The sequence below is a fragment of the Pontibacter sp. LHS2 genome, assembly GCF_058932845.1.
The window spans coordinates 922,744-1,016,262 of sequence record NZ_JBZYWG010000003.1 but is presented as its reverse complement, the minus strand read 5'-3'; the positions used below and the strand labels follow the sequence as shown (position 1 = coordinate 1,016,262).

Genomic DNA, 93,519 nt, shown 5'->3' with positions numbered 1-93,519 from the left:
TACTTTACTTTCCTAAATTCAAGCTCACTGAAGTGAAAATCCGGGTTGTTTGCATCTAAACGCATTTCTGCAATTTTGCCATCAGGTCCTACAATGAAGCGCACTTTGGTTGGTGTGAGTAATGCGAAGTTGTTCTTCCACTCCAAGTTAAAAATGTCGTGCTGCCAGTGCGTCAGCTTACCACCCAAGGCAGGGGCAGGGGCCAAATCCAACACAAGTTGTTTATTCTGCACTGTAATAGTTGCATCGCCATAAAGCGGACTGTTGTAGGTGCCGGCATAGGCTTCCAAATCCATCGTAGGCTTGCTTTTGCGCGACTTTTCCTTTCCTGCCTTAGCTGCAGCTTCTTCCTGCGCTTTACGTGCTTTGGCTATATTGTCGAGTGAGAACTGACTCCAGTCGCGCCCGTTTTGCACCCCGAAGAACTGGTCTAAGGTATAGTTGGCCAACGGCGACATGATGCTGCTCATGCTGTTGGTCAGGATAATGATGCCGAGGTTCTCTTCCGGCACCAGCACAGTGCGGCTGTTCATACCCTCATGCCCGCCGCCATGGGCCAGTATTTTACGGCCCTCGTAGTCGTTCATCATCCAACCCAGGCCAGCAGCCGAAAAGTGTGTGGAAGGCACATTGGTTTCTGCTTGCTTGGAGACAGGCATGGCATTATGGGCGGTCCACATCATGCGGCTGGCGTCTTCACTGAAAATCTTCTGGCCTTTGTAGGTGCCGCGGTTCAGTTGCAGGCGCAGCCACTGGGCTTGCTGGTTCACACTGGTAAAAATGCCTGCAGCCGGGTTCCAGTTGTCCCAGGCCGTGAAAGTAGTTGGGTAAGGCTTATTCTTTTCGTCAAAGCCGTGTGGCGAGGCAATGTTGTCTTTGCCTTTTAGCTCGTTCACCGAGGTATAGGAACGGTTCATGCCCAGCGGTGTAAAGAAACGCTGTTTGATGAAGTCTTCCCAGGTTTGACCGGATACTGCCTCGATCACTTCGCCAGCGGCGATGAACATGAGGTTGGAATAGCCATATCCGTCCCGGAAGCTGTACGCTGGCTTGAGGTGTCGGGCACGTTCCAGAATCTCATGCCGGCTAAAGGTGGTGTTATACCAGAGTAGGTCGCCGCTGAACGTGCGGTAGCCAGCACGGTGGCTGAGCAGATCTTTGATGTTCAGCTCCTGCGTTACATAGGGGTCATAAAGCTGTAACCAAGGCAGGTGCTTTGTTACTTTGTCATTCCAGTTGAGCTTGCCCTCGTCTACGAGTATGCCAAGAGCAGCCGCCGTGTAGGCTTTGGAGTTGGAAGCAATACCAAAGACCGTATTGGCGTCTACCTGCCCGCCGGCCTTGAGGTCGCGTACACCGTAGCCTTTAGCAAATATGACAGAGTCGTTTCGCACAATAGCGATAGCCATGCCTGGCACATCCCATTCTTTTAGAGCTTTTTGATAATAGGCGTCCAGTTTCTGGAGGGTGGCAGCTGTGTTCTGCTGAGCCCTAACCTGCAGGCTGGTGACCGTTGCCAAGGTCAGGAGTAGCGCAAAGCGCTTCAGGAAGGTATAGGTAAGGTTCATAGGCAAGTAAATGGATACAGAGGCAATATAGGCAATTTTGTATCCTTTGCATAGCTCCGCCTGCTCGTTGTTGTATATACGCTGATCGGGTATCAGTAAAACTAATATAGAGCCAACGGTACTACTCTTTGCGCCCTGAAATCCTTACCTCGCGGTGCAGGTGGGTTTCGCCTTCTTCGCGCGGGAGGTGCGGCCCTTGTTCGTACTCCTTCAACTCCATGCGCAGGCGTTCTTGTTCTTCTACCGACAGGGCAGGAGCCAGTTGACGTAAATCAGGTTGGCCTGCATCTACCCAGGCCGTAAACCAAAAACTGGCCACTGAGCTAATGGCAAGCCGCATCTGCCGTTCGACTTGGCCGTTCAGCCGGCGGTGGTAGGCTTCTGAAAACTCTCTGGAGTATACCCGTGTGGTCTGGTTGCCGCGTACCTCATAGCCGTACTTCTTTTCTTCGTCAAATGCCATCGTGAGCTCTCGCTCAAAACTGAGCACTGAGTCAAGAGCCAGGTGTGCGCTGGCAACAATATCCCAGGCCTTGAGCTGTGGTTGCTCAATGTAACGGGCCTGCCCCACAAAGAAGTCATAGTTATCGGAAAGGAGCTCCGGTAGGCGGCTTTCCCAGAAGGCGTGTATGCCGCGTTGGCCTGTAAACTGCCCGTTGTAGTTACGGGTAGTATGCAGTGGCACGCAGGCATCGGCTATGTAGTGGCCTATGTCGGCGGAGAGGCGCAGAATCTGGTCGAGGTTCCGGTCTTTGAAGGCCTGCGTGAGCTGAAGTTTCATGCGGTTGATATGCCAGGGCACAATGCCATGCGCCATAAGCGTGTCTTCGCCGTAGCGTTCGACGGCCTGCTGCCAGTAGCGGGGCATTTTATACAGGGCGCTGTCGCCATACACGTCCAGGTCGATGTAGTGACGCGGCGCTTCACCTGCCACGGCATACCTGCGCCGGTCAGGGTTCACAGCGTTCTCTGTAATGTAGCGGATGTGTTTTTTGTAGAAGCCCACCATTTCGGGCGGTAGGGTATAGACGGCCAGGCGGTTAATGCGTTGGTGCGCGAAAAAGCCCCAGCTATACCCGGCCAGTGGCAGCAAAAAGGTAAGTGCAAGCAGAACAGCGATTTGTCGGAAAGCCATACCTGCGGTGTACGGAGAATTGTGAAGTTTGTATATTGATAGCAGGATCTGTTTCTTCAATTGATGCCAGCCCACGAAGCAGGATGTCAAAAGGTGAGAAGAACAGCCTGAATCAAAGTGGCAGGGAGTGCACAGTTGGCTACCTGCTACGTACATGCAGTGTATAAGACCGAACCATTAATTCTATCTCGCTCAATATGAAGACACCTGATAACCTATCCCGATTCCTGGAGGCCCAGGCCAGCAGCTATGAGCAGGCACTTTCCGAAATACAAAATGGCCGCAAGCGTAGCCATTGGATGTGGTTTATATTTCCGCAGCTGCAAGGGTTGGGGTATAGTGAGACTGCCCGTTACTACGCCATCAAAGACCTGGAAGAGGCCAGGCTATACCTGCAGCACCCCGTGCTCGGGCCACGACTGGTGGAAATCTCAAAAGCCATGTTAGCACAGGAGGGAAAAACGGCTAACCAGGTATTGGGTAATCCCGATGACCTGAAACTGCGTTCCAGCATGACGCTGTTTGCAGCCGTGCCTGGTGCTGACCCGGTGTTCAAGGCAGTGCTCAATAAATATTATAGCGGAGAAGCCGATGAAAAAACAGTCCAACTCTTGAAGTAATTCCCGTCTTTTTATCCTCTTCAAGTGATGCAGAGGTTTTGAGGCGTTCGTGTCTCGCAGGTATAGCCATATAATTTTCATTGCAGTAGGTATAATATGCTGACCTGTTGCGCAGTTAAAGTATAGTAAACCTACTATGCTTATAAGATGCAGCTAAGATTCTGGAAGAAACAATCTGCCGAGAGTTCAGTTAAAAAGGGTGCTTTACGGGAGTGGGGCAATGCCCTGATGTTTGCAGTGGTAGTATCTACTTTCTTCCGATGGGCGACCTTTGAGGCCTATGCCATACCTACGCCTTCTATGGAAAAGTCCATGCTGGTAGGTGATCGGCTGTTTGTGAGTAAACTGCACTACGGCCCCCGCACTCCTATGACGCCACTCCAGGTGCCGCTTACGCACCAGACCATCTGGGGCACAGATGTCCCTTCCTACTCTGATGCGTTACAGCTTCCATCTTTTCGTTTGCCGGGCTTCTCAGATATCAAACGCAACGACCCAGTGGTGTTTAATTTTCCGATGGAAACGGAGCATCCTATGGACCAACGCACGCACTATGTCAAACGCTGCATAGGTATAGCAGGCGACATGCTTGAGATCCGCGACCGGCAGGTATACATCAACGGACAGCCTCTCGATAACCCAGAGCAGATGCAGTATGCATACTCTGTGACTACTGACAAGGTGCTGCAGGAGAAGTTCTTTGTAGACCGGGATCTCACCGATGTGTTTCAGGTGCAGGGCGGTTACATACTGTATACCACACCTGCAAAGGCCAAGGCATTGGCTTCACTCGATTTTGTAAGACAGGTGGAGCTGCAACAAATGCAAGCTGGGGAGGCGGAGATGGGCATCTTTGGCAGCCATGGCTGGAACCGCGATAACTATGGTCCGCTTTATATCCCAAAGCAAGGTGCCACGGTAGCCATTACACCGGAAACACTGCCGCTTTACCAAAAGATCATTCTGGACTACGAGCTAAATGAAAATGCTGAAGTGCGTGATGGCAGGCTATACCTAAGTGGGCAGGAAACGAAAAGCTATACTTTCCGACAGAACTACTACTTTATGATGGGCGACAACCGCCACAATTCGCTGGACTCACGCTATTGGGGCTTCGTGCCGGAAGACCATGTGGTCGGCAAGCCATTGTTCACCTGGTTTTCGGTGGACGAAAAGGCTGGCGTACTGGATAAGGTACGCTGGAGTAGGTTGTTTAGCTGGATAGAGTAAGGGGGCTTTACTTGAGTAGCTGTGAGCGGAGCCATTCCTCTGCTCCTTCTTCATTATCAAATGATCTTACCTCCAGTACCTCACGGAGAGAAGGGTAGAGTGATTTAAAAGAACGCTGCCCGTAAATACCAGGGGAGAGCACATGCGCAAAGTAGCGCAACCCCAGGCTCTTGGCCTGAGGCGCCCATTTAAAGGCTAACCAGTTAGTGGCGGCGTCCCAAGGTCCAATCAACTCACGGTTGCTGTTCAGAATACCCTGACATGGATCTTGTCGCAACATTGATAGCACTTGGTTGCTACCCATCACAATGGTTTCAAGGGATTGAATGCCGATCCAGTTCATTAATAAAAAGCTGTCGCCGGGCAGTCTTTTAATCTCCAGAAATGTATCTCCGTTAGCCTTCTTTAATTCTTTATATTCTATATTCTCTATCAATAACAAAAGCTCTTTATCTGTTCCCCGGAAGCCTGTTTATGGCAACGCTGCTGTTTCGCGGTTGCACAGATACATGTACGGTATTTCTATAAAAAATTCTTGATAGCCACGATCGTTTCATCAGGTGCGCTCAAGTTAGGGCAGTGACCTGTTGCCTCCAATACCACAAGCTTACTGTTAGGAATGCTTCGCTGTGTAAACTCGCCAACTGAAACCGGAGCGATCGCATCTTCTGAGCACTGCAATATCAGGGTGTCAGTTTTTACCCGTGTCAGGTCCGCTCGGTTGTCTGACAGGAACGTGATGTGTGCAAAATCATTTGCAATGACAGGGTTGCTCGTGCAGAAACTCTGCGCCAGCTCCTGGGCCAGTTCCGGACGATCCGCGTTACCCATAATGACAGGGGCAATGTTGTTAGACCAGCCGAGATAATCGCCATCCAAAGCCAGCAGCAGGCCATCTATATCCTCCCGTGAAAAGCCACCGTAGTAATCGCCGTCATTTATAAAGCTTGGAGATGGGCTCACTAGTATTAGCTTGGAAAAACGCTCCGGCTCTTTTATGGCGGCTAACACGCCCACCATGGCACTAACTGAGTGGCCTACATATATGACATCCTGCAGATCCAGTTCCCGGCATATCTCCAACACGTCAGCTGCATAGCCGTGCAAAGAGGCGTACTGCTCCTTCGTATAGGTAGAGGCGTCTGAGTGACCAAAACCGATGTGATCGAAAAGAACAAGCTTATAATCATCCTGAAAAGCAGGTGTGACATAGCGCCACATCGTCTGGTCACAGCCGTAGCCATGGGCAAACAACATAGGCTTTTCTCCTTTTCCGGTCACCGTGACATTGTTCCGTTTTATCGCATTCATAGTGTTAGTTTTAGAAAGTGCAGTGAACAAAAATAGTGGCAATTAAATAGATGTATCCACTAAGGTAGGCATGATGCATGAGAGTTCCACAAAAAAACTGGTGTTTAGTCCTTTATGGCTGCTGAGTTGAGCAATCGTAACATTAAAAACAAAATCGCCTGATGCAGCTGCTGCATCAGGCGATTTTGTTTAAGGTAAGGTATAGCTTATCGTTTCACCGGAAACTTCATGCGGTAGTCCGCATCCACTTCACCTTTCGATATTTTAGTGAGCTTATTCTTGATCAAGCGCTTTTTAAGACCAGACAGATGATCCGTGAACAGAATGCCTTCGATATGGTCGTATTCGTGCTGGATCACACGGGCCGTCATGCCGTCGTAGGTGTCGGTGTGCTCGTTCCAGTCCTGGTCAAAGTAACGGATCACGATGCGCTCAGGACGATACACTACTTCGCGCACACCCGGTATGCTCAGGCAGCCTTCTTCAAAGCCCCACTCTTCGCCGTCCTCTTCGATGATCTCAGGATTGATAAATGCTTTCTTCACACCTTTGCCTTCATCGCCTTCATCCATCATTGGCTCTGAGTCGATCACGAAAAGGCGAATACCCTTGCTGATCTGGGGGGCAGCAAGCCCCACGCCATGCGCATGGTACATGGTAGTGAACATGTCTTCAATCAGCTCATTCAGGCCTTGGTAGTCTTTCGGGATATCCTGTGCCGGCTCCTTCAGCACCGGGTCGCCATAGGCGGTAATTGGGTAAATCATATCGTTCTGCTTTCTAAATACGACTGTAAAATAATGGCGGCACTTACACGGTCTACGGTCCCTTTGTCCTGGCGGTCTTTCTTCTTAAGGCCTCCGGCGAGCATCGCTTTCTGGGCCATGCTGGAAGTAAACCGTTCGTCTACGGTATGCACCGGTATACCTGGAAACTCCTTCTGGAGCTTACGCACAAAACCGATGACATGTGGCGTAGCATCGGTGGCCTCACCAGTCAGACGGCGGGGCATGCCTACCACAATAGCCTCAACAGGTTCACGCTGGGTATAGGCTTTCAGGTAGGTCAGCACATCTTTGGCATGGATGGTTTCGAGTGGCGACGCGATGATCTGGAGTGTGTCCGTTGCGGCCAGCCCCACCCGCTTATTGCCATAATCTATACCTAAAATTCTCGCCATAGTGCCTTTGTGTTGCGCATACGGCCTTGTCTGGCTGGGTATTTGCGCTTAAAAATACAAAGTTAAGAGATTTAATCGGGAATTGAAGGGGCAAGCTAGCTTCAGCATTATTTTATACTAAAATGGAATAAAACCCGACCAAAGCTTTGTTGAAAGAATAACAAGCTGTGCTGCATACAGGTATACTCATAAAGAAGCCTTGCATTGCAAAGTGTGAATATTTATCTCCATAAAGCTGTACAAAAGCGCCCGCTTAGCTTTATATTTAACCGTTTATAGAGATCGAGATGAGCGAAGAAACCCAATATAACCCGCAGGAGGAACCGGAAACGACAGGGCAGGGCAAACCCCGTAACACGCCTTTTCAGGTGCGCCTGCCCCTATACATCGCCTTAGCCCTGATTGCCGGGGTACTGATCGGTGCGAATACCTTTTCCCCTTCCGATAACAACCCGCAGAGCACGGCCAAGGCTTACTTAAAATTCCGCGATATACTCAGCTATATCGACCGCGATTACGTGGACACTGTGGATACAGAGAAACTCACCGATCATGCCATTACCAAAATGCTCGAAAAGCTCGATCCGCATACCTCATACATTCCGGCAGCTGATCTGGCCATGGCCCGCTCATACCTCGAAGGTGATTTTGAAGGTATAGGAGTGGAGTTCAATATTTTTAAAGATACAATTTATGTGATCACTCCTTTGAGTGGGGGACCTTCCGAAGCGGCAGGTATACAGGCCGGGGATAAGATTATCACGGTGGATGGCGAGACGGTGGCCGGAACAGGTATCACCAATGAGGGCGTATTCAAGCGTCTGCGCGGTCCAAAAGGTACTGATGTGAAAATACAGGTGCTCCGCAAGGGCAACAAGAAACCGTTCAACTTCACCATTACCCGCAACAAGATTCCAACCGTGTCAGTGGATGTGAGCTATATGGTGAACAGCAGTACCGGTTATATCAAAGTGAGCCGCTTTGCCTCCAACACCTTCGACGAGTTCAAGGCCGCTTTGACCAGCCTCAAAAAGAAAGGGATGCAACAGCTGATCTTGGACCTGCGCGGCAACCCGGGCGGTTACATGGATCATGCTACCCGCATGGCCGATGAGTTTATCGCGGGCGACAAAATGATCGTGTATACCGACGGCAAAGGCACTCGTTACGACTCCAAGTCATTTGCCCGCACCAAGGGCGACTTTGAAAATGGCCCTGTGATTGTGCTTCTGGACGAAGGTAGCGCCTCAGCCTCTGAGATTGTGGCCGGCGCCCTGCAGGACAACGACCGCGCCCTGATTGTAGGCCGCCGTTCCTTTGGCAAAGGACTGGTGCAAATGCCGATCCCGCTCAATGACGGTTCGGAGTTGCGCCTTACCATTTCGCGCTACTACACGCCAAGCGGTCGCTCTATCCAAAAGCCTTATGTGGCCGGCACCGAGGACTATCAGAAAGACATACTGAACCGCTTTGAGAATGGGGAGTACTTCCATCCGGACAGCAGCCTGTTTGTGGATTCGCTTAAATACAAAACATCCAAGGGCCGTGTGGTGTACGGCGGTGGCGGTATCATGCCTGACGTGTTTGTGGCACGCGATACGACTGAAATGTCAGAGCTGCTAAGCCAGCTGTATAGCAAAAACGTGATTCGGGAATATGCCTTGGCTTACTACAACGACAACCGCAAAGACCTTGAGAAAATGTCGATGGACAAGTTTGTGAAGTCCTTCAATGTGTCTGACAAAATGATGCAGGAGTTGATGCGTATGGCAGCACAGTCAGAAGTAACGTATGACGAGGCACAGTATAAGCGCTCACAGGCCTTGCTGCGTAACAACGTAAAAGCTTTTATCGGCCGAAGCGTATACGGCAATTCAGGCTTCTTCCCGATCCTGCACGACAAGGACGAGGAGTTTCAGGAAGCCATGCGCCAGTTCGGTAAGGCGCAGCGACTTGCCAAGGGTGGCGTTTAACAAATCAGAATAGTATACTTGTATTGAAAAGGCGACCGATAGGTTAGCTTTTTGAAACCATAACCAGAGAAAAGGAATGGCTTACTATCATAAATTGGGCACCTTCCCGCAGAAGCGCCATACGCAGTTCAGGCAAGAGGACGGCAGTCTTTATGCCGAGCAGCTCGTGGGCACGCTGGGCTTTAGTGGCCTGTCATCGTTGCTGTACCATAAGAATCCGCCGACGCGCATCACCCGCATTGAGGAGCCTATACCTTATGCCCCCAAAATCGCCGAGGGTGTGAAGCTGGCCCCGCATCACCTCAAGACACTCGACCAGACCAATACCGGCACCGACTACCTGAACGCCCGCAAGACCATGATGCTCAACAGCGACGTGGCCATCAGCATCTGCAACCCGTCGGAGCGCAAAATGGACTACTACTACAAAAACGGCCAGGCCGACGAGGTAGTGTTTGTACACGAAGGTAGTGGGGTGTTGCTGTCGCAGATGGGCAAGCTGGAGTTCCGTGAGGGCGATTACATCGTGATTCCGCGCACCATTATCCACCAGTTTCACTTCAACGACGGTCCGGTACGCTTGCTGATCACCGAGTCGTTTAGCCCGATCGAAACGCCCCGCCGCTACCGCAATCACTTTGGTCAGCTGTTAGAGCATTCACCGTTTTGTGAGCGCGACATCCGTGCCCCGCACGAACTGATTGAATACACAGAAGGCGGCGAGCATTTGGTGCAGATCAAGAAAGACGGTATGCTGCACCAGTACTATTATGACTTCAGTCCGTTTGACGTAGTAGGTTGGGACGGTTACTTCTACCCGTACGCGCTGTCCATATATGACTTTGAACCCATAACCGGCCGCATCCACCAGCCACCTCCCGTACACCAGACCTTTGAGGCGCACAACTTCGTGATCTGTTCGTTTGTGCCGCGTTTGTTCGACTATCACCCACAGGCTATACCTGCGCCGTACAACCACTCCAACGTAGACTCCGACGAGGTGCTTTACTACGTGGCTGGTGACTTCATGTCACGCAAGGGGGTGGACAGAGCTTCGTTTACGGTGCATCCGGGCGGCATACCACATGGTCCGCACCCAGGTACAGTCGAGGCGAGCATAGGCAAGAAAGAAACGCACGAATATGCTGTTATGATCGACACCTTTAAGCCGCTATACCTGACCGAGGAGGCAGCAGGCCTGATGGACAAGAACTACCCGATGAGCTGGCTCGAGAACGGCCCGGACACGACTCGTGCCGCCGACATGTTCGACTAAGCTTATACTCTCAGTCATTTTTATTAATTTTGCACTCTGTGCAGGCATTTAGGAAGAGCAGCCCGCAAGGCTGTTCTCCTTTTTTAGGCCTGTAGGGTATTAAATTGATTAACAGAGAGTACTTTAAATTTTACCTTTTTATGAAGAAAATATTGTTAGCAGTACTTGTACTGTTCACTGTTATAGGAACATCCTGCGACAAGGTGGATGATTTGCTTACCTTCTACATCAACCAGGAAGAAACAATTCGTATCGAGTCTAACTTTCCTATAGGCGTGATTACACCGCTGTCGCCTGTACCTGTTAAGACGAATTCGTCGGAGACGTTTAAGAATAACAAGACCCGCGCCGAACTGGTAAAGGATGTGAGCCTAAACAAGCTGACGCTTACCATTGCCGAGCCCGAAAGCGAAAACTTTGACTTTCTGCGCAGTATCGAAATATACCTGAGCAATGACAAGGGCAATGAGACCAGAATAGCTTATCTGGATGAAGTGCCAAAAGGAGTAAAAGCGATTGAGTTGAAATCGACCAACGCCAAACTCGACGAGTATATTAAAGGAGAAACGTATACAGTAAGAACAAGAGCCGCTGTGGCTAAGCCGATCACTCGTGATATTGCGATCAAGGCAGCCATGCGTTTTAAAGTAACAGCAGACCCCATTTAATCATGCATACCTTATCCATGAGAATTTCGGAAAGCAACAAACTCGAGAAGATCATCATTGTCGGCGACCGTGTGCTGATCAAGCCGAAAAGCTCGCGGGAGCAAACCAAGAGCGGGCTATACCTGCCGCCCGGCGTGCAGGAGAAAGAAAAGGTGCAGGAGGGCTACGTGATGAAAGTAGGCCCCGGATATCCGATGCCGACCGACTATGGCTTTGATGAAGAAGTGCTAGGAGACGAGGAGCAGGAGCAGGTGCGCTACCTGCCGCTTCAGATAAAAGAAGGCGACCTGGCCATCTACCTGCAACGCGATGCCATTGAGATCAACTACATAGGCGAAAAATACTTCATTGTGCCGCAATCGGCTGTGCTTATGCTGGTACGCGAAGAGGATTTATAGGCTTTACCTTAGCTTTTGCTAAAGCGCCATACCTGAAAGTCAGGTATGGCGCTTTGATTTTGTAGCCCTTGGTAGACAAAAACAGTCAGTCTACCCTCTGATAGCCGATGTTGGCAGGTTTATTTTCAGACAAAAGCAACTGTTGTGGACTTGGGGGTATCTATTCTATACCTTTGTATTGATACTCACCTTGATCGCTATTTTATTTTATGATTGATTGTCTACCATTGTCTCTGTTTGTGCGAAGATCTGTGTTGTTACTGATCTTGCTGTTGCAACAGCAAGTATGGGCCCAGGAGAAAAAGGTTGTCATTTCTGCTAGCGCCAAGCAGTTGCAGGCGCTTCGTATTACAGAACCTATCAAAATTGACGGTACGCTCGACGAGGCGGTATGGCAACAGGCTGAAATCGCGACAGACTTTATACAAAACCGGCCTAACCCCGGTCCAAAAGAGGTGCATCCCACACAAGTGCGCGTTCTATACGACGACGGGTTTATTTATGTGGGAGCCATCATGCATGACGTATCGCCTGACAGTATTTTCAAGCAGCTGGGCAAGCGCGACGATCTGGGCAACACTGACTTCTTCGGCGTGTTTTTCGATACGTATAACGACCAGATCAATGGGTTCGGCTTTTTTGTGACGCCGGCAGGTGTGCAGCTTGACGCCCGGTATTCGTCCAACGGCGAAGACTTCACCTGGAATGCCGTATGGGAGAGTAGTGCCAGATTAGAGGGGAATTCCTGGATTGCCGAGATGCGTATACCTTACTCTGCGCTGCGTTTCAGTAGCAAACCCGAGCAACTCTGGGGACTCAACTTCATGCGCAACCGCCAGTCCACCCGGCAGGGTTTTTTCTGGAACCATGTTGATCCGGCTAATAATGGTTTTGTAAACCAATGGGGCAAGCTGACAGGCATCAAAAATGTGGAAGCGCCACTGCGACTTTCGCTCACGCCTTACGTGTCAGGCTACGCCGAGAAATATCCGGTGCGCAACGGCGATGGGAGCGTGGACTACGAAAACAACGTGAACTTCAGTGGGGGCATGGACGTGAAGTACGGTATCAGCGACGCTTTCACACTCGACATGACATTGATACCTGATTTCAGCCAGGTGCAGTCCGATAACCAGGTGCTCAATCTATCACCATTTGAGGTGCAGTTCAACGAGTACCGGCCTTTCTTTATGGAGGGAACGGAGCTATTCAATAAAGGTGATTTCCTATACTCACGCCGGATTGGCGGCAGACCTATCAACTACCTGAGTGCGGATAGGGAGGAGCAGCAAGGTAACACCATCATTGAGAATCCGCGCGAAACCAAAATGCTCAACGGCACCAAGATCTCGGGACGCACGCAGTCTGGCCTGGGCATTGGTTTGTTTAATGCAGTAGTGGGCAGGCAGTATGCGACGCTGGAAGATAGTGAAGGCAATCGCTTCCAGAAAGAAACGCAACCGCTTACGAACTACAACATCCTGGTACTGGACCAGTCGCTGAAGAATAACTCCTTTGTAACACTCGTGAACACCAACGTAATGCGGGAGGGCAGCACCTACGATGCCAACTTAACCGGCATGCTCTTCCGGATCGCCAACAAAGGCAATAAGTATGCGATAAATGGCCGGGCGGCTCTGAGTCAGAAATACTACACCGGCGACACGCAGCTAGGCCATATGTACAGCATCGGGGCAGGCAAAGTGAGCGGTAACTTCCAGTATAGCTATACCCACTCCATGAAGTCCGACACCTACGACCCGAATGATATGGGCATTAACTTCATCCGCAACACCGTGGACGAAGACCTGAACCTAAGGTATAATATCTACCAGCCATTCTGGAAGTTGCTCAACATGAATACCCAGCTCGGAGCCCAGTACAGTCGCAGGTATAAGCCCGACGATTTCCAGAACTTCGTGATCTATGGCAGGGTGAGCGGCACTTTCCGCAACTTCCTGAGCATGGGTACTTTCTTCAACCTGGAGCCAGTCGAGACCTACGACTTTTTTGAACCGCGGGTAGAAGGGCGCTACTATGCTTTCCCAGTCAACCACAGCATCGGTACCTGGATATCGTCGGACTACCGCAAAAAGCTGGCGCTGGATGTGGAGCTCAGCTATCGCACCTTCGATGAGCACGATCGCCAAAACTTTAGCTACTCTATAGCGCCGCGTTACCGTGTCAATGACAAGTTGATGTTCATCTACAGGTATAGCCGTAACATCAGGCACGACGACATGGGCTACGCTAATGACTTTAAGAAGGACGAGGTGCGAGGGATTTCAGAAAGCGTGATATTCGGTCTGCGTGATGTGAACACGGTGTCAAATGAGCTCACCAGTTCTTATATCTTCAACAACCGGATGTCCCTATCGCTAAGGGCGCGGCATTATTGGTCTAAGGCGGAGTATAACCGCTTCTTTAAGCTTGGTGACAAAGGAGAACTGCTGACCGATCCATACCCCCACGGTGGCTATTTCGAAAACAAGGAGCTCCCTAACCATAACATCAACTTCAACACTTTCAATGTGGATATGATCTACTCGTGGTGGTTTGCGCCCGGCAGCGAAATCAGCATCATGTGGAAGAACGCGATACTGGAGAGTCAGGGTGACATTGTCCCTCGCTATCACGAGAACTTTACCCGCACTATCACAGGTCCTCAAACCAACAGCCTATCGGTGCGCGTACTCTACTTTATCGACTACCAGGTACTAAAGAGGCAATTCTCGAAATCCTAAGTTTGTAATATACCTAAACAGGAGGGCCTGAAGCTATAGCAGCTTCGGGCCCTCCTGTTTGATAATGGATAGAATGATGACGGTACATTAGAGATGTTAGGCCACTTGTCGCCTGCCGGCATAAAATAAGCGGCCAGAGTACGCTGGAAAACGCACACTTGCGGGACGCGAGCAAATCATATCTTAAACTCTTCATCCACAAAAGGAAGCTGCTAAGTTCCAGAATCTCTCTTCAGCCATACCTGCGCCTTAATTGATCGGCTTGGTCAGGTCGAAGTCTGCCTGAAAACGGAGCTGATTGTCGCGCTTCAGGATGTAGCTGAAGGTGCGGCCATCCGGGCTGAGTACCAGGTTCCATTCATTGGTAGAGGCGGCAGGTATAAGCTGGGCGGTGAAGGCGTCGGCCGGGAAGCGCATCGTGCTGGCATTGTCTGTATCCATGGCAATGCCACCGTACATGGTTACTTCGTCTGGTGTGCCGTCTTCGTGGCGATGGTCATGCTTCAGTTGCAGTCCTTCTTCCATTTGGCTGATCACCCATGTTCTGGATTTGTCTTCGCCCACATGGAAAGGGATACGGATAACCTGGTCAGTGCATTCGTTGACGTGCATGGTCAGCTCTTTGCCAGCAAATGGGTCTTTCCCGTCGGCTGGGAATACGGCCATGCCTCTGAAGCTCTTGCCGCAGAACTTGCTTAGCTCGTCAAAGAATGCCTGCTGTGTAGCCGTTACGGGTGACTGGGAAGTGGTAGCTTCCTGTTGTGTAGTCGTTTCAGTATTAGCAGTACTGGTGCTGCTGGCCTGTGGCTGCTGGGCGCACGAGGCGAACATAAACGCCATACCTATAGCGAGTAGTGATTTCTTCATAGTGTCTGTTTTGATTATTTGTTCTGCTGAAGATAGACAATACTACCCGGTTCGCAAAACAGGTATAGCTTAGGGCAATGGGTGCAAGTGAAGGAAAGCTGCCTCTATTATTGAGTTCCAATATGGAGGCAGCTACTATGTATTGAGAATCAATCCGTGATTATAAATCTACGTTTTTTGAGATGCCTTTCACCTCCCAGGCTTACAAAGTAAAGCCCATTTGGCAGGTTGCCGGTTTCAATTGAAGTGCGTCCGGTAAACATTTGCGCATAAACAAGCCGACCTGTAATGTCAGATACAAATGCTTCTTGCGCGATAATGTCGCTAGTTTTCAAGGTAATGGCAGAGCCTCTCTTTGCGAAGGTCGGGTATACCTCTAACAGCCCTGACTCCTCCGTATCTAATTCAGGAGCATTGGCTTTTAAATGCAGCTCATCAGTTTTTGTAGTGGTTAGAGACTTAAGGTTATTGCCTGCGTCAGGCTTTATACTTTCGTAAGTTGATGTGGCATTGCCTACTTTGACTTCATCGACGTACCACACTCGCTTTATGGAGTTAGTGGTCGAGTTGTTATTCCAGCTGCTTTTGTAGATACCCATTTTCCATCTCCCGATTGGGCCATCAAACATAGTCGGGCCCTGATAATCCATCTTGAGTTCACCATTTATCCAAACCTGCATAATACCCTCGGTCAGGTGCTGCTTTAAGTGGATCACAAAATGAACCCATTGGTCATATATAATGGACCCCATGATATAGTAATGTGTTTTACTTCCATCAGGAGAGCGTCTGAGCACTTCAAAACGGCCGTTCTCAGTTCTGAATGTCATCATTGGCCTGCCAAAGGTGCTTCCCTGATGCCACTGGTTGAAAGCCTCGTCATCGGTGTCGATCAAATTGTCTTCCGATGGGAAATAGCCTACAAACGAGTGCCATGTCTCCTGCTTTGCCAATTCTTCAGAGAAAAGCACCTCCGCCCGGGTACCATTAGAGGCGGGAGGGTCGCCCGCCCTCAATTCCCAGCGCCCAACCTTCAGGTCTTGATAAGTCGGATTACCTACCACATTGAAACCATACGCAGTACTGGTTTGGATATTCATACCCGTGAATCCACTGCCACTTTCAAACCCTTCATAATATAGCACCTTGGGCTGTTCAAGGGCGGGCTGTTCGATTACGAAGCTCTGCCCACCGGTGTAGCCATCGCTAATGGCATTGCCGGCAACATCCGTAATGCCTGTGCCGCTCGACTTTAGATCCAGACGTATGGTGCCTTCGCCAGAAACAGAACTGACAGTCAGGTCATAAATACTGCCAGCAGTGCCCGAAACTACAACTGATGAACCCGATTCACTTACAGTGCCTGAAGTAGTAGCTATGAAATCTGCTGCATCCACACCCGTAACCTTTTCGGAGAAGGTTATCCTGAAGGTTAATGCCGAAGCACTAGTGCTCTCAGTAGTTGGGTTATGGCGATCGATGCTTATTACTGTAGGAGGGGTCAGGTCTGCTGGAGGTGGAGGAATTGGGTTAGCTACAAGTTCCAGATCAAAAGCCATATCAGGCGTGTTAGCCTGTGCCTGATGAACTTCCACTGCTACCACGTTAGTGCCCTTCGAAAAGGCTGATGCGTTGATAGTGAATGATTGAGGAGTAGTTCCATTATCAGTAGCTTCCTTGGCCAATGTACTAAAGGACACATTGCCTGTAGGCATATTGCTCCGGTGTACTTCCTTGCCATTTACATAAACTATCGCTCCATCATCTCTCTTCACATTGACAGTAAAAGAGGTATAAATGGCTGGATCTGTTATAGAGATGCTTTTCCTGAAATAGGTAGTGATATACTTCTTGCTGGCATTTGCCCCGAAGCTTATCACTGTTGTGGCATCACTTATACCATAGCCAAATTTGCCGTTACCTGCCTTCCATTTAGTGTCCTTGAAATTTGCAGCACGCCAAGTAGTACCTTGGTTAGAGCCATTGTCGAGGTATCGCCAGGAGGAGCCAAATGGAACCAGGCTTGTCTGGGCAAATACACTGAAGGAGAACAGCAAGAAGTAGAGAATAGAAATAGTTTTGAGCATGGTCCCTGAATTAAAGCTTGAGTATAGATCTGTGATGACAGATCGGAAGCAATGCGGGGTCAAGGTGTGCTATCGCATAGGAAGCGATTCTTTCTTCTTAATTATTGGGGTAGTAAGAGGCTCTAGAAAGAAGAAAGTCTGTAATATCAAGCTGAATAGTTAGAAAACAGTTCTATTGATTCGGTATGCTGTTTATAAATAATACGACAAATCCCTGTTATAATCTGTGTTATAACAGGGATTGTGTCTTTTAATTAGTGAATAGTAAGTAATGTTATTCAAACTCAGTGGTATAGAAGGTGAACCGTTTGTGGCATCTACTCTTAAAAAAGTATATATGAAAAGCATTTTTAAATTGTGACAGACTAGCTGATTTAGAAAGGACATGCATGCTTTAACTGGATAGTTGAGCAGTACAGGGAGCATGTAATTGGCTACCACCATTTCGGGTGTTGCCTCTAAAAGTGATAAAGGTATATGTTGGTTTAAACCTAAGGATTTGACACAAAAAAGCCCCGACTTGATAGTCAGGGCTCCTCTGATTGCTTATTACTTATTACCGCTGCAGTACCAGTTTCTGTGTAAAGGTCTGATCGCCGAACTTCACACGAAGCAGGTACATGCCTGAGTTCTTCGCCGAAAGATTGATATCGGCTTCATAGAAACCGTTGAAGCCTGTTACTTTTCGGGTGTAGATCAGGTTGCCTAGCATATCTGTTACGTTTAGGAACAAGTCTTCTTTTTGTTCGGTCTCAAACTGTACCTTAAACACGCCAGTACTTGGGTTAGGAGAGGCTACCAGCTCGCTTTTCAAGGTGCGTCCGTTAGCCTGGTAAGCGAAGGTATAGAGCTGCGATCGTGTAGAAACGCATCCTTTCCACTGTGCCTGCACACTGTAGTCGCCACTTTCCGTTGGGGTGAAGGTCTGTTCAGTGGCGCCAGGTATAGGCTGGCTATTCAGGAACCACTGATTGCCATCCGTAGCGCTTGATTGTAGGCTCAGGCCCTGGCGGGTGATCACAGGAGTTGGCAAAGGAGTGCCAGTTTCAACCGGTACCGCTACCCTTGGGCTGATGCAGCCTAATGCCCGCACTTTCAGGTCGTAGAAATAATAGTAATAGCTAAGTGCACCCGGATTAGCGGTAGTGCCAGTAATGGTGAACACATTGCTCACACCGAACGGATAGCCTGTTACGCCCGCATTGTTGCGGTAGATGGTGGCCCCGTTGGCATGGTCATAGCTGATCGCAATGTTGTAAGTGTCTGCTTCAGGTAGTTCCAGACCCAGGTAGTATACCTCTCCCTTATCGTTCGGATCATCTTCCTGTACTCCTGGAGCAGGAGTAGTGCGTGTAGCCTCCACTGTGATCGTTCGCGTCGACACCGGAGAGCCGTTGCTGTTATAGGCTGTAAAGGTGATTTTACCTGAGTTGCCAATATACAGACGAGCACTTTCTAACATCATAGGAGCTCGGGCTTCTACGATCACATCCGGCGTAAACTGATTGTAGCCGCCGCCAGTTGCAAACTTCTTGGTGGCTGGACCAACAGTGGCCGAGAAATCATTGAGAGATGCATAGAGGGTACCGTTAAGACCACTCGTAGCGATACTAGTTGAATTACCTGCCGCTATTGGTGTACCGCCGCTTGCCGTATTGTACCAGAACACGGTGCCATCACCTGTGCCAGTCAGGGTATAGCTAGGTTGTTCACCGCAGCGTGTAGCCACAGCTTGTGGGGCAGCTGTATTGCCGCCGACGCCATAGGTTTTGGTCAGCGTATTGTTCTCAGGCACGGCATCACCAGCAGCGCCAGCCGTGGCAATCAATTCATAAGTGGCCCCGGCTTCCGTCTGAAAGTCAGCTGTCAGTAAAACTTCATCCGTAGTGAAAGACTTCAGCGTCCTGGTATAGACCGTTGTCATGGTGGCTACTTTGGAACCACTACGGTAAACCTCCAGCTTGACAGGTATGTCTTTTTGATTGCGTAGGCCGTTATTGCGGAGTGTCACCATAAACTGCTGGGTTGTGCCTGCGCAAAGCGATGCACCGACTGGCGTTACCTGTTGTAGTGCGATGTCTGAAGACGGCCTTGCTACCTGGACGATGTAGTCCTGCGTTTCGCCGCGAGCATACGAACCACAAGAACTTATACCTGCTGGGTTGGACGTCTCGGCCAGTACGACGCGCAATCGGGTGGTATAGCCGGGCTCCACGAAGGAAGGGGCGGAGACGCTGGCATTGAACATCCCGACGCCACTGATAAGGCCCGAAACAGCAGCTTCTTCTCCTGCGTCTTCAAAACTGCCGTTGCCATTCCAGTCCACGTATACCTTGGCTGCCTTGCTGGCATTGGCACCACAAGTGCCTAGCTCAAACGATACCACTTTGGTCTGTCCCGGTTCAAAGGTCAGCAGCATCTCGTTTTGCAGCCGGTAAGTGGCGCAACCCTCAAAAGGTGTAGTAATGCCGTCAAATGTTATTTTGCTGATGCGTGAACCTGCTTCCGAAGTAGGGGCACTTGCACAGTAGGCAGTGCCTCCTATGCCGCTCACTAAAACAGAGAACTCCTGAGGACCCTTCTGAAGTGTGCGCTTATGGGCAACGGTTATGGTATAGGTCTCGCCAGGTATAGCGTTAGGTATGAGCACCTGCTCAACATTGTCCACCACGTTGTCGCCACGGGTTGCGGGAAGTTCAGGCGCATTGGGATTCAGTACCCAGGGCATCACCGTATTTCCGCGGTGCGTTATGCGTAGGTCCAGATCATTGATGAGGCGAGGGCTACGGTTATTCAGGGAGCTGAACATGGCGTGCGCAGCACCTTCCGGGTCGGTCCAGGAAATGGTAGCTACCAGTGGGCCTGCCCCGGATGCCACTACCTCAAAGGTATATGCTTTGCCTTGCTCCAGCTTTCGCTCCTGTATCAGGTGAGTGTCTTTAGTATTGCTGACCATAGTAGCGGCACGACTAGCGTTCAAAAGTCCCCAACCATGCATGTAGTCAGGACCAGGGGCATTGCCAGCCTCGTCTGCCGTATGGATGGCCAAACCCTTCAGTGTGGCGGCACGCATAAACTGTCCGTTGTGCAGATTAGCGTAGTGCTCCTGCAAGAGCAGCAGGGAGCCTGAAATATTAGGGGCGGCCATAGAGGTGCCGCTCAGTGCTTTGTAAGATTTATCGCTGACACTGGTCGTAGACAGTATTCTTTCTCCGCTGCCTACCAGGTCGGGCTTAATGCGACCGTCATCAGTAGGGCCAAAGCTGCTGAAATTAGTAACCTTAACATCGGACGGCTGGTTGTAGCCACCCGGTATGTTGCTCACAGCACCCACTGTCAGTATGTTTTTGGCAGTACCGTAAGTAGCTATGGCATCATAGCTGTCATTGCTGCTGATGTTGGCGGGGCGTTGTGCCACCAGCGTGAAGTTGCCGTTGGTGTTGCGCTGCATATAAGGCTTACCTACAGCGGGGCCTGGTTCCTGACGGTTGTTTCCGCCCGACTTCACGATCAGAAAATAAGGAGCGTTGAAAGCGATGCGGTCCCAGCTAACAGAAGTTTCGTCGTAGTAACCGAATTTGTAATCCTCTGTCTCGCTTACTTGCGGTGAGCCCCACCACTCCCAGTAGGGATCCTCGTCAGTGCCTTTGCGCTCACTATTGTAACGCCAGCCGGCTATAGTGCCATACGAGTGGTTAGACACCAGCATGTTGGCCTGTGCGGCTTCAGCCATCTCGGAGGCATTGTTATTAAAGTCGTATGCATAGAGCTTCTTGACGCCGTGGGCCATTCCTTTGGCCATACCACTCTGGCCACTGGCTATAAGCGTGCCTGCCACGTGAGTGGCATGGTCATTCAGCTTTGAGGCATTGTCTTTCTGAATTACGCGACCGCGCAGCTCTACATGTGATTCGCGTACCTGACCGCCATCCCAAACGCCCATTTTGTCGGTCACGCTGTTGCTTGCGCCGCTTAGATTGAGGCCTAGTTTACCGCCTGTCCAAAGTTGATCCGTGCGGGTTGTGATAGCGGCGGCGCTGTTGTAGGTGATATAGTAGACCGGCATGCCGAGCTCGTCAAGCCTCTGTAGCGATATGTGAGTACCGTCCTGATAGGTCTTCTCAATCTCCCAGCCATTCTGTCTGGCAAGCGCAATAGCCTCGGCACGTTTCGTCCGATAGTTTTTATCTTCAGCTGCCGCAATACGGCCCAGCTCCTTCACATTTGCTCGCACAGGCGGAGTACCACTCTGTTGCGCTAAGCTAACAGTAGTTGTCGCGAGTGCCGCAGCCATTAGCCAAAGGCTCAATCCTCTCATAAAGTAGTAGTAGGTAGAAGTTTAGAACCACCAATATAACTAAAAGTGCGTGAACGACAAAGTGGTTCACACTGAATGCATTATTTAGCTAAACATTAATAAAACAGGTAATTACACCCTGTGTTAATCATGCAGCGGTCGAAAATAAAGCGCCCTGCACTTTAGTACAGGGCGCTTTAGCTAATGAAGTATCTGATTAGCTTACTTTTGGAGGTACTTCGCAAAGTCCTTGGTAAAGTAAGACAGGATAATATCAGCACCTGCCCGCTTGATGCTCAGCAAACTTTCGAGCATAGCTTTTTCACCATCAATCCAGCCTTTAAGTCCGGCGGCTTTCACCATGGCGTACTCCCCACTCACGTTATAGGCGGCGATAGGTAGGTGGGAGTTGTCACGCAGCAGCTTGATGATGTCCAGATAGGCCAAGGCGGGCTTTACCATCAGGTAGTCGGCTCCCTCCTCGGTGTCGAGTGCGGCTTCGATCAGGGCTTCGCGGCTGTTGGCCGGGTTCATCTGGTAGGTTTTTTTGTCGCCCATTTTCGGGGCGGAGTCCAGGGCGTCGCGGAATGGACCGTAGAAGGCGCTCGCATATTTGGCGGTATAGCTCATGATGCCCACTTTGTGGAAGCCGTTCTCGTCGAGCACCCGGCGGATATGCCCTACGCGGCCGTCCATCATGTCGGAAGGGCCTACAATATCGGCGCCGGCCTGCGCTTGTGTCAGCGCCATTTTACCGAGAACCTCCAGTGTCTCGTCGTTCACGATCTCACCATCTATCACAATGCCGTCGTGCCCGTCGGAGCTGTAAGGGTCCATGGCGACATCGGTCATCAGCACCACATCCGGAAAGTTCTTCTTGATCTCGCGGATGGCTCTCGGGAACAGGCCGTCCGGATTTTGACTTTCCTTCGCATACTTATCCTTCAGGTTTTCAGGGATGCTCGGGAAAGGGGCGAAAGCTTTGATGCCCAGGTCTACACAGGAGGCCACCTCATCGAGCAAAGTGTCAACGGAGTAGCGGTTAATACCCGGCATGGAGGCTACTTCTATTTTCTGGTTCTGCCCTTCGATGATGAAAAGCGGGAAGATGAAGTCGTTCAGCTCCAGGGCAGTTTCCTGCACCATGCTGCGGATGACTTCGTTATAGCGGTTTCGTCTTGGTCTTTTCGTGATCATAGTATAGCGCTTGCTCTAAAATGCTTCGACATAAGTATACGGCAAAGGTACGGCTTATGCGGAGCAAAGCGAAGCTATACCTTAGAAATTGGCAGGTGCTATACCTGTGCTGCAACTACTCCGTCTGCGCCTCAGTAACTGCAGATGAAGTGTTATTCACGGTTTCTGCACGCTGCTTATGCGCTACGTAGGCACCAATGCCGAGTCCGATCAGGAAACCGACAAAAGCAAATGTGATGATCCACTTTCGTAAGTGAAGTGGGAGGGCAAATGCGGTAGTTTTCATTTCAAAGTAATTCCGGTTACAGGGCTATACTTGTTGAAATACGAAGTGAGTGGAATTTGTAAAATCAATTGGATAGTTGGAAAGCTGCTGCCCCAACGATTTTTCCAAAGTTGTAAAGCATGTATAGAAAAGCTGCAAAAAGAGCAAAGAGGAAAAGTATCATATACCTGTTTTATAGAAGGTGTAGATATTTTTTCATAATGAATTTTTAATGGTTTAGCTTTATAAGTATACAATGACTCCCGCCATAATTCCCAGCACTGATCATGCCATGTGCTTTGGAAGACAGGTATAGGGCCCCAGCTTTTATCATGGATTAGTGGGTTAAATTATAAATTAACTCTCCAATACTTGTTCCTACCTGTTCTCCTGCGATAAACACTATAACTAGCGCAACCAGGATGGAAGCTATTCTAACCGGTTTTTTCATAAGTCTAATCTATTAGTTTTCGTTGTCGATACCAGCTTCATCAAACCCCTCCAAAATCTTCTTCGCCTCCTCTTCATCATGACCAGAGATCACAAGCCGCACCGGATTCATACCACCCGAAGCCACCTGAAAGGGCGCGATGCTGCCCATGTGCTCATTCTGCATAAACACATAAATGCCATGATTCTCGAGCATGTTCTTGATAACCGCTGCCCGGTGGAAGTCGCCGGAGAAGATAACGATGGGTTTTGATTGTCCTGGTTGCGTCATATTTTTAAAGCTGTTGCTATTCTAAAGCTAGCGAATTTAAGGCAGACTAACATGCCGGGAGTGGATAAAAAAAGGCGGAGCCGCTATAGCTCCGCCCTTCTACTTTGGTTCAGGTATACCTGACTTAGAAATTCATGATCACCCGCTCAATGATATCACAGCACTCGTGCAGTTGATCTTCGGTCATTACCAAAGGCGGAGCGAAACGAATGATGTCGCCGTGGGTTGGCTTGGCAAGCAGGCCGTTTTCCTTCAACTCCACGCACACATCCCAGGCGGTGCGGCCGTCAGCTGAAGGCTCGATCACGATGGCGTTGAGCAGGCCACGACCTCTTACCAGCGTTACCACTTCCGGACGCTTGGCTTTCAGCTTATCCATGCGGTCACGGAACACTTCACCCAGCTTGTAGGCGTTCTCTATTAAGTTTTCTTCTTTGATCACCTCCAAAGCGGCAATGGCCACCGCAGCCGCCAATGGGTTGCCGCCGAAAGTAGACCCGTGCTCACCCGGCTGGATGCATAGCATGATGTCGTCGTTGGCCAGTACGCAAGATACCGGCATTACACCACCCGAAAGGGCCTTGCCCAGAATCAGGATGTCGGCTTTTACATCGTCGTAATAGCTGGCGAGCAGCTTGCCGGTACGTGCTATACCTGTCTGGATCTCGTCAGCCATCAGCAGCACATTGTACTCTTTGCAGAGTGCATGCGCCTTGGCCATATACCCGTCTTGCGGTACGACTACACCTGCTTCGCCCTGAATTGGCTCCACCAGGAAACCGCACACGTTCGGGTTTTCTTTCAGTGCTGTTTCCAGTGCCTCCAGGTCGTTGTAAGGAATCACTTTGAAGCCTGGCATGTACGGACCGAAGCCTTTGGTGGAATCCGGGTCAGTAGAGAAGGAGATGATGCCTGTCGTGCGACCGTGGAAGTTGCGCTCCACCACAATGATCTCGGCATTATGCGGGGCAATACCTTTCTTCAGGTAAGCCCATTTGCGGGCCAATTTGATGGCAGTCTCCACGGCCTCGGCACCGGAGTTCATGTAAAGCGATTTGTCGTATCCGAACAGCTCGCAGATATACTTCTCGGCTAAACCTAGCTTGTCGTTGTAGAAGGCACGGGAAGTCAGCGTGAGTTGTTGGGCCTGCTCGATCAGGGCATTGATGATGCGCGGATGGCAGTGGCCCTGGTTGACGGCGCTGTAGGCCGACAGGAAGTCATAATAGCGTTTGCCCTCCACGTCCCACAGGTATACGCCTTCGCCTTTGTTCAATACCACAGGCAGCGGGTGGTAGTTGTGGGCGCCGTATTTTTCTTCGGTTTCGATAGCCTGCTGGCTGGAGGTGATGGATAGCGTGCTCATAGTTTATGTGTTAAAAAAGCTGTTTCCGGTCTATTGGGCAGCGCTACGCCATACGCTGTAGTGCCGCACCTATATTTACGGGATTCTGTATATAGGTTGTAAATATAGCAAAAACAGCCTGACTTATACCTTTAGCTGGAAAAGGAGCTTATGTCCTCTGGCGGCACTGTCTGAAAATGGAGTGAAACTCCTCGGGATCGTACTCAGCATAGATATCTGTCATGATGCCAAGCAGATTGCTGTCTGTCCTGAAACCGTATACCTCTTCCTGCCCGCTTTGTGAGGTGGGCGATGGCACGATATGGCGCTCGAGCAAGGTGAGCTGGTTGGGGGAGAGCTCGCAACTCTGCTCAGAGCAGTAAACCCGCTTATGCTGAATGCTGAATGTGTTGACAAAGCCCCTAGCGCGCATGGCACTCACGGCTTCGGTTAAATTTTGGAAACGGGGCATAGGCTTGCAGGGTAAGGGTTACACATGGAGACACGGCCATCTTAGTTAGAACGAAATGCCCTGCCGCTATAAGGTATAATGGAGCGGCTATTTGGTAAACGTACCTGAAATGCCGATATTTGTCGCTTTATAAGGAGTATAGCGTGAGCGATCTGAAAGAAGGCGAGGACTTTTATTTTGAGCGAGGACTGATGGTGCTGACGGCCAAGTACCTGCTCAAACGAGGCTATTGCTGCAAGAATGCCTGCCGGAACTGCCCTTACGGCTTCACCAAAAAGAAGAAAGAAACGGGCCTGAAAGGCGAAGACAAGGTATAAGAAGTGCTGTTAAAAAGCCTTTGTGGTTGTCTTGCAGCGTGTTTTGTTAAAAATATCTGCTATGCTTTTGAATTTCTGTATCTTTTTGCAGATATTTGCACCCCTATTGAAATAATTTAGAAGAAAATACAAGATGGCACGAGTTTGCGATTTAACCGGAAAGAGAGTACAAGTAGGAAATAACGTTTCTCACGCTAACAATAAGACAAAGCGTAAGTTCTATCCGAACCTTCAGAAGAAGCGTTTCTACATCCCTGAAGAAGATGCTTGGGTAACCCTTAAAGTTTCTACTTCAGCATTGAGAACAATCAACAAAAACGGTATTTCTGCCGTTCTGAAGAAAGCAGTAGAGCAAGGCTTCATTATGTACTAATGGCAGCCTTCCGGCTGTGTGTACTGTTATGCTTGCTGTCTTTTACGGCAGTAGCGCAACCGCATGCAGGCTCGGGAAAGCCATCTGATACTTTAGATAAAGAGTTTCACCGGCAACGGAGAGAGGTGTTGCGGCAACAGCTGCCCCCTCGCTCCGTTGCCGTTCTTTTTGCCAGTCCCGTGCGCAACCGCGCCAACGACGTGGACTACTACTACCATCCTGACCCGGACTTCTACTACCTGACCGGGTACAAGGAGCCGAACGCCGTGCTGTTGCTTTTCCAAAGTCCGCAGAACGTAAATGGTAAGCAGGTGCAGGAAGTCCTGTTTGTGCAGCCCAGCGATGAAACGCATGAACTGTGGAATGGCAAAAGGCAAGGCGTAGAAGGAGCGGCAAATGAGTTAGGTATAGCGACACTGGCAAATACCGATTTCGCTTCCTTCAAGCTTGATACCTCCAACCTGCAACAGATCCTGATCAAAAGCCTGCCACACGATGTGCGCGACGACGCAGCGGATGAAGCTGATCTGTATAGTCTGCTCAGCCAGTTCAAGACGAAGGTAAAATACCCGACCAATTTCAGTGCGACACGCAGCATGCTGTATGGCATTGTGCGGGAACATGGACTGGCGCAGTCCGAAGGAGTAGTAGCCTACATTCAGGAAGCCATGCAGCAAGAGCCAAATCTGAAAGCAGATCAGGCATTGCAAGGCTATCTGCAGGCGAAAGACATGCGTGCTCGCACCAAAGCTGTGGCGGCTATACCTAAACAGAAACTCGACGCTTTTACACTCGATCAGGCGCTGGATGCCATGCGCGAAGTGAAAACCGAAGCTGAACTCAACTTGCTTCGCAAAGCGGCAAGTATGTCGGCTATCGGGCAGATTGAGGTAATGAAGGCCATGAAGCCGGGCATGTCCGAAATGGAGGTGCAGGGTATACACGAGTTCGTGTTCAAGAAATACGGTGCGCAGCATGTCGGCTATCCAAGTATAGTAGGAGCTGGCAACAATGGTTGTGTGCTGCATTATACTTCTAGTGCCAAGCCTGCTATACCTGGCAGCGAACTGGTGCTAATGGATGTAGGCGCTGAGTACCTGGGCTATACCGCCGACGTAACACGCACTATACCTGCCAACGGCAAATTCACAAAAGAGCAGCGTGACATTTACGAACTGGTGCTCAAAGCGCAGGAGGCGGGATTTCAGCAGTGCAAGGTAGGTAACGCTTTCAACGCACCGCACCAGGCTGCTGAAGCCGTGATAGCAGACGGGCTGGTGAAGCTGGGCATTATCAAGAAACAGGAAGACGTGCAGCGCTATTTTCCGCACGGCACTTCGCACTACCTGGGCCTCGACGTGCATGACCGCGGCAGCTTCGGCCCTTTCCAGGCCAACACGGTAATCACGGTAGAGCCGGGCATTTACATACCCGAAGGAAGCCCATGTGACAAGAAGTGGTGGGGCATCGGCGTACGCATCGAAGATGATATCCTGATCACGGACAAAGGCTGGGAAAACCTGTCGAAGCAGGCGCCCCGCACAGTAGAGGAAATTGAGAAAACAATGGCCCAACCGAGTGCATTGGACGGTTTCAAGCTTCCAGTGCTCGATTAGAGGCATTTTAAACGGAGTATAAAAGCGACAGAGAGCGCAGTTAAAAAGCTTCTGCAGAAAAATTTATACTTTGTTTGTAATTAGAGATTTAAGCTTGTATATTTGCAGTCCTAAATAAAAATTTACTGTTGAGATGGCTAAAAAAGCAAAAGGTAATAGAATCCAGGTAATTATGGAGTGCACAGAGCATAAAGCGACTGGCATGCCTGGAACTTCAAGGTACATCACTACCAAAAACAGAAAGAATACGGCTGAGCGTTTAGAGCTTAAGAAGTATAACCCTGTGTTGAAAAAAGTAACTGTACATAAAGAAATTAAATAACCATGGCTAAGAAGGTAGTTGCAACCCTAAAAACCGCTACAGGTAAAGATTGGGCAAAAGTGATCAAAGCCGTTAAGTCTCCAAAAACTGGTGCTTACAGCTTTAAAGAAGAGATGGTGCCTGTTGACAAAGTACAGGACTTCCTGAAGAAGTAATCAAGCCTACTCTACTTATACATAGATAGAATACATGAAGAAGTCCCTTTACCGGGACTTTTTTAGTATATTACCGTATCACACCGAGATAGTCTCACCCTACAAAACACGCAAATGGGAATTTTTGACTTTTTCAGCAAAGAAGAGAAGAAAGAATCGCTCGACAAAGGTCTAGAGAAAACCAAAACCAGCTTTTTCGGACAACTGAGCAAAGCAGTCGTTGGTAAATCCACGGTAGACGTGGAGGTGCTCGACGAACTGGAGGAAATCCTGGTGCATGCGGACGTAGGAGTAGAGACGACGGTGAAGATCATCGACCGCATTGAGAAGCGTGTGGCTCGCGACAAATACGTGAGCACAAGCGAGCTCGATAGAATCCTGCGTGAAGAGATTGCCGCCTTGCTCGAGGAGAACCGTGCCGGTGACGGCGCCAACTTCGAACTGCCAGCAGGTATAAAGCCTTACGTGATCATGGTCGTAGGTGTGAATGGTGTGGGTAAGACCACCACCATTGGCAAACTGGCCTCGCAATTCCACAAAGCTGGCAAGAAAGTCGTGCTGGGTGCCGCCGATACCTTCCGTGCCGCTGCCGTTGATCAGCTGATCATCTGGGGTGAGCGTGTAGGCGTGCCGGTTATTTCACATGGCATGAATACAGATCCAGCCTCTGTGGCCTATGATGCCGTAAAGAAAGGGGTGGACATTGGCGCTGACGTCGTAATCATCGACACGGCGGGCCGACTGCACAACAAAGTGGGCCTGATGAATGAGCTGTCGAAGATCAAGCGTGTGATGCAGAAGATCACAGCAGACACTCCACATGAGGTGTTGCTGGTGCTCGACGGCAGTACAGGCCAGAACGCTCTGCTTCAGGCGCGTGAGTTCACCAAAGCCACCGACGTAACCGCACTGGCTATCACCAAATTGGACGGTACGGCCAAAGGCGGTGTGGTGATCGGTATATCGGATGAGTTTAAGATTCCGGTGAAGTACATCGGGGTAGGCGAGAAGATAGAGGACCTGCAGTTGTTCGATAAGAACCAGTTCGTAGAGTCGTTCTTCTCCCGCAAATAGATTTTTGCTGTTGGCTGTATGGGAAAGTTGCTGTTGATAGGGCTGTCGCTTTTGCTGACCGTTTGTAACGGTACCCAAGGTACGTCAGGGCAGGAGAGCGAAGCCCGGGAACCGCAGCAGGAACTGAAAATGCAAACAGGCCAGCAGATGCAGATCAAGCAAGGTATACAGGGGCAGATATTCTGGGAGGCAGGCAATCAAATGCCTTCCCCGGATGCCCCGACCAGCAGCGGTCGCCGCGGCGTGGAGCGTACCGTGTACATTTACGAGCTGACCAACAGTTCACAAACCACATCCAAAGACGGTGTTTTCCACACCGCCATACAAACCAAACTTATAACCCAGGTAAAAACAGACGCCAGCGGCAATTTTGCGGTTCGTCTGGAGCCTGGCAGGTATAGCCTCTTCACAAAAGAGGAAGACGGCCTGTATGCCAACCTTCTTGACGGCGACATGAACATCTTTCCGGTAGAGGTACAAGAAGGCGAGGTAACTACCGTGGAGTTTCTGGTTAACTACAACGCATTTTATTAAACAAATGTGGCCTAAGCTTAGTTGTTCCTCCTTTACGGAACAAAGCTCCTGATGCATTTTACTTTTTTACCCAATAAAGTAGGCGGCCTTGCATGCTTGCTGACAGGCACTGTTAAGATCTTCGTTTCATATGGACGTTTGTAATGCATAAAAGCGAAGACAACATGATGGAGATGGTATACGAAGCTGTACCGAACATCTTAAGCGTGAAGTGGTCGGATGAGCTGAGTGTGGAATCGGTTCAGTTTTTTGAGACCATCGCTAAGCTATTTGACACCATACATGAGAAGCATGTAGCCAACCTGATCGTGGCGTCTGGTAAGCCCTCAGGCGGCGTGCTGACCGAAGAGATCATCAACTATTTTATCCTCAACATTCCCGGCACTTCGCTCCAGAATATAGCTATTCTGGAGTCTTCCGACTATCTCTGGGACTCAAACCTCTACCAGGTAATCAAATTGCTGATAACCAGTTACAACCTGCCGATCGAAATTGAGATAATGAAAAGCGAGTCCGCTGCCAGGAAATGGTTTTATCAGGCACTAACGCCCGAAAAGTAAGTGTCTACTACGATAGAAGTTCTATCCCGCCACGTGCTATAAGCCAATAGTATGAAAGAACAGCCCGCTTTGCAGCAGGCTGTTCTTTTATTACCTAAACATGTTGTACTTTTGCAGTTCATTTGCCCAATCGAACTAATGCGCCACTGCAATGGTTTTGAGTAATTGGGAATTATCGCGCTAATACATAGATAAGTGAAAGTAAGAAGTTTAAAGAAAGACAAGGTAAACGTGATCACACTGGGTTGTTCTAAAAACCTGGTGGATTCGGAAGTGCTGATGGGACAGCTGCGTGCAAACGAGTTTGACGTGGCGCACGAGTCTGAGAAGGACGATTCAAATATCATCATCGTGAACACCTGCGGCTTTATTGACAATGCCAAGCAGGAGTCTATCGATACCATTCTGCGCTACGCCGAGGCCAAAGAAATGGGGCAGATCGACAAGCTGTACGTAACAGGCTGTCTGTCGCAGCGCTACAAGGACTCGCTGGAGCAGGAGATTCCACAGGTGGATGCCTATTTCGGTACGCTGGAGATGCCACAGCTTCTCAAAAAGCTGGACGCTGATTACAAGCACGAGCTGATCGGCGAACGACTCATCACGACGCCTTCACACTTCGCTTACTTTAAGATAGCCGAAGGCTGCAACCGCCCTTGTTCTTTCTGCGCTATCCCTTTGATGCGCGGCAAGCACGTGGACCGTCCGATCGAAGACCTTGTAAAAGAGGCGAAGCGACTGGCTAGCATGGGCACCAAAGAACTGGTGCTGATTGCGCAGGATTTGACTTACTACGGCCTGCAGCACTACGGTGAGCGCAAGCTGGCTGACCTGCTCCGCAACCTGTCCGATGTGGAAGGTATAGACTGGATCCGTATGCAGTACGCTTACCCGTCGCAGTTCCCGATGGAGGTGTTTGACGTGATGAACGAGCGCGAGAACATCTGCAAGTACCTGGATATGCCGCTGCAGCACATCTCCGATAACATGCTCAAGACCATGCGCCGTGGCATCAGCAAGCGCCGCACCATTGAGCTGGTAGACCAGATCCGCCAGCGTGTACCGGACATTGCCTTGCGCACCACACTGATAGCAGGGCACCCGGGAGAGACAGATCAGGACTTCCAGGAGTTGTATGACTGGGTAGAGAAAACCCGCTTTGAGCGCTTGGGCATCTTTACCTACTCACACGAAGAAAACACCCACTCCCATACCCTGGAGGACAACGTGCCGGACGAGGTAAAGCAGGAGCGTGCCGATGCTATCATGGAGCTACAGCAAGGTATATCAGTAGAGCTGAACGAAGAGAAAGTAGGCAAGACTTACAAAGTGCTCTTCGACCGCAAAGAAAGTGGCTACTTCGTAGGCCGTACCCAGTACGACTCACCGGAGGTGGACAACGAAGTGCTTGTGCCAGCCGATAGCCAGTATGTACGTCTGGGAGACTTTGCCAACGTGAAGATCACGGATGCCTCCGACTTCGACCTGTACGGTGAGGTAGTGCTATAAATTAGATAAAAGTCAAAGATCGGGCATTTAATACTCGAGGCTGAGAATAAACATAATCAAAGGAAATTCCTTGCGTGCTACGGCCTACAGGGAATTTCCTTTTTTGTTTATAGTTCGGAATTATGTATTATGGTATTCAGAAACCAGAATATAGTTCAAGGAGCAGTTTCAGACGCTGCAAATCTTTTCCAACCTATATGCGGCACATCAAATTACTCACTACTGATTCCCTTACGCTTGAGTACAATGCGGTGGAAGATTATATCGCGGCTACCTGGCATGGCGCCTTTACCAACAAGGTCATCAAACAGGGCTATGAGCAGATTCTGTTTTTCCTGCAGAAAGAACGCTGCCATAAGTTGCTCGACAACCACTACGATGTAAAGGGCCTTTGGGTAGAGCTGACTGATTGGCTAGCCTTTGACTGGCACCCACGTGCCGAGCAGGCTGGTTTACGATACCATGCCGCTGTTTATTCGCAAGACTACTTTAGTCGCCTCTCCACTGACAGAGCCATCCATATGGTGCGGGATGGAATTGCGAATGGATTTGAAACGACCGAAAACGCGGAGGGCTGGCTAAACTCGTTGTAGTCTACTTTAGCACGTATTTGCTTAGTACCTGATAGGCTTCGTTCACATTATCCCCTTTCCTAAACTCCTGCTTGATGGTAGGATTAGTCTCGCCTGTCAGCCAGATCTTCAGCTCGGCATCGAAGTCCATCATACCGGCGCTTTCCTTCGAAAACATTTTGATGCTGCTGTACGGCACGCTCTGGTACTCAATCTTTGAGCCGGTGAGTCCTTGCTTGTTGACCACGATCAGACGCTTATTGGTGAACACAAGCATATCCCGGATCAGGCGAAATGCCTTTTCGATCTGCTCATCAGCGAGCAGGATGGGCTGAAATTCTTTCGTGAGTTTTTCAACAGGCACAGCCGAAGCATGGCCCAGCAATCCATTTAGTAATCCCATAGTGTGAGCTTTTAAGCTAGGTATACGGACTTTATGCGCTTAGTTTGTGTGCTGTCGTTTTTCGGGCCATCCCATAGGCGGGAAGGATACAAATTTAGATTCCGTCCGCCTATACCTGTTTTCTATCGTATCAGCTATATATCGAAAATAAAAAACACGTACTTTGTGGCGCAACATAGGTAGAGGCGCTTTGTTATACCGTGCAGGTATAGCCTCGTAGTGCTGGGCCATAAAAAGAATTAGATGGAAGTTACTGATATGAAGATCACCAAGGTAGAATATGCCGCCACAGGGGCTTTCTCCCAAACGATAGCCGATTACCTGTCACAGAGCGAAAAGCTGCAGGCTTTCTATCACCGGTTCCCGACATTGGAGGCCTTTGGCGACCAGATCAAGGAGAAGCAGTTCACAGAAACGCAGCGCCATACCTTGTATCAGGCCTTGCAGGAGCAGTATGGTGCTTTAGCAGATATCCACCCAGCTGTACAGCAAAACCTGGAGCTGTTGCAGCAGCCCAACACCTATACCGTCACTACAGGGCACCAGCTTAACATTTTTACCGGACCACTCTACTTTGTGTATAAGATCGTCACGGCGATCAACACCTGTCGCCAGTTGCAGGCCGCTTACCCGGATTATAACTTCGTGCCGGTATACTGGATGGCCACCGAAGACCATGACTTCGCTGAGATCAACCACTTCAACCTGTTCGGCAAGCGCTATACCTGGGAGTCGGAGCAGACGGGTGCCGTGGGTCGCTTTGCAACAACCGGACTTGACAAAGTGCTGGAAGAGTTGCCAGAGGCTTTCCCGATTTTTGAAGACGCTTACCGTAACAGCAAGACACTGGCCGAAGCAACCCTTGCTATCACCCATGCGCTGTTTGGGGAGTATGGTTTGGTGAGCATTGACGGCGATCACAAAGAGCTTAAGAAAGCGCTTATACCTGTAGTAGAGAAGGAGCTGACCGAGCAGCTATCGAATAAGCTGGTGGAAGAAACAAACGCGCAATTGGAGCAGCTAGGCTACAAACCGCAGGTGTTTTCGCGCGAGATCAACCTGTTTTACCTGCAGGACGGCATGCGCGAGCGCATCGTGCAGGAAGGCGACAGGTATAAGGTGCTCAACACTGACACGAGTTTCACTGAACAGGAGATATTAGAGGAGGCAAAGCAGCATCCGGAGCGCTTTAGCCCGAATGTGATCTTGCGTCCGCTTTATGAAGAGATGGTGCTGCCCAACCTGGCTTACATTGGCGGTGGGGCAGAGGTCGCGTACTGGTTTCAGCTTTGTAAAGTGTTTGAAGCACATCAGGTAACCTTTCCGATCATCATGCTGCGAAACTCGGCCCTCTACATCAGCAAGCCGAACGCCAACCGTATGCACAAGCTGGGGCTTGAACCGATCGACTTGTTCCAGGATTATCAGGAGCTGAAGAAGAAACTGTCATCGCAGCTGCATGAAGAAGAGATTAACCTGGAAACGCAGCGTGAGGCTGTAGCCAAAGCATTCAAACAAGTAGAAGCACTGGCCGAAGGCATTGACCCGACGTTGGTAAGGGCTGTGGCGGCTGAACAGCAGAAAGCGCACAATTCATTGCAAATGCTGGAGAAGAAACTTTCCAAAGCCCGAGACAGCAAACACGAGCAAACTTTCAAACAACTTGAGAACCTGAAGGATAAGCTGTTTCCGAATGGCAGCCTGCAGGAGCGCCAGGATAACCTGCTCTCTTACCAGACCAACCACCCGAACTTTATCACTGCGCTGGTAGAGGCTTTTGATCCGTTGGAATTCAAGTTCACAATACTGGAAGAAGAATAATGCTAAAAGCTGAGCTGCGCAAAACCATGCTGCAACGGCGCCGTGCCCTGTCCATCGACGAGGTTGCTGTGCGGAGTCAGCGTATAGCCGATCTGTTTTTCCAGCACTTCCCGCTCCAGGCGGGGCAAACCGTGCACGTGTTCCTGCCGATTATCAAAAACAACGAGGTGAACACTTGGCCCATCATTGAGCGGTTGCGGCTGGAGTGCCCTGAGGTGCGGGTAGTAGTACCTGTAACAGATGCCGAACAGCATACGCTTTCTCATCATCAGCTTACGGAAGAGTCTGTACTGGTAGAAAATGCCTGGGGTATACCGGAGCCCCAGGACGCTCAGATTATCCATGCCCATGAAGTAGACGTGGTGCTGATTCCTTTATTGGCTTTTGACAAGCATGGCCACCGGGTAGGGTATGGCAAGGGCTTCTACGATCGCTTTCTGGCCGAGTGCCGCCCTGATGTGGTGAAGATCGGTCTATCGCTGGAGCCGCCTGTGGAGCGGATCGCCGACCCCAATAAGTACGACGTGCCGCTCGATTTTGCTATTACGCCAGAAGGCGTGTGGCCGGAAACCCTGCGTTAATCATCCTCTTCCTGAGCCTCTTCTTTACCCTCCTCTATGGTTTCGGCGGCTTCTTCTTCTGTGTCTTCATCGGGCTGCGGCTCTTCCTGCTCAAACTTGTTCCCAGGATGAAAGCTTAGTATCGCCAGTATCGGGAAGTGATCGGAGTTAATGTGCGGCAGGCGTTCCAACTTCACCAGCTTGAAGTGATTGGAATGGAAAATGTGATCCAGAGGCCAGCGCAGTACCTTGTATTGTGCATGAAATGTATTGTAGAACCCCCGGCCGATGCGTGGGTCTAACAGGCCGCTTACTTCCTGAAACAAAGTGGTCGTGTGCGACCATGCCACATCGTTAAAGTCTCCTGCCACAATCACAGGGTAATCAGACTTCTTTACCTCCTTGCCAACTATCACAATCTCCGCGTCACGCTTCTTGGAGTCATCATCTTCTGTAGGCACGGGAGGTTTTGGATGAACAGCGTACAGTTCCACCCAAACCCCATTTCGCAATTGCACATAGGTTTTGATAGATGGCACCTCGTCGTCAAGCAAGTGCCTGACTCTTGTCTGGCGCAAGGGCAGCTTGCTGTATAGGTGCATGCCATAGGTATTCGACAGGGGGATCTCGACACGTTCAGGGTAGGAGTCGGTGGCGGGGCGCAGCGCTTCCTGCCAGATCGTATCTGTCTCCAGTGTGAGCAGGATGTCCGGGTCGCGCTCCTGGATCAAGTCAATCAGCAGTTGGTGCTCTACATTGTTCTGGTATACATTGGATACCATGACGCTCAGCTGCCCATCCAGGGGGGCATCAGCAGGCGCTTGTTTCACCTCAACAGGTGAAATAAAGGTATAGGGGTAAATGTTCACAGCCTCAAAGACCAGGGAGGCGACCAGGCCCAGCAGCAGGACCCTGTCTATGCCGAATCGCCACAGACGCATACCCAGGAAGAAAAGCATTGTCAGGCCAGCCAGAACGAATATCTGAGCTCTGGGAAAATCAAAGATGCGGATATACCATGCCTTATAAGACAGTAGCGGCATAAAAGTCGCTATGATGAGTATGGTAGCCACAGTTCTCAGCACTATCACTGTAGCGTTTTTCATAGATTCGGGACGGTTAGCAGTGCCTGCTTAGGCAGGGTGCATTTTTCTATATAGTTGTTTGGCAGTATTACGCAAGCATCCGTTAGATGTTGGGGAGGGCTGTGGTTCAGAAAGCAGGTATAAACAAAAAGCCCCATGCTGGTGTGCACGGGGCTTTTTGTTTAGCTCTCTGAGAAAGCCTTATTTCTTTTTGCCATTTGTTGCCTGGCGGAGCTGAGCTACCGGACCAAATTCAGCCTGCTCAATCGTTTTGCCACCCAGGTAAATCTTGCGCAGCTGCACTTCAACAGGTGCCATGGTGCGGGTCATATCAGAGCTCACCACTTTAGAATAGAATTCACGGGCCTCTACTACAGCGCCGCGCTCAAACTGGTGTCTTGATTCGTTCTTGTTAACTGGCAATCCAGGGATTACCTGGTAAGTCGTGCATACTACTTCGTATTTCGCCTGAAAAGGCTTCACCACTTTCTGTAATAATTTCTTCATTTTGCTTCCTGTTGATTTGCTTTCATTGCTCTAAGACAATGCAAAATAAGACTTAATTCCAGAAATAAAACAATTTTTGAAGCAGAGCCTGAAAAAAAATTAGGGAAAGAAGAATGCAAGTAGCTGTTTTATACTTTGTTAAGATAAAACTTTGCTGTGGAGGGCTAAGTATAAGCAGCTTAGTATAAAACAAAGGTATACTTTGAGTTCTGTATACCTTGCTGGCTTGTATAATGGTCTAGATTAATAAAGTGTGTAACTTGTTGATATGCTATTTGTTAGCTTGCTCCACTTTGTCAGGTGTGACTTCAGTCTTTTGCAGCAGACGCTCTATATCCGGTGTTATCTTCTCGGGTTTGGTGATCGGGGCGTAGCGTTTTACTGGCTTTCCGTCAGCATCGATCAGGAATTTGGTGAAGTTCCACTTCACACGGCTGCCCAGCAGTCCACCCAACTCTGATTTCAGGTACTGAAACACCGGGTGCGCATTGCTGCCGTTCACGTCTACTTTCTCCATCATCGGAAAGCTAACACCGTAATTGATCAAACAGCCTTGCTCAATCTCTTCCTTTCCGCCCGGCTCCTGGTTGCCGAACTGGTTGCAAGGGAACCCCAACACGACCAATCCTTCCTCCTTGTATTTTTTGTAAAGGTTTTCGAGGCCTTCGTACTGAGGTGTGAAACCGCAATGGCTAGCCGTGTTCACGACCAGCACGACCTTCCCTTTAAAATCTTCCATGCTGACTTCCTTGCCCTGCAAAGAAGTGGCCGATAGGTGATAGAATTCGCTATTGTTCCGAGATGTGCTCATGGTTTCGTTTTAAGTATATGCTATACCTCAACCGAAATTAGCCCAAAAGGTTTTATTCAACAGGTCGGGTGCCGCGTGTCATTTCACGCTTACCTGGAGGGCCAGGAAGTGCCTCTACTTCATAGCCGGCTGCTTTCAGGCTGCGTTTGAAAGACCCCTTGGCGCAATAAGTAACCAGCGATCCGCCGGGGCGGGTAGCCTGGTACAGCTTGGCAAACATCTGGTCGGACCACAGCTCAGGCTGCTTTTCGGGAGCAAACGCATCGAAATAGATCAGATCGTAGTAGGCACGTGGCGCTACGAATTCCTCCAGGGTTTCATGAATCTTTTGTAATGTGAAGTATGGGATCACATCTACCGGCTCATTCCAGGGGGCCTGGTGCAGGTCCAGGAACACATCGTGCAGCTCTGGGTTCAGAATAAACTTTTCGAATTGCAGCTGCTCCACTACTTCCATAGTGAGCGGGAACTTCTCCAATGTATCGTATTGAATGAAGGCCTTCTGAGCCAACGCAAAGGGATAGGTGAGAATGGCATTGAGGCCGGTACCGAACCCTACCTCCAGAATCTTTATGTCTTTCCGAAGATTGAGCACATGCTCCAGGCCGTGCTTAATAAAGACATGCTGCGACTCCTGCAAAGCACCATGCACCGAGTGATAGTGCTCGTTCAACTCGGGCACGAACAGGGTGTTGGAGCCGTCTTTGGTCTGCCTGATTTCGAGATGCATGATTATTTATTTACTTTACAAATGTAAGCAATGCTTTGGCCTGTCTGCAAGAAATAATGAGGAATGCGCGATTATTAATGAGTAAAGACAAGTGAAGAATGCTTACTGGTGATAGGAGCCGCTAGATGCTATACCTGACATCGACGCTATATCTGTTCAAACATTGCCAAATATGACGGAAAGGAATAATCAGCCATCAACAACTAACAATCCAATATGCCCCGCATTAAAGTAGCTATACCTGACCACGTCTCCTTCGAGGCGACTATACCTGTACGCATCACTGACCTTAATTACGGCGCCCACCTCGGCAACGACGCATTGCTTTCCATCCTGCATGAGGCACGCCTGCAATTGCTCAATCACTTCGGCTATACTGAGCTGAACCTGGGTGGCGCCAGCCTTATCATGGCAGACGTGGCTATTGAGTACAAGGGCGAAGGCTTCTACGGCGATGTACTGACGCTGCGACTGGCCTTTGACGATGTGCACAAGTACGGATTCGATATCACCTACCACGTGCTCAACCAAAACGGCAAGGAAGTGGCCCGTGCTAAGACCGGTATGCTCTGCTTTAACTACCAGGAACGAAAATTAGTGGCCCTGCCCGATGAAGTAAAAGCCCGGATTGAAACTAAAGCCTAAGTATTTTTGTAATTTTGTGGTATGAATTTGATTGCAGATATACCCATTTTAAATAAAAAAGACATCCGTAAGCTGTCACTCGACGACTTAAAGGCATGGCTAGTGGAGCAGGGCGAGAAAGCGTTTCGTGCCAAGCAGGTCTATGAGTGGATCTGGAAGCACTCGGCGCAGTCGTTTGAGGAGATGAATAACGTGAGCCTGGCCCTGCGCGAAAAGCTGGACCAGCACTTTGCTATTAATGCGGTGCAGGTGGCTACGAAGCAGATCAGCAACGACGGTACCATTAAATCTGCTTTCAAACTGCACGACAACAACATCGTGGAAGGGGTACTTATACCGCATGAGGAACGCAAAACAGCCTGTGTGAGTAGCCAGGTAGGTTGCTCCCTCACCTGTAAGTTTTGCGCGACTGGTTACATGGACCGTGTGCGCAACCTCGATGCCGCTGAGATCTACGATCAGGTAGTGCGCATCAACGAGCAGAGCTTGCAGCAGTATGGTCAGCCGCTTTCCAACATCGTGTACATGGGTATGGGGGAGCCGATGCTCAACTATGCGAATGTGATGAAGAGCATTGAGCGCATTACAGCGCACGATGGCCTGGGCATGGCTGCACGCCGCATTACGGTGAGCACGGCAGGTATAGCCAAGATGATCAAGAAGATGGCTGATGATGGTGTGAAAGCCAATCTGGCACTTTCGCTGCATGCTGCCAACGATGAGAAGCGCAACCAGATCATGCCGATCAACGAAACGAATTCAATCGAAGCGCTGACTGATGCCTTGAAGCACTTTCATGAGGTGACAGGTCGCAAAGTGACTTACGAGTACATCGTGTTCCAGAACTTCAACGACACCCTGCAGGATGCCGAAGAACTGTACCGTTTCTCTAAAGTGATACCTTGCAAAATCAACCTGATCGAGTATAACCCGATTGAGAATGCAGACTATAAGAACACGGATGAAGAGCGTTGGCAGAACTTCATTTACTACCTCGCCGACCGTGGTGTGCAGGTAAATGTGCGCCGCAGCCGAGGCAAAGACATAGACGCCGCATGCGGCCAGCTTGCCGTGAAAGAGAAACAGCCAGCCTAATACAGGCTTCTTATACTTAATAGAAAAAGGCCCCTGCTATACCTGTAGCAGGGGCCTTTTTCTATACCTGGGTTTATATTAACCAGCTTTGTTGAACCTGCCCTCGGGCCTTGGTCTGCCGCTGGAAATATCGTGCGGGTTATTGGTCACTTCCTGTTCTCTGAATAACACGGCGTGTTCCTTCGGCCTTATTTCCTGGCCAAACTCACAGGCATACTGCTGTGTGAATTCAGCCCCAAACAGCACGATAAGCGACGTATAGTAGATCCAAACCAGTATCACGATAATAGAGCCAGCCGCTCCGTAGGCAGAGCCCGGATCACTGGTACTAATGAACCAGCTGATCATAAATTTGCCGATCGTGAATAGTAAAGCCGTGATCAAAGCGCCCACCCATACATCCCGCCACTTGATAAATGCATCCGGGAGGTATTTAAAGATAAGTGAGAACAGGGCTGTAATAATCGCAACGGAAAGGATGAAGTCGAGTGCCTTAATGGTGTAATATAGGACATCTGGCGACACAAACGAGAGGTAATTGTCAAAGATTTCGCGGAGGTAATCGCTCATGATAGAGATAACCGCACTAAGCAGAAGTGAAACCAGCATAAGCAGGGCAATGCTCAACACGATGCCAAATGAGAACAGACGCACTTTCAGCATCTTCACGATACCGTTTGTCGGCTTGGGTTTCACGTTCCATACCCGGTTCAGTGACTCCTGCAGGGTAGCGAAAAACGTGGTAGAGGCAAAGATCAAGGTGCCTATACCTATCCAGAAGGCAATGCCGCCTCCTTCGCTCACATGCGCATTCTGTACAATGGTTTCAATGGATTCAGCTGCACTGGGACCAATGGCTTCTGAAATCTGGCCTGAAAGCTCTCCTGACACGGCCTTCTCTCCAAAAAAGAATCCGGCTGCCTGTATGATGATAACCAGCAAGGGAGGAATGGAAAAAATGGCATTGAAAGCTAGCGCTGCAGCCAATAGTAGAGAACTATTGTCCAGGAACCCGTTGAAGGTGTTTTTTAAAAGAGGGAATACATTACTCGTTATAGATTTTACCATATTGCTTGTCTGTATCAGAATAACTTTTTGATACGACAGCCTTAAATGTTAGGTTGGAAATGCTAGAGCTTATCGATGGTGGCGGTCATGCTGCCGCGTGCATTAATGACAGCCTGTATACCTGTTGGGCTCAGGTAAATGTTTTCAAGCGCCAGTTCACTGACGGCCCCACGCAGCAGCACGGATTCGTGCAGACGACCTGATTGATTCAGTGTGTGCTGCAGCATATTACGCACGTCTGTCAATTGGCTTTGCACCGGTATGTTCACCTGGCTTTGAATCATCTCCTTGAATTTGTTCTTGGCCAGCCAACTGGCTGTGTTCAGTAGTAGGTCTTTGGTGTCGAAGTCATAGTCTACGTCGCGCAATTTGATGGAAGCAGTCTGCGGATCGTAATAGGGGGTGCCGCGCAGGTATAGCTTGCCTACCAGCTTCTTGGTAAAGAGGCCTGCCTTGGTTTTGCCGTCCACGTCCAGCATCAGGATTAGCTGTTCACCGCTTGGGGTTATAGCGGCATCCTTTACGGTCAGCTGGCTTTTGCCATCGTCAAAGGTATAAGTTTGATTGGCTACCTGCTGCTGCATCAGGCTGCTGGCATGGGTGTAAGGCACGGTAGCGGTCAACCCGATCTGGATGTCGTCGCTCATTCTGCTGTCGATGATCAGGCGGGGCAGGTTCTTATTTACCTTTGTTTGTGGCTTGCCGTCGGTGCTCACCTGTATGAATGAGCTGATGCCGAGACGTGTATGCAAGCTGCCGTTCTGAGCGTAAAGCGGCGCCATGCGCACTTCCTGTGGGCTGACCGTGAGCCAGGCATTGAGGTTGTCGTCCAGCTTCACAGGCTGCTGTAATTGTACCCAGGTGTCAGCCACATACTGGCGCAGGTTCAGGCGACTTTGTATTTCTTTGTCCAGCTGGCGGGCGATCGTGTTCATTTGTTGCTTCATGGCTGGCTCTATGAAGCGAGCCAATCCGATCTTAAGTGGACCTAGAGTAATGTACGGTTTGGTATCGCCCCACTCAAAATTACTACTGGTGATCGTGTTGACTTTGTAATCGTCGGTGAGGCCAAAGCGGCTCTCGGTGCGCACGACCATGTCAAAAGTAGTGGCTTCAGTCTTGCTGAAAGAAGGGCAGGCCTTGCAGGGTTCCCACTGCCAGCGGCCTTTGGCGTATATCTGCAGCGGCACACTGAAGTAGAGCTTATCCTTTTCGGCACGGATGGTCATACGGCCCTTCTTGAGCACGGTCACCATCAGGTTGTCATCGTCTAAGTTGTCGTCTTTGTAAAGAGCGCCCTGTATTTCCTGGTTAAGCTTGTCTTCGATGGCCGCCAACGGAATGGAAACAGGTATGCTGATGGAAGAAAGCTTCGGCTGATAGGCAGGCGCATGCGCCACGGTAGCTGGCGGGGCTGTGGCGTTCAGACGTGCCGTACTGGAGCATGCCTGAAATGCAAGCAAGCTGCTGAGTACAAACAATATAAATACAAGTTGTAGGGTAGTGAGTCGGAACACGCGGTATAGCCTTCTAAATTATGGCGCAATATTACGACATTTGGCTGTTGACCTTACTCACTCTGAGGTTCTTTTTCAGGTTTCCTGACTAGCAGGCTGCAGAAGTCGGGTCAGCATAGCGCGAATGCCTTCTTCGGTGTCAACAATGCCGCACTCCTGAATTGTTCCTTTTAGGTAAGACGCAAAAAATGGCGTACCCGTGAGCTTGACCTCCTGACTGGATACTGGGTTTTCACTGGCACTCATGCGCGCAAACGTAATGTTGCGGTATTGCGGTTCAGAAGAGAACTTGCGAAAAGTAGGAGAAAGCTGTTTGCATACCGGGCATGCCGGGTCAGTGAATTTTACGATTACTCTTTCTTTCTCAAATATCAGCTTGCGTAGCTTGTCGTCATTTATATCAGTTACAGTCATGATTTAGTGTTTTGGGGTCGCATACCTGTTGTAGCCTTGCGACAGTACTTCTGTAACTTATAGACGTTTTGTGCAAAATATAGGTTAACTGCTGAATAAGAAAACAGCCGCCAACAAGATGCTGGCGGCTGATTGTATAAGTGTAGCTAATCTTTAATATTTATTAAAATACAAATCCAAGGCGGATTCCTCCAGTAGAGAAAGGGGAGAAACTGATGCTGTGATAACCTTTATTCTCCTCATCAGACATGTAATCATTTTTGTAGGTAGTTGTCACGTCCTTCTCCTTGCTGTACCGGATTCCTGCACCCAGTTCGAAACCTGCGTAGAAGCGGGGAGCGATATAATAGTCTACCCCAGCCAAGGCATTTAACCCGACGTTGTAGTTTGCTCTATGGCATGAATTATAATTGCTTGATGCCCATGCTCCTTTTGTAATTCGTTGCACATCCTCAGATTTAGAACCACTATAGCCGATTGGTAACTCCGCTCCGATGTAAGGCGACAACCTGTTGGTGCCCGCAAAATGCTTTTCTATACCTGGCGCGACCGTAATACCAAAAGAGGTTTGATACGCCTCGTCATCTATCTTATTGTACACATAGTTCGCCTGAGCTCCGAGTCGGTAAGCTTTGTCTGCAGCTACAAACTTTCGCACTCTGATTCCTCCTCTGTTTAAGGATATACCATGTTCGAGGTTGACAGCTACTTCAGTAGTAATGTCACCAGCTGTTGGTTTGTAGGTTTTGTTTTCAGTTTGAGCCACCTCTGAGGTCTGCGCTTGTGCTGAGAAAGCTGCAGCCAGGCAGCAGGAGAGGACTAGTAGTTTTAGTTTCATATGGATGATTTGGTTAAGTATATATAGTCAAAACCAAATACTGTGCCACATTGAATAGTTTAAGGTATAAGTATGATTAAAAATTGTTTTGAATCAACGTGCTTTATTTTAAATAACTGGTGATGAGCTAATTGTGTGCAAAATAAAGAAGGGGTGATGCTTTCGCACCACCCCTTCTTTATTTTGCAAATTGAAACATTCAGGTAGAATGCTGTAATAGCTTCAACACTACAGGGGTCCTGTATCTGAAAGTCTTTTGTTTACTACTTTTAAATTAAGCTAGTGTCTGCTCTTCTTTCATCTTCTTCAGATTGAGCAGCATGTCCTCCGTCATAGCGTCGAGGTCATAAGCCGGTTTCCAGCCCCAATCCTGCTGGGCGGCGCTGTCGTCGATGCTCTGCGGCCATGAGTCGGCAATCTGCTGACGGTAATCAGGCTTGTAGGTGATTTTGAAGTCAGGTATAAACTTGCGAATAGATTCAGTGATCTCCTTTGGTGAGAAGCTCATCGCGCTCAGGTTGTAAGAGTCGCGGATCTTTACTTGCTCAGCCGGTGCGTGCATCAGGTCCAACGTGGATTTCAGCGCATCCGGCATGTACATCATCGGCAGGTACGTGTCCTCACTCAGGAAGCATTCGTACGTCTCGCCTTCCAGAGCTTTGTGGTATATGTCCACAGCGTAGTCGGTAGTGCCGCCGCCTGGCAACGCTTTGTAGCCGATAAGGCCGGGGTAGCGGAGGCTGCGCACATCCAGACCGTACTTCTGAAAATAGTATTCGCACCAGCGCTCGCCGGCTTGCTTGCTCACACCGTAGACTGTGTTCGGGTCCATGATGGTGTGCTGCTGTGTGTTCTGACGCGGGGTGTTCGGGCCGAAAACAGCAATAGAGCTTGGCCAGTATACCTTCTGCACTTTATGCTCCAGCGACAGGTCCAGCACATTGAACAGACCCTCCATGTTCAGCTTCCAGGCAAACTTTGGGTTCTTTTCGCCGGTGGCCGACAGCACCGCTGCCAGGTGGTAGATCTGTTTGAATTTATATTTAGAAGCTAAGTCAGCCAGTACTTGTGTGTCCAGCACATCCACCTTCTCAAATGGGCCTGAGTCGCGGAGGTCAGCCTGTTTGGGGGCCGCAATGTCGGCTGCCACTACATTAGACCCGCCGTACATGTTGCGGAGCTCCAGGGTGAGTTCAGAGCCAAGTTGTCCGCAGGCGCCAATCACCAATACCGTGTCACTTGTGTTTGCCATAGTCAGATTAAATTAGTTGCACAAAGTAACCGATTTCAGGGCAATACTGAAAGTATAAGCGCAAGAATCCCAAGGGGCCTGAAATAGAAAACGCCTGCCAAAGGCAAGCGCTTCTTGCTCACTAAATTAATCTTAACCTAATATTATTTTCACCACGAACCAAAGGTATAGCGGCTAATCGGGTACTGAAATAGCCGCTGGCAGATTTAATGATTAAGTAACGCAATAGTAAAATAGAAATAATGCCAGCCTGTTTCAGGAGTGTGATTTTCTTATATTTGTTGAGCAAAAGGCCGCTGCAGGTAGCACAGTTGGCCAATTGAGCGAATATAAAACACGATTCAGGCCTGTTTCCGTACCTTTGCAGGTATAGCACACGGTCAGCGCACTATGACGTTTGAAGAGTACCTCGTTAAAAAGCGGATAAACAAGGAAGCCTTTGCGGCTGAAGACCCGGCCCGGTACCAGGCTTGGGAAAGCATGTATGCGCAGATGCATCCCAACAGCTTTTATGTGGCCGTGAAAATGTTGCTCAATAACGTGCGGCTGCGCTACCACTTGCGGGAGGAAGATGTGCCCAAGCCAGCTACCACAGCAGCGCCACGGCCAGCTGCCCGCCGCGCCGCAGCTCCTGCTCCCAAGCTTGAAGCCGAAAGCCCTGCCGCTATACCTGCCACACCCGATGTTCCACAGGAAACAATTGAGGAAAAGCCAGTTATACCTGCTGTAGCGGCTAAACCAAGACCTGTAGTACGCCGACCTGCTGCCTTGAAACCCCCAGTAGAAGGAGAGGAAGCCAAAGCAGCAGATAAACCAGCAGAAGAAACTGCTAAACCAGCGGTACCACGAGCAAGACCAGTGATCAAGCGTCCGGCGGCTCTTGCGAAATCAGAGGAACAGCCAGTTAGCGAAGAGCAGAAAACCACTGCTATACCTGAGCAGACCGCTACTTCAGAGGCATCAACTGAACCTGCTAAGCCAGCTCGACCAAGACCCGTGATGAAGCGGCCTGCCGCGCTGCAGAAGTCTCCTCAAGGGGAGGAGCAGGCTACTCCGGAAAAGCCAACCGAAGGTATAGCACCAGCAGGCGAGGCAGCCGCAGAAGCGCCAAAGCCAGCGCGTCCAAGACCGGTTATCAAAAGGCCGGCAGCCTTGCAAAAACCTGCGGAGCAACAGCAGTCGATTTCAGGTACAGAAGACCAGCCAACTGCTGAAGAAGTGGTGCCAACAGGTATAGAAAACCCGGCTCAGCCAGCCGAAGGTGCTCCGAAGCCACCCAGGCCACGGCCTGTCATCAAGCGTCCGGCTGCTTTGAGCAAAGCAGCAGCTCCGGAAGCGAAACCAGAAGAGGCAAAAAGTGCCGAGAGTGGCGTTGTTATACCTGACCCTGGTACAGATGTATCTTCAGAAGTTAAATCATCAGGTCAGACACCTCTAGCAGGAACGCCTGCTACACCTGATAATACAGCTGAACAGCCAGTGGACAAGTTGGCCGAAAACAAACCGGAAGCCGAGCCTGATGCTGCGCCGCCAGCTAAGCCGCCTCGTCCGCGACCGATCATCAAACGACCGACACCGCCAGTAACGGCTGAACCAGAGACGAGAGCAGAAGACCAGCAAGAGGATAGCCTGCCAGCAGTGGATAAGCCTGAGGAAGCAAAACCTGAGGTGCCTCCTATACCTGAAGGTCAATCGGAAAGACCGAAGCCACCATGCCCACGACCGATCATGCGGCGTCCTCCACCTAAAATAGAAGAGTAATTAGAGTCAGGTGCTATAACCTGAGCAAACAACATAAATCAAGTAACAGCCTAAAGAAGATAACCCATGTACGAAACCTTAAAACCAGATTTGGAAAAACAGCTTGCCGAGATCAAGGAAGCTGGTTTGTATAAGCAGGAGCGTATCATCACTACTCCGCAGGGAGCTGATATCGATACCACGCAGATGCAGCATGTACTGAACTTCTGTGCCAACAACTACCTGGGCCTGTCGGCTCACCCGAAAGTGATCGAGGCCGCCAAACACGCCATTGACACCCACGGTTATGGCATGAGCTCCGTGCGCTTCATCTGCGGCACGCAGGATATTCACAAAGAGCTGGAGCGCAAAATCTCTGAGTTCTTAGGCACTGAAGACACGATCCTATACGCAGCGGCTTTTGACGCGAATGGTGGCGTGTTCGAGCCCTTGTTCGACGCTGAGTCTGCGATCATATCTGATGCGCTGAACCATGCTTCGATCATCGACGGCATCCGTCTGTGCAAAGCCCAGCGTTTCCGCTACGAGCACAACAACATGGAAGACCTGGAGGCCAAATTACAGGAAGCGACGAATGCCGGTACCAAACACCGCATCATCGTAACCGACGGTGCCTTCTCCATGGACGGTACCGTAGCGCAACTCGACAAGATCGTGGCGTTGGCTGACAAGTATAAGGCCCTGATCATGATAGACGAGTGCCACAGCTCTGGCTTCATGGGCAAGACCGGTCGCGGTACGCACGAGTACCACAACGTAATGGGCCAGATCGACATCATTACCGGTACGCTGGGCAAAGCCCTTGGTGGCGCCATGGGTGGTTTTACGTCAGGCAAGAAAGAAATCATCGACATGCTGCGTCAGCGTTCCCGCCCATACCTGTTCTCCAACTCACTGGCCCCGTCTATTGTAGGCGCGTCTATCGCTGTGCTTGACTTGCTGAGCTCTACTACTGAGCTTCGCGATAAGCTGGAGTGGAACACCAAGTACTTCCGTGAGCAGATCACAGCCGCTGGTTTCGATATCAAACCAGGTGACCACCCGATTGTGCCCGTGATGCTTTACGATGCGCCACTTGCGCAGGAGTTTGCGGCCCGTATGCTCGATAAGGGTATCTACGTAATTGGTTTCTACTATCCGGTTGTTCCAAAAGGACAGGCCCGCATCCGTGTGCAGCTGTCTGCCGTGCACGATCGTGTGCATCTGGACAAGTGTATTGAAGCCTTCAAAGAGGTTGGCCGCGAACTGGGTGTAATCAAGTAAGATTGCAAATCTATCGAGGTATAGAAACAGCCGCTTCCATTGGGGGAGTGGCTGTTTTTTTTATTACCTTGTCATTATCTGGATCCACATACCTGCTATACCTATGAATAACGTTAAAATTAAGGCTGGTCAGTTGCTGCTCGGCACCGTGCTGGCCTGGTTGGTGATTTCATTTCTGGCCTATGCCACGGCAGGTATACGGGGTGAGGCAAACCTGACGGGTACGCTGCTGCAAATCACATTTTACTTCTCTATTTTACTTTCAGCAGAGGCTTACCTGAGCATGATGCTCAACCCACAATGGGTGCGTGTCAATCTGGGTATGGTACTGCTGCTTTGTGCCCCGGCACTGGCTTATTTGGCTTGGTTTGTAAGCCAGATTATTTTCGGGTAAGCTGGGTCCCTATTTCCTCAACATCAATCTCTCTCTATGTTATTCTGCTTTATCGGAAACGATCCTTTCTTCGGCTCCATCATGCTACTGGTAGTGGCTTATTATATATTAGTAGTGCTCTCGCTGCTGCACCTGATCTTCAGAACAAACTATAACCTGACAGAGCGCCTGCTTTGGATGGTCGTGCTGTGGGTAGTGCCCTTTTTTGGATTACTGGCTTACTGGGTATTTTGGAAGAAGAGACAATAACGATCATCAATCCTATATCATAAAATGAAAACAATACTAGGTATAGCTGCTATGCTGTTGCTAGCCCTGACAGGGTATGGCCAAGTTAGGTCTGCAGACAGGAAAATGTTTGCCGATACAGAAGCGAAAATAATCCAGTATAAAATGGAGGAGCAGAAAGCTTGGGATGCAGGTAACAAGCCCCTTGCTCTTGCTTACCGCGATTCGGTAAGTTACAGCATCATTGGCTCTTATATTGACAGCCATACTTTCAAAACATTAGATAATAAGAAAGTAAAACTTGAAAGCCTCAGCAAGCCGTTACTACTCACTACTTCCGCTACATGGTGCGCCGGCTGTGTTAGTGAGGTTTCTGCCCTAAACAAGGTAGCCAAAGAGTATGCAGATAAGGTAACTTTTATCGTGCTATTTCATGACACGAAAGGAGAGAAGCTTCGCAAGATGGCAAGAAAATACAATGACCAGATTTTGCTCGTTCCATCAAAAAAGATGGATGAAAACGTTCATACCTTAAATATTTCAGGCTTCAGACATATTCTGGGCTATCCAGTCAGTTATTTGGTAAACACTGAAAGAAAGATAATAGGCTTTTCAGAGGGAGCAGCTGTACCGATGACCTATACAAACGAAAAGGGGGAAAAGGTGACGACTACACAAGAAAAGGCGAATGCCATCAACTACAAAAATTTGAAAGAGCAGGTGGAGCAGCTGCTTGGCGAGTCTGCTTTGAGCTCTATAAACTAAAAAAGCCTCCGCTTAGCGGAGGCCCTTTCTATAGTTCTAAGTATAGTTCATTAAATGCGCTATGGCTATTCTTCTTTAGAAGCGTCCTGGCCTTGTTCGTCAAGGGTGATCGTACCAGTCTGACCTTCTTTGTTTGTCAGGGCGATTTCGTAAAGCACTTTCGCGTCGGCTGCGCCTTCAGCTGGCTTCACTTTATAGATATCACCTACAGTCCACTCTTTATAAGCTTCGTGATCTAGCACCGCCTTAACAGGGGCTGGAAGCTGATCTTTGGTAACTTTTTCTTTATTGTCGTTTTGAGTTTGAGTCTGAGCTTGCTCAGCAGCCTGGGTAGCTTGTGCGTTCGCATCAATTGATGTAAATCCAAGAAGGGCGATAGCGGCTGCTAGAAAAGTTACTTTTTTCATGATATGTTAGTTTAGTTCAGGTTAACATTTGTTTCGCATTGCCCTATTGGCATAACCGTGCCAAAACTGTTATTGGATGTTAAGTGGTTGACAATAAGTATTTTGTGTTTTTATCGTGTTGTGCGAAAACTGTGGAAAGTAAAATAGAGATGGGGAATCTGTTCCACACTTTGGGACGGAGCTGTACAATTTTAGCAAATGCATAGAGCTATACTGGCACCGGTGACAAACAAAAAAGCCAGCCTTAAAAGGCTGGCTTTACTGCTAGTGTAGATTATACCTAAGCCGCACTCACAGACTTCTCAGCTGGAGCGGGGGCGGTAGCTGGTTTCTGGTCTGTATCAAACAGGAAGTGATTAAGCTTCACACGCAAGTCGGCAGAGGAGAGGTTGCGGTATACCTCAGCATTGCGCACCAAGGCGATCTGACCCGTCTCCTCCGATACCACCAGCACCACGCTGTCGGTTACTTCGGTGAGACCAATAGCGGCACGGTGGCGCAAGCCCATGGAGGCAGGAATCTCGTTGTTCTCTGTTACCGGCAAAATGCAGCGGGCCGCTTTGATGCGATTACCCGATATGATTACGGCACCGTCATGCAGCGGACTCGTCTTGTTGAAGATCGACATCAGCAATCGCTTCGAGATCACGGCATCGATCAGGTCACCGGACTCAGCATAATATTTCAATTCAGAGCTTTTGGCAAATACAATTAGCGCACCCGTATTCTTGGCGGCCAGTGATTTAGAGGCTTCTATGAAAGGGGTAAGGCTGAGTTTCTCTACCTGGTCACGACGCCACGGAAAACCGCGGAACAGACGGTCGTTGTTAAAAGCCGTTGTCTTGCCGATGAGTAAAAGGAAGCGCCGGATCTCAGGCTGGAATACAATAATGGCCGCAAGCACACCCACGCCCATGAACTGGCCGAGGATAATACTGAGCAACTCCATGCCCGCCGCCCTTACTACCAGGTATAGCAGGTATACGGAGAGCAGTCCCAGGAAAATTTTAAGGGCTACGCTACCGGTCAGGAGCTTGTAGAGCTGGTACAGCAATACTGTAACAAGCAGGATGTCGAGCACATCCAGCAACTCAATCTCCAAAAAACCCAGTGTAAATAAAGGAATCAATGCGCTACTTTCGTGTATAGTTGGATAGTCTGTTTAGTTTCTTTTACGTCGTGCACCCGCAAAATGTCGGCGCCTTTTGCTAACGCCATGGTGTTAAGTGCTATTGTGCCGGCCAGTGCTTCAGATTGATCGATGCCCAGGAACTTGTAGGTCATGGACTTGCGGGATACTCCCACTAGTAACGGCAGTTCGAGTATACGTAGTTCCTCAAGGCGGCGCATTAGCTCAAAGTTCTGATCCACGGTCTTGGCAAAACCGAAACCCGGGTCCAGTATGAGGTCGTTTACGCCCAGGTTTTTCAGCTGCGCCACCTTGGTCTGCAGCTCGTCTATAACGTCCAGCACGAGGTCGTCATAATCTGTCAGGCTGTTCATGGTCTGCGGCGTACCGCGCATGTGCATGAGGATGTATGGCACTTGTAGTCGGGCCACCGTTTCGAACATGGCCTCATCCAGGTTGCCGCCCGAAATATCGTTGATGATCGAAGCGCCTGCCTGTATACTTGCCTCGGCCACATTAGCCCGGAAAGTATCCACTGAAATAACTGCTTCCGGAAAAGCCTGCATGATAGCCTCTATGGCAGGTATAACCCGATCCAGTTCTTCTGCTACAGCAACATCCGCAGCACCCGGACGCGAGGAATACCCTCCCAGGTCGAGAATGTCGGCGCCGTCACGCAGCATGGCTTCGGCTCGGTGCAACACTTCGTCGGGAGAGCTGAGGCGACTGCCTGCATAAAAGGAGTCAGGCGTAACGTTGAGGATGCCCATGACCAGCGGCGTATCCAGCGAAAGGATTTTTCCGCGGCAGTTAAGTGTACTTTTCCTTCGAAAAAACTTATCTTTCGATTCCAATGTTGGCGTATCTGTCAATCGTTTAAAATTAAAGCTAAAAAGTTGATTAGTCAAACACTCCAGGAATATAATCAGGTAGTAAACCGCTGCAAAGACACCTTTGTCAAGAAGACCAAAGATTACGGCACCGCCTGGCGCGTGCTGCGTTTACCATCCATCACCGACCAGATTTTTATCAAGGCCCAACGCATCCGCTCCATACAGGAGAAGGGCAAGCAGATGGTGGAAGACGACATTCGCGACGAGTTTGTAGGCATCATCAACTACTGCGTGATCGCCCTGATGCAGCTTGGCCTGCAGGAGAGTGACGAACTGACGCTATCGGCAGAGGAGGTAGAGCGCATGTATACCGAGCATATTGAGGAGAACATCAAACTGCTCAATGCCAAAAACCACGACTACGGCGAAGCCTGGCGCGATATGCGTGTGAGTTCTATCACGGATATTATCCTGATGAAGCTCTACCGCACCAAGCAGATCGAAGACAACGAAGGCCATACCCTGATCTCAGAAGGGGTAGAGGCCAACTACCGCGACATGATCAACTATGCTGTGTTTGCGCTGATTAAGCAGGGCTTTGCGGAGACGGTGAGGTAAGGTATAGGTTAGATAGAAACATACAAGTATGTCATCTCGACGATAGGAGAGATCTGAAGATTTTGATGCTAAGGCAGCGTTTCAGATTTCGCACTAATCGCGATCCCTTACCCTCTGTTCGGAATGACAGTTTAGGTTAAAATTTAAGATCAACTGATGAAAAGCGATAAACTTGCCTACGGCTCTCTTAAATACGGTCTATTGTTCTTTGGTCTTTTATTTATAACAATACCTGCCCTGAATGTTATTGATCCTGAACTGGCAACATTCAACGGCGAGCATAAAGCGATGGACTGGTTTACTTTTTCAATATTCATACTAGTTGGTTCGTTAGCGATACTTGTATTTCTGATATTTCAGGACAAGTTTGCGATGGTTGAAATAGGTAACCAAAAGATAAAAGTGATCAGAGGCAGTGAAGAAATAGAAGTAAGCTGGCTAGAGGTAGAGTCGGTAGTTTTATTGTGGTTTATTTTTCCGCCTTTATATAAACTAAAAATCAAGGAGCACGAAGATTATATTCTTTTTGCAACTGACCGCAGCGGACTAAGTGTAGGAGGTTTCACTAGAGATTTAAGTGAGATGGGCGGCTTAGTAAATAAGAAAAAAAGAGAACTAGGCATTTAGTCACAATTTTAAAACATAAACATATTCCTCTCCCCCTCCTGTTTTTAGGAGGGGGCAGGGGGGAGGTAAACCATGAAATACATCACCAAATTTTTCTGGCTCTTCGTAGGAGTGCTGTTCATCTTCTCGGGTCTGATCAAGATCAACGACCCGGTAGGCACGGCCATTAAACTGGAGGAATACTTCGAGGTATTCGCCCACGACATTTCACCTGTATTTCTGACGCTGGTACCAGCGGCTTTGTTTCTATCCATTTTCCTGAGTGCGGCCGAGATCGTGCTGGGTGTGGCGCTGCTTATCCGCTGGAAGCTCAAGGAAGTGTTGTGGCTGCTGCTGGCCATGATCGTGTTCTTCACTTTCCTGACCTTCTACTCAGCCTACTTCAACAAAGTGACCGATTGCGGTTGCTTCGGCGATGCCATCAAGCTCACACCTTGGGAGTCGTTCACCAAAGACATTGTGCTGTTGGTGATGATCATTTGGCTGCTGCTTTACAAGCGCTACCTGCAGCCAATCGTGCAGCCAAAAGTGGGAGCAACCGTAACAGCGCTCACTGCTTTAATCTCGGTGGGCATCGGCTGGTACGCTTACGAGCACCTGCCTTACGTTGATTTCCGCGCTTATAAAATAGGGAATAACATACCTGCGCTCATGAAGCCATCGGCTCCACTGCGCTATAAGTACGTGATGGTGAAAGACGGTCAGGAAGAAGAGTTCGAAGACTACCCGATGGACGAGGCCTACACCTTCAAGGAAATGGTAGCGATCAACCCGGAGGACGGCCCGAAAATCACTGACTTCAATGTGTGGAACGACGAGGGCGACTTCACGCAGGAGATTCTAAGCGGCAAGAAATTGCTGGTGATCGTGCACAATGTGGACAAAGCTAATCGCAGCAACATGGCTCAGATCATCCAACTAGTGCAGGAAGCCGAGCAACAAGGTATAGCCCCTGTGGTGATCACTTCGTCTGGCCGGCAGGAGTTTGAGGCCTTCCGCCACGAGGTTGGTTTGGCGGCTCCTTACTTCTTCGGTGACGGCACCGTGCTTAAAACCATGATGCGCTCCAACCCCGGCACCATGCTGCTGCAGGACGGCACCGTGAAAGGCATGTGGCACCACAACGACACACCAGAAGTGTCGGAGCTTGTGAGTTTGCTGTAAGAGACCCGTCTATACTTTGGCTTTGAACACACAGCGCATTTTCCTGATCGGTATGATGGGGGCCGGTAAGACCACACTAGGCCGTGAGCTGGCCGAGCGGCTGGGCTATACCTTTGTAGACCTCGACGACTACATCGAACAGCGGGAAGGCCAAACAATTCCGCAGCTGTTTGAGGCAGGAGGGCAAGACTACTTCCGGCAAAAAGAACGGCAGGCACTGGAAGCGGTAGTGCAGGAATTTGAGCAGTCTGTTATCGCTACGGGCGGCGGAGCACCCTGCTTCTTTGACAACATGGATTATATCAACCAGCACGGCAAAAGCGTTTTTCTGGATGTGCCAGCAGGTGAAATTGCCCGGCGTTTGCTGTTAACAGACCTGAATCAGCGTCCTCTGTTAGCTCAGAAAAATGAAGCGGAACTAAAGGATTTCATAGTCAGAACATTAGCTGAACGCATCAGTTTTTACAAAAAGGCCAGGTTTACATTATCGGGAAAAAGGTATAACATTGAACGATTAGAATCGTTAGTTAAACCATAATCAAAACTCCTCGTTACCGCATATGTATTGCAGCGGATAAATACATACGCTATACCTAATATTTGACTAATTTTGCAGTTGAAATCCGTCTTTAGCAAAACCTGACTATGAAACCCAATCACAAAGGACAAGCCCAGATATTCCAAAACCCTGTGTTGGAAAGACTGACCCGTACCCACATTGCACTGCCTATTTCCATTTTTATCGTCATTGCCATCGGACTGATCTATTACGGCATCACGTATAGCTTCATCAATGTGCTGGAGGCGATCGGATTTTTTCTGCTGGGCTGGCTTATCTTCTCTCTGATCGAGTACTGCGCGCATCGTTTCGTATTTCACATGGAAACCGACACGCCAATGAAGGAGCGCATTCAGTATACATTCCACGGTAACCACCACGAGTACCCGAAAGACAAAGAGCGCCTGGCGATGCCGCCGATCGTGAGCTTGTTCATCGCTTCGTTTTTCTTCTTTGTGTTCAAGCTGATCTTTGGGCAGTTTGTGTTCGGTGTAGTAGCCGGTCTGCTGTTTGGCTACGCGCTATACCTGTTTGTGCACTATGCCGTGCATGCCTACGCACCGCCTAAGAACTTCTTGAAGCAACTCTGGATACACCACAGCATTCACCACTATAAAGATCCGAATGTAGCCTATGGCGTATCATCTCCGCTTTGGGACTACATACTGGGCACTATGCCGAAGCGCTCAGGATCAAAATAATTTCAGATGCTATAAAATCAAAAAGGGAGCCGATTGGCTCCCTTTTTTTTGTGTTAGGTATTAAAGTTTATCTTCTGAATCGGCTAAACAGCCAGCCTACCAGGGCCACGATCAGAACGATGATGATGAGTGCGGTCCACATACCAGCTTTAAAGATGTCGGCAATGACGTCACAACTAGTCATCGTGACAGCCATCAATACGAAAAGGACTGGCAGATATAGTCTTATATTTTTCATAGTCTTAGTTAGTTTAGGTTATAGCTCAGCATTATACGCTATCATAAAGCGTGCGGCTGTGGTTAATATGACGAAATTGTCATATATATAAGATACTTGCTTTTGTGAGAAAAGGTTTGCTTGAGAGGAAGTAGGGCGCTTGGGGAAGATCATCAGTCTTTTCTTAACCTAAGGCATATCATATGAGTAAACACATGAAAACGTCTTCATGTTTATAAAGCGTCAATTCCTTAATGCTGGATTTCTACAATTTCATTAAGCGGTTTGCGGCGGCGGTATTCCTTGTCCTCTTCGCTTACTTGCTAATAAGTCAAGGTTACTTTTTCCTGCTGGTGTTTTCGGGCATTCTGCTTGCCGTGCTCTTCAGTGGTTTGGCTGAGTGGGTGGTCAAGAAAACAGGAATGAAGCGTTGGGTGGCACTACTGCTGTCAGTGCTGCTTTTCTTTGGCTTGATCATAGGGGCCTTTTGGCTACTGGCACCTACTATGGCAGAGCAGGTAGGCCAGATGCGGGAAACCTTACCTAAGTCCATTGAGCAGCTGCGGAACTGGCTAAGCGAGCGAGGCTGGGGGCAACGGGTTGAGGAGGAACTGCCCGATAGCTTTAAAAGCGCACTGCCAGCGCAGGATGATCTTATCTCGCAGGTTACCGGTGCTTTTTATACGACGCTAGGATTTCTTGCCGATCTGGTGATAGTGGTTATCACAGCCTTATTCCTGGCCTCAAACCCGACCCTCTATACCCATGGTCTGACCAGGCTGTTTCCCGTCCATAAGCGGACCCGTATACTCGAGGTGCTTGACAAGTGTTATGAAACCCTGCGGAAATGGCTGGTGGCCATGCTGCTTGCTATGACGATGATTGGTGTCAGCACTGCCATTGGCTACAATCTTATCGGACTTCCCCTGGCATTTGCTTTGGCCTTCATCGCCTTTCTATTCGCATTTGTGCCTAATATAGGTCCCTGGCTGGCTGGCGTGCCCGCTGTGCTCATTGGTCTGACAGAAGGAGGGCAGATGGCACTTTATGTGATCCTGATCTATGGCGGTATTCAGATGGTGGAAAGCTATGTGATTACCCCCATTATATTTAAACGGACAGTGGACTTGCCGCCAGCACTTTTGCTGTTCTTTCAAGTGCTGCTTGGCCTACTATTGGGTGCGTTAGGGCTATTGCTGGCTGCGCCTATACTGGCTGTTCTGATGGTGATGGTACAGGAGTTGTATATAAAGGATGTGCTAGAAGAGAAAAGGAAATAAAAAAAGCCACTTGCAGTTTTACCTGTAAGTGGCTTTTTGCTCTCCCTCCTGGGCTCGAACCAGGGACCCTCTGATTAACAGTCAGATGCTCTAACCGACTGAGCTAAGGAAGAGTGTTTCGGTTATCTTCGCTGGCGATGTGCTGCCGTTGAATTATGATGCAATATTACGGTGCTTTTCGAGATTATGCAAGTCCTGTCCAAAAAAAATCTTCACACAAGACGTAAATTTCTGGGTATCAATCTAAAAAAATTAATTCATGATATGGAGCAAAGAGCCGTTGAGCGCCGTTCGGTATTGCCTAAGTCCATAAACAGCCGGTCCGGTCATCACACCACCCTGAAAGTTGAATTGGGAGCCGCAGCATTTATCATTTATAAACAGATTGGACTGATCCACTTCTACACGACCACAAGGAGTGGCAGCTGTTGGGTCGTAGGTGCAGGCCCGCTCGAAGGCAAGGTATAGGTTGGCGTTCTGGCGCACCACGATGATGCCTTTGTAGCCACCATCCAGGTATGCGTAACCGCCGTCCTGCCGCAGGCGTGGGTAGAGTTGGCTGTTGACATTGATTTGCTCACTCACCGGTACGTTAGGTATACCTGGTCCCTGGTTGTTATCGCTGCAGGAAGCAAACAGGAATAAGGCCAGCAGGTAGAAAAGCCTACTGATAATCGTAGAAGCCTTTGCCTGATTTGCGGCCGTGGTGGCCAGCGTCCACTTTCTGCTGCTGTATGCGGCTCGGTCTGAATTTTGAGTCATAATGGAAAGCCTCAAACATAGAGGAAGTAACAGAGTAATTGGTGTCTACGCCGATCAGGTCCATCAGTTCGAAAGGTCCCATCTTGAAGCCACTGGCCTGCATGAGGCGGTCTATACCTTTGGCATCAGCCACACCTTCCTCCAGTAGTTTCAACCCTTCCACATAGAAGTGGCGCGCTACCCGGTTCACGATAAAGCCCGGAGCGTCTTTAGCCATCACTGGTTTCTTATCCAGTTTCAGGGCCAGTTGCTTAATGGTTTCAGCTACTTCCGGTGATGTGGCAGCCCCTGAAATCACTTCGACCAGCTTCATGATGTGAGCCGGATTGAAGAAGTGCATGCCCACGACACGCTCTGGGTTAGGTATACCTGACGCAATACGTGTGATCGGTATAGACGACGTGTTGGAAGCGAAAATGGTGTCTGGCGTATTGACAGCATCCAAATCCTTGAATATACTTTGCTTCACTTCAAGGCGCTCTACCACGGCTTCTATGATAACGTCGCAGCTCAGCTGCAGCGTATCGCCGGTATAAGATAAGTTCTCCAGTGTCGCCTGTTTATCAGCTTCGGTTAGTTTACCGCGTTCTATCCCTTTGTCGAGGTTCTTGACGGTGGTGGCTTCTGCTTTCTGCAGCACCTGCGCATTGATGTCGAACAGGATGGTCTTATACCCAGCCTGCGCACAAATTTGCGCAATGCCCTGGCCCATCGTGCCGGCACCTATTATCCCTATCGTCTTGATATCCTCGAATTTCATAGTTCTGATTTTTAATTTTGTGAATGAGTGAAGGAGCTATTCCATATCGTAAGAGGGCAAGCTTCTATAGGCCTCAATTGAGATTTACAATTGAACAATTAAATCAATATCTAAATCAAAACATTCACTCAATCACCAACTCACTCATGAACTCAATTATTAAATTACTCCTTTAAACTGGCGGAGGAAGCGCACGTCGTTTTCGGTGAACAAGCGCAGGTCTTTGATCTGGTAGCGGAGCATCGTGATGCGCTCGATGCCCATGCCGAATGCAAAGCCTGAGTATACTGTAGAGTCAATGCCGCAGTTTTCGAGTACGTTCGGGTCAACCATGCCGGAGCCACCAATCTCAACCCAGCCAGACTGCTTACAGATGTTGCAACCTTCGCCTTTGCAGATCAGGCAGGAAATATCAATCTCGGCGCTTGGCTCCGTGAACGGGAAGAACGATGGGCGGAAACGGATCTTGGTCTCCTGCCCGAACATCTCCTTGGCGAAGTAGTAAAGCGTTTCTTTCAGGTCTTTGAAGCTCACCCCTTTATTCACATACAAGCCCTCTACCTGTTGGAACACCATGTGTGCACGGGCCGAAATGGCCTCGTTGCGGTATACGCGGCCCGGCATGATGCTGCGGAGTGGCGGCTGGTTGTTTTCCATCAGGCGTACCTGCACGTTGGAGGTATGGGTACGCAACAGCTTGTCGCGGTCTTCGCTCAGGAAAAAGGTGTCCTGCATCTCGCGGGCCGGGTGGTTTTCCGGGAAGTTCAGGGCCGTGAAGTTGTGCCAGTCGTCCTCAATCTCGGGTCCGTCGGCCACGTTGAAGCCGATGCGCTCGAAAATGCGCACGATCTCAGCACGCACCAGCGAAAGCGGATGGCGAGTGCCCAGTGTGTTAGGTACAGGAGGTAACGTAAAGTCAAAAGCGTTTTCGGCTTCAGAACCGGTGCTGGCATTGGCCAGTTGCTCCTGCGCTTCGTCGAAACGGGCCTGGGCCTTGTTCTTGAGTTGGTTCAGTTCCTGACCCACCTGACGGCGCTGTTCTGGCGCTACTGATTTCAGATCATCAAAAAGGGCAGCGATAGCCCCTTTGCGGCCAATGTACGCTATTCTGAATTGCTCCAAATCGGCAGCGCTACTAAGCGGCGCAGCCTCTATCTCTTGTGCTACTCTCTGTATATTCTCAACCATAGTATGCAAAGATAATAAATTGCGAAATTTAGCGGTTGTTTTGGCCTTATAAATCAAATCATCGACTTTGAAGCTGGGCCGGTTCTTTCTTCTCTTGTTGTCATCCTGTAAGGATCTTAGTAAATATGGCCCCTACCCCCGCAAGTAGCAAAGGCTTGGCCTCCCGGGGGTAGGGGCCATATTTTTCAACCTGGTTTCTTCACAGAATGACAAAAAGGTTTGGACCATATTCTCAAAGAGTGAATTAATAAACTAATTTGCTTTACCGACGCAAACCGGCCGTTTACCGACTTCTGTCCAGAGGTAGCCTAAAAGCCATTGAGCTGTGCTAGCGCTTGTTATACCTTTGGTACAGAAATTAAAACTAAACGAAATAAGACCATGAAAAATCAAAACTATAATAGAGGCGGTTCCGGCAAAATGGCTGGGGTGTTCCTCCTGATGGTGGGTGTGCTGTTGCTCACTGCCAAAATGGGCATTTTCTTTCTTCCGGGCTGGGTGTTCTCCTGGCCAATGTTCCTGATCGCGCTGGGCCTGTTCCTGGGCTTTAAGCACTCGTTTCAGAAACCAAGCTGGCTTGTGCTCATCGTTATCGGAGGCGTGTTTCTGCTCGACAGACACTTTTTCCTTGATATCAACTTAAAGCTGTATTTCTGGCCAATCCTGATCATCGGACTGGGGCTGTGGCTAATCATGAAGCCTAAAAAGCGTAACCCTTGGGAAAACCAGGTGGGTCCGGTCCCCAACCCAAGACCAGAAGATACGCCTGGTTATTACACGGACCCCGTGAATGGAGCCTATCCCGGCGGCTATACCGACTACACCGGCGATGAAGCTTATACCTCGGACGGTTACAGTAGCGCAACGAACGAGGCGACATACGGGCCTGAAGATCGCATTGACAGTGCGGCAGTGCTCGGAGGGATAAAAAAAAACATCGTCTCTAAGAACTTCAAAGGGGGCGAAGTGGTGAGTGTGTTTGGTGGCACGGAGCTTAACCTGATGCAGGCTGACATACAGCACCCGATCGTACTCGAGGCTACCCAGATTTTCGGGGGCACTACCCTGATCATCCCGCCGCACTGGCACGTCAAGTCCGACGAGATGGTGGCCATACTGGGCGGGATTGACGACAAGCGCCCGGCCATGCCACAGGGTTATGATCCGAACAAAGTGCTGATTCTCAAAGGCACCACCCTCTTTGGCGGCTTGAGCATTAAGAGCTACTAATGGAGGGGGTAGCTTCACAGGTGCGCCTGGTGCTGCTATACCTTGGCTGGGCCTTGCTCTGGTCACTGGTGCAGGTACTAGTGCTTTGGCCAACGGGCTTTGGGTGGCGCATTGTCGTGGTAGACGCTTTCCTCACTAATCTGGTGCTGGCCATTGGCGGCTTTGCCATGGGTACGGGCTTGCGCTATTACCAACCCAGCTTACGACAGGCCGGTTACCTGTTGGGCTGGAGCCTCGGATTGGCAGGTATAAGCGCTACCATCTTTTACTGGAGCTCCCATACCCTGTTTGAGAACAAGGTGCTTTACCTAAGCTTTGTGAATAGTACCCTGGCCGTGCGGGTGGCTTTTAATTGGCTGATGCTGCTCCTGATGCTTCTCCTGACCTGGCTCTGGTTTTATACCCGTGAGCTGCAGGAAGCCGAGAAGCGCAAGGCGGCCACCGAGAAACTGGCCCGTGAAGCTGAGCTCTATAACCTACGCCAGCAACTGCAGCCGCACTTTCTGTTCAACAGCCTCAACTCCATCAGCGCTTTGGCCGTGAGTCGACCGGAACAGGCCCGCACCATGGTGCAGCAGCTCTCGGATTTTCTGCGTGGCACCCTGCGCAAGGACAATAACCAACTAGTGCCGCTGGCAGAGGAACTGAAGCAACTGCAGCTATACCTGGACATTGAGAAAGTACGCTTCGGGCATAGGCTGCAGGTAGAGGTAGAGGCCACCGAGGAAAGTCAAAGCATGAAGCTGCCTGTCCTGTTGCTGCAGCCGGTCGTGGAAAACGCCATCAAGTTTGGGCTCTACGACACGGTGGGGGATACGGCAATAAAGGTGAAAGCGACTACTGCAGATGGCTACCTGACCATCACGACACAGAACCCCTATGACCCGGCCACGAGCCAGCCCCGCAAGGGCACCGGCTTCGGGCTCGACTCAGTCCAGCGCAGGCTATACCTGCTGTATGCCCGGCAGGACCTGCTGCGCACCAATCAACAAGACCATCAGTTCACCACAACCATCAAGATACCCCAGCACTATGAAAAAATGCCTGATAATAGATGACGAACCGCTGGCCCGCAGCATCGTGGCCGAGTACCTGCAAGCCTACCCGGAACTAGAAGTAGCGCAGGAGTGTGGTGACGGATTCGAGGGTGTAAAGGCCATCATGCAGCACCAGCCTGACCTGATCTTCCTTGATATCCAGATGCCCAAGATCAACGGCTTCGAGATGTTGGAACTGGTAGAGCAGGCTCCTGGCGTCATCTTCACCACTGCCTTTGACGAGTACGCCATCAAAGCATTTGAAACCAATGCCGTGGACTACCTGCTCAAGCCTTTTAGCAGAGATCGCTTCGATGCGGCCATACGCAAGTGGTTGCAGAGTCAGGCAGCGGCACAGACTATACCTGCGACCACTGCGCTGGAGGAAGTAACCGGGAAGCAGCCCGAGGAACAGCACCGCATTGTGGTACGGGCCGGCAACAACATCCGGATCATACCTGTGGGCGATGTGCTATACCTGGAGGCCTACGACGATTATGTGAAGATCCATACCCGTGACGGCGTGTTTTTAAAGAAGAAGACCATGGGCTACTATGAGAAGGCGCTTGACCCGAAACAGTTTGTACGGGTGCATCGCTCCTATATCATGGCGCTGTCGCAACTTACCCGCATCGAACCTTTCGAGAAGGACAGTCACGTGGCCCTGCTGCGCAACGGTGAGCGCATCCCACTGAGTAAGAGTGGCTATACCCGACTAAGAAGTGTGCTGGGCATATAGGTATACCTATCCTATAACTCGTTGCGCATCTCACTATACCTTATGCCAATGACTGTTCGGCAGTAGAATTTGCTGATTCGAATCAGGTTTTATACTGTTCGTCTAAATTGTTTTTACCTAAGTAAAAAAACTGACAATTTTGTCTTCAGCTGTTTGACACCCTTTGCCACTTGCACATCAAACATTCACTAAGTAATTCTGTTAAATCATGGTGGAAACTTTCGAAATAAAAAACGTTTCCTTAGTTTTGCAGCGGAATTATGAAGATGGAAGAAGCAACATCACAACAACTGACTGTAAAAGAGAAAATTGCGCAAGAGGCCTTCGTGCTCTTCTGCCAGCGTGGTATCAAGAGCGTGTCGATGGATGATATAGCGCAGCACCTCTCCATGTCTAAGAAAACCATTTACAAGTGGTATAGCAACAAAGACGAGGTGGTGCATTTTGCTACTAACAACTATCTGCTGTCAGTAAAGGCAGACTGCGACCAATGCCAACGTGAAGCCCCCAATGCCATTGAAGAGCTGTGGTCAGTAATGGATACCACGCGTCGCATTTTCGCGAACATTCACCCCGCTATTTTTCATGACCTGCAGAAGTACCATGCCAGTGCCTGGAGGCTGTGGCAGGAGTACAAGAGCCAGTACCTGCTAGAGCAGATTAAAGCTAATCTGGAGCGGGGCATGGCGGAAGGGCTCTTTCGCAAGGAGCTCGATGTGGAGGTAGTAGCCCGTTTGAGGCTGGCCCAGATTGAGGTGCCTTTTGACGCGACCATGTTTCCGCGGCACCAATTTGAGGTGCTGCCTGTGCAGATGATCAGCTTAGAATGCTTCATGCTCGGCATCGCCACGCTGAAGGGACACAAGATGATCAACGACTACAAGCAAATTACAGAAGAAGAATAATCGTTCACACCTTTCCAATTATGAAAAAACACATCAGCCTGTTACTGACTCTAGTTGTCGTGGTGAGCTCCTTTGAGGTGCTTGCGCAGGGGTCGCCGCAGGCTTTCAGTCTGCAACAGAGTATAGACTACGCCCTGCAGAACCGCGCAAGTCTGAAGATGGCCCGCAATCAGCAGGATATCGACAAAGCCAAAGTAGGAGAGATCCGGTCGATGGGCTTGCCGCAGATCAATGCCGCTGCTGACCTGGGCAAAAACGTGATTCAGCAGAAGAGCTTCCTGCCTGCCGAGTTTTTCCAGGATCCCGATAACCCGAACGCGCCGGAGCCAGGCACTTTCGTGCCCGTAGTATTTACGCCGCAGTATACAGGTAATGCCGCAATCACGGCAAGCCAGCTGCTTTTCGACGGCTCATACCTGATCGGCCTGAAAGCCGCTAAAACCTATACCGAGCTCTCGCGCAAAACCACTGAACAGAACGAGATTGAAGTAGTGGAGCAGGTGACCAAAGCCTACTACAGTGTGTTGGTGAGCCGGGAGCGCATGGAGCTTCTCAACCAGAACCTCTACCGCCTGGACACGCTCCTGAAGCAGACACAGGTGATGTTTGAACAGGGCGTGGCTGAAAAGCTGGATGTGGATCGCCTGCGTGTGACCTACAACAACCTGAAAGTAGAAAAGCAGAAGACAGAACGCTTGCTTACACTAGGTGAGGACCTGCTCAAGTTTCAGATGGGTATGCCGCAGAGAGAGCAGCTATTGTTAACTGATAGCCTAAGTGAAGTCCAGGTTGATATGGCCAAGACGAACCGAAACGGCTTCAATTACAGCAATCGCATTGAGTACTCTGTGCTGGAGACGCAGCGCGACCTGGCCATGCTGAACCTGCGCAACATTCGTTCCGGCTATCTGCCGAAGCTATACCTCAACGGTCGCTACGGCTACGTGGCTGCCAACAATGACTTCAGTGAGATTACCCGCACCCGCAACTGGTTCGATTTTGCTTATGTGGGCCTGGGCCTGCAGCTGCCGATCTTCGACGGCCTGCGCAAGCACTACCAGGTACAGCAGTCCCGCCTGACGCTCGAAAATGCCAAACTTGGTTTTGAGAGTCTGGAACAAGGTATAGACTTAGAGCTGGAGCAGGCCTCCACAGACCTGACGAACTCACTCGACGTACTGGCATCACAGCGCGAGAATCTGGAGCTAGCCGAAGAGATCGCCCGCGTATCCAAGATCAAGTTTCAGGAGGGCGTAGGCTCTAACCTGGAGGTGGTGACCGCCGAAACCGACCTGCGCCAGGCCCAGACCAACTACTACGCTGCCATGTATGATGCCCTGATCGCGAAAGTGAACCTCGACAAAGCCACTGGCACCCTACTTACAAAATAAAACACCCGAAAAAAGATTTACACACGACTGATCATGAAGAAGATATTTGGATTTTCATCGCTGGCCTTGTTTCTAAGCCTGGCCGCCTGCAACCAGGGCAATGACAAAGAGGCGCAACTGGCTGAACTGAAAAAGCAGCAAACTGAACTGCAGGAGCAGATCGCCCAGTTGGAGACAGAGCTTAAAGCAGAGGGCAAGGGCGGACCGGTTGAGAAGAAGACCGTGCCGGTAACCGTAGCGCAGGTGCAGCAGGATACCTTCCGTCACTACCTGGAGGTGCAGGGCCGTGTGGACTTTGACCAGAACGTACTGGTAAGCGCCAAAGTGCCGGGCGTGCTGACAAGCGTACGTGTGAAGCGTGGCGATAAAGTAACCAAAGGACAAACCATGGCGACCATAGACGCACAGGTACTGGAGCAGAGCATCGCTGAGGTACGCACTCGTTTGGAGTTGGCTAATGTGGCCTACGAGCGTCAGAAAAACCTCTGGGATCAGAAAATCGGAACCGAAATGCAGTTTCTGACAGCCAAAAACAACAAAGAGGCCCTGGAGCGCAACCTGGCTACCCTGCAGCAGCAGCGTGACCAGTACAACGTGAAAGCCCCTGTGAGCGGCGTGGTGGATAATGTAATCCCGAATGCAGGGGAGGCTGTGTCACCAGGTGTGGGCATCATTCGGGTAGTGAATACCAATGGTACGAAGATCGTGGCGGAAGTGTCAGAGGCTTACCTGGCTAAGATCAACAAAGGCGACGAAGCCCTGGTACGCTTCCCTGACCTGAATCAGGAGATAACAGCCACTGTGGATGTGGTAAGCCGCTTCATTAACCCAAGCAGCCGCACGTTCATGATCGAGCTACGTCCGAAGAACGTGAAAGTCGAATTGCGCCCGAACCTGGTGGCTGTAGTACGCATACAGGACTATCGCAAAGAAGACGCCATCATTATACCTGTGAACCTGGTGCAGCGCGACGAAAACTCGCAGTACGTGTACGTGGCCCAAAAGCAGGGAGAGCGCTATGTGGCTACCCGCAAAGAGGTAGAGACTGGCGTGAACTACCAGGGACAGGTAGAGGTGCTGAAAGGACTGACGGCACAAGACTACATCATTACAGCAGGATACCAGAGTGTGAACGAGGGGCAGCCGGTTGTTTTCAACCAGGAGCGTATCGCGCAGCAATAACCTTTTAAGCAGCAAACTATGAAATATTTCAAGCCGACCAATTGGTCTATTGATAATAGGACGAGTATTTACATCATTACCCTGATCATCGCGGTATGGGGTATCTTCTCGTATATCACGCTTCAAAAAGAAAACTTCCCTGACATCGTGATTCCAACGGTGTTTGTGGGTACGGTATACCCGGGCACATCGCCGGCCGATATCGAGAGCCTGGTGACCCGCCCTATCGAAAAGCAGCTGAAGGCTATTTCGGGTGTGAAAAAGGTGACATCCAACTCGATTCAGGACTTCTCAATGATCACGGTCGAGTTTAACACCGACGTGGATGTGGTAGAGGCGAAGCAACTGGTGAAGGACGCGGTGGACAAGTCCCGCACCGACCTGCCAACTGACCTCGACCAGGACCCGAACGTGCAGGAGGTGAACTTCTCGGAGTTCCCGATCATGTACCTCAACGTGTCGGGCAACTACAGCCTCGATCGCCTTAAAAAGTACGCTGAAGACATACAGGACCGCATTGAGTCACAGCCCGAGATTACCCGCGTGGACATGGTGGGTGCTCTGGACAAGGAGGTGCAGGTGAACGTAGACCTCTACAAGATGCAGGTAGCGCAGGTGACTTTCGCCGACATCAAGCGGGCTATTTCTTCTGAGAACGTCACTGTGTCTGGAGGCAATATCTCGGTAGGCGAGATGAAGCGCTCTGTGCGTGTGGTGGGTCAGTATACCGACCCGAACAAGATCGGGGACATTGTAGTAAAGTCGCTGAGCGGTGCCAACATCCAGCTCAAAGAGATCGCTGAGGTAAAAGAAGGCTTTGAAGAACAGGAAAGCTTTGCCCGTCTGGATAACGCGCCCGTAATCACGCTCAACGTGATCAAGCGAAGTGGCGAGAACCTGATACAGGCCTCTGACAACATCCACGAGATGGTAGAGGAGATGCAGGCCAACGTGCTGCCAGCTGACCTCAAGATCACGATTACAGGTGACCAGTCCACACAGACGCGTCATACCCTAAATGACCTGATCAACACGATCATCATCGGTTTCGTGCTGGTGACCCTGATCCTGATGTTTTTCATGGGTACGACCAATGCCATTTTTGTGGGCTTGTCGGTTCCGATCTCCATGTTCATCGCCTTTATGCTGATGCCAGTGCTGGGCTTCTCGCTCAACATGATCGTGCTTTTCTCGTTCCTGCTGGCATTGGGTATTGTGGTGGACGATGCCATTGTGGTAATCGAAAACACGCACCGTATCCTACACCAGTCCAATCTGGGAATTATCAAGTCAGCAAAACTGGCCGCCGGCGAGGTATTTATACCTGTACTAGCCGGTACGCTTACTACGGTGGCTCCATTCCTGCCATTGGCCTTCTGGCCAGGCATTGTGGGTAAGTTTATGTTCTTCCTGCCGATCACGTTGATCGTGACACTGATGGCCTCGTTGCTGGTAGCCTTTATCATTAACCCGGTGTTTGCGGCTTCTTTCATGAAGAAAGAGCATGCGCAGGAAGCTGATATCGCACCACGTGCCCGCCGCAACTTCTGGTTGCTGGTTGGTGGTGCTGCGTTGGTAGCTATCGTGGGCTATATGGCCGGCTGGTATGGTACGGCCAACCTGATCATGCTGGCTGTGGTGCTGGTACTGCTCAATCGCTTCGTGTTCCGCCCAATGATTCACGGATTCCAGAATAATACGCTGCCACGTTTCATGCGCGGCTATGAGCGCCTTTTGCGCTGGATGCTGATGGGTAGACGCCCTGTTTGGATGTTCCTGAGCATGTTTGTGCTACTTATTTTCTCTATTTTTCTAACTAGTGTACGAGCGCCTAAAGTAGTATTCTTTCCGGATTCTGATCCGAACTTCGTGTATACCTACATCAGCATGCCGGTCGGTACTGATCAGCTTGTGACTGACTCGGTTACGCGTGAAGTAGAGAAGCGCATCAACCGTGTGATCGGTACGGATAATGGCGATGTGGAATCGGTTATTTCCAATGTGGCGATTGGCGCCGGCGACCAGAATGACCGCAGCGTGACCGCACAATCTCACTTAGGGAAGGTTACCGTAGCCTTCGTTGAGTATCAATACCGGACCGGCGAGCGCAGCTCGCAGGCGTACATGAACGAAATACGCGATGCGGTGCGCGGTATACCGGGTGCCAACATCACGGTAGACAAAGAGCAGAACGGTCCGCCAGTGGGTAAGCCGGTGAGCATTGAGATAGCTGGCGAAGACTTTGAAGGGCTGGTGGCTTTGTCAAAACAGGTGCAGACCTACATCGAGCAGCAGCAGATCGGCGGTATAGAAGAACTTCGCAGTGACCTGGAAGACAGCAAGCCGGAGATCATTATCAACATTGATCGGGAACGTGCCAACCGCGAAGGCATTAGCACCGGGCAGATAGGTATGGAACTGCGCACGGCCATCTTCGGAGACGAGGCCTCCAAGTTCAAACTGGACGAAGAGGAGTACCCGATACAGGTGCGCTATGCAGAGCCTTACCGCAAGAACATCGATGCATTGCTGGACATGCGCATCACATACCGCGACATGAACAGCGGGCAGGTACGCCAGATCCCGCTTTCGTCGCTGGCAGACATTGAGTACGGTACTTCATACGGAGGTATTAAGCGCAAGAACCTGAAACGAGTGGTAACACTGGAGTCGAACGTGCTGGACGGGTATAATGCGAACGAAGTGGTGCAGAGCATCGGTAGTTCGCTGCAGAACTTTGAAACGCCGGAAGGTTACGAGATCAGCATGGGCGGACAGCAGGAGGAGCAGGAAGAAACTGCCAACTTCCTGATGATTGCCCTGGTAGCGGCCTTCCTGATTATCTTCCTGGTGCTGGTGACGCAGTTCAACTCCATCTCGAAGCCGTTCATCATTCTGTCAGAGGTGCTATTCAGCATCATCGGCGTATTGCTGGGCTTCTCCATCTTCGGAATGGACATGTCAGTGGTAATGACCGGTGTGGGTATTGTGGCACTGGCAGGTATCGTGGTGAAAAACGGTATCCTGATCGTGGAGTTCACAGACATGCTGATAGAAGAAGGACGTGATCTGAAAGAGGCGATCGTGGAAGCAGGCAAGACGCGTCTGAACCCGGTATTGCTAACGGCCACGGCGACTATACTAGGCCTGATACCATTGGCGTTAGGTATAAACCTGAACTTCTATACCCTGTTCACGGAGTTCAAAGCGAACTTTTTCATGGGTGGTGATAGTGCCGCCTTCTGGGGGCCATTGGCTTGGACGATCATCTTTGGCTTGGGTTTTGCAACGGTCATCACATTGCTGATTGTGCCTGTGATGTACCTGCTGAACGAAAAATTGCGAGCCAAATTGAAAGGTGAGCGCAAACCAGCCGGAGCTGTGAAGATTATGGGGCAGGAAGAGGCCGCAGTTAATGGAAAAGTAGTGAGAGAATACACCTTATAAATATATGATTGCAACAACAGACAAGACTATTGAGCGTGAGGTTATCCGCATCATTAGCAAAACTAAGGAGATAAGACCTGCACGACTGCAGGCAAATGCCCGTCTGGAAAAGGATTTCGGCTTTGATGTGGTGGATGTAGTGGATATCATCCTGGAGCTGGAGAAAAATTTCCACATCACTATTCCGGACGAAGTGCCTATTAACACCGTAGGTGACTTTGTGGACTTTGTAGCATCACACGCTATGCAGAAAGCCAGCTAAGCGCATTTGTAGGTATAAAAGTGAAGCGGCCCGGGTCTTGACCCGGGCCGCTTTTTATTTGGTGCAACAACGGTGCTTACAGGATGTGCTGTCCTATGTGGCTGTTGTTATGCGTATGTTTTCAAAAAGTGTAGTAAGCGTTCTGTCGATAAGCGAGCTGTTTAGTAAATAGAAATGCGGTAGGCTTTTAACTTCTGGTCGAGCGCCTTGGAGTTGGGGCAAACCTGGTCGAGCAATGCCCAGAAACCTGGCCCATGGTTTTTCTCGATGGTATGCGCCAGCTCGTGCAGGATCACATAGTCGCTGAGCGAGTCAGGCAGGCGCATCAGGTGCAGGTTCAGGTTGATGTTATTGGTGTGTGAGCAGCTTCCCCAGCGTGATTTGGCATTCTTGATGAACACATTCTGATAGTCAAAGCCAAACTTGTCAGCGAAGAATTTGACACGCTCCGGCAAATACGCTTTGGCCTCTTTGCGGTAAGCCTCTTCAATCGACTTGCGGATGAACTTCTGCACCTCGTTATCACGCACGTCTTTGTAAGCCGGGTAGAACACGTTGATGTAACCGTTCTCAATCACACAGCGCATGGTATACTGAGCGTGCGTGAGCAGGCGCAGGGTATGGCTGCGGGTCTTGAAATCGGTGTTGCCATCGTACATGGTCACGCGGGCTTCCTGCTGCTTCATGCGGGCCTGATGCTCCTTTATCCAATCACTTTTGGTATAAATAAGCTGCTCGGCTTTTTCGAAGCTGATATGCGGAGGTACGGCTACACGCACGCCCTTGATAGGACGCACACTAATGCTAAGACGCTTTGCTTTGTCACTGCGTTCGATCAGAACCTTCCCGATGCCGTCGATGTGCAGATTAACGGATGTAAGTCGTAGAAATGATGAAGACACTTTGGCTAAAAGTTAAAAAAATACACAATCATCAGTCCAAATATAGAAAATTAATTCCTTAAAGAACTAATGGCCTGGCCGCTTTTTTCTAATTTTTTTCAAATTCCTTTATTTGAATAGTACTATATTGTGCAGGGGTTATGTATTTTTTTACGCAGAGTTAAGTTGCTATTCCTCTTGCTTTAGCTATAAAAAAAGCTGCCTTGAAGGGCAGCTTTTTAATATTGTTTCCGGTGGTCAGGCTAGCGAATGTTGCCGCCCTCCGGGATGTCATCATGCGGGTCTTTGGCTACGCGACTGCTGTCGGTTGTGGAGGCGCGAACAATGGGCTCGTGGTGACCTGGCTCTTCGGAGCTATGCCCCTGTGAGGCGTGGGCCGGGCCCTCATGCTGTACTTCTGTTGTGCCAGCAGCCTGGTCGCTGTACTTTGGTGTACCGAAGGAGCTGTCAGCATGGTGCGGTTCCATGATGTGCACAGACTTCTGATGTGCCGCACGGTCCTCGTCCCACTCTTTGAACTTGTCAAGCTCCGACTTGATGCTGGTCATAAACCAGGCTAACAGTGTGGCATCGTCCAGAAGGCCGATCACAGGTATAAAGTCAGGGATCAGGTCGATCGGCATGAGGAAGTAAAGGATCACAGCCACGCCTCCAACCAGGACCGTGTTCGGTATGCCTTTGTACTCACCGTTCACCGCTGATCTGATCATGTGCGAGAGCAGCTGGAAGCTTTCCCATACCTCTGCGGCAATGGTGCCGAGGCTTTTCTTGGCAGTGGCTTTCTTGAATGCGTCATTCAATAGCTTCACCACCTGCGAAGGGTGCTCTAAATACCGCTCGGCTTTCTTGAGTATGTTTTTGAACAGCTGACTTTGGGAGATGGTTTTCCCGTCCGGGCTCTGCTGCTGCTGATTCTGAGTGTTCTGATCTGTCATAAGGTGTTTGTGATTTTGTAAGCCCCTGCGAAGGGTATTGATAAATCGGGCGCAAGTTGCTCAACTCCGAACAACCTTCCTATACCTTTCCGCAAGTAATTTTGTTATGATCTATAAACGAAAAAACGGGAGCTGGTATAGCTTCCCGTTCTCAATGGCTGTTATACAGGTATAGGTCTAGTCAACCCGGCCAGCAGCATAGTAATAGTTGCGGTAGTAAGGCTCTTTAAGCGAACTGACCATCACGCCTCCGTTTGTAGCGGAATGTACAAACTTGTTGTCTTTGAGGTAGATGCCTACATGAAAGATCGGTTGCTTGGGGCTACGGCGGAAAAACACCAGGTCGCCGGTGCGCACACTGTCCTTGCGGATGCGGGTAACGTCGTCGAACATGGAGCGGGAGCTGCGGCTGAGGTCAATGCCGTATACGTCGCTGTAGATGCGGGTCACAAAGCCGGAGCAGTCAGTTCCCCGTTTGGAGTTGCTGCCATAGCTGTAAGGAGTGCCCAGCCACTTGGCCACGGTTTCAAGCAAGTCCTTGTCTTCGCTGTAATCGAGCTTGAGGCCCAGTTTGCGGGAGTAGCGGTGGTAAAAGGCCGAATCCACTGGCTCACCGAATTGCGAGGGCACCGGCAGTTGAAGCGCTTTGGCGATGTCTTCCCCGGTCTGGATCGGGTATAGCATGAGGCTGGCCGTTTCCATTTCAGCTGGCGCCGACTCAGGCTTTTTTACATCGTAGAAGAAAGAAAGCGTAATGGAAATAATGGCCAGTACGCTCAGGATGATTGTCTTTGTCATAGGGTTTAGCATGTTTTGCACTGCCGCAGCTGCAAACTTTGTCACCTTATGGTTGTAGAGTTGTATAGATATTGAATTGCACTTTATACCCTGCAACCTGTCCGCCAAATATTAAAATGGCGAACCAGGGAGCAAAAGTAAGTACAATTTTCTAGACTGGCAATATGGTAAATAGCTGATGTTCACAGGAGAAAGGCATATTGTTTACTTTTTATTCAAGGCTGTTCACCCTTATGATGGCCTGGAAGCGTAACCTAACTGACCTATTGTATCAGGTATAAGCTTACAAAAATGAAGTACAAAATTGTTGAAAATTCGCCCTTTGCCCGCATTGCCCGCCTGGTGCTCAAGAGCAGCAACGTGGCCATGGTGCTGGGTAAGACCATACACCTGAGTGGTGTGAGGCGGGAGTCCTTTCTGCGCGACAAAGGCTGGTTGGCACACGAGCTTTGCCATATCCGGCAATTCCAGGAGCATGGCTACCTGCGTTTCCTATGGCTATACCTGCGCGAGTCGATGCGGGTGGGCTACTATAACAACAAGTATGAAGTGGAGGCACGCATTGCCGGCCTGAAGGGAGAGGCCGATCTGCCGGTGGCCCAAAAAGCAGACAGCTCGATCAAACCGACCGAGCTGCCCTTGCCTATTGATATCAGAAAAGAAAGCTAGAACCTATGCCTGGCGCCATTTGATGGTGCAACCGATCGCCTTGGTGTTTGGCTGACTCACAGCTTTGCCGGCAACCAGTTCGTTCAGGGCTTCCTCTGCGTATTTCTTCTGCACCTTATTTGGTTCACGCGAGTTGTCGTCTATCGTGCCGATATAGGCTACCTTAAAAGAACCGTCTTTTTGCTTCTGCACTACATACAGGTGAGGGGTTTTAGAGGCACCGTATGCTTTGGTGATCTCCTGCGTTTCGTCATACACATACGGGAAAGGAAATTTTTTCTCCTTTGCGCGCACCTGCATGTGCTTGTAAGAGTCCTTTGGCGATACCTGCACGTCGTTCGGGTTGATGGCGATAACCGGATAGCCTTTCGGAGCATACTTGTTGTGCAGGTCGATGATGCGGTCTTCGTAAGCCACCGAGTAAGGGCAGGTGTTGCAGGTGAACGTCACAATAAAGCCTTTGGCGTCTTTGTAGTCGGCCATGGAAACCATCTTGCCATCCACATTTTTCAGCTTAAAGTCACGGGCGGTGTCGCCTACTTTGTAGCCAGCGTTGTCAGAGGCAGGCATAGCTGCCATCAGCACACCCACCAACAGCAGGCATGCCATGTAAAGGAACGGTATTCGGTTATTCTTCATAGTAATTGATTATGGTTTATACTTAGTGATCAGTTCCTGTAATTCCTGCTGTGATATTTCGCGCTCTATAAACTCATACTGGCCGCGCTTGTTGTTAAAGAACATGGTGGCAGGTATAGCACCCGACCACTTCGGCTCAATGCGGTCTATCCACGTGTTGCCATCCGTTTCGTCGAGCAGGTATAGCCGTGACTGCAGGTTGCGTTTCTTCACAAAAGGCATCACGCGTTTTTCCATATCCTGCACCGCATCCATGCTCACCAGAATCACCCGCACAGGCTGGTCTTTGTACTGGGCATGGGCAGCTTCAAAATAAGGCATCTCTTTAATACAAGGCTTGCACCAGGTAGCCCAGAAGTTCACCACATATAACGTGTCGTGCGGCGCCTGGCGCAACTCCTGCAATTGGTCAAACTTAATGGTCGTGACCGTTTGAGACAGAGCCGCCGTGCTTCCTGCCAGGCTGATGGCAAGTACCAGTATAAAGTGCTTCAAATAAGTTGTCATGAAAGTATAACGAAAAGTAAAACAGCTCTATTGCTGCCGCTTCCTTCTAACAATTTGCCTTCCAAATCGTTTTGAATAAACTATACGAATGTTAAACTATAAAAACCAACTTAAAATGTCTAATAAACTGGAAGGAAAAATGATAGCGATAGTAGTAACCGATGGATTTGAGCAAGTGGAGCTCACTGAGCCCAAAAAAGCATTGGAGGAGGCAGGTGCCCAAACCCATATCATCGCCCTGAAAGACGGGGAAGTAAAAGGCTGGAATCATACCGATTGGGGCGATAAATTCAAAGTAGACAAAACCATAGACAGTGTAAATGCTGAAGACTACAACGGCCTGTTGCTGCCAGGTGGCGTGATGAGCCCTGACAAGCTGCGCGCCAACGAAAAGGTGGTCAGCTTTGTGAGCAAGTTCATGGAAAGCGGCAAACCGGTAGCCGCCATCTGCCACGGCCCCTGGACGCTGATCGAGACTGGTAAGCTGCAAGGCAAGAAAGTAACGAGCTACCATACCCTGAAGACCGACCTGAAGAATGCCGGTGCCGAATGGGTGGATCAGGAAGTGGTAGTGGACAATGGTCTGGTGACAAGCCGCAACCCGGACGATATACCTGCCTTCAACAAGAAGATCATAGAGGAGTTTGCCGAAGGTCGCCACGACCCGCGCTAGGTCATACTTTAGGAAATAACAGAAGCCGCCGTGCTATACCTGAACAGGTAGGGCACGGCGACTTTTTTTGAAGGCTATACCTTAACCCTGTATTAGCGGCAGCAACTGTTCTGTGCGCCCTTCCAGCAATACAACCAAGGTGATATCAAGCACCAGTAAGAATAGTGCCTGCAGCGTGATAGACTGTCCGTAGCCCAGGTATTGCTCTGCTTTGGGAGAACTCAACGACAGCTCTTTCAGGTAAGCGGCCAGCATCAGAAAGGCCAGGTCGAGGCCAATGCTCAGGTATAGCAGCTTAAGATTCCAATGGTGAAAACCGACGGTTTCGGATAAAGACCGCATAGTGGGGTCCACTGAGAGGATATAGTAAAGTGAGCCGCCTGCAATGATCAGGTTTACGATATTCCAGTAGATGTTCATCTGGAAAAAATAACGTTTGTTGCGCGACGATTTGGTGAGTTTGATGCTACTGATGAGGATGTTGATAAGTGCCCAGGCCCCCAGTGCCAGCATGCCAAATTTCAACGTCTCTGCCTGTTTCAGGTTGAATGCCGCTATGGTACTGCCCTGGGCGTTGGCCGTGAGACAGATTAGCAAAAGAGGCAACAGGCAAAGGAATTTTCTCATAATATGTTCACAAATGGTTTGTGTAGGAACGTACTACGGGTGAGTTTAGCATAGTTGCGCCGGAATAAATGCGGGAACAGTACAATTGCTGTAACGCAATTGTTGCTCTAAGTGTTTGTTGGTTAGGTTATTGTCGCCGGGCTACTATGTCAAGTCCAATATTGACAGATGGGTAAATCGTCCTGTTTCCAAGGGACTGGTCAGATCCGTAAGTGATTTTCCAGTGTGTACGATCAATGTTGAAGTTGGCTTTGGCACGTAGCACAGAGTCTTCCTGTTCGATGCGGGCAGGAAAGCTGATGCTCTTGGTGATACCCTTAATGGTGAGGTTGCCAGTCACTTTATGGTTGGGGTCCTTGATGCGCAGTTGCTTTGTGTTGCCAGCAGGTGCAGGCACGTCTTGTCGCTCGGTACTATCATAAGGGGCAAAGGAAGTGATCACGAATGAGGCAATCGGGTGCTGTTCCACATCAAAAAAGTCGGAAGAGCGGAGGTGTTTGGTCAGTTTCTTATTACCCGCCTCGTCAACAGATTTGTCATCCGACCGCACATTGGCCATGTCAAATACTGCCTTGCCGCCATGCGGTTCGCCGTTATGCAGTGTAATGCTGCCTTCCTTGATAGGTATAAGGCCATTGTGGCGTCCCGTCACTTTAGCGCCTATCCAGGTAACGGAGCTCTTGGCAGTGTCAATCTGAAAGATCTGGTCAGGTTTGCCTGGGCCGAGTGAGCGCACGGCTGCGCCTATTTCGGCTTCGTCGGTTTTCACGGTAGTGTCGCAGGCCATACCGGCAAATGCCAGCAGAGCCCAAAGCAAGGTATAGAAGGTTCGTATCTGGTGCGTATTCATAAGTATAATGCTGTGCCTGGTAGCACGAGGGTGTTTTTGCATTATAAAATACGTCATACGAAGACAAAGGGCTGAAAATCAAGCCAGGCATACCTGTACCTAAAACAATACAGGGACCTGGTAGCAGGCCCCTGTATCGAGGAGATCAAAGGTGAGTAATGAGTTAAAAGCCTATGCCCAGGTATACCTGGAACACACCGTGCTTTACATCCTGATTTATCTTCTGTCCCAGGTTATTTTCTTTGCGGAGGTCCTCCATGCTCAGGTTGTAGCGGGCTCCCAGTCTGAAAATGCTCAGACGTGCCTCGGCACCGGCCGCTACGCCATAAGCGAAGGTATTAAGCGGCTCTATGCTCACTTCCGTGTCTTCTTCCTTCGCCGACATTAGGATGCCTACCTGCGGGCCAAAATGCACGCTCACGTTTTCTGTGATATTGAACACGGCCAAAATAGGTACCTCCAGGTAGTCGAAGCGGAAGGTGGAGTCGTTGCGCTCCATGCCTTTGCGTGAATAGATTGCCTCTGGCTGGATGGAAAAAGTGCTGCCAAGCGCAAATTGTGTATACACACCGGCATGGAAAGTAGTTAGGCCACTGAAGTTGCCCAGCACATCTTTATCACTGCCGCGAAGTGTGGCGAAGTTCACACCACCTTTTATGCCAAAGCCAGAGTTGGTGCCTGTGCCGCTAAACAGATTGTGGTTCTGCTGACCGGCGGAAGGTCCGTAGTCGGACTGAGCGAAAGCTCCTAACGAAATAAGGAATGCAACGAGTAGTAGTATGGGTTTTTTCATGGTTTTATCTGGTTGGTTTCAAGTAAAGTCTACGGTAGCCTAGGCTAAACTGTGACTTTTATTAGTTAATCTATATATATCGTTTTTTAGTTCATAAAGGTTGCGGGCCTTTTTTCGATCAGTCTATTATGCATGCTTATAGGAGCCTGAAACAGATAGTGCCACCTGGCTTTATAGGACTGCTTCAAGAGTCAGGCGGTGCGTAAGAAGAGCTAAACAGGGGTGCATGAGATTAAAATTTACCTGAAATTAACATGGAGTTAACACGAAATGGTGGATAATTCACCTTAATCAACATAGTTATCCACATTTTTCCACATTCTGAATGCGCATTTGTGGGCAATTATATAGGGTTTCATGAATTTATGCACCTATGTGAACAGCCCGCTTTACATAATGTTGTGAGTACATAATTGTACTGAAAATCAGGTATGAACAACTTGGGAAGGCGCTGGGATACCGGTTAGGGAATCAGGCAGAAAGGGTAGGTAGAGCGGTTATAGGATAGCAGAAAATGAGATGGTGGATAAACCAGAGGTGGTGTATAAATGTTAATTTTGCATTATGCTGAAAATCGCCTGGTCCGAAGTATTCGCACATGCACTGCCTGAGGGGCATCGTTTCCCGATGGCCAAATATGATCTGCTGCCTGAACAACTGCTCTATGAAGGGACGATTACCCAGGAAAACCTTTTTGCCCCCGAGCCACTCCAAGAGGAGTACATTCTCGATACCCATGACGCCACCTACTGGCAGCGCCTGCGCAACCTGGAACTGACGCCTTCAGAAATTCGCAAAACAGGATTCCCGCTTTCAGACCAACTGGTGCAGCGTGAGATCGTGATCATGAATGGCACGGTGCAGGCAGCCCTATTTGCGCTGGAGTTTGGTATTAGTATGAACATAGCCGGCGGCACACACCATGCCTTTACGGATAGGGGAGAGGGCTTCTGCCTGCTTAATGACATCGCCATCGCGGCAAACCACCTGCTCAGGTATAAGGGAATCAAGAAAGTGCTGGTAGTGGATCTGGATGTGCACCAGGGCAACGGTACGGCGCAGATCTTTCGGAACGAGCCGCGGGTGTATACCTTCAGTATGCACGGCGGACACAACTATCCATTCCATAAGGAACAGTCGGACCTGGATGTGCCGTTGGCAGAAGGCACTGACGACAAAACTTACCTGAAGCTGCTCGGGGAGCATCTGCCCTGCCTGCTGGATGAGCAGCAGCCGGAGTTTGTGTTTTTTCAGTCAGGGGTGGATGTGCTGGCTACTGACAAGCTCGGGAAGCTGGGTATGAGCATAGCCGGCTGCAAAGAGCGCGACCGCATGGTGCTGGAGGCCTGTGCACGCCACCGCATACCTGTAGCTGTGAGTATGGGTGGTGGCTACTCCAAACAGATCGCGCACATTGTAGAAGCGCACGCCAACACGTTTAGGCTGGCGCAGCAGCTATTCTTTTAACCCTATGGTCTAGACTTCAGTTTATCATCCTCGCTCTTGCCTCTTGCGCCGGGCAATATCAGCTTAAGTAGAATATAGATGATCGGAGCCAATACCAGCACCAGGATCACAAACAGGACAGCCTTGAGCACCTTCACAAAAATAGAGATGACGAGAGCGGAGATAATAATGGAAACCACGAAGAGGATCCAGAAATTAAGCGTGCTTTTGTTCATGTTAAAAGGTTTAAGTGAGCGACTAAGCGATACCTGTTAGAGGAGTGCCGTAGCCCCAGCGGCATACAATGCCAAAGAGGCCGGCAGTATCCGGGCCGGTAAAGCACATTGAACTATCGCATCATAAGGGAGTTGATTGGTATACCTTGTTAAGATACTAATTGTTAGGCTTTTTTCAAAAGCAGTTGCCAGCGAAATGCCCACATCCAGCGCAGACTATACCTGTCTATACCTGCCTCTTGCACCAGCCTTTGCAGTTCCTCTCTTCGGAAAGCCCGCCATACTGAAAGCGGCGCGTCGTTTTTGACAAGATAGGAATCAGAGAAAAAATGTGTGAGCAACCTGATGGAATGATAGGCCAGCCAGTGTCGGTGCAGGTCATTCACAATAACGGCTATACCTGCCTGTCGGTGCAGCTGTCGGAACATCTGTACCAGTTGGTCATCGGTGAAGTGGTGGCAAAACAGGCTGCATACTACGATGTCGTAGTGCTGTTTCTGGAAAGCCTCCGAGAAAACATCATATTGCTCCAATGTGATCTCTGGGAAGCCACCGCAGCGTTGCCGGGCATACTGCACCATAAAATCGTTGGCATCTATACCTATAAGTTGCAGTGGAACATTTTTGCGGCGGGCCCACTTGGCAATGTGACGCAGCGTGTCACCACCACCGCAGCCGATGTCGGCAATGCGTAAGGGCGGGCCTTCGTAACCATTCAAGAGTTTTTCCAAAGCGTCAAGCACCACCTTATAGCCACCCAGCCAGGTGTTGATCACTTCCAGTTCTTCGAGGTTGCGCCGCAGCTCGTCTCCTGACAGGCTGAGGTCGTCCATCAGTTCGGCTTGGTTAGACCTTTGTTTCAGCATAGTGCACTTTCAGTAGCATCGATTCCAATGTCAGGCCCGGGCCAAAAGCGAAGCTCAGCACCGGCTCGTCTTTTTCCTGGGTGGTCAGACTCTCCATTAGTTCTTTGAGTACAAACAGCACCGTGGCCGACGACATGTTGCCGAACTCGTGCAGTACCCGGTAGGCAAAACGGTTGTCGTCACGCGTCATGCCCAGTTCCTGCTCTATCACTTCCAGTATGCGACGTCCGCCGGGGTGTATGGCAAAGAGCTTGATCTCCGACACAGTGGTGCGCAGCCCTTGCAGTAAGCGCTCGGTCAGCTGCTTGATGCCTTTTTTGATCAGGTCCGGCACGTATGAGGACAGAGTCATTTCAAAACCGGTGTCGCCGATATGCCAGGCCATCTCCCGCTTACCGGCCGGAGCCAGATCGCAGTGGAAAGACTGCAGCTCAAGACTCACTTCCTGGCAAGGCTGCCCTTGCATAAGCACTGCAGCGGCACCATCGCCGAACAGCGCATTCGATACCAGGTGATCCTGTTCGGGATTCTTCTGGAAATGGATAGTGCATATCTCCGTGCACACCAGCATGACCCGGGCATTGGGGTCGGCTTTGCAGATGGCATCTGCCAGTTTGATGGCATTGAAAGCGGCATAGCAACCCATGAAATTCACGGCCGTGCGTTGTACACAGGTATTCAGTTCAAGACGCTCTACCAACTCAATATCGAGGCCGGGCGCATACATGCCGGTGCAGCTTACCGTGATCAGGTGTGTCAGATTCTGAAGGGAAGTATTGCTTACCTGGGCAAGGCAGTTGCGCACGGCCTGCTCTGATAGGTCAAGGGCGTGCTTGCGGTATACCTCCATGCGTTTCTGCACGGTCGGGAAAGGCTCCAGGTCGAGGGTGTTCGGGAAGAAAGTGAAGTCACCGTTCTGGCGGGTAAAGTCTTCGAGCACACTGTAGCGCTGTCTGATACCCGACACGCGGTAAAGGGCTTTGAGCTTCCGGCTATCCTGTTCGTCCATTTGCAGGGCAGCAGCCATAAAGTCGGCCACCTGCATCTGCGGGATTTTATGTGGCGGGTTAGCCGTACCGATACCGCATATATAGCTTTTCATAAGCAGGTGTCTGTTCTTAGAATTTGTTTCAGAGCAATAGATGTGTTATACCTGGGCCTGCCCAGCTATCATTAAGTATAGCAGCAACAGACAAGCAAACGCTATGTTCGTGTATTTCTATAAAAAGATACAGCCATAGGTTTGGATAAGTACGAAAGTGGCTGCTTTAAGATGTAAAGGATCAGAAAGGTTGCCCGTGAGTCTGGCGCATGATCAGCCGCACCGCTGCCGGTACATAGCGCAGCGTACCCACCGCCACTTCCGAAAGCAAAGGGTTTCCGAAAAGTCGCTGCACTGTACGGCCTATCTGCAGGCGTTGCTCAAACTGCTCTTTCCAGGCTTGGGTATAGCCTGTTTCTAGGGCCTGCCGATCTCGACCGTTGTGGAAGTAATGCGCGACCTGCTCCGCCGCCAGCTTTCCCGCATGTATGGCCATGGCCATGCCGTTGCCGCAAAGCGGTGTAATCATGCCGGCTGCGTCGCCGCACATCAGCATATGGTTCTCCACGCAGGTTTTGGTGGCAAAAGATATCTCATTGATAACCTCGGGTTGCTCATACAGAAACTCGGCCTCTCCGAAAATGCTGCGCAGGTGTGGATTCTGATACAGGATGGCTTGCTCCATGGCCGGTATAGAACCGTGGCGGCGCAGGTTTTCGCGGGTAGTCAGGTAGCAGAAGCAGTAACGCCCGTCTTCAATGGCAGAAATACCGGCATAGCCATCCTTGAAATTGTGGAGCGCGATCAGGTCAGTGGGCATGTCAAGCCGGAGGTGGTACTTGACGCCAATGTACGGGGAGCGCTTTGCAAAGAAAGAGCGACTCAACTGTCGATCCAGGGTGCTGCGTTTGCCATAGGCCCCCAGCGTAACCTCAGTTGCAAGGGTGTCGCCGTCTGACAATTTTAGTACAAAATGGTTGTCAGCGAACTGCACATCCTGCACGGTTGTCTGTAGCCGTACCTGCACCCCTTTCGCTAAGGCTACCTGGTACAGGAAGTGGTCGAGGGTATAGCGGCTCAGACCAAACCCACCCAGGTCAAGCGGCGACTCCAGCGTAATGCCCTTGGGTGAAGTGAGCATAAAACGGGAGATCGCAGCGGGTCGGAGCGCCACCGGATCGGCCCCGATGGCACGCAAATAAGGGAGCACCTCATTTGAGATATACTCACCGCAGACCTTATGCAGTGGGTAGGATTTTTTTTCGATAAGTGTCACAGCAAAGCCCTGCCCGGCCAGCGCAATAGCACTGGTCAGACCGGCAAGGCCTCCTCCGATAACTGCGATCTGCATAAGTGACAGGCTATATGTTCTAAGTCCAAAAAAACTTTCTGCTATTTGGTGAATGCATTCGATCCGGCGTGTAAAATGCAAGAACAAATAATTGCTCCAGACGTTAACAATATGGAATAACTTTTGTATATACTAAGAAGGACAAGATCTTAATTTTCAATATGAAACAAATTATACTTACTCTCTTTTTCTCCATGGCAGTTTTACTGGCACAGGCTCAGGTACGTGAGTCGGGTCCAGGGCAAACTGAGACAAAGAATAAGAGCCTGGAGCAACAGGATAAAGATGTAGCTATTTACCCTAACCCCAACAACGGGGTTTTTACGATTTCGTTTGCCCAGCTGGATGTCCGGCAGGTAGAGCTGCGCATTTTGAATGTGATCGGAAACGAAGTGCATCAGGAAGTGATTAGCCACCCGGATATTCTGACGACCAAAACGATCGACCTGACCCGGCTCGCGAAGGGGCTATATTATGTGAAGATAGAAGCTGAAGGGTACAGCTCTGTAAGAAGAGTTGTAGTCAAGTAACAGAACATACATGAAATAACAAAGGCCGCTCTGCATGCAGAGCGGCCTTTGTTATTTGATGCTTTAGGGTGCTATTCCGGCAATATTGCTTTGGATACAAAACCGATATAAGCAGAAGTATCGCGGTGCACCCGTGCTTTCACAAACATCTCGTCAGTTGTGTCGAGCACTTGAATGAGTTGCGTGGTGTCGAAATGCAGCAGGCTGCTAGCCTGAAAGCTAGCTGTTCTGTATATTTCCCCACCAATCAGGGGCCGGGTCGCATACAGCACGTCAGCAGGGAGCTCACCAGTCTCGCTGGCGACGGTAGCGGCTGATCCGTCTACCTCCATGCTGCGCTGTTCGCTGTCGCAGGCCGTCAGGCTGACGAAGACCGCCAGCATGCATGCAGTTAAAGTTGTTTTCATGGTGTTTGAGAGTGGCTTCAGCTCCAATATAGAGAATAAAATATGAAATTGGAAATATAGTGCCATTGCAAAGTAGCTAGGGCTCTTACTGTTAAGTAGAGCTGCAAGGGTTTAGTTCCCCTATATCACCTAAAAAATGCCTTTCAAATCGTGGCCCTGCCAGGAATCGAACCTGGATCTAAAGTTTAGGAAACTTCTATTAAAGCTTAGTTTATGTATATAATTGATTTACAGTATTTTGTGTATTTTTTATCATTATATTTTCTCTGCGATATTCAAAAATAATATACACCAAAATATACACGCCTGTTGTGATGTGTAAATTTCCTGACTATTTTTAGCCAATACAAGATACGCAATAATGGCAAATGTAACGCACAAAGCAGTCCTCCGCTTAAAATATAAAACCGACACAGTTGGGATCATCAATATAAGGGAATCAATAGACCAGAAACATACCTTTCATTCACTAAAAATAAAGATTCCTGCACGTTTCTGGAATAAAAAATCTGGTACTGTAAGGAAGAATGATGTGATTGATTACCAGTCAATCAATGACGATATTGAAACAAAGTTAAAAGAGTTTGCTGCTTACCGAGCACAGCCAGAGTATGTGCCGATTCCTACGAAACTTTCGTTCTTAAACTACTTTAAAAGATTCGTTAAGCGTTACGATAATCTGGGTAGCAGAATTAAATATGAAGGTGTTCTAAAAAAACTTGAAGCGTTTTTGGCTTCAATAGGGAAGAAAGATCTCTTATATCATGAAATAAATTCTGGCTTGCTATACGATTTCAGAATCTTCATTTTGAAAAAAGCGACCAGTAATACAGCAACACATTATTTAAAACTGGTGAAACAAGTACTGAATGGTGCAATTGCTGAAAATCAATACAATTACATTCGACATCCATTCATCTCAGTTGAATTCAAGAATACTAAAATAAAGCGGTCGGCATTATCTGAGGATGAAATTAAGAAGTTAATAAAAACCGATATACCTGAGAGTGATCCGTTACATGATGTGCGCAACAAATTCCTCACCCAAATGCTTCTGCAAGGAATGAGAGTATCAGATCTGCAATTGCTGCGATACAGCATGATTGCTGGTGATAACATAGACTACACCATGTTTAAAACAAACACCTTTATGTCTGTGTATATTTCCGATGCGGTTTGGGATATCTTCATCTACCAGTTTAAAAAGTACTTGCTGCATCACGACATCAAATTATCGAAGATCCAATCTATTGAGAGCGAATTGGATGATTTGAAGCACACGGCTATAAACTATTTGCGAAGTATTAATATTCAGAGTGGATTTGATATTATCATCCGTGATCGATCTAAAAAAACTGAGATGAATGAGATGATGCCAAATAAGGAAATGTTTGAAAACATACGGAATGTGCAGAATCAACTATTTTTAAGCTATCAAACTATTATTTCTCAATTTGGAAAAGACAACCCAGAAGTTTTCATCTTCGACTTTTTACAGGATGTTGATTTTAGTAACATCAAGAATAATGACTTCTCGAAAGTGACAGATGTACAATACAAAATCATAAAGCATAAAAGTATCGTGTATAATCGGCAGTTGAAGGATTTGCAAAAATTAGCTAAGATAGAAACAACCTTCAAGAGCCACCTGAGCCGATCTTCGTATGCAAGTCTACTTCTGAACAGTGACGTTGATGTGTACAATATATCCGCAGCGTTGGGGCATTCTGGATTGAATATCACAGAGAAGTATTTAAGTGGATTCAATAGATCAAAAACGGACACGATCAACAAGCAAATCGCATCTAAGCTGTTTAGTAAATAATCAATTTTTATCTCGTATAAAACAAATAAGCACCTGCAATTGCTCGACAGTTGCTTGTTCGTTTTCAATACCGAAACTGGCTGAATTTCTGTAATGACTTTCCTTCTCCAATCTTAAATTCTGGATAACCTAAAACCTTGAATGGTATTCTTTCATCTGGAAATGAAAGTTCTGTTACCTCGATCACAGCACGGTACTGTGTGGTATATAATTTTTGAGTGCCTTCAATACTACTATAAACAAGTATATCGAAGGAAATTGGTTTGCACCCAACAGGTTCGCTCAAGCTCATAATTAGTCTTTCGATTACATCGCCCAATTCTTCCTGCTGCACGATGAAGTCATATGAACTAATAGCTTCTGTGTGCATCGTTAATTTTATGCTGAACTTAGCATTACCGTTTTGATAGGAGTATACCGTGTCGATGGACTTCTTATTTTTTTCCATGATCCTGCGCTTTTATTTTAGCCTCTACCTGCTTCATGATACACGAGGCAATATATTCAATACAGGTGCATTTGTTCATGGTATATCCGATAGAGTGAAAGTATGCTTGGATGAAATCCACTTTGTCCATAGTGTTCGCTTTCACTTTTATATTCCGATAGTTGTAGTTGTATTTCATAAAGTATGCTTTCTCTTTATATATCAAACAAGCTGTACTCAAAAGCTGATTTTAGAAGTTTTTTTTTCTACTTTTTTTCTAATAAATCAACATATCTCATTTAGGGAGCATTGTTTTGCTCATATATAAAAGAAAACCACAGAGAAATGATCATTCTTAAATATAGTGAAATCGGACATGGACTGACAAGGATACTGAATCCATTGACAGGAAATTATGGTGCAATAAACACAACAACAGGCGAGGTAAAGATCCGTGCTGAATACACAGAATTGCACGAGTTCAAAGGAGAGCGAGCAGTAGCGGTGCGAAAAGGAAAAAATCTGGAAGTCGATAAGAATGGCACGGAGTACTCAGGTCGCCAGCATTACTACGATGAACTGGATTCCATGAGGGTGTACCTAACCCTTAAAGCAGACTATTGTCCTGCTTGCTATAACAAGGGCTGTGAGTTTTGCATGGGGCTTGGCTTTATACCGCTGAATTTCGATTTTGATATAGACTAATGTGAATTGTCCTGCACGAAAAGGCGAACTGGTTTCCAGTTCGCCTTTTTTTGTAAAATATACTTTCTGTAATATTCTGTATAAGAAGGTGATACAAACATAATGTGTATAGTTGTTTAACCTTCTCGATATATTATTTATTGTTTTAAAAATTATATTTTATATTGTGAGTAAACAGCAAGTTTACCCACATCATGATAAATTTTAAAGAATACGCCAACTTCATCTGGTCAGTAGCTGATTTGCTACGTGGCGATTACAAACAGGCAGAATATGGCAAAGTAATATTACCTCTTACCATATTAAGGCGTTTGGATTGTGTTCTGGAAAAGACCAAGCCAAATGTTTTAGGTAGATATGAATCGCTGAAAAACTCGAATATCCAAAATATAGATCCGATTCTGAATGCAGAAGCAGGCTTGAGTTTCCATAACCGCAGCAAGTTTGACTTTGATAAACTGGTAGCAGATCCGAATAACTTGGCAGCTAATCTGCGGAACTACATCAACGGTTTTTCAGATGGCGCACGGGAGATAGTGGAGTACTTCAAATTCGAAGATCAGATCAACCGACTGGAAGAAGCCGACCTGCTGTTTCTGGTAGTGAAACGCTTTCAGGAAATAGATCTGCATCCAAGCAAGATCAGTAGCATGGAGATGGGTTACATCTTCGAAGAATTGATCCGCAAGTTCGCAGAAATTTCAAACGAGACCGCAGGAGAGCATTTTACGCCACGAGAGGTAATTCGCCTGATGGTGAACCTGCTGTTCCTGAACGACAGAGAAATACTTACACAGGAAGGAATTGTAAAAACTCTTTATGATGTGTGTGCTGGAACGGGTGGTATGCTTTCAGTAGCTGAGGAATATCTTAAAGAACTTAATCCAAAGGCACGTCTGGAAGTGTTCGGGCAGGAATTGAACCCCGAATCTTATGCGATCTGTAAAGCGGATATGCTCATAAAAGGACAGAATCCTACCAATATTAAGCTTGGCAACTCTCTGTCTAATGATGGGCTTGAGAATCATACCATGGATTATTTTTTGACTAATCCGCCCTTCGGAGTGGAGTGGAAAAAGGCTGAGAAGCAGGTAAAAGATGAACACCAGAAGAAAGGCTTTGGTGGTCGCTTCGGTGCTGGCTTGCCCCGTATTTCGGATGGCTCGTTATTATTTCTGCAACACTTGGTTAGCAAGATGAAGCAGAACGAGGAAGGTAGTCGCATCGGTATTGTTTTCAATGGCTCTCCGTTGTTCTCTGGGGGTGCTGGATCTGGTGAATCTGAGATCAGGAAATGGATTATCGAGAATGATTTACTTGAAGCCATCATCGCCCTACCAGACCAGTTATTCTACAACACGGGTATCTCTACTTACATCTGGATGCTGACCAACCGCAAGACAAAGGAACGTAAGGGAAAGGTGCAGCTTGTGAATGCAACATCATTTTACCAGAAGATGTCCAAAAGCCTCGGCAACAAGCGCAATGAAATTAGCCCTGAACAATTAAAAGATATCACCCAGATATACGGGGATTTTGAAGCTGGTGAGCATTGCAAGATCTTCGACAATGAAGATTTCGGATATAGCCGTATTACCATCGAAAGACCACTTAGAGATGATGATGGCAACATAATTACGGATAAGAAAGGAAATCCAAAAGCGGATGCATCATTACGTGATAACGAGAATGTGCCTCTTACAGATGATATAGAAGCTTATTTCGAGCGTGAGGTGTTGCCACATGTGCCAGATGCATGGATCGATCACAGCAAGACCAAAGTGGGCTATGAAATCAACTTCACCAAGTATTTCTACCAGTACAAGCCATTACGTTCTCTGAATGAAATCCGTGCCGATATCATGAAATTGGAAGAAGAAGTGTACGATGATGTAGCAATTGTTATTTCCTAAACCAGAGTATTATGATGAAGAAATACGATGACTATAAGTATTCAGGAATAGAATGGATTGGTGAGATACCTGAACATTGGGGTATAAAGAAGTTGAAATACTTGGCAACAGTTCAACCAAGTAATGTAGATAAGAAATCATATGAAAATGAGCAGCCTGCGCTTTTATGTAACTATGTAGATGTCTACAAGAATGAGTTTATAGTAGAAACTATGAATTTCATGGAAGCCACTGCTACACCAGAAGAATTAGAAAAGTTTAGGGTAGATGCAGGTGATGTGTTGGTAACAAAAGATTCTGAATCTGCTGATGATATAGCTATACCAGCATACGTAAAGGATAACCTTGAAGGTGTTACGTGTGGCTACCATTTAACCCAGATTAAGCCAAACACAGATTTTCTTATTGGTAGTTACTTGTTTCGGCTGTTCCAAACACCGAAGTTCAATAACCAGTTTAAGGTCTTTGCGAATGGTGTTACAAGGTTCGGACTTAGTATATACCATTTTAGTAATGCCAGAATTTCGTTACCTCCACTTAACGAACAAGCAGCTATCGCTAACTTCTTAGACGACAAAACATATCAAATAGATATTCTGATCCAGAAGAAGCAGCAGATGATTGCTCTACTGGAAGAAGAAAAGAATGCGTTTATCAACGAGACTGTTACCAAAGGTTTGAACGCTGATGTTCCGATGAAAGAAAGTGGCATCAAATGGTTAGGTGACGTTCCATCACATTGGCAAGTGAAAAAACTTAAATATCTGGTTAATTTAATTAACGATAAGGGGCTTGCGACCGATTACAAATTAAAAGTTGCTTTAGAGAATATTGAAAGTAATACTGGTAATTTACTCGACATAGAATTATCATTTGATTTCAGTGGTGAAGGTGCTGTTTTCAAGACTGGTGATGTATTATTTAATAAACTAAGACCATACTTAGCAAAGGCATTTTTAGCGAAAGAAGTAGGTATAGCTGGCGGTGAATTACTGGTTCTAAGACCTAATCATTTTATCGCTTCTGAGTTTTTATTCTATCGAATACTATCCAGTGATTTCATTAAAGAAGTGGATAGTTCTACCTATGGATCTAAAATGCCAAGAGCAAGTTGGAGTTTCATTGAACAATTATTGATTCCATATCCTACTTTACTGGAACAAGAGCAAATTATAAAGAAGATCACATCTGAGATATACAGAATTGATTCGATAAAAACGAAGGCTTTAAGAGAGATAAAGTTAATGCAAGAATACCGCATAGCCGTGATATCCGAAGCTGTAACAGGCAAAATAGATTTGCGAGATTACCAACCAGAACTAATTTCCTCACCAGCGTTAGCATAACCACACCAGCTATGGCAACAGGCATCCACACCGAGCAAACCTACGAAGAAGCTATTGAAAGCTACCTGATCGAACAGGGTGGCTACACCAAAGGCGACAGACTCAGTTTCAACAAAGAACTGGCACTGGACGAATCAGTAGTATTTTCGTTTTTGCAGGATACTCAGCCAAAGGCATGGGATAACTTGAGCAAGATCCACGGTGCAGAAATGGAGAAGAAGCTGCTCAACAGGCTATGCAAGGAACTGGAACTACGGGGGACGCTGGATGTGCTGCGCAATGGCATCACCGACTATGGTGTAAAGTTCAGACTGACGTATTTCAAACCAGAAAGTGGTCTGAACCCAGAGGCTGAGACTTTGTATGACATGAACCAGCTAACGGTAACACGTCAGGTTAAATACAGCAAGCAGAACGAAAACTCACTGGATCTGGTGTTGAGCGTGAATGGTCTACCTGTGGCTACTGCTGAACTCAAAAACCAGTTCACCAATCAAACGGTGGAACATGCCAAGAAGCAGTACATGTTCGACCGAGATCCGAAAGAACTTTTGTTTCAGGGTAAAAAGAGAGCACTGGTTCACTTTGCTATTGACACCGATGAAGTTTACATGACCACTAAGCTGGATGGCAAAGAAACCCGTTTCCTGCCGTTTAACCTTGGTCATGATAACGGTGCTGGTAACCCGTTAAACCCAGATGGCTACAAAACATCTTACCTGTGGGAGCAAGTCTGGGAGAAGGATAGCTGGATGGATATCCTGAGTAAGTTCATCCACTTACAGGTGGAAGAATATGAAACGGGTGGTAAGAAGTTTAAGAAGGAAACGATCATCTTTCCTCGTTACCACCAACTCGATGTGGTGCGTGAAGTATCACGTGATGCACGGGAGCAGGGAGCAGGCAAGAACTACCTGATCCAACACTCGGCTGGTTCTGGTAAAAGTAACTCGATCGCATGGCTCGCTTACCGCTTATCCAGTCTGCACAACACACATGATCAGCGTGTGTTCGATTCGGTGATCGTGATAACAGATCGCAAGGTGCTGGATCAGCAGCTGCAGAACACCATTTTTCAGTTCGACCACAAGCAGGGCGTGGTGCAGAAGATTGATAAGAACTCTGCTCAGTTAGCGGATGCGCTGAACGCTGGTTCTAACATCATCATCACTACTTTACAGAAATTCCCTTTCATACTGGATCTGGTAAAAGATCTGCCGAGCCGTAATTATGCCATTATCCAAGACGAAGCCCATTCATCAGCACATGGGGAATCATCCAAGAAGATAAAGGAGATACTGGCAGCGAAATCGCTGGAAGAAGCTGAAAAAAGCGAAGCTGATTCGAACGAAGATAACGATGTTGAAGACGAGATCCGAAAGTCGATGCTGGCACGAGGCAAGCAGCCGAACCTGAGTTTCTTTGCTTTCACCGCAACGCCAAAAGAAAAGACACTTAACGTATTTGGTGTCATCGGAGCCGATGGTAAGCCCCGACCATTCCACCTGTATTCAATGCGACAGGCGATACAAGAGGGCTTTATTCACGATGTATTAAAAAATTATACTACGTACAAGACCTTCTTTCAGCTTACCAAAGCCATCGAAGATGATCCAGAACTGAACAAGAAGAAAGCGAACAAAGCGATCGGTAAGTATGTGTCGCTTCATCCGCATAATCTGGCTCAGAAAACCGAAATCATGATTGAGCATTTCAGGCAAATCACCAGCAAAAAGATCGGTGGCAAAGCAAAGGCAATGGTGGTAACAGGCTCAAGGTTGCATGCAGTACGTTACTACATGGAGTTCAAACGCTACATCAAAGAGAAGAACTACACCGATATAAAAGCACTGGTTGCCTTCTCTGGTAAAGTACTGGATGGTGGCGAGGAACTGACAGAAGTTAGTCTGAACGGTTTCGGGGAAAAAGAACTGCCTGAGAAATTTGGTACAGAGGAATATCAGGTGCTATTGGTAGCGGATAAGTACCAGACTGGTTTCGACCAACCTCTGTTGCACACGATGTATGTAGACAAGAAGCTTTCTGGTGTGAAAGCGGTACAAACACTATCCAGACTAAACAGAACGGCTAAGGGAAAAGAAGATACCTTCGTGCTGGACTTTGCGAACGAACAGGAAGATATCCTGAAATCATTCCAGCCATACTACGAACTTACCACCGTAGTTCAACCGACCGATCCAAACCTTTTGTCAGATCTGAAATATAAGATCGAATCTGCACAGATCATCTGGCAATCGGAAGTGGAAACCTTTTGCAATGTGTATTTCAAATCAACTGACAGGGTAAACGCCAAGGTGCAGAAGCAGTTAAACGCAGCCATTGATCCTGCTGTTGACCGCTTCAACTGCTTGCCTACTGATGAAGAGAAAGAGGATTTCAAACATGCCTTGGTATCATACATCAGGCTATATTCTTTCCTAACGCAGATCATGCCATTCCATGATGTGGATATGGAGAAGCTGTTTGCATATGGCAGGTTACTATACAATAAGTTACCGAAAAGTAGTGTTGGTGGTGGTATTCGATTGGATGATGAAGTTGCCTTAGAGTATTACCGATTGCAGAAGATCAGCGAGGGTAGTATCGTGTTGGAAGACGAAGGAGAATATGGGTTAAAAGGCACAACACAGGCAGGTATGCGTGGTGGTGATGAAGAACAGATACAGCTATCAGAGATCATCAAGGTACTGAACGACCGCTTCGGTACGGACTTCACCGAGGCTGACAAACTGTTCTTCGACCAGATAGAAGCGGAACTGATGCTGGATGATGAATTGTCGTTGCAAGCCCGTAGCAACTCGATGGAAAATTTCCGTTATGGTTTCGAAGACCGCTTCCTCACGAAAGTGATCCAACGCATGGAATTGAATCAGGACATCTTCACTAAGATCATGGACAATGATGAATTCTCAAAACTGGTAAAGAACTGGATGTTGAAGAAGGTATATAAGAAGCTGAATGAGTAAAAGCGATTACAAACAGAACAAAAAAGCAATCAGGCCCAGGGCCTGATTGCTTTTTTGTTCTGTCAATGTCAGAAAATTGCAGTTAAAGTTTTCATCTGCTATCAAGTGAAGAGAGTGTAAAATCTGATTATGTTGAATATGCGTTTCGGAATATTTTTGCAATAATTGGTGGAAACGCATATTCGACATATTATTCCATTTCCTTATATTGTGCCTTGATAAACATAGCCTATATAATGGAAGTCGAAGAAAAAAAAGAGGTACGTACTACCGTAGTGTTAGACGAGATCTTGTTAAACAAGCTACAACTTGATAGCTTCTGGTCTCGGACAACAATCAAGCAGAAACTTCATGATATTCTGGAAAACCACTACCAAGGTAAAGAGTTCGATGATTACCCTTCATCATACAAACGCCCGAAAGTTGGCAGACCATCTCACTGACTGCCTGCTTTACTGAACGGGAAACTTCAACCGAACAGCCTATATAATGGCAACTGTTTAGATCTGATGAAAGGGCTGCCAGATGGTAGCGCAGATTGTATAATTTCAGATCCTCCGTTCCAAAAAACTCGTGCAAAGTGGGATAAGATGCTTCCTGTTGATCAGATGTTCATTGAATTCAACAGGGTTATCAAACCAAACGGAGCGATCATTTTATTCGCTCAAGGCGATTTCGCTGCAAAACTCATAATGGCAAATCACAAGTATTTTCGGTACGATTTGATTTATCATAAAACACACAATTGCGGTTTTCTTTTAAGTTCAGTGCAGCCACTTCGTTCACACGAATCAATACTTGTATATTACAAGCGAAAGCCGACTTATAATCCACAAATGGAAGATGGGCATAAAAGGAAAGTAGTAAAGAAGGAAGTCAGAAAGTCAAAGAAAAACGAACTCTGGAATGACTATGAATCTACTGGCTACGACAGCACACAACGCTATCCTCGATCTGTAATTCAGTTCAAATCTGACCGCCAGACCGAATCTTATCACCCAACTCAAAAGCCATTGGATCTGCTGAGGTATTTGATTAGAACATATACCAACGAGGGCGATTTA

The 93,519-nt window shown here is 48.9% G+C and carries 97 protein-coding genes and 1 tRNA gene (1 of these 98 only partly in view); 51 read left to right on the top strand and 47 right to left on the bottom strand.

Annotated features, from left to right (window positions below):
- Both AC5FX6_RS17915 and AC5FX6_RS17910 read right to left on the bottom strand, forming a co-directional pair.
- A partial coding sequence (locus AC5FX6_RS17915; RefSeq protein WP_493598326.1) for a serine hydrolase occupies positions 1-1,568 on the bottom strand: 1,568 nt, incomplete at its 3' end.
- Between the two features lie 121 nt (positions 1,569-1,689).
- On the bottom strand, positions 1,690-2,703 hold the full coding sequence (locus AC5FX6_RS17910) for a zinc dependent phospholipase C family protein (protein ID WP_493598325.1): 1,014 nt from the start codon (positions 2,701-2,703) through the stop codon (positions 1,690-1,692).
- A 197-nt stretch (positions 2,704-2,900) separates the two neighbouring features.
- Here AC5FX6_RS17910 and AC5FX6_RS17905 point away from each other — a divergent pair, with 197 nt between their 5' ends.
- Both AC5FX6_RS17905 and lepB read left to right on the top strand, forming a co-directional pair.
- Positions 2,901-3,323 carry a DUF1810 domain-containing protein gene (locus AC5FX6_RS17905; protein WP_493598324.1) on the top strand — a complete coding sequence of 141 codons (423 nt, stop codon included), beginning with the start codon at positions 2,901-2,903 and terminating at the stop codon, positions 3,321-3,323.
- 147 nt (positions 3,324-3,470) lie between these two features.
- On the top strand, positions 3,471-4,553 hold the full coding sequence (gene lepB / locus AC5FX6_RS17900; protein ID WP_493598323.1) for a signal peptidase I: 1,083 nt from the start codon (positions 3,471-3,473) through the stop codon (positions 4,551-4,553).
- A 7-nt stretch (positions 4,554-4,560) separates the two neighbouring features.
- Here the strand turns inward: lepB and AC5FX6_RS17895 are convergent, their stop codons facing one another.
- The 4 genes from AC5FX6_RS17895 to ruvX form a co-directional block, all read right to left on the bottom strand.
- A complete protein-coding gene (locus AC5FX6_RS17895; protein ID WP_493598322.1) occupies positions 4,561-4,989 on the bottom strand; it encodes a hypothetical protein in 429 nt (142 codons plus the stop codon).
- A gap of 86 nt (positions 4,990-5,075) precedes the next feature.
- Positions 5,076-5,864, bottom strand: a complete 789-nt coding sequence (locus AC5FX6_RS17890; RefSeq protein WP_493598321.1) for an alpha/beta fold hydrolase — start codon at positions 5,862-5,864, stop codon at positions 5,076-5,078.
- Positions 5,865-6,070: 206 nt separating this feature from the next.
- Positions 6,071-6,631, bottom strand: coding sequence for a peptide deformylase (gene def, locus AC5FX6_RS17885; protein WP_493598320.1), 561 nt, complete (start codon positions 6,629-6,631; stop codon positions 6,071-6,073).
- Positions 6,628-7,044 carry a Holliday junction resolvase RuvX gene (gene ruvX / locus AC5FX6_RS17880; RefSeq protein ID WP_493598319.1) on the bottom strand — a complete coding sequence of 139 codons (417 nt, stop codon included), beginning with the start codon at positions 7,042-7,044 and terminating at the stop codon, positions 6,628-6,630. Before ruvX ends, def begins: the two co-directional genes overlap by 4 nt.
- Before the next feature lie 287 nt (positions 7,045-7,331).
- Between ruvX and AC5FX6_RS17875 the strand changes: the two genes are divergently transcribed.
- From AC5FX6_RS17875 to AC5FX6_RS17855, 5 genes are all read left to right on the top strand, one after another.
- On the top strand, positions 7,332-9,017 hold the full coding sequence (locus AC5FX6_RS17875; protein WP_493598318.1) for a S41 family peptidase: 1,686 nt from the start codon (positions 7,332-7,334) through the stop codon (positions 9,015-9,017).
- A gap of 76 nt (positions 9,018-9,093) precedes the next feature.
- Positions 9,094-10,293 carry a homogentisate 1,2-dioxygenase gene (locus tag AC5FX6_RS17870; protein ID WP_493598317.1) on the top strand — a complete coding sequence of 400 codons (1,200 nt, stop codon included), beginning with the start codon at positions 9,094-9,096 and terminating at the stop codon, positions 10,291-10,293.
- A gap of 140 nt (positions 10,294-10,433) precedes the next feature.
- A complete protein-coding gene (locus AC5FX6_RS17865) occupies positions 10,434-10,961 on the top strand; it encodes a hypothetical protein (RefSeq protein ID WP_493598316.1) in 528 nt (175 codons plus the stop codon).
- A 17-nt stretch (positions 10,962-10,978) separates the two neighbouring features.
- Positions 10,979-11,359: a co-chaperone GroES gene (locus AC5FX6_RS17860; protein ID WP_493598315.1), complete on the top strand. Its 381-nt coding sequence runs from the start codon at positions 10,979-10,981 to the stop codon at positions 11,357-11,359.
- 251 nt (positions 11,360-11,610) lie between these two features.
- Positions 11,611-14,103: a DUF5916 domain-containing protein gene (locus tag AC5FX6_RS17855; RefSeq protein WP_493598314.1), complete on the top strand. Its 2,493-nt coding sequence runs from the start codon at positions 11,611-11,613 to the stop codon at positions 14,101-14,103.
- 249 nt (positions 14,104-14,352) lie between these two features.
- On the opposite strand, the gene AC5FX6_RS17850 is transcribed toward AC5FX6_RS17855, so the two are convergent.
- The 8 genes from AC5FX6_RS17850 to AC5FX6_RS17815 form a co-directional block, all read right to left on the bottom strand.
- Positions 14,353-14,970, bottom strand: a complete 618-nt coding sequence (locus AC5FX6_RS17850; RefSeq protein ID WP_493598313.1) for a hypothetical protein — start codon at positions 14,968-14,970, stop codon at positions 14,353-14,355.
- 149 nt (positions 14,971-15,119) lie between these two features.
- On the bottom strand, positions 15,120-17,057 hold the full coding sequence (locus tag AC5FX6_RS17845) for a heparin lyase I family protein (RefSeq protein WP_493598312.1): 1,938 nt from the start codon (positions 17,055-17,057) through the stop codon (positions 15,120-15,122).
- Between the two features lie 556 nt (positions 17,058-17,613).
- Positions 17,614-21,351, bottom strand: a complete 3,738-nt coding sequence (locus AC5FX6_RS17840) for a S8 family serine peptidase (RefSeq protein ID WP_493598311.1) — start codon at positions 21,349-21,351, stop codon at positions 17,614-17,616.
- A gap of 225 nt (positions 21,352-21,576) precedes the next feature.
- Positions 21,577-22,551 (bottom strand): porphobilinogen synthase, encoded by a 975-nt coding sequence (gene hemB, locus AC5FX6_RS17835; protein ID WP_493598310.1) that lies wholly within the window; start codon positions 22,549-22,551, stop codon positions 21,577-21,579.
- Between the two features lie 115 nt (positions 22,552-22,666).
- Entirely contained in the window at positions 22,667-22,837 is a 171-nt protein-coding gene (locus AC5FX6_RS17830; protein ID WP_493598309.1) for a hypothetical protein, read from the bottom strand.
- 442 nt (positions 22,838-23,279) lie between these two features.
- Positions 23,280-23,537, bottom strand: coding sequence for a putative signal transducing protein (locus AC5FX6_RS17825; protein ID WP_493598308.1), 258 nt, complete (start codon positions 23,535-23,537; stop codon positions 23,280-23,282).
- A gap of 124 nt (positions 23,538-23,661) precedes the next feature.
- A complete protein-coding gene (rocD, locus tag AC5FX6_RS17820; protein ID WP_493598307.1) occupies positions 23,662-24,903 on the bottom strand; it encodes an ornithine--oxo-acid transaminase in 1,242 nt (413 codons plus the stop codon).
- Between the two features lie 148 nt (positions 24,904-25,051).
- Positions 25,052-25,354, bottom strand: coding sequence for a hypothetical protein (locus tag AC5FX6_RS17815; RefSeq protein ID WP_493598306.1), 303 nt, complete (start codon positions 25,352-25,354; stop codon positions 25,052-25,054).
- Between the two features lie 143 nt (positions 25,355-25,497).
- On the opposite strand from AC5FX6_RS17815, the gene AC5FX6_RS17810 reads away from it, so the two are divergent.
- The 10 genes from AC5FX6_RS17810 (at position 25,498) to AC5FX6_RS17765 (ending at position 32,407) form a co-directional block, all read left to right on the top strand.
- Positions 25,498-25,671, top strand: a complete 174-nt coding sequence (locus AC5FX6_RS17810; RefSeq protein ID WP_234986289.1) for a C1orf53 family protein — start codon at positions 25,498-25,500, stop codon at positions 25,669-25,671.
- Between the two features lie 133 nt (positions 25,672-25,804).
- Positions 25,805-26,044: a 50S ribosomal protein L28 gene (gene rpmB, locus AC5FX6_RS17805; protein WP_007652245.1), complete on the top strand. Its 240-nt coding sequence runs from the start codon at positions 25,805-25,807 to the stop codon at positions 26,042-26,044.
- 32 nt (positions 26,045-26,076) lie between these two features.
- On the top strand, positions 26,077-27,660 hold the full coding sequence (locus AC5FX6_RS17800) for an aminopeptidase P family protein (protein ID WP_493598305.1): 1,584 nt from the start codon (positions 26,077-26,079) through the stop codon (positions 27,658-27,660).
- Positions 27,661-27,793: 133 nt separating this feature from the next.
- Positions 27,794-27,982: a 50S ribosomal protein L33 gene (gene rpmG / locus AC5FX6_RS17795; RefSeq protein ID WP_007652246.1), complete on the top strand. Its 189-nt coding sequence runs from the start codon at positions 27,794-27,796 to the stop codon at positions 27,980-27,982.
- Between the two features lie 2 nt (positions 27,983-27,984).
- Positions 27,985-28,137, top strand: a complete 153-nt coding sequence (locus tag AC5FX6_RS17790) for a DUF4295 domain-containing protein (RefSeq protein ID WP_101444291.1) — start codon at positions 27,985-27,987, stop codon at positions 28,135-28,137.
- Between the two features lie 114 nt (positions 28,138-28,251).
- Positions 28,252-29,211, top strand: coding sequence for a signal recognition particle-docking protein FtsY (gene ftsY, locus AC5FX6_RS17785; protein WP_493598304.1), 960 nt, complete (start codon positions 28,252-28,254; stop codon positions 29,209-29,211).
- 18 nt (positions 29,212-29,229) lie between these two features.
- Entirely contained in the window at positions 29,230-29,745 is a 516-nt protein-coding gene (locus AC5FX6_RS17780; RefSeq protein WP_493598303.1) for a carboxypeptidase regulatory-like domain-containing protein, read from the top strand.
- Between the two features lie 143 nt (positions 29,746-29,888).
- Positions 29,889-30,305, top strand: a complete 417-nt coding sequence (locus tag AC5FX6_RS17775; RefSeq protein WP_493598302.1) for a hypothetical protein — start codon at positions 29,889-29,891, stop codon at positions 30,303-30,305.
- Between the two features lie 195 nt (positions 30,306-30,500).
- Positions 30,501-31,814 carry a 30S ribosomal protein S12 methylthiotransferase RimO gene (gene rimO, locus AC5FX6_RS17770; protein ID WP_493598301.1) on the top strand — a complete coding sequence of 438 codons (1,314 nt, stop codon included), beginning with the start codon at positions 30,501-30,503 and terminating at the stop codon, positions 31,812-31,814.
- A 197-nt stretch (positions 31,815-32,011) separates the two neighbouring features.
- The gene (locus tag AC5FX6_RS17765; RefSeq protein WP_493598300.1) at positions 32,012-32,407 is read left to right on the top strand and encodes a hypothetical protein; all 396 of its coding nucleotides are present in this window, start codon (positions 32,012-32,014) and stop codon (positions 32,405-32,407) included.
- 1 nt (position 32,408) lies between these two features.
- On the opposite strand, the gene AC5FX6_RS17760 is transcribed toward AC5FX6_RS17765, so the two are convergent.
- On the bottom strand, positions 32,409-32,789 hold the full coding sequence (locus AC5FX6_RS17760) for a PH domain-containing protein (protein ID WP_493598299.1): 381 nt from the start codon (positions 32,787-32,789) through the stop codon (positions 32,409-32,411).
- Positions 32,790-33,032: 243 nt separating this feature from the next.
- Here AC5FX6_RS17760 and bshC point away from each other — a divergent pair, with 243 nt between their 5' ends.
- Positions 33,033-34,610, top strand: coding sequence for a bacillithiol biosynthesis cysteine-adding enzyme BshC (bshC, locus tag AC5FX6_RS17755; protein WP_493598298.1), 1,578 nt, complete (start codon positions 33,033-33,035; stop codon positions 34,608-34,610).
- A complete protein-coding gene (locus tag AC5FX6_RS17750; RefSeq protein ID WP_493598297.1) occupies positions 34,610-35,191 on the top strand; it encodes a 5-formyltetrahydrofolate cyclo-ligase in 582 nt (193 codons plus the stop codon). The genes bshC and AC5FX6_RS17750 overlap by 1 nt, the downstream gene beginning before the upstream one ends.
- Here the strand turns inward: AC5FX6_RS17750 and AC5FX6_RS17745 are convergent.
- The 4 genes from AC5FX6_RS17745 to mnmC2 all read right to left on the bottom strand — a co-directional run bounded on the left by AC5FX6_RS17745 (position 35,188) and on the right by mnmC2 (position 38,303).
- Positions 35,188-36,276, bottom strand: coding sequence for an endonuclease/exonuclease/phosphatase family protein (locus tag AC5FX6_RS17745; RefSeq protein WP_493598296.1), 1,089 nt, complete (start codon positions 36,274-36,276; stop codon positions 35,188-35,190). The genes AC5FX6_RS17750 and AC5FX6_RS17745 overlap by 4 nt on opposite strands.
- Positions 36,277-36,456: 180 nt before the next feature.
- Positions 36,457-36,762: a hypothetical protein gene (locus AC5FX6_RS17740; RefSeq protein WP_493598295.1), complete on the bottom strand. Its 306-nt coding sequence runs from the start codon at positions 36,760-36,762 to the stop codon at positions 36,457-36,459.
- 271 nt (positions 36,763-37,033) lie between these two features.
- Entirely contained in the window at positions 37,034-37,573 is a 540-nt protein-coding gene (locus tag AC5FX6_RS17735) for a glutathione peroxidase (RefSeq protein ID WP_493598294.1), read from the bottom strand.
- Positions 37,574-37,625: 52 nt separating this feature from the next.
- Positions 37,626-38,303: a tRNA (5-methylaminomethyl-2-thiouridine)(34)-methyltransferase MnmC2 gene (gene mnmC2 / locus AC5FX6_RS17730; protein ID WP_493598293.1), complete on the bottom strand. Its 678-nt coding sequence runs from the start codon at positions 38,301-38,303 to the stop codon at positions 37,626-37,628.
- A gap of 216 nt (positions 38,304-38,519) precedes the next feature.
- Here mnmC2 and AC5FX6_RS17725 point away from each other — a divergent pair, with 216 nt between their 5' ends.
- Complete coding sequence (locus tag AC5FX6_RS17725; RefSeq protein ID WP_493598292.1) at positions 38,520-38,948, top strand: thioesterase family protein; 429 nt, start codon at positions 38,520-38,522, stop codon at positions 38,946-38,948.
- Between the two features lie 21 nt (positions 38,949-38,969).
- Positions 38,970-40,043: a dual-specificity RNA methyltransferase RlmN gene (gene rlmN / locus AC5FX6_RS17720; protein WP_493598291.1), complete on the top strand. Its 1,074-nt coding sequence runs from the start codon at positions 38,970-38,972 to the stop codon at positions 40,041-40,043.
- 78 nt (positions 40,044-40,121) lie between these two features.
- Here the strand turns inward: rlmN and AC5FX6_RS17715 are convergent, their stop codons facing one another.
- The 5 genes from AC5FX6_RS17715 to AC5FX6_RS17695 form a co-directional block, all read right to left on the bottom strand.
- The gene (locus AC5FX6_RS17715) at positions 40,122-41,111 is read right to left on the bottom strand and encodes a YihY/virulence factor BrkB family protein (RefSeq protein ID WP_493598290.1); all 990 of its coding nucleotides are present in this window, start codon (positions 41,109-41,111) and stop codon (positions 40,122-40,124) included.
- Positions 41,112-41,173: 62 nt separating this feature from the next.
- Entirely contained in the window at positions 41,174-42,574 is a 1,401-nt protein-coding gene (locus AC5FX6_RS17710) for a DUF4403 family protein (protein ID WP_493598289.1), read from the bottom strand.
- A gap of 129 nt (positions 42,575-42,703) precedes the next feature.
- Positions 42,704-43,042, bottom strand: a complete 339-nt coding sequence (locus AC5FX6_RS17705) for a thioredoxin family protein (RefSeq protein WP_493598288.1) — start codon at positions 43,040-43,042, stop codon at positions 42,704-42,706.
- 163 nt (positions 43,043-43,205) lie between these two features.
- Positions 43,206-43,880 (bottom strand): BT1926 family outer membrane beta-barrel protein, encoded by a 675-nt coding sequence (locus tag AC5FX6_RS17700; RefSeq protein ID WP_493598287.1) that lies wholly within the window; start codon positions 43,878-43,880, stop codon positions 43,206-43,208.
- A 274-nt stretch (positions 43,881-44,154) separates the two neighbouring features.
- The gene (locus AC5FX6_RS17695) at positions 44,155-45,132 is read right to left on the bottom strand and encodes an NAD-dependent epimerase/dehydratase family protein (protein WP_493598286.1); all 978 of its coding nucleotides are present in this window, start codon (positions 45,130-45,132) and stop codon (positions 44,155-44,157) included.
- A gap of 390 nt (positions 45,133-45,522) precedes the next feature.
- On the opposite strand from AC5FX6_RS17695, the gene AC5FX6_RS17690 reads away from it, so the two are divergent.
- The 5 genes from AC5FX6_RS17690 to AC5FX6_RS17670 all read left to right on the top strand — a co-directional run bounded on the left by AC5FX6_RS17690 (position 45,523) and on the right by AC5FX6_RS17670 (position 49,543).
- A complete protein-coding gene (locus AC5FX6_RS17690) occupies positions 45,523-46,893 on the top strand; it encodes a hypothetical protein (RefSeq protein ID WP_493598285.1) in 1,371 nt (456 codons plus the stop codon).
- Between the two features lie 66 nt (positions 46,894-46,959).
- Positions 46,960-48,156 (top strand): glycine C-acetyltransferase, encoded by a 1,197-nt coding sequence (gene kbl, locus AC5FX6_RS17685; RefSeq protein WP_493598284.1) that lies wholly within the window; start codon positions 46,960-46,962, stop codon positions 48,154-48,156.
- A 103-nt stretch (positions 48,157-48,259) separates the two neighbouring features.
- On the top strand, positions 48,260-48,550 hold the full coding sequence (locus AC5FX6_RS17680; RefSeq protein WP_493598283.1) for a hypothetical protein: 291 nt from the start codon (positions 48,260-48,262) through the stop codon (positions 48,548-48,550).
- 36 nt (positions 48,551-48,586) lie between these two features.
- On the top strand, positions 48,587-48,799 hold the full coding sequence (locus AC5FX6_RS17675) for a PLDc N-terminal domain-containing protein (RefSeq protein ID WP_493598282.1): 213 nt from the start codon (positions 48,587-48,589) through the stop codon (positions 48,797-48,799).
- Between the two features lie 57 nt (positions 48,800-48,856).
- A complete protein-coding gene (locus AC5FX6_RS17670; protein WP_493598281.1) occupies positions 48,857-49,543 on the top strand; it encodes a TlpA family protein disulfide reductase in 687 nt (228 codons plus the stop codon).
- Between the two features lie 65 nt (positions 49,544-49,608).
- Here AC5FX6_RS17670 and AC5FX6_RS17665 read toward each other — a convergent pair whose 3' ends face one another.
- The 3 genes from AC5FX6_RS17665 to folP form a co-directional block, all read right to left on the bottom strand.
- A complete protein-coding gene (locus AC5FX6_RS17665) occupies positions 49,609-49,950 on the bottom strand; it encodes a hypothetical protein (RefSeq protein ID WP_493598280.1) in 342 nt (113 codons plus the stop codon).
- Positions 49,951-50,230: 280 nt separating this feature from the next.
- Complete coding sequence (cdaA, locus tag AC5FX6_RS17660) at positions 50,231-51,079, bottom strand: diadenylate cyclase CdaA (RefSeq protein WP_493598279.1); 849 nt, start codon at positions 51,077-51,079, stop codon at positions 50,231-50,233.
- A complete protein-coding gene (folP, locus tag AC5FX6_RS17655; RefSeq protein ID WP_493598334.1) occupies positions 51,076-51,933 on the bottom strand; it encodes a dihydropteroate synthase in 858 nt (285 codons plus the stop codon). Before folP ends, cdaA begins: the two co-directional genes overlap by 4 nt.
- Before the next feature lie 42 nt (positions 51,934-51,975).
- On the opposite strand from folP, the gene AC5FX6_RS17650 reads away from it, so the two are divergent.
- The 5 genes from AC5FX6_RS17650 to AC5FX6_RS17630 all read left to right on the top strand — a co-directional run bounded on the left by AC5FX6_RS17650 (position 51,976) and on the right by AC5FX6_RS17630 (position 55,581).
- Positions 51,976-52,530: a DUF1599 domain-containing protein gene (locus AC5FX6_RS17650; RefSeq protein WP_493598278.1), complete on the top strand. Its 555-nt coding sequence runs from the start codon at positions 51,976-51,978 to the stop codon at positions 52,528-52,530.
- Positions 52,531-52,686: 156 nt separating this feature from the next.
- Positions 52,687-53,157 (top strand): hypothetical protein, encoded by a 471-nt coding sequence (locus AC5FX6_RS17645; protein WP_493598277.1) that lies wholly within the window; start codon positions 52,687-52,689, stop codon positions 53,155-53,157.
- A 72-nt stretch (positions 53,158-53,229) separates the two neighbouring features.
- Positions 53,230-54,321: a BT_3928 family protein gene (locus AC5FX6_RS17640; RefSeq protein WP_493598276.1), complete on the top strand. Its 1,092-nt coding sequence runs from the start codon at positions 53,230-53,232 to the stop codon at positions 54,319-54,321.
- A 16-nt stretch (positions 54,322-54,337) separates the two neighbouring features.
- Positions 54,338-54,859: a shikimate kinase gene (locus AC5FX6_RS17635; RefSeq protein WP_493598275.1), complete on the top strand. Its 522-nt coding sequence runs from the start codon at positions 54,338-54,340 to the stop codon at positions 54,857-54,859.
- A gap of 107 nt (positions 54,860-54,966) precedes the next feature.
- The gene (locus AC5FX6_RS17630; protein WP_493598274.1) at positions 54,967-55,581 is read left to right on the top strand and encodes a sterol desaturase family protein; all 615 of its coding nucleotides are present in this window, start codon (positions 54,967-54,969) and stop codon (positions 55,579-55,581) included.
- A gap of 67 nt (positions 55,582-55,648) precedes the next feature.
- Here the strand turns inward: AC5FX6_RS17630 and AC5FX6_RS17625 are convergent, their stop codons facing one another.
- Complete coding sequence (locus tag AC5FX6_RS17625; protein WP_493598273.1) at positions 55,649-55,819, bottom strand: hypothetical protein; 171 nt, start codon at positions 55,817-55,819, stop codon at positions 55,649-55,651.
- Positions 55,820-56,052: 233 nt separating this feature from the next.
- Between AC5FX6_RS17625 and AC5FX6_RS17620 the strand changes: the two genes are divergently transcribed.
- Positions 56,053-57,078, top strand: coding sequence for an AI-2E family transporter (locus tag AC5FX6_RS17620; RefSeq protein WP_493598272.1), 1,026 nt, complete (start codon positions 56,053-56,055; stop codon positions 57,076-57,078).
- Between the two features lie 39 nt (positions 57,079-57,117).
- Here AC5FX6_RS17620 and AC5FX6_RS17615 read toward each other — a convergent pair.
- The 4 genes from AC5FX6_RS17615 to pheS all read right to left on the bottom strand — a co-directional run bounded on the left by AC5FX6_RS17615 (position 57,118) and on the right by pheS (position 59,788).
- Positions 57,118-57,191: transfer RNA gene (locus AC5FX6_RS17615), tRNA-Asn, on the bottom strand.
- A gap of 139 nt (positions 57,192-57,330) precedes the next feature.
- Entirely contained in the window at positions 57,331-57,840 is a 510-nt protein-coding gene (locus tag AC5FX6_RS17610) for a hypothetical protein (RefSeq protein ID WP_493598271.1), read from the bottom strand.
- Positions 57,743-58,600 carry a 3-hydroxyacyl-CoA dehydrogenase family protein gene (locus AC5FX6_RS17605; RefSeq protein WP_493598270.1) on the bottom strand — a complete coding sequence of 286 codons (858 nt, stop codon included), beginning with the start codon at positions 58,598-58,600 and terminating at the stop codon, positions 57,743-57,745. Before AC5FX6_RS17605 ends, AC5FX6_RS17610 begins: the two co-directional genes overlap by 98 nt.
- A gap of 159 nt (positions 58,601-58,759) precedes the next feature.
- Entirely contained in the window at positions 58,760-59,788 is a 1,029-nt protein-coding gene (gene pheS / locus AC5FX6_RS17600) for a phenylalanine--tRNA ligase subunit alpha (protein WP_493598269.1), read from the bottom strand.
- A gap of 381 nt (positions 59,789-60,169) precedes the next feature.
- On the opposite strand from pheS, the gene AC5FX6_RS17595 reads away from it, so the two are divergent.
- The 8 genes from AC5FX6_RS17595 (at position 60,170) to AC5FX6_RS17560 (ending at position 69,981) form a co-directional block, all read left to right on the top strand.
- Positions 60,170-61,018 (top strand): LiaF transmembrane domain-containing protein, encoded by an 849-nt coding sequence (locus AC5FX6_RS17595; RefSeq protein WP_493598268.1) that lies wholly within the window; start codon positions 60,170-60,172, stop codon positions 61,016-61,018.
- Entirely contained in the window at positions 61,018-62,076 is a 1,059-nt protein-coding gene (locus AC5FX6_RS17590; protein WP_493598267.1) for a sensor histidine kinase, read from the top strand. The genes AC5FX6_RS17595 and AC5FX6_RS17590 overlap by 1 nt, the downstream gene beginning before the upstream one ends.
- Positions 62,051-62,794, top strand: a complete 744-nt coding sequence (locus tag AC5FX6_RS17585; RefSeq protein WP_493598266.1) for a LytR/AlgR family response regulator transcription factor — start codon at positions 62,051-62,053, stop codon at positions 62,792-62,794. The genes AC5FX6_RS17590 and AC5FX6_RS17585 overlap by 26 nt, the downstream gene beginning before the upstream one ends.
- A gap of 266 nt (positions 62,795-63,060) precedes the next feature.
- Complete coding sequence (locus tag AC5FX6_RS17580; RefSeq protein ID WP_493598265.1) at positions 63,061-63,699, top strand: TetR/AcrR family transcriptional regulator; 639 nt, start codon at positions 63,061-63,063, stop codon at positions 63,697-63,699.
- Between the two features lie 20 nt (positions 63,700-63,719).
- The gene (locus AC5FX6_RS17575) at positions 63,720-65,090 is read left to right on the top strand and encodes a TolC family protein (RefSeq protein ID WP_493598264.1); all 1,371 of its coding nucleotides are present in this window, start codon (positions 63,720-63,722) and stop codon (positions 65,088-65,090) included.
- Between the two features lie 33 nt (positions 65,091-65,123).
- Positions 65,124-66,272: an efflux RND transporter periplasmic adaptor subunit gene (locus AC5FX6_RS17570; RefSeq protein ID WP_493598263.1), complete on the top strand. Its 1,149-nt coding sequence runs from the start codon at positions 65,124-65,126 to the stop codon at positions 66,270-66,272.
- 18 nt (positions 66,273-66,290) lie between these two features.
- A complete protein-coding gene (locus AC5FX6_RS17565; RefSeq protein ID WP_493598262.1) occupies positions 66,291-69,719 on the top strand; it encodes an efflux RND transporter permease subunit in 3,429 nt (1,142 codons plus the stop codon).
- Between the two features lie 4 nt (positions 69,720-69,723).
- A complete protein-coding gene (locus AC5FX6_RS17560; protein WP_493598261.1) occupies positions 69,724-69,981 on the top strand; it encodes an acyl carrier protein in 258 nt (85 codons plus the stop codon).
- Between the two features lie 161 nt (positions 69,982-70,142).
- Here AC5FX6_RS17560 and AC5FX6_RS17555 read toward each other — a convergent pair whose 3' ends face one another.
- The 3 genes from AC5FX6_RS17555 to AC5FX6_RS17545 all read right to left on the bottom strand — a co-directional run bounded on the left by AC5FX6_RS17555 (position 70,143) and on the right by AC5FX6_RS17545 (position 72,616).
- Positions 70,143-70,883, bottom strand: a complete 741-nt coding sequence (locus AC5FX6_RS17555) for a M48 family metallopeptidase (protein WP_493598260.1) — start codon at positions 70,881-70,883, stop codon at positions 70,143-70,145.
- 242 nt (positions 70,884-71,125) lie between these two features.
- Entirely contained in the window at positions 71,126-71,818 is a 693-nt protein-coding gene (locus AC5FX6_RS17550; protein ID WP_493598259.1) for a YkvA family protein, read from the bottom strand.
- Between the two features lie 177 nt (positions 71,819-71,995).
- Positions 71,996-72,616, bottom strand: a complete 621-nt coding sequence (locus tag AC5FX6_RS17545) for a C40 family peptidase (RefSeq protein ID WP_493598258.1) — start codon at positions 72,614-72,616, stop codon at positions 71,996-71,998.
- 291 nt (positions 72,617-72,907) lie between these two features.
- Here AC5FX6_RS17545 and AC5FX6_RS17540 point away from each other — a divergent pair, with 291 nt between their 5' ends.
- Positions 72,908-73,285, top strand: coding sequence for a hypothetical protein (locus AC5FX6_RS17540; protein ID WP_493598257.1), 378 nt, complete (start codon positions 72,908-72,910; stop codon positions 73,283-73,285).
- A 3-nt stretch (positions 73,286-73,288) separates the two neighbouring features.
- Here AC5FX6_RS17540 and AC5FX6_RS17535 read toward each other — a convergent pair whose 3' ends face one another.
- Both AC5FX6_RS17535 and AC5FX6_RS17530 read right to left on the bottom strand, forming a co-directional pair.
- Positions 73,289-73,924 carry a thioredoxin family protein gene (locus tag AC5FX6_RS17535; RefSeq protein ID WP_493598256.1) on the bottom strand — a complete coding sequence of 212 codons (636 nt, stop codon included), beginning with the start codon at positions 73,922-73,924 and terminating at the stop codon, positions 73,289-73,291.
- A gap of 9 nt (positions 73,925-73,933) precedes the next feature.
- Positions 73,934-74,431: a TlpA disulfide reductase family protein gene (locus AC5FX6_RS17530; protein WP_493598255.1), complete on the bottom strand. Its 498-nt coding sequence runs from the start codon at positions 74,429-74,431 to the stop codon at positions 73,934-73,936.
- 115 nt (positions 74,432-74,546) lie between these two features.
- Here AC5FX6_RS17530 and AC5FX6_RS17525 point away from each other — a divergent pair, with 115 nt between their 5' ends.
- Positions 74,547-75,104, top strand: coding sequence for a type 1 glutamine amidotransferase domain-containing protein (locus AC5FX6_RS17525; protein ID WP_493598254.1), 558 nt, complete (start codon positions 74,547-74,549; stop codon positions 75,102-75,104).
- An 81-nt stretch (positions 75,105-75,185) separates the two neighbouring features.
- Here AC5FX6_RS17525 and AC5FX6_RS17520 read toward each other — a convergent pair whose 3' ends face one another.
- From AC5FX6_RS17520 to AC5FX6_RS17510, 3 genes are all read right to left on the bottom strand, one after another.
- Positions 75,186-75,731, bottom strand: coding sequence for a DUF6992 family protein (locus AC5FX6_RS17520; RefSeq protein WP_493598253.1), 546 nt, complete (start codon positions 75,729-75,731; stop codon positions 75,186-75,188).
- Positions 75,732-75,858: 127 nt separating this feature from the next.
- Positions 75,859-76,581 carry a YceI family protein gene (locus AC5FX6_RS17515; protein WP_493598252.1) on the bottom strand — a complete coding sequence of 241 codons (723 nt, stop codon included), beginning with the start codon at positions 76,579-76,581 and terminating at the stop codon, positions 75,859-75,861.
- A gap of 163 nt (positions 76,582-76,744) precedes the next feature.
- Positions 76,745-77,374 (bottom strand): porin family protein, encoded by a 630-nt coding sequence (locus tag AC5FX6_RS17510; protein WP_493598251.1) that lies wholly within the window; start codon positions 77,372-77,374, stop codon positions 76,745-76,747.
- A gap of 564 nt (positions 77,375-77,938) precedes the next feature.
- Between AC5FX6_RS17510 and AC5FX6_RS17505 the strand changes: the two genes are divergently transcribed.
- Complete coding sequence (locus AC5FX6_RS17505; RefSeq protein WP_493598250.1) at positions 77,939-78,841, top strand: histone deacetylase family protein; 903 nt, start codon at positions 77,939-77,941, stop codon at positions 78,839-78,841.
- A gap of 2 nt (positions 78,842-78,843) precedes the next feature.
- On the opposite strand, the gene AC5FX6_RS17500 is transcribed toward AC5FX6_RS17505, so the two are convergent.
- The 4 genes from AC5FX6_RS17500 to AC5FX6_RS17485 all read right to left on the bottom strand — a co-directional run bounded on the left by AC5FX6_RS17500 (position 78,844) and on the right by AC5FX6_RS17485 (position 82,315).
- The gene (locus AC5FX6_RS17500) at positions 78,844-79,056 is read right to left on the bottom strand and encodes a hypothetical protein (RefSeq protein ID WP_493598249.1); all 213 of its coding nucleotides are present in this window, start codon (positions 79,054-79,056) and stop codon (positions 78,844-78,846) included.
- A 164-nt stretch (positions 79,057-79,220) separates the two neighbouring features.
- On the bottom strand, positions 79,221-79,922 hold the full coding sequence (locus AC5FX6_RS17495; RefSeq protein ID WP_493598248.1) for a methyltransferase domain-containing protein: 702 nt from the start codon (positions 79,920-79,922) through the stop codon (positions 79,221-79,223).
- Positions 79,903-81,024 carry a type III polyketide synthase gene (locus AC5FX6_RS17490; protein WP_493598247.1) on the bottom strand — a complete coding sequence of 374 codons (1,122 nt, stop codon included), beginning with the start codon at positions 81,022-81,024 and terminating at the stop codon, positions 79,903-79,905. Before AC5FX6_RS17490 ends, AC5FX6_RS17495 begins: the two co-directional genes overlap by 20 nt.
- 181 nt (positions 81,025-81,205) lie before the next feature.
- On the bottom strand, positions 81,206-82,315 hold the full coding sequence (locus AC5FX6_RS17485; protein ID WP_493598246.1) for an NAD(P)/FAD-dependent oxidoreductase: 1,110 nt from the start codon (positions 82,313-82,315) through the stop codon (positions 81,206-81,208).
- Between the two features lie 161 nt (positions 82,316-82,476).
- Between AC5FX6_RS17485 and AC5FX6_RS17480 the strand changes: the two genes are divergently transcribed.
- Complete coding sequence (locus tag AC5FX6_RS17480) at positions 82,477-82,845, top strand: T9SS type A sorting domain-containing protein (protein ID WP_493598245.1); 369 nt, start codon at positions 82,477-82,479, stop codon at positions 82,843-82,845.
- Positions 82,846-82,916: 71 nt separating this feature from the next.
- On the opposite strand, the gene AC5FX6_RS17475 is transcribed toward AC5FX6_RS17480, so the two are convergent.
- On the bottom strand, positions 82,917-83,252 hold the full coding sequence (locus tag AC5FX6_RS17475; protein WP_493598244.1) for a hypothetical protein: 336 nt from the start codon (positions 83,250-83,252) through the stop codon (positions 82,917-82,919).
- Positions 83,253-83,613: 361 nt separating this feature from the next.
- Between AC5FX6_RS17475 and AC5FX6_RS17470 the strand changes: the two genes are divergently transcribed.
- On the top strand, positions 83,614-85,077 hold the full coding sequence (locus AC5FX6_RS17470) for a tyrosine-type recombinase/integrase (protein ID WP_493598243.1): 1,464 nt from the start codon (positions 83,614-83,616) through the stop codon (positions 85,075-85,077).
- Between the two features lie 64 nt (positions 85,078-85,141).
- On the opposite strand, the gene AC5FX6_RS17465 is transcribed toward AC5FX6_RS17470, so the two are convergent.
- Positions 85,142-85,525, bottom strand: coding sequence for a hypothetical protein (locus AC5FX6_RS17465; protein ID WP_493598242.1), 384 nt, complete (start codon positions 85,523-85,525; stop codon positions 85,142-85,144).
- Positions 85,512-85,703 carry a hypothetical protein gene (locus AC5FX6_RS17460; protein ID WP_493598241.1) on the bottom strand — a complete coding sequence of 64 codons (192 nt, stop codon included), beginning with the start codon at positions 85,701-85,703 and terminating at the stop codon, positions 85,512-85,514. Before AC5FX6_RS17460 ends, AC5FX6_RS17465 begins: the two co-directional genes overlap by 14 nt.
- A 146-nt stretch (positions 85,704-85,849) precedes the next feature.
- Between AC5FX6_RS17460 and AC5FX6_RS17455 the strand changes: the two genes are divergently transcribed.
- The 6 genes from AC5FX6_RS17455 to AC5FX6_RS17430 form a co-directional block, all read left to right on the top strand.
- On the top strand, positions 85,850-86,209 hold the full coding sequence (locus tag AC5FX6_RS17455; RefSeq protein ID WP_493598240.1) for a hypothetical protein: 360 nt from the start codon (positions 85,850-85,852) through the stop codon (positions 86,207-86,209).
- A gap of 194 nt (positions 86,210-86,403) precedes the next feature.
- On the top strand, positions 86,404-88,122 hold the full coding sequence (locus tag AC5FX6_RS17450) for a type I restriction-modification system subunit M (RefSeq protein WP_493598239.1): 1,719 nt from the start codon (positions 86,404-86,406) through the stop codon (positions 88,120-88,122).
- A gap of 11 nt (positions 88,123-88,133) precedes the next feature.
- Entirely contained in the window at positions 88,134-89,468 is a 1,335-nt protein-coding gene (locus tag AC5FX6_RS17445; protein WP_493598238.1) for a restriction endonuclease subunit S, read from the top strand.
- A gap of 11 nt (positions 89,469-89,479) precedes the next feature.
- Positions 89,480-92,455 (top strand): type I restriction endonuclease subunit R, encoded by a 2,976-nt coding sequence (locus AC5FX6_RS17440; RefSeq protein ID WP_493598237.1) that lies wholly within the window; start codon positions 89,480-89,482, stop codon positions 92,453-92,455.
- Between the two features lie 236 nt (positions 92,456-92,691).
- Entirely contained in the window at positions 92,692-92,898 is a 207-nt protein-coding gene (locus AC5FX6_RS17435; protein WP_493598236.1) for a hypothetical protein, read from the top strand.
- 66 nt (positions 92,899-92,964) lie between these two features.
- A protein-coding gene (locus AC5FX6_RS17430) for a DNA-methyltransferase (protein WP_493598235.1) crosses the window boundary here: on the top strand, positions 92,965-93,519 show its 5' portion. It continues 144 nt past the right edge of the window; only the first 555 of its 699 coding nucleotides appear in the window; it begins with the start codon at positions 92,965-92,967; its stop codon lies beyond the right edge, outside the window.

Bases quoted from the DNA above. Each gene is read 5' to 3' on its own strand.
- AC5FX6_RS17445 (WP_493598238.1), top strand. From the start codon at position 88,134: ATGATGAAGAAATACGATGACTATAAGTATTCAGGAATAGAATGGATT.
- AC5FX6_RS17630 (WP_493598274.1), top strand. From the start codon at position 54,967: ATGAAACCCAATCACAAAGGACAAGCCCAGATATTCCAAAACCCTGTG.
- AC5FX6_RS17875 (WP_493598318.1), top strand. From the start codon at position 7,332: ATGAGCGAAGAAACCCAATATAACCCGCAGGAGGAACCGGAAACGACA.
- AC5FX6_RS17490 (WP_493598247.1), bottom strand. From the start codon at position 81,024: ATGAAAAGCTATATATGCGGTATCGGTACGGCTAACCCGCCACATAAA.
- AC5FX6_RS17910 (WP_493598325.1), bottom strand. From the start codon at position 2,703: ATGGCTTTCCGACAAATCGCTGTTCTGCTTGCACTTACCTTTTTGCTG.
- bshC (WP_493598298.1), top strand. From the start codon at position 33,033: ATGGAAGTTACTGATATGAAGATCACCAAGGTAGAATATGCCGCCACA.
- ftsY (WP_493598304.1), top strand. From the start codon at position 28,252: ATGGGAATTTTTGACTTTTTCAGCAAAGAAGAGAAGAAAGAATCGCTC.
- rocD (WP_493598307.1), bottom strand. From the start codon at position 24,903: ATGAGCACGCTATCCATCACCTCCAGCCAGCAGGCTATCGAAACCGAA.
- ruvX (WP_493598319.1), bottom strand. From the start codon at position 7,044: ATGGCGAGAATTTTAGGTATAGATTATGGCAATAAGCGGGTGGGGCTG.
- AC5FX6_RS17745 (WP_493598296.1), bottom strand. From the start codon at position 36,276: ATGAAAAACGCTACAGTGATAGTGCTGAGAACTGTGGCTACCATACTC.
- def (WP_493598320.1), bottom strand. From the start codon at position 6,631: ATGATTTACCCAATTACCGCCTATGGCGACCCGGTGCTGAAGGAGCCG.
- AC5FX6_RS17530 (WP_493598255.1), bottom strand. From the start codon at position 74,431: ATGACAACTTATTTGAAGCACTTTATACTGGTACTTGCCATCAGCCTG.
- AC5FX6_RS17850 (WP_493598313.1), bottom strand. From the start codon at position 14,970: ATGAAGAAATCACTACTCGCTATAGGTATGGCGTTTATGTTCGCCTCG.
- AC5FX6_RS17435 (WP_493598236.1), top strand. From the start codon at position 92,692: ATGGAAGTCGAAGAAAAAAAAGAGGTACGTACTACCGTAGTGTTAGAC.
- AC5FX6_RS17440 (WP_493598237.1), top strand. From the start codon at position 89,480: ATGGCAACAGGCATCCACACCGAGCAAACCTACGAAGAAGCTATTGAA.
- AC5FX6_RS17775 (WP_493598302.1), top strand. From the start codon at position 29,889: ATGCATAAAAGCGAAGACAACATGATGGAGATGGTATACGAAGCTGTA.
- AC5FX6_RS17890 (WP_493598321.1), bottom strand. From the start codon at position 5,864: ATGAATGCGATAAAACGGAACAATGTCACGGTGACCGGAAAAGGAGAA.
- AC5FX6_RS17485 (WP_493598246.1), bottom strand. From the start codon at position 82,315: ATGCAGATCGCAGTTATCGGAGGAGGCCTTGCCGGTCTGACCAGTGCT.
- AC5FX6_RS17545 (WP_493598258.1), bottom strand. From the start codon at position 72,616: ATGACAAAGACAATCATCCTGAGCGTACTGGCCATTATTTCCATTACG.
- AC5FX6_RS17740 (WP_493598295.1), bottom strand. From the start codon at position 36,762: ATGAAGAAATTATTACAGAAAGTGGTGAAGCCTTTTCAGGCGAAATAC.
- hemB (WP_493598310.1), bottom strand. From the start codon at position 22,551: ATGATCACGAAAAGACCAAGACGAAACCGCTATAACGAAGTCATCCGC.
- AC5FX6_RS17750 (WP_493598297.1), top strand. From the start codon at position 34,610: ATGCTAAAAGCTGAGCTGCGCAAAACCATGCTGCAACGGCGCCGTGCC.
- AC5FX6_RS17845 (WP_493598312.1), bottom strand. From the start codon at position 17,057: ATGCTCAAAACTATTTCTATTCTCTACTTCTTGCTGTTCTCCTTCAGT.
- AC5FX6_RS17575 (WP_493598264.1), top strand. From the start codon at position 63,720: ATGAAAAAACACATCAGCCTGTTACTGACTCTAGTTGTCGTGGTGAGC.
- AC5FX6_RS17825 (WP_493598308.1), bottom strand. From the start codon at position 23,537: ATGACGCAACCAGGACAATCAAAACCCATCGTTATCTTCTCCGGCGAC.
- AC5FX6_RS17520 (WP_493598253.1), bottom strand. From the start codon at position 75,731: ATGAGAAAATTCCTTTGCCTGTTGCCTCTTTTGCTAATCTGTCTCACG.
- AC5FX6_RS17865 (WP_493598316.1), top strand. From the start codon at position 10,434: ATGAAGAAAATATTGTTAGCAGTACTTGTACTGTTCACTGTTATAGGA.
- lepB (WP_493598323.1), top strand. From the start codon at position 3,471: ATGCAGCTAAGATTCTGGAAGAAACAATCTGCCGAGAGTTCAGTTAAA.
- AC5FX6_RS17625 (WP_493598273.1), bottom strand. From the start codon at position 55,819: ATGAAAAATATAAGACTATATCTGCCAGTCCTTTTCGTATTGATGGCT.
- AC5FX6_RS17640 (WP_493598276.1), top strand. From the start codon at position 53,230: ATGAAATACATCACCAAATTTTTCTGGCTCTTCGTAGGAGTGCTGTTC.
- AC5FX6_RS17620 (WP_493598272.1), top strand. From the start codon at position 56,053: ATGCTGGATTTCTACAATTTCATTAAGCGGTTTGCGGCGGCGGTATTC.
- AC5FX6_RS17725 (WP_493598292.1), top strand. From the start codon at position 38,520: ATGCCCCGCATTAAAGTAGCTATACCTGACCACGTCTCCTTCGAGGCG.
- AC5FX6_RS17570 (WP_493598263.1), top strand. From the start codon at position 65,124: ATGAAGAAGATATTTGGATTTTCATCGCTGGCCTTGTTTCTAAGCCTG.
- AC5FX6_RS17510 (WP_493598251.1), bottom strand. From the start codon at position 77,374: ATGAAAAAACCCATACTACTACTCGTTGCATTCCTTATTTCGTTAGGA.
- AC5FX6_RS17540 (WP_493598257.1), top strand. From the start codon at position 72,908: ATGAAGTACAAAATTGTTGAAAATTCGCCCTTTGCCCGCATTGCCCGC.
- AC5FX6_RS17515 (WP_493598252.1), bottom strand. From the start codon at position 76,581: ATGAATACGCACCAGATACGAACCTTCTATACCTTGCTTTGGGCTCTG.
- AC5FX6_RS17765 (WP_493598300.1), top strand. From the start codon at position 32,012: ATGCGGCACATCAAATTACTCACTACTGATTCCCTTACGCTTGAGTAC.
- AC5FX6_RS17815 (WP_493598306.1), bottom strand. From the start codon at position 25,354: ATGCCCCGTTTCCAAAATTTAACCGAAGCCGTGAGTGCCATGCGCGCT.
- AC5FX6_RS17905 (WP_493598324.1), top strand. From the start codon at position 2,901: ATGAAGACACCTGATAACCTATCCCGATTCCTGGAGGCCCAGGCCAGC.
- AC5FX6_RS17465 (WP_493598242.1), bottom strand. From the start codon at position 85,525: ATGGAAAAAAATAAGAAGTCCATCGACACGGTATACTCCTATCAAAAC.
- AC5FX6_RS17605 (WP_493598270.1), bottom strand. From the start codon at position 58,600: ATGAAATTCGAGGATATCAAGACGATAGGGATAATAGGTGCCGGCACG.
- AC5FX6_RS17870 (WP_493598317.1), top strand. From the start codon at position 9,094: ATGGCTTACTATCATAAATTGGGCACCTTCCCGCAGAAGCGCCATACG.
- AC5FX6_RS17680 (WP_493598283.1), top strand. From the start codon at position 48,260: ATGAATAACGTTAAAATTAAGGCTGGTCAGTTGCTGCTCGGCACCGTG.
- AC5FX6_RS17715 (WP_493598290.1), bottom strand. From the start codon at position 41,111: ATGGTAAAATCTATAACGAGTAATGTATTCCCTCTTTTAAAAAACACC.
- rlmN (WP_493598291.1), top strand. From the start codon at position 38,970: ATGAATTTGATTGCAGATATACCCATTTTAAATAAAAAAGACATCCGT.
- AC5FX6_RS17675 (WP_493598282.1), top strand. From the start codon at position 48,587: ATGTTATTCTGCTTTATCGGAAACGATCCTTTCTTCGGCTCCATCATG.
- AC5FX6_RS17735 (WP_493598294.1), bottom strand. From the start codon at position 37,573: ATGAGCACATCTCGGAACAATAGCGAATTCTATCACCTATCGGCCACT.
- AC5FX6_RS17665 (WP_493598280.1), bottom strand. From the start codon at position 49,950: ATGAAAAAAGTAACTTTTCTAGCAGCCGCTATCGCCCTTCTTGGATTT.
- AC5FX6_RS17455 (WP_493598240.1), top strand. From the start codon at position 85,850: ATGATCATTCTTAAATATAGTGAAATCGGACATGGACTGACAAGGATA.
- AC5FX6_RS17525 (WP_493598254.1), top strand. From the start codon at position 74,547: ATGTCTAATAAACTGGAAGGAAAAATGATAGCGATAGTAGTAACCGAT.
- kbl (WP_493598284.1), top strand. From the start codon at position 46,960: ATGTACGAAACCTTAAAACCAGATTTGGAAAAACAGCTTGCCGAGATC.
- AC5FX6_RS17760 (WP_493598299.1), bottom strand. From the start codon at position 32,789: ATGGGATTACTAAATGGATTGCTGGGCCATGCTTCGGCTGTGCCTGTT.
- AC5FX6_RS17460 (WP_493598241.1), bottom strand. From the start codon at position 85,703: ATGAAATACAACTACAACTATCGGAATATAAAAGTGAAAGCGAACACT.
- AC5FX6_RS17780 (WP_493598303.1), top strand. From the start codon at position 29,230: ATGGGAAAGTTGCTGTTGATAGGGCTGTCGCTTTTGCTGACCGTTTGT.
- AC5FX6_RS17500 (WP_493598249.1), bottom strand. From the start codon at position 79,056: ATGAACAAAAGCACGCTTAATTTCTGGATCCTCTTCGTGGTTTCCATT.
- AC5FX6_RS17470 (WP_493598243.1), top strand. From the start codon at position 83,614: ATGGCAAATGTAACGCACAAAGCAGTCCTCCGCTTAAAATATAAAACC.
- AC5FX6_RS17495 (WP_493598248.1), bottom strand. From the start codon at position 79,922: ATGCTGAAACAAAGGTCTAACCAAGCCGAACTGATGGACGACCTCAGC.
- AC5FX6_RS17590 (WP_493598267.1), top strand. From the start codon at position 61,018: ATGGAGGGGGTAGCTTCACAGGTGCGCCTGGTGCTGCTATACCTTGGC.
- AC5FX6_RS17645 (WP_493598277.1), top strand. From the start codon at position 52,687: ATGAAAAGCGATAAACTTGCCTACGGCTCTCTTAAATACGGTCTATTG.
- AC5FX6_RS17690 (WP_493598285.1), top strand. From the start codon at position 45,523: ATGACGTTTGAAGAGTACCTCGTTAAAAAGCGGATAAACAAGGAAGCC.
- mnmC2 (WP_493598293.1), bottom strand. From the start codon at position 38,303: ATGCATCTCGAAATCAGGCAGACCAAAGACGGCTCCAACACCCTGTTC.
- AC5FX6_RS17840 (WP_493598311.1), bottom strand. From the start codon at position 21,351: ATGGCTGCGGCACTCGCGACAACTACTGTTAGCTTAGCGCAACAGAGT.
- AC5FX6_RS17550 (WP_493598259.1), bottom strand. From the start codon at position 71,818: ATGACAGATCAGAACACTCAGAATCAGCAGCAGCAGAGCCCGGACGGG.
- AC5FX6_RS17565 (WP_493598262.1), top strand. From the start codon at position 66,291: ATGAAATATTTCAAGCCGACCAATTGGTCTATTGATAATAGGACGAGT.
- AC5FX6_RS17580 (WP_493598265.1), top strand. From the start codon at position 63,061: ATGGAAGAAGCAACATCACAACAACTGACTGTAAAAGAGAAAATTGCG.
- AC5FX6_RS17475 (WP_493598244.1), bottom strand. From the start codon at position 83,252: ATGAAAACAACTTTAACTGCATGCATGCTGGCGGTCTTCGTCAGCCTG.
- AC5FX6_RS17505 (WP_493598250.1), top strand. From the start codon at position 77,939: ATGCTGAAAATCGCCTGGTCCGAAGTATTCGCACATGCACTGCCTGAG.
- AC5FX6_RS17595 (WP_493598268.1), top strand. From the start codon at position 60,170: ATGAAAAATCAAAACTATAATAGAGGCGGTTCCGGCAAAATGGCTGGG.
- rpmG (WP_007652246.1), top strand. From the start codon at position 27,794: ATGGCTAAAAAAGCAAAAGGTAATAGAATCCAGGTAATTATGGAGTGC.
- AC5FX6_RS17790 (WP_101444291.1), top strand. From the start codon at position 27,985: ATGGCTAAGAAGGTAGTTGCAACCCTAAAAACCGCTACAGGTAAAGAT.
- AC5FX6_RS17830 (WP_493598309.1), bottom strand. From the start codon at position 22,837: ATGAAAACTACCGCATTTGCCCTCCCACTTCACTTACGAAAGTGGATC.
- AC5FX6_RS17480 (WP_493598245.1), top strand. From the start codon at position 82,477: ATGAAACAAATTATACTTACTCTCTTTTTCTCCATGGCAGTTTTACTG.
- AC5FX6_RS17705 (WP_493598288.1), bottom strand. From the start codon at position 43,042: ATGACTGTAACTGATATAAATGACGACAAGCTACGCAAGCTGATATTT.
- AC5FX6_RS17860 (WP_493598315.1), top strand. From the start codon at position 10,979: ATGAGAATTTCGGAAAGCAACAAACTCGAGAAGATCATCATTGTCGGC.
- AC5FX6_RS17700 (WP_493598287.1), bottom strand. From the start codon at position 43,880: ATGAAACTAAAACTACTAGTCCTCTCCTGCTGCCTGGCTGCAGCTTTC.
- rpmB (WP_007652245.1), top strand. From the start codon at position 25,805: ATGGCACGAGTTTGCGATTTAACCGGAAAGAGAGTACAAGTAGGAAAT.
- AC5FX6_RS17560 (WP_493598261.1), top strand. From the start codon at position 69,724: ATGATTGCAACAACAGACAAGACTATTGAGCGTGAGGTTATCCGCATC.
- AC5FX6_RS17535 (WP_493598256.1), bottom strand. From the start codon at position 73,924: ATGAAGAATAACCGAATACCGTTCCTTTACATGGCATGCCTGCTGTTG.
- AC5FX6_RS17695 (WP_493598286.1), bottom strand. From the start codon at position 45,132: ATGGCAAACACAAGTGACACGGTATTGGTGATTGGCGCCTGCGGACAA.
- AC5FX6_RS17450 (WP_493598239.1), top strand. From the start codon at position 86,404: ATGATAAATTTTAAAGAATACGCCAACTTCATCTGGTCAGTAGCTGAT.
- pheS (WP_493598269.1), bottom strand. From the start codon at position 59,788: ATGGTTGAGAATATACAGAGAGTAGCACAAGAGATAGAGGCTGCGCCG.
- AC5FX6_RS17585 (WP_493598266.1), top strand. From the start codon at position 62,051: ATGAAAAAATGCCTGATAATAGATGACGAACCGCTGGCCCGCAGCATC.
- AC5FX6_RS17610 (WP_493598271.1), bottom strand. From the start codon at position 57,840: ATGACTCAAAATTCAGACCGAGCCGCATACAGCAGCAGAAAGTGGACG.